This window comes from Shewanella sp. NKUCC05_KAH, assembly GCF_019345585.1.
Classification (GTDB): domain Bacteria; phylum Pseudomonadota; class Gammaproteobacteria; order Enterobacterales; family Shewanellaceae; genus Shewanella; species Shewanella oncorhynchi.
This window is the reverse complement of record NZ_JAHKQZ010000010.1, coordinates 1-115,343: the sequence shown is the minus strand read 5'-3', so window position 1 is coordinate 115,343 and position 115,343 is coordinate 1. Positions and strand designations below refer to the sequence as shown.

94 protein-coding genes, 8 tRNA genes and 1 riboswitch (1 of these 103 running past the window's edge) are annotated in these 115,343 nt (G+C 45.7%); of the genes, 62 read left to right on the top strand and 40 right to left on the bottom strand.

Features of this window, described 5'->3' with window-relative positions:
- Positions 1–735: the 3' portion of a LysR family transcriptional regulator LldR gene (gene lldR / locus KO533_RS10950; RefSeq protein WP_105251752.1), read on the top strand. It extends 165 nt beyond the left edge of the window; only the last 735 of its 900 coding nucleotides appear in the window; the start codon falls outside the window, past its left edge; the stop codon is at positions 733–735.
- Between the two features lie 36 nt (positions 736–771).
- Here the strand turns inward: lldR and KO533_RS10945 are convergent, their stop codons facing one another.
- The 3 genes from KO533_RS10945 to barA all read right to left on the bottom strand — a co-directional run bounded on the left by KO533_RS10945 (position 772) and on the right by barA (position 4,524).
- Positions 772–1,005 carry a DUF3319 domain-containing protein gene (locus KO533_RS10945; RefSeq protein ID WP_006082632.1) on the bottom strand — a complete coding sequence of 78 codons (234 nt, stop codon included), beginning with the start codon at positions 1,003–1,005 and terminating at the stop codon, positions 772–774.
- Positions 1,006–1,148: 143 nt separating this feature from the next.
- Positions 1,149–1,748, bottom strand: coding sequence for a YjaG family protein (locus tag KO533_RS10940; protein ID WP_198572909.1), 600 nt, complete (start codon positions 1,746–1,748; stop codon positions 1,149–1,151).
- Positions 1,723–4,524 (bottom strand): two-component sensor histidine kinase BarA, encoded by a 2,802-nt coding sequence (gene barA / locus KO533_RS10935; protein ID WP_105251754.1) that lies wholly within the window; start codon positions 4,522–4,524, stop codon positions 1,723–1,725. Before barA ends, KO533_RS10940 begins: the two co-directional genes overlap by 26 nt.
- A 100-nt stretch (positions 4,525–4,624) precedes the next feature.
- Here barA and rlmD point away from each other — a divergent pair, with 100 nt between their 5' ends.
- Together rlmD and relA are read left to right on the top strand one after the other, a co-directional pair.
- Positions 4,625–5,977 (top strand): 23S rRNA (uracil(1939)-C(5))-methyltransferase RlmD, encoded by a 1,353-nt coding sequence (gene rlmD / locus KO533_RS10930; protein WP_028761379.1) that lies wholly within the window; start codon positions 4,625–4,627, stop codon positions 5,975–5,977.
- 152 nt (positions 5,978–6,129) lie between these two features.
- The gene (gene relA, locus KO533_RS10925; RefSeq protein WP_028761378.1) at positions 6,130–8,337 is read left to right on the top strand and encodes a GTP diphosphokinase; all 2,208 of its coding nucleotides are present in this window, start codon (positions 6,130–6,132) and stop codon (positions 8,335–8,337) included.
- Positions 8,338–8,757: 420 nt separating this feature from the next.
- On the opposite strand, the gene KO533_RS10920 is transcribed toward relA, so the two are convergent.
- From KO533_RS10920 to KO533_RS10905, 4 genes are all read right to left on the bottom strand, one after another.
- On the bottom strand, positions 8,758–8,937 hold the full coding sequence (locus KO533_RS10920; RefSeq protein ID WP_219254108.1) for a hypothetical protein: 180 nt from the start codon (positions 8,935–8,937) through the stop codon (positions 8,758–8,760).
- Positions 8,938–8,970: 33 nt separating this feature from the next.
- A complete protein-coding gene (locus tag KO533_RS10915) occupies positions 8,971–9,603 on the bottom strand; it encodes a hypothetical protein (protein WP_219254107.1) in 633 nt (210 codons plus the stop codon).
- Positions 9,593–16,759: an RHS repeat-associated core domain-containing protein gene (locus KO533_RS10910; RefSeq protein ID WP_219254104.1), complete on the bottom strand. Its 7,167-nt coding sequence runs from the start codon at positions 16,757–16,759 to the stop codon at positions 9,593–9,595. Before KO533_RS10910 ends, KO533_RS10915 begins: the two co-directional genes overlap by 11 nt.
- Before the next feature lie 208 nt (positions 16,760–16,967).
- Positions 16,968–17,564, bottom strand: a complete 597-nt coding sequence (locus KO533_RS10905; protein WP_219254102.1) for a tyrosine-type recombinase/integrase — start codon at positions 17,562–17,564, stop codon at positions 16,968–16,970.
- A 714-nt stretch (positions 17,565–18,278) separates the two neighbouring features.
- On the opposite strand from KO533_RS10905, the gene KO533_RS10900 reads away from it, so the two are divergent.
- Positions 18,279–19,253 (top strand): DUF1852 domain-containing protein, encoded by a 975-nt coding sequence (locus KO533_RS10900; RefSeq protein WP_219254100.1) that lies wholly within the window; start codon positions 18,279–18,281, stop codon positions 19,251–19,253.
- A gap of 55 nt (positions 19,254–19,308) precedes the next feature.
- Positions 19,309–20,388: a methionine synthase gene (locus KO533_RS10895; RefSeq protein WP_219254098.1), complete on the top strand. Its 1,080-nt coding sequence runs from the start codon at positions 19,309–19,311 to the stop codon at positions 20,386–20,388.
- Positions 20,389–20,568: 180 nt separating this feature from the next.
- On the opposite strand, the gene KO533_RS10890 is transcribed toward KO533_RS10895, so the two are convergent.
- Positions 20,569–22,275: an amidase gene (locus KO533_RS10890; protein WP_219254096.1), complete on the bottom strand. Its 1,707-nt coding sequence runs from the start codon at positions 22,273–22,275 to the stop codon at positions 20,569–20,571.
- A gap of 73 nt (positions 22,276–22,348) precedes the next feature.
- Positions 22,349–23,461, bottom strand: coding sequence for an agmatine deiminase (aguA, locus tag KO533_RS10885; protein WP_028761371.1), 1,113 nt, complete (start codon positions 23,459–23,461; stop codon positions 22,349–22,351).
- A 508-nt stretch (positions 23,462–23,969) separates the two neighbouring features.
- Between aguA and mazG the strand changes: the two genes are divergently transcribed.
- The 11 genes from mazG (at position 23,970) to rpoS (ending at position 34,474) form a co-directional block, all read left to right on the top strand.
- Entirely contained in the window at positions 23,970–24,896 is a 927-nt protein-coding gene (gene mazG, locus KO533_RS10880; RefSeq protein ID WP_219254094.1) for a nucleoside triphosphate pyrophosphohydrolase, read from the top strand.
- 116 nt (positions 24,897–25,012) lie between these two features.
- Positions 25,013–26,650, top strand: coding sequence for a CTP synthase (locus KO533_RS10875; RefSeq protein ID WP_012587102.1), 1,638 nt, complete (start codon positions 25,013–25,015; stop codon positions 26,648–26,650).
- Positions 26,651–26,880: 230 nt separating this feature from the next.
- Positions 26,881–28,176, top strand: a complete 1,296-nt coding sequence (eno, locus tag KO533_RS10870) for a phosphopyruvate hydratase (RefSeq protein ID WP_105251763.1) — start codon at positions 26,881–26,883, stop codon at positions 28,174–28,176.
- 99 nt (positions 28,177–28,275) lie between these two features.
- Positions 28,276–28,575: a cell division protein FtsB gene (gene ftsB, locus KO533_RS10865; protein ID WP_105253074.1), complete on the top strand. Its 300-nt coding sequence runs from the start codon at positions 28,276–28,278 to the stop codon at positions 28,573–28,575.
- A 12-nt stretch (positions 28,576–28,587) separates the two neighbouring features.
- A complete protein-coding gene (gene ispD / locus KO533_RS10860; RefSeq protein ID WP_212601489.1) occupies positions 28,588–29,379 on the top strand; it encodes a 2-C-methyl-D-erythritol 4-phosphate cytidylyltransferase in 792 nt (263 codons plus the stop codon).
- 37 nt (positions 29,380–29,416) lie between these two features.
- Entirely contained in the window at positions 29,417–29,902 is a 486-nt protein-coding gene (gene ispF, locus KO533_RS10855; RefSeq protein WP_168822943.1) for a 2-C-methyl-D-erythritol 2,4-cyclodiphosphate synthase, read from the top strand.
- A gap of 20 nt (positions 29,903–29,922) precedes the next feature.
- Positions 29,923–31,038 (top strand): tRNA pseudouridine(13) synthase TruD, encoded by a 1,116-nt coding sequence (locus KO533_RS10850; protein WP_219254092.1) that lies wholly within the window; start codon positions 29,923–29,925, stop codon positions 31,036–31,038.
- Positions 31,035–31,784: a 5'/3'-nucleotidase SurE gene (surE, locus tag KO533_RS10845; protein ID WP_105251808.1), complete on the top strand. Its 750-nt coding sequence runs from the start codon at positions 31,035–31,037 to the stop codon at positions 31,782–31,784. Before KO533_RS10850 ends, surE begins: the two co-directional genes overlap by 4 nt.
- Positions 31,781–32,416: a protein-L-isoaspartate(D-aspartate) O-methyltransferase gene (locus KO533_RS10840; RefSeq protein WP_028761363.1), complete on the top strand. Its 636-nt coding sequence runs from the start codon at positions 31,781–31,783 to the stop codon at positions 32,414–32,416. The genes surE and KO533_RS10840 overlap by 4 nt, the downstream gene beginning before the upstream one ends.
- A gap of 100 nt (positions 32,417–32,516) precedes the next feature.
- Complete coding sequence (locus KO533_RS10835; RefSeq protein WP_219254090.1) at positions 32,517–33,413, top strand: peptidoglycan DD-metalloendopeptidase family protein; 897 nt, start codon at positions 32,517–32,519, stop codon at positions 33,411–33,413.
- An 80-nt stretch (positions 33,414–33,493) separates the two neighbouring features.
- Complete coding sequence (gene rpoS, locus KO533_RS10830) at positions 33,494–34,474, top strand: RNA polymerase sigma factor RpoS (RefSeq protein ID WP_028761361.1); 981 nt, start codon at positions 33,494–33,496, stop codon at positions 34,472–34,474.
- A gap of 132 nt (positions 34,475–34,606) precedes the next feature.
- On the opposite strand, the gene mutS is transcribed toward rpoS, so the two are convergent.
- Positions 34,607–37,177, bottom strand: a complete 2,571-nt coding sequence (gene mutS, locus KO533_RS10825; protein ID WP_219254088.1) for a DNA mismatch repair protein MutS — start codon at positions 37,175–37,177, stop codon at positions 34,607–34,609.
- Positions 37,178–37,579: 402 nt separating this feature from the next.
- Here mutS and recA point away from each other — a divergent pair, with 402 nt between their 5' ends.
- The 13 genes from recA to KO533_RS10760 all read left to right on the top strand — a co-directional run bounded on the left by recA (position 37,580) and on the right by KO533_RS10760 (position 44,910).
- A complete protein-coding gene (gene recA / locus KO533_RS10820) occupies positions 37,580–38,647 on the top strand; it encodes a recombinase RecA (protein ID WP_105251812.1) in 1,068 nt (355 codons plus the stop codon).
- 74 nt (positions 38,648–38,721) lie between these two features.
- Complete coding sequence (locus KO533_RS10815; RefSeq protein WP_028761357.1) at positions 38,722–39,135, top strand: regulatory protein RecX; 414 nt, start codon at positions 38,722–38,724, stop codon at positions 39,133–39,135.
- Positions 39,136–39,454: 319 nt separating this feature from the next.
- On the top strand, positions 39,455–42,079 hold the full coding sequence (gene alaS, locus KO533_RS10810; RefSeq protein ID WP_105251814.1) for an alanine--tRNA ligase: 2,625 nt from the start codon (positions 39,455–39,457) through the stop codon (positions 42,077–42,079).
- 9 nt (positions 42,080–42,088) lie between these two features.
- Positions 42,089–43,345 (top strand): aspartate kinase, encoded by a 1,257-nt coding sequence (locus tag KO533_RS10805; RefSeq protein ID WP_006082603.1) that lies wholly within the window; start codon positions 42,089–42,091, stop codon positions 43,343–43,345.
- 118 nt (positions 43,346–43,463) lie between these two features.
- Positions 43,464–43,661: a carbon storage regulator CsrA gene (gene csrA / locus KO533_RS10800; protein WP_006082602.1), complete on the top strand. Its 198-nt coding sequence runs from the start codon at positions 43,464–43,466 to the stop codon at positions 43,659–43,661.
- A 205-nt stretch (positions 43,662–43,866) separates the two neighbouring features.
- Positions 43,867–43,958, top strand: a tRNA-Ser gene (locus tag KO533_RS10795).
- A 22-nt stretch (positions 43,959–43,980) separates the two neighbouring features.
- A tRNA-Arg gene (locus KO533_RS10790) sits at positions 43,981–44,057 on the top strand.
- Positions 44,058–44,101: 44 nt separating this feature from the next.
- Positions 44,102–44,178, top strand: a tRNA-Arg gene (locus KO533_RS10785).
- An 86-nt stretch (positions 44,179–44,264) separates the two neighbouring features.
- A tRNA-Arg gene (locus KO533_RS10780) sits at positions 44,265–44,341 on the top strand.
- 49 nt (positions 44,342–44,390) lie between these two features.
- Positions 44,391–44,467, top strand: a tRNA-Arg gene (locus KO533_RS10775).
- 49 nt (positions 44,468–44,516) lie between these two features.
- Positions 44,517–44,593, top strand: a tRNA-Arg gene (locus tag KO533_RS10770).
- Positions 44,594–44,638: 45 nt separating this feature from the next.
- Positions 44,639–44,730, top strand: a tRNA-Ser gene (locus KO533_RS10765).
- Positions 44,731–44,833: 103 nt separating this feature from the next.
- Positions 44,834–44,910 (top strand) — tRNA-Arg (locus KO533_RS10760).
- Positions 44,911–45,515: 605 nt separating this feature from the next.
- On the opposite strand, the gene KO533_RS10755 is transcribed toward KO533_RS10760, so the two are convergent.
- From KO533_RS10755 to pepA, 3 genes are all read right to left on the bottom strand, one after another.
- Positions 45,516–48,392 (bottom strand): valine--tRNA ligase, encoded by a 2,877-nt coding sequence (locus KO533_RS10755; RefSeq protein ID WP_219254085.1) that lies wholly within the window; start codon positions 48,390–48,392, stop codon positions 45,516–45,518.
- A gap of 20 nt (positions 48,393–48,412) precedes the next feature.
- Positions 48,413–48,916 (bottom strand): DNA polymerase III subunit chi, encoded by a 504-nt coding sequence (locus tag KO533_RS10750; RefSeq protein ID WP_131523599.1) that lies wholly within the window; start codon positions 48,914–48,916, stop codon positions 48,413–48,415.
- Positions 48,917–49,256: 340 nt separating this feature from the next.
- Positions 49,257–50,765, bottom strand: coding sequence for a leucyl aminopeptidase (gene pepA / locus KO533_RS10745; protein WP_006082597.1), 1,509 nt, complete (start codon positions 50,763–50,765; stop codon positions 49,257–49,259).
- Between the two features lie 243 nt (positions 50,766–51,008).
- Here pepA and lptF point away from each other — a divergent pair, with 243 nt between their 5' ends.
- Both lptF and lptG read left to right on the top strand, forming a co-directional pair.
- The gene (lptF, locus tag KO533_RS10740) at positions 51,009–52,121 is read left to right on the top strand and encodes an LPS export ABC transporter permease LptF (protein ID WP_113939369.1); all 1,113 of its coding nucleotides are present in this window, start codon (positions 51,009–51,011) and stop codon (positions 52,119–52,121) included.
- Complete coding sequence (lptG, locus tag KO533_RS10735) at positions 52,118–53,176, top strand: LPS export ABC transporter permease LptG (protein WP_105251819.1); 1,059 nt, start codon at positions 52,118–52,120, stop codon at positions 53,174–53,176. Before lptF ends, lptG begins: the two co-directional genes overlap by 4 nt.
- A 120-nt stretch (positions 53,177–53,296) precedes the next feature.
- Here the strand turns inward: lptG and KO533_RS10730 are convergent, their stop codons facing one another.
- The 5 genes from KO533_RS10730 to KO533_RS10710 all read right to left on the bottom strand — a co-directional run bounded on the left by KO533_RS10730 (position 53,297) and on the right by KO533_RS10710 (position 56,685).
- Positions 53,297–53,806, bottom strand: coding sequence for an RDD family protein (locus tag KO533_RS10730; RefSeq protein ID WP_131523600.1), 510 nt, complete (start codon positions 53,804–53,806; stop codon positions 53,297–53,299).
- Between the two features lie 59 nt (positions 53,807–53,865).
- Positions 53,866–54,123, bottom strand: coding sequence for a DUF2960 domain-containing protein (locus KO533_RS10725; RefSeq protein WP_006082593.1), 258 nt, complete (start codon positions 54,121–54,123; stop codon positions 53,866–53,868).
- 31 nt (positions 54,124–54,154) lie between these two features.
- Entirely contained in the window at positions 54,155–54,505 is a 351-nt protein-coding gene (locus KO533_RS10720; RefSeq protein ID WP_006082592.1) for a DMT family protein, read from the bottom strand.
- Positions 54,502–54,999 carry a GNAT family N-acetyltransferase gene (locus tag KO533_RS10715; RefSeq protein ID WP_113939489.1) on the bottom strand — a complete coding sequence of 166 codons (498 nt, stop codon included), beginning with the start codon at positions 54,997–54,999 and terminating at the stop codon, positions 54,502–54,504. The genes KO533_RS10720 and KO533_RS10715 overlap by 4 nt, the downstream gene beginning before the upstream one ends.
- A gap of 180 nt (positions 55,000–55,179) precedes the next feature.
- On the bottom strand, positions 55,180–56,685 hold the full coding sequence (locus tag KO533_RS10710; protein ID WP_219254083.1) for a carboxypeptidase M32: 1,506 nt from the start codon (positions 56,683–56,685) through the stop codon (positions 55,180–55,182).
- Positions 56,686–57,123: 438 nt separating this feature from the next.
- Between KO533_RS10710 and KO533_RS10705 the strand changes: the two genes are divergently transcribed.
- Entirely contained in the window at positions 57,124–57,759 is a 636-nt protein-coding gene (locus KO533_RS10705; RefSeq protein ID WP_173243521.1) for a YqiJ family protein, read from the top strand.
- Positions 57,760–57,795: 36 nt separating this feature from the next.
- Positions 57,796–59,574 carry a flotillin family protein gene (locus tag KO533_RS10700; RefSeq protein WP_173243524.1) on the top strand — a complete coding sequence of 593 codons (1,779 nt, stop codon included), beginning with the start codon at positions 57,796–57,798 and terminating at the stop codon, positions 59,572–59,574.
- A gap of 157 nt (positions 59,575–59,731) precedes the next feature.
- On the opposite strand, the gene KO533_RS10695 is transcribed toward KO533_RS10700, so the two are convergent.
- A complete protein-coding gene (locus tag KO533_RS10695) occupies positions 59,732–62,101 on the bottom strand; it encodes an OmcA/MtrC family decaheme c-type cytochrome (protein WP_219254081.1) in 2,370 nt (789 codons plus the stop codon).
- A gap of 355 nt (positions 62,102–62,456) precedes the next feature.
- Between KO533_RS10695 and KO533_RS10690 the strand changes: the two genes are divergently transcribed.
- Genes KO533_RS10690 through KO533_RS10680 form a run of 3 tightly spaced genes read left to right on the top strand, consistent with a single transcriptional unit; the run spans position 62,457 to position 65,781 of the window.
- Positions 62,457–63,101, top strand: coding sequence for a 4Fe-4S dicluster domain-containing protein (locus KO533_RS10690; RefSeq protein WP_105251824.1), 645 nt, complete (start codon positions 62,457–62,459; stop codon positions 63,099–63,101).
- Positions 63,102–63,117: 16 nt separating this feature from the next.
- Positions 63,118–65,241, top strand: a complete 2,124-nt coding sequence (locus tag KO533_RS10685) for an aldehyde ferredoxin oxidoreductase (protein ID WP_105251825.1) — start codon at positions 63,118–63,120, stop codon at positions 65,239–65,241.
- Positions 65,242–65,259: 18 nt separating this feature from the next.
- Positions 65,260–65,781, top strand: coding sequence for a hypothetical protein (locus KO533_RS10680; RefSeq protein ID WP_219254079.1), 522 nt, complete (start codon positions 65,260–65,262; stop codon positions 65,779–65,781).
- An 80-nt stretch (positions 65,782–65,861) separates the two neighbouring features.
- Here KO533_RS10680 and KO533_RS10675 read toward each other — a convergent pair whose 3' ends face one another.
- The 3 genes from KO533_RS10675 to KO533_RS10665 form a co-directional block, all read right to left on the bottom strand.
- Complete coding sequence (locus KO533_RS10675) at positions 65,862–66,614, bottom strand: transporter substrate-binding domain-containing protein (protein WP_219254077.1); 753 nt, start codon at positions 66,612–66,614, stop codon at positions 65,862–65,864.
- Positions 66,615–66,759: 145 nt separating this feature from the next.
- Entirely contained in the window at positions 66,760–67,395 is a 636-nt protein-coding gene (locus tag KO533_RS10670) for a DUF2913 family protein (protein WP_168822978.1), read from the bottom strand.
- A 132-nt stretch (positions 67,396–67,527) separates the two neighbouring features.
- The gene (locus KO533_RS10665) at positions 67,528–68,175 is read right to left on the bottom strand and encodes a peroxiredoxin-like family protein (protein WP_219254075.1); all 648 of its coding nucleotides are present in this window, start codon (positions 68,173–68,175) and stop codon (positions 67,528–67,530) included.
- A gap of 361 nt (positions 68,176–68,536) precedes the next feature.
- On the opposite strand from KO533_RS10665, the gene KO533_RS10660 reads away from it, so the two are divergent.
- Positions 68,537–69,427 (top strand): hypothetical protein, encoded by an 891-nt coding sequence (locus KO533_RS10660; protein ID WP_219254073.1) that lies wholly within the window; start codon positions 68,537–68,539, stop codon positions 69,425–69,427.
- Between the two features lie 201 nt (positions 69,428–69,628).
- On the opposite strand, the gene KO533_RS10655 is transcribed toward KO533_RS10660, so the two are convergent.
- Entirely contained in the window at positions 69,629–70,930 is a 1,302-nt protein-coding gene (locus tag KO533_RS10655; RefSeq protein ID WP_028761337.1) for a DEAD/DEAH box helicase, read from the bottom strand.
- Positions 70,931–71,292: 362 nt separating this feature from the next.
- On the bottom strand, positions 71,293–72,861 hold the full coding sequence (locus KO533_RS10650) for a methyl-accepting chemotaxis protein (protein ID WP_219254071.1): 1,569 nt from the start codon (positions 72,859–72,861) through the stop codon (positions 71,293–71,295).
- A gap of 531 nt (positions 72,862–73,392) precedes the next feature.
- Between KO533_RS10650 and KO533_RS10645 the strand changes: the two genes are divergently transcribed.
- On the top strand, positions 73,393–74,658 hold the full coding sequence (locus KO533_RS10645) for an HD domain-containing phosphohydrolase (protein ID WP_219254069.1): 1,266 nt from the start codon (positions 73,393–73,395) through the stop codon (positions 74,656–74,658).
- A gap of 173 nt (positions 74,659–74,831) precedes the next feature.
- Here the strand turns inward: KO533_RS10645 and KO533_RS10640 are convergent, their stop codons facing one another.
- Positions 74,832–76,619, bottom strand: coding sequence for an aminopeptidase P family protein (locus KO533_RS10640; protein WP_219254067.1), 1,788 nt, complete (start codon positions 76,617–76,619; stop codon positions 74,832–74,834).
- 655 nt (positions 76,620–77,274) lie between these two features.
- On the opposite strand from KO533_RS10640, the gene KO533_RS10635 reads away from it, so the two are divergent.
- Positions 77,275–78,060, top strand: coding sequence for an ROK family protein (locus tag KO533_RS10635; RefSeq protein WP_028761333.1), 786 nt, complete (start codon positions 77,275–77,277; stop codon positions 78,058–78,060).
- Positions 78,061–78,434: 374 nt separating this feature from the next.
- Positions 78,435–78,523: riboswitch (cyclic di-GMP riboswitch) on the top strand.
- Between the two features lie 113 nt (positions 78,524–78,636).
- Entirely contained in the window at positions 78,637–81,243 is a 2,607-nt protein-coding gene (locus tag KO533_RS10630; protein ID WP_219254066.1) for a glycosyl hydrolase family 18 protein, read from the top strand.
- Positions 81,244–81,375: 132 nt separating this feature from the next.
- On the opposite strand, the gene KO533_RS10625 is transcribed toward KO533_RS10630, so the two are convergent.
- Positions 81,376–81,846, bottom strand: coding sequence for an FKBP-type peptidyl-prolyl cis-trans isomerase (locus KO533_RS10625; protein WP_219254064.1), 471 nt, complete (start codon positions 81,844–81,846; stop codon positions 81,376–81,378).
- Between the two features lie 245 nt (positions 81,847–82,091).
- Between KO533_RS10625 and KO533_RS10620 the strand changes: the two genes are divergently transcribed.
- Positions 82,092–83,447, top strand: a complete 1,356-nt coding sequence (locus tag KO533_RS10620) for a TIGR00366 family protein (RefSeq protein ID WP_219254061.1) — start codon at positions 82,092–82,094, stop codon at positions 83,445–83,447.
- A gap of 81 nt (positions 83,448–83,528) precedes the next feature.
- Here the strand turns inward: KO533_RS10620 and KO533_RS10615 are convergent, their stop codons facing one another.
- Complete coding sequence (locus KO533_RS10615) at positions 83,529–84,008, bottom strand: HPP family protein (RefSeq protein WP_028761329.1); 480 nt, start codon at positions 84,006–84,008, stop codon at positions 83,529–83,531.
- A 276-nt stretch (positions 84,009–84,284) separates the two neighbouring features.
- Here KO533_RS10615 and KO533_RS10610 point away from each other — a divergent pair, with 276 nt between their 5' ends.
- Complete coding sequence (locus KO533_RS10610; protein ID WP_219254059.1) at positions 84,285–84,899, top strand: TetR/AcrR family transcriptional regulator; 615 nt, start codon at positions 84,285–84,287, stop codon at positions 84,897–84,899.
- Between the two features lie 93 nt (positions 84,900–84,992).
- Here the strand turns inward: KO533_RS10610 and KO533_RS10605 are convergent, their stop codons facing one another.
- The 4 genes from KO533_RS10605 to KO533_RS10590 all read right to left on the bottom strand — a co-directional run bounded on the left by KO533_RS10605 (position 84,993) and on the right by KO533_RS10590 (position 88,369).
- Positions 84,993–85,514, bottom strand: coding sequence for a DUF1294 domain-containing protein (locus tag KO533_RS10605; protein WP_251073419.1), 522 nt, complete (start codon positions 85,512–85,514; stop codon positions 84,993–84,995).
- Positions 85,515–85,543: 29 nt separating this feature from the next.
- On the bottom strand, positions 85,544–86,749 hold the full coding sequence (locus tag KO533_RS10600; RefSeq protein ID WP_219254155.1) for a DUF418 domain-containing protein: 1,206 nt from the start codon (positions 86,747–86,749) through the stop codon (positions 85,544–85,546).
- 199 nt (positions 86,750–86,948) lie between these two features.
- Positions 86,949–87,386, bottom strand: coding sequence for a nucleoside deaminase (locus KO533_RS10595; protein ID WP_028761325.1), 438 nt, complete (start codon positions 87,384–87,386; stop codon positions 86,949–86,951).
- Between the two features lie 65 nt (positions 87,387–87,451).
- On the bottom strand, positions 87,452–88,369 hold the full coding sequence (locus KO533_RS10590) for a LysR family transcriptional regulator (RefSeq protein ID WP_219254057.1): 918 nt from the start codon (positions 88,367–88,369) through the stop codon (positions 87,452–87,454).
- Between the two features lie 135 nt (positions 88,370–88,504).
- Here KO533_RS10590 and xapA point away from each other — a divergent pair, with 135 nt between their 5' ends.
- Positions 88,505–89,332: a xanthosine phosphorylase gene (gene xapA / locus KO533_RS10585; RefSeq protein ID WP_028761323.1), complete on the top strand. Its 828-nt coding sequence runs from the start codon at positions 88,505–88,507 to the stop codon at positions 89,330–89,332.
- Between the two features lie 225 nt (positions 89,333–89,557).
- On the opposite strand, the gene KO533_RS10580 is transcribed toward xapA, so the two are convergent.
- Complete coding sequence (locus tag KO533_RS10580; protein WP_198573750.1) at positions 89,558–90,058, bottom strand: hotdog fold domain-containing protein; 501 nt, start codon at positions 90,056–90,058, stop codon at positions 89,558–89,560.
- A gap of 224 nt (positions 90,059–90,282) precedes the next feature.
- Between KO533_RS10580 and KO533_RS10575 the strand changes: the two genes are divergently transcribed.
- Together KO533_RS10575 and KO533_RS10570 are read left to right on the top strand one after the other, a co-directional pair.
- A complete protein-coding gene (locus tag KO533_RS10575) occupies positions 90,283–91,197 on the top strand; it encodes a DUF368 domain-containing protein (protein ID WP_028761321.1) in 915 nt (304 codons plus the stop codon).
- A gap of 244 nt (positions 91,198–91,441) precedes the next feature.
- Entirely contained in the window at positions 91,442–93,016 is a 1,575-nt protein-coding gene (locus KO533_RS10570; RefSeq protein ID WP_219233915.1) for a hypothetical protein, read from the top strand.
- A 92-nt stretch (positions 93,017–93,108) separates the two neighbouring features.
- Here KO533_RS10570 and KO533_RS10565 read toward each other — a convergent pair whose 3' ends face one another.
- Genes KO533_RS10565 through KO533_RS10555 form a run of 3 tightly spaced genes read right to left on the bottom strand, consistent with a single transcriptional unit; the run spans position 93,109 to position 95,501 of the window.
- A complete protein-coding gene (locus KO533_RS10565; protein WP_028761319.1) occupies positions 93,109–93,768 on the bottom strand; it encodes a PAS domain-containing protein in 660 nt (219 codons plus the stop codon).
- Positions 93,769–93,818: 50 nt separating this feature from the next.
- Entirely contained in the window at positions 93,819–95,093 is a 1,275-nt protein-coding gene (locus tag KO533_RS10560) for an L-serine ammonia-lyase, iron-sulfur-dependent, subunit alpha (RefSeq protein ID WP_219254054.1), read from the bottom strand.
- A 24-nt stretch (positions 95,094–95,117) separates the two neighbouring features.
- Positions 95,118–95,501 (bottom strand): RidA family protein, encoded by a 384-nt coding sequence (locus KO533_RS10555; RefSeq protein WP_028761317.1) that lies wholly within the window; start codon positions 95,499–95,501, stop codon positions 95,118–95,120.
- 256 nt (positions 95,502–95,757) lie between these two features.
- Here KO533_RS10555 and KO533_RS10550 point away from each other — a divergent pair, with 256 nt between their 5' ends.
- Positions 95,758–97,029, top strand: coding sequence for an amino acid permease (locus KO533_RS10550; RefSeq protein ID WP_028761316.1), 1,272 nt, complete (start codon positions 95,758–95,760; stop codon positions 97,027–97,029).
- 113 nt (positions 97,030–97,142) lie between these two features.
- Here the strand turns inward: KO533_RS10550 and KO533_RS10545 are convergent, their stop codons facing one another.
- The 3 genes from KO533_RS10545 to KO533_RS10535 are packed head-to-tail and all read right to left on the bottom strand — an operon-like array spanning position 97,143 to position 100,303.
- The gene (locus KO533_RS10545; RefSeq protein ID WP_168823013.1) at positions 97,143–98,762 is read right to left on the bottom strand and encodes a methyl-accepting chemotaxis protein; all 1,620 of its coding nucleotides are present in this window, start codon (positions 98,760–98,762) and stop codon (positions 97,143–97,145) included.
- 44 nt (positions 98,763–98,806) lie between these two features.
- A complete protein-coding gene (locus tag KO533_RS10540) occupies positions 98,807–99,217 on the bottom strand; it encodes a phosphate ABC transporter substrate-binding protein (protein WP_105251847.1) in 411 nt (136 codons plus the stop codon).
- A gap of 9 nt (positions 99,218–99,226) precedes the next feature.
- Positions 99,227–100,303 (bottom strand): porin, encoded by a 1,077-nt coding sequence (locus tag KO533_RS10535; RefSeq protein ID WP_168823015.1) that lies wholly within the window; start codon positions 100,301–100,303, stop codon positions 99,227–99,229.
- A gap of 691 nt (positions 100,304–100,994) precedes the next feature.
- Between KO533_RS10535 and KO533_RS10530 the strand changes: the two genes are divergently transcribed.
- The 3 genes from KO533_RS10530 to KO533_RS10520 are packed head-to-tail and all read left to right on the top strand — an operon-like array spanning position 100,995 to position 102,752.
- Positions 100,995–102,137: a transglutaminase domain-containing protein gene (locus KO533_RS10530; protein ID WP_219254053.1), complete on the top strand. Its 1,143-nt coding sequence runs from the start codon at positions 100,995–100,997 to the stop codon at positions 102,135–102,137.
- A gap of 16 nt (positions 102,138–102,153) precedes the next feature.
- Positions 102,154–102,471, top strand: a complete 318-nt coding sequence (locus tag KO533_RS10525; protein WP_346014700.1) for a hypothetical protein — start codon at positions 102,154–102,156, stop codon at positions 102,469–102,471.
- Positions 102,468–102,752 (top strand): heavy-metal-associated domain-containing protein, encoded by a 285-nt coding sequence (locus tag KO533_RS10520; RefSeq protein WP_219254049.1) that lies wholly within the window; start codon positions 102,468–102,470, stop codon positions 102,750–102,752. The genes KO533_RS10525 and KO533_RS10520 overlap by 4 nt, the downstream gene beginning before the upstream one ends.
- Positions 102,753–102,905: 153 nt before the next feature.
- Here the strand turns inward: KO533_RS10520 and KO533_RS10515 are convergent, their stop codons facing one another.
- A complete protein-coding gene (locus KO533_RS10515; RefSeq protein WP_219254048.1) occupies positions 102,906–103,430 on the bottom strand; it encodes a hypothetical protein in 525 nt (174 codons plus the stop codon).
- Positions 103,431–103,703: 273 nt separating this feature from the next.
- On the opposite strand from KO533_RS10515, the gene KO533_RS10510 reads away from it, so the two are divergent.
- From KO533_RS10510 to KO533_RS10455, 12 genes are all read left to right on the top strand, one after another.
- A complete protein-coding gene (locus KO533_RS10510) occupies positions 103,704–104,657 on the top strand; it encodes a DUF523 and DUF1722 domain-containing protein (protein WP_028761309.1) in 954 nt (317 codons plus the stop codon).
- 60 nt (positions 104,658–104,717) lie between these two features.
- Complete coding sequence (locus KO533_RS10505; RefSeq protein ID WP_219254047.1) at positions 104,718–105,749, top strand: MerR family transcriptional regulator; 1,032 nt, start codon at positions 104,718–104,720, stop codon at positions 105,747–105,749.
- Entirely contained in the window at positions 105,736–107,238 is a 1,503-nt protein-coding gene (gene phrB, locus KO533_RS10500; protein WP_219254046.1) for a deoxyribodipyrimidine photo-lyase, read from the top strand. The genes KO533_RS10505 and phrB overlap by 14 nt, the downstream gene beginning before the upstream one ends.
- A gap of 23 nt (positions 107,239–107,261) precedes the next feature.
- Positions 107,262–107,708, top strand: coding sequence for a nuclear transport factor 2 family protein (locus KO533_RS10495; RefSeq protein WP_219254045.1), 447 nt, complete (start codon positions 107,262–107,264; stop codon positions 107,706–107,708).
- Positions 107,708–108,508: an SDR family NAD(P)-dependent oxidoreductase gene (locus KO533_RS10490; RefSeq protein ID WP_219254044.1), complete on the top strand. Its 801-nt coding sequence runs from the start codon at positions 107,708–107,710 to the stop codon at positions 108,506–108,508. Before KO533_RS10495 ends, KO533_RS10490 begins: the two co-directional genes overlap by 1 nt.
- Positions 108,505–109,755 carry an FAD-dependent oxidoreductase gene (locus tag KO533_RS10485; protein WP_113939406.1) on the top strand — a complete coding sequence of 417 codons (1,251 nt, stop codon included), beginning with the start codon at positions 108,505–108,507 and terminating at the stop codon, positions 109,753–109,755. The genes KO533_RS10490 and KO533_RS10485 overlap by 4 nt, the downstream gene beginning before the upstream one ends.
- Positions 109,752–110,546 carry a DUF1365 domain-containing protein gene (locus tag KO533_RS10480; RefSeq protein ID WP_219254043.1) on the top strand — a complete coding sequence of 265 codons (795 nt, stop codon included), beginning with the start codon at positions 109,752–109,754 and terminating at the stop codon, positions 110,544–110,546. The genes KO533_RS10485 and KO533_RS10480 overlap by 4 nt, the downstream gene beginning before the upstream one ends.
- 1 nt (position 110,547) lies before the next feature.
- Positions 110,548–111,822: a cyclopropane-fatty-acyl-phospholipid synthase family protein gene (locus KO533_RS10475; protein ID WP_219254042.1), complete on the top strand. Its 1,275-nt coding sequence runs from the start codon at positions 110,548–110,550 to the stop codon at positions 111,820–111,822.
- Positions 111,823–111,913: 91 nt separating this feature from the next.
- A complete protein-coding gene (locus KO533_RS10470; protein ID WP_219254041.1) occupies positions 111,914–112,495 on the top strand; it encodes a DUF2878 domain-containing protein in 582 nt (193 codons plus the stop codon).
- Between the two features lie 94 nt (positions 112,496–112,589).
- Positions 112,590–113,204, top strand: coding sequence for a chalcone isomerase family protein (locus tag KO533_RS10465; protein ID WP_219254040.1), 615 nt, complete (start codon positions 112,590–112,592; stop codon positions 113,202–113,204).
- Positions 113,192–113,737 (top strand): DUF3833 domain-containing protein, encoded by a 546-nt coding sequence (locus tag KO533_RS10460; protein ID WP_131523645.1) that lies wholly within the window; start codon positions 113,192–113,194, stop codon positions 113,735–113,737. Before KO533_RS10465 ends, KO533_RS10460 begins: the two co-directional genes overlap by 13 nt.
- 282 nt (positions 113,738–114,019) lie before the next feature.
- Positions 114,020–114,247, top strand: a complete 228-nt coding sequence (locus KO533_RS10455; RefSeq protein ID WP_105251861.1) for a hypothetical protein — start codon at positions 114,020–114,022, stop codon at positions 114,245–114,247.
- A gap of 83 nt (positions 114,248–114,330) precedes the next feature.
- Here KO533_RS10455 and KO533_RS10450 read toward each other — a convergent pair whose 3' ends face one another.
- Positions 114,331–114,675, bottom strand: coding sequence for a DUF3634 family protein (locus KO533_RS10450; RefSeq protein WP_219254039.1), 345 nt, complete (start codon positions 114,673–114,675; stop codon positions 114,331–114,333).
- Between the two features lie 153 nt (positions 114,676–114,828).
- Between KO533_RS10450 and KO533_RS10445 the strand changes: the two genes are divergently transcribed.
- Positions 114,829–115,014, top strand: coding sequence for a hypothetical protein (locus KO533_RS10445; protein WP_105251863.1), 186 nt, complete (start codon positions 114,829–114,831; stop codon positions 115,012–115,014).
- Positions 115,015–115,343 lie beyond the last annotated feature (329 nt).

Sequence of the window (115,343 nt, the reverse complement as noted above, 5' to 3'; positions counted from 1 at the left end):
CGCAGCACCCGCAAGTTACGATTGACGGAGGAAGGACTGGCGCTCTTTCAACGCTATCAGAGTGTGGTTGCTCAATTCGATGAGCTGAGTGGGTTAGGCAGCGATAAACCCGAGGGTACCCTGCGCATCGCCGCACCGATTTCGATTATTTCCATCGTGTTTATTCAAGCATTGAATGAATTTGGCCGCCTGTATCCCGATATCCGTTTACACATTTCCCAGAGCAATGAGTTAGTCGATTTGATCGACAAAGGCATAGATGTGGCGATTGTTGGCGGGGCTCAGCCTGATTCTTCTTGGGTGTCGAGTACCTTAGGCGAGCTCGACTATTGCCTGTTTGCCACGCCAGAATACTTGGCTCAGGCACCTAAACTTGAGCATCCCGATGATCTTGAAGCCCATCAACTGATAAAAGTCTGGCCGCTGTTTAATTGGCATTTAAAGCATCCAAGCGGCGAGTCTTTTTATTTTAATGGCCCGACTAAGCTCACCCTCACGGATTTACACGGAGCGATTCAGGCGACCTTAGGCCATGGTGGGATCTTGTATGGTCCTGAACTATTTGTAAAACAGCAGATTAAAGAGGGAAAACTTAAAGTATTATTGCCAGAATGGATTGGCGAACAGAGGCGAATTTCGATTTTATATCATCAGCGCAGCCAGCAGCCGCTAAAGGTAAGAGTCTTTATTGAGTTTATGCAGTCAAAGGCGCCAGAGTTATTCTCTATGCGTTGATTTAACCGAGTTATTCTTTAATAAGGGAACTGATTTTTAGCGTCTTTTAGGTTTTACCGTGTTTTTGCTCATAGTGTTTTGCGTTTGTTTTGCATCTTGCAGGCTGGAGCGTGTCGCGGGCAGTATGCCGAGTTCTAAGAAGTATCCCACTAAACGCCGTAGTTCAAATAAAGAACCGATACGCTGTTGATCTTTGATGGTCAGTTTCCAACTGTCGGTGCGTCCTTCGCTATTGGTTAAGACAAATCCTTGATAAACAATCTTTTTCATTGGAATAACTCAATCTTTATTGATGCTATTTATAGCAACTGGATATCTTTGATGGGATTCGTTGGTGAGGGTGTAAAACGATGATCCCTTTCTTATTCTGCATGGATAATAGATGCTTGAGTAACCCCAAGCACCCCCATCAATTAAGCGACGCTGATACCGATATTTGATACGCCAGCTTCGATAATGTCTTTGCGTAAACTTTTGACCAGTTCTGCGGTGATCTTCGGATTTTCTTCAATAATTTCCAACAGAGAATTTTGTAATTCTTTCTCTTCTTCCATGACTTCATGGGCGAAAACGAAATCATCTAATGCTTCATCCACCAAATCGACATCGCTGATCGCTTCGATGTAGTTAGCCACTGTGCTGGATGATAATTTGCTGATATTGACTATATCTTCTTCAATTTTGCCTTGGATCGCACCCAGTAAGGTCGATATGGCGACCACTGCATCCATAGCAGGATAGACGCCATAGGCTTCAAAATCAGCAGGATCTGGGGTGTTATCTTCCAGGCGTTGCAGATGCACATCGACGTTGAATTTGAGCTTGGAGTCGTACTGGGATTGCCACAATAGTTCTAATGCGGTACTCAACACAGTAGGATCGCCAAACTCACAGACTTCGGAAAACAGTTGATAGTTGGGCAACATACGTTGGCAAAGTGCAGTGGCAAAGAGTTGTTTTTGTGGCAGTGTTAACGCCTTGAGACGTTTAAAGAAGCCCGTTTTTTTGGTCATCTGTTATTTCCGCTGATAGCTGTGATATCACTTGATTTGCCGCAGATTCTACCTTAGTTAACTCATCAAGTAACTCTAGTATTTCGGGTTCGAGATCTTCAACCGATGTTTCACGTTTTAGTGCCGATTCAATTTCTTGGCATAACCTTTGTGTGGTGGGCACGCCGCAGTAGCAGCTCGCACCATGCAGCTTATGGATAGTACTGAGCATGACAGGGTGATCGTTTTGACTTAGCGCCGTTTGAATCGTCGCCACGGTTTGCGGCAATGAGTCGAGCAACATTCTGAGCATATCTAAGGCGAGATCGGCCTTGTGATTGGCTTGGGTTAAGCATAAATCCCAGTTCAGCGTATGCAGGTCAAAATGGGTGAACTTAGGTCGAGTGATCCAGCGATGAATAATGTCTTTGAGCGCCGCTTCATCAATAGGTTTAGGCAAATATCCGTCCATACCACTGCCTAAAATCAGTTCACGTTCTTCGGCAATGGCATGGGCTGTCACGGCAATTATCGGCGTGTTGCGGTTCATCGAGCCTTGGCGAATTTGCTTCGTGGCACTAATGCCATCTGTGCCAGGCATTTGAATATCCATAAAAATCAAGTCGAAGGTGCGAGTCTTCGCCTGTTTAACTGCTTCATCACCGCTGTTGACGGCAACCACTGTCGTCACTAATTCGCTGAGTAAAGTATCAATCAGTTTTAAGTTGGCAAAGTTATCATCTACCGCGAGCACAGTTAAAGATTGGCGCGCAACCGGCGTTGATATTGTCGCAGGGGCTATGATGTCGTACTCCATCGGTGGATAGAGTAAGTTGCGCGCAAGTTGATGCTCACTGACTGGCAGAGACAACACCACATCGGCATTCGGGCGAATAAATTGGGTTAAGGCATCCTGTTCTTGGCAATCGTATAGCACGATAAGGCAATCTGTTTTGGTCTTCGCTAAGTTTAGTGTACTTACCAGTTGTGCTGAATCGCTAAACCCATGGCAACTCAGGAGAACATAGTCGTATGGTGCTTCAGCCGTGGTGAGCGTAGTCAACAAGCTTGGAATATGCTGATGATGGGTGACTTTTGTATCCCATTGATTCAATTGGCGGCTTAATACTGCGTGGGTGAGTACTCGCGGTTCGTAAAACAGTATGGTTTTGTCTTTGAGTTTTTCGAGCGGCAGTGAGTCACCGATTTGGAATTGACCTAAGCCGAGCGGCAAACTGAACCAGAAGTTTGAGCCTTTTTCTGGGGATGAAGTAAAGCCGATTTGGCCGCCCATTTGATTCACTAAACGTTTAGTGATCACTAAACCTAAGCCGGTGCCACCAAAGCGGCGCGAAATCGACGAGTCTGCTTGGCCAAAGGCTTGGAATAAAAAGTCCTGTTGGCTTTCATCGATACCAATACCTGTGTCGACCACATCACAGCGCAGTACCACTTGTTCATCCGACTGGCTCTGCAGTTCGATTTTGACCATCACGCTGCCAGAGTCAGTGAATTTAATCGCGTTACCAACCAAGTTATTGATGATTTGGCATACGCGCATGGCATCGCCATTGACATTGTCGGGCACGTTGGGGGCGATATCGACGACGAGTTCTAGGCCTTTGGCCTGTGCGCTGCCCGAGATCAAGGTAATAGTATCACTTATGGTTTCCCTAAGGCCGAAGGGCATGTTTTCTAACACCATTTTACCGGCTTCGAGTTTAGAAAAATCGAGAATGTCGTTGATGATACCCAGCAGGTTAGTGGCGCTGCGTTCTATGGTCTTGATGTAATCGACTTGGCTCGAATGCAATGGTGTTTTGACTAATTGCCGCGCAAAACCGATAACGCCATTGAGCGGCGTACGTAACTCGTGGGACATATTCGCTAAGAATTCAGATTTAATTCGGCTGGCTTCTAGGGCGCGTTTTTTAGCTAAATCCAGCTCGACGTTTTGGATTTCAATCTGCTCTAAGGTTTCCCGCAGATCCGACGTTGCTTGGTCGATATTTTGTTGCATCTCATCATGGTATTCCGATAGCGACCCTGCCATGGCATTGATGCCGCGTTTGAGTAAGTCCAGCTCACCAATCAAGTTGCCATCTAAGCGGGCGTCTAATTTACCTTCACGGATTTTAGCGACGACGCGCACCATTTCAGTAATGGGCTGAGTGACGTTTTTCACTAGCCGGAAAGTAAATAGCAGGTTTAACTGCACGCCGATCAACACGATAATAAAGGCGGCGACTGCGGCTCTATGTTGCTCTAACAAGGCGCGTTCTTTATTGATTATTATCGAGATATAACCTAAAAGATGACCATCGTCTGTCTGGATATCGTAATTAGCGGGAGCAGCAATGGGGCCTGTGGCAAAAATGGGCGTCCGTAAAATAAGGCTGTCGTCCACATGTTCAATTTCGGTTTTATGCAGCGTGTTGAGGGCTTCTTTGTAGCGCATAATCTCAAAGTCTTTGTGATAGTGGGAGGTCACAAAGAGTTGATTATTGGCATCGAAAATCGCGATGGATTTTACTAAGGTGGATTTGTTGAGCTGCGCCGCCGCGAGTAAGCGTTTGGTCGCCTCGCGATCATTCGCCACTAAGCCGATCTCACTGGCAATCGACAGGGGCTCTATAATATTGCTGCCCTGTTCGACGAGCGTATCTTCGAGCTCATAAAAACGGTTTATGGTAAAGTAGCTGCCCAGAAGGATACCGACCAAGATTGTTGGCGCGAGCGCCAGCACAAGAACCCAAGAACGTAGGCTGTATTTGGTCATGTTGTTGACAGGGTTCATAGCAGCGGCGGTGTTTCCTGTGACAGAGACTAAGATAATTTTATAAGACTGCCAGAAAGAGGGCGGTCTTTGCCAGTATTTTATTGATTTAGAGGCCGAAATGGCGCAATTTTTTAAAGCAAAACCAAATAGTTCCAAACAGTTGTCGGCTAAGTTATCGCTGAGCGTAGAACAGCTCGATCACTTAGGTGCTGGTATAGCACAACATCAAGGTAAAGTAGTGTTTATCCCTGGCGCTTTGCCCGATGAAACCGTGACGGTACAGCTCACCGAGCAAAAGAAAAATTATGCCCGTGCCAAGTTGATTAAAGTCGATTCATCAAGTCCTGAGCGCGTTGAGCCTGAGTGTCCACACTACCACACCTGCGGCGGCTGCGACTTACAGCATATGTCATTATCGGGTCAGCGTGAGCATAAAGAAGCCGCGTTGCTGGATATTATGGCTAAGTTTGCTGGCACTGAAGGCGGTGCTTTATCGCCCGCACTCACGGGGGAAGGTTGGCATTATCGTCGCCGCGCCCGTCTTGCAACTTTATTTGATAAAAATACCAAGCACTTAAGTTTAGGCTTTCGCGCCGCCAGTAGCAGTAATGTGGTGCCAATCAGTCAATGTCTGGTGTTAGCTAAGCCGTTATCGGACTTGATCGTACCCTTTGCTAAGTTGCTGAACCAATTGTCGGCTAAAGCCAGCTTAGGTCATCTTGAGTTAATTGCCGCCGATAATGGTCATTTCGCCGTGCTGCGGATCACTAAGGCTCTAAACGATAAAGATCTCGCTAAGTTGTCAGTCTTTGCTGAGCTGCATCAGATCCATATTTGTCTGCAGGACAACGAAGGGCAATTCCAAGGCGTCGGCGCTGAGTTAGTGTTACCTGTTTATCAATTGCTAGATGAAAATGCGCAGTCGGATGCGGTGAGCTTAAGTTTCACCCCTGGTAACTTTGTGCAAGTGAACGGACAGATTAACAAGGCCATGGTCGCTCAAGCGATGGATTGGTTAGCGCCAGCACCTGATGAGCGCATTTTGGATTTGTTCTGCGGCATGGGTAATTTCAGTTTGCCCTTAGCGAAAATGGGCGCGGATGTAATTGGCGTCGAAGGGGTTGCCGAAATGGTGACTCAGGCACGGGTGAACGCGAAAGCTAACAATCTTGATAAACTGACCTTTTACCACGGCGATTTAAGTGCGGATTTATCCCTTGAGCCTTGGATGGGCAAGATTGATAAATTACTGCTCGATCCCGCTCGTGCGGGGGCATTTGAAAGCTTGCAATGGCTAAAGAAAATGAAGCCACGCAAAGTCGTATATGTATCTTGTAATCCTGCGAGTTTGGCCCGCGATAGCGCTGTACTGTTAGAGCGCGGTTACCGATTACAGCAATTGGGACTTATCGACATGTTCCCACAAACACACCATATCGAAGCCATGGCACTGTTTGAATTAACCAAGTAATTTGCGCTGGCAAAGTAAGCAAAGCGTTTGAATAACGTAAAAAATGTGATTATTACGTCGGTTGGGTTTGACAAGTTCGCGCCAATGCTGAAGATAGGAGAGCTGAAGTGGTGCCCACTTTCTCTCTGAGCACGGATAAGGAAATAAATTAGATGGTCTCTGTTCGCGAAGCGCACTTTAATGATCCCGATTTTCACTTAGAAGATTGGGTAGCTCGCTATGTTGGTCATGCCGATGAAGCGCAGATGCTGCTCTCTTTGATAGGGCAGATTGACGCCTTACCCGCTAAGAGTCCTGCGGCGAAGAGAGAACTGCTCGAACGTGCTCGAGAGATGATCGAAATCCTCGCACCGCTAAACATGGACATTGAAACCCTGCAGGCGGCAATTTTGTTTGTGGTGCTCGATGCTGGGTTATTGACCGAAGAAGCCATCCAAGAGAAATTTGGTGAGCCGCTGGCGCGTTTAGTCGCGAGTGTCGTGACCATGAACGCGATTGGCGCCTTGAAAATCAATCCTAATAGTCGTTCAACCGAGCCGCAAATCGACAATATCCGCCGCATGTTATTGGCTATGGTTGAAGATGTGCGCGCTGTGGTGATTAAGCTTGCCGAGCGTGTGTGTTTACTACGGGCGGTGAAAAATGCCGACGAAGAAACTCGCGTGCTGCTGGCCCGTGAAATTGCCGATATTTACGCGCCGCTGGCTAACCGTTTGGGTATTGGTCAATTAAAGTGGGAGCTGGAAGATATTTCTTTCCGCTATCTGCATCCTGATACCTATAAAGACATTGCTAAGCAATTAGATGGCAAACGACTGGATCGTGAAGTTTTTATCGACAAGTTTGTCAGTCAGTTGCAACAAAGATTAGATGAAGATCAAATTCGCGCTAAGGTCTACGGCCGGCCGAAACATATCTACAGTATTTGGCGCAAGATGAAGGGCAAGCACCTTAAATTTGATGAGTTGTTTGACGTGCGCGCCGTGCGTATCGTGACTGAACGTCTGCAGGATTGTTATGGCGCGTTAGGTGTGGTGCATACGCTTTGGCACCATATTCCTCGGGAATTTGACGACTATGTCGCTAACCCAAAACCTAACGGTTATCAATCGATTCATACGGTGGTGGTGGGGCCTGAGGGCAAAACCGTTGAAATTCAAATTCGTACCCAAGACATGCATGAAGATGCAGAGCTGGGTGTGGCCGCCCACTGGAAATACAAAGAAGGCAATCATTCCGGTAAGCAAAGCGGCTACGAAGAAAAAATTAACTGGCTGCGTAAAATTCTGCAATGGCAGGAAGACGTGGTCGAAAGTGGCAACTTGGTCGAAGAAGTGCGCAGCCAAGTGTTTGAAGATAGAGTCTATGTGTTCACCCCAAGCGGTGAAGTCGTCGATTTGCCACTGGGCTCAACCGTGCTCGACTTTGCCTATTACATTCACTCTCAAGTGGGGCATAAATGTATTGGTGCTAAGGTCGATGGCCGTATTGTGCCGTTCACCTATCAGGTTGAAACGGGCGAGCGTATCGAGATCATCACCTCGAAACAGCCCAACCCCAAGCGCGACTGGCTTAACCCTAACTTAGGTTATATCCGTACTTCACGGGCGCGTTCTAAAATCCAACATTGGTTTAAGCAGCAGGACAGAGACAAGAATATTGTCGCCGGCAAAGAAATGCTTGAATCCGAACTCGCGCGGGTGAGCCTTAAAATTAAAGACGCGGCCATCGCGGTCGAGCGCTTTAATATGGCGAGCATGGATGACTTACTGGCGGCCATTGGCGGCGGTGATGTGCGTCTGCATCAAGTGGTTAATCATATTCAAAGCCGTCTGCGACTCGACGAAGTGTCAGAAGAAGATGCGGTTGAAGAATTAGTTAAGAAAGGCCAACATAAGCCGACCTCCAGTGGCCGTGGTCAGGTTGAAGTCAATGGTGTGGGTAACTTGCTTAACCATATCGCCCGTTGTTGTCAGCCCGTTCCCGGTGATGAAATCTTAGGTTTTATCACTAAAGGCCGTGGCATTTCTGTGCATCGCGCTGATTGTGAACAAGTTAAAGAGTTAATGCGGGTTCACCCAGAGCGTGGTGTCGATGTGGTCTGGGGAGAAAATTACTCCGGCGGTTATCGCATGCGTCTGCGGGTATTGGCCCACGATCGCAGCGGCTTATTGCGTGACTTAACCTCAGTGCTGGCAGCCGAAAAATCCAATGTATTGGCCATGAGTTCGTCATCGGATACTAAAAACCAGACAGCTGCGATTGAGTTGGAACTGGAGCTTTATAACCTCGATGGTTTATCGCGGGTGTTATCTAAACTGACCCAAGTCGATAGCGTGATTGAGGCAAGACGACTTTAAGGCTCGTAACGCCTTTTGAAGCGAGCGATATCTAGAAGCCATCTAGAAGCAAGAGATAAAGGATTGGGGCGGTAGGGAGGCTGTTCATCGTTTTGAGCAATGTTTTGCCATGGCATTTGCTCCCCGACGCGCAGCCAGTCCATCCGTGGATGCTCGACCGCCCCGTCCATGGGGCGGACGGTCGTCTCGCTAATCACCATGGCTCACCTTTTTGGCATTAGCGTTACGCAGCACGCTTTTGGACAGAACCTTGTTAGATTTTTTACTTTAATTAATTGATTTCGGATTAATATTTGTAAGGCAATTATTTAAAGTTAGTATCAAAATCGATGAACAAGCTATCCCTCTTCTTTGCAAGAATGATCTATTTGGTCAAAACTCGCAGCAGACTGAGCGGTTCAAAACAGTAGAAGTGATCACTCATGGACAGCAGAAGCGATCAATTGTGCCAGCACCACCAATTGGCGGCGCTGCCCCAAACTGCCCGCCCTGCTGGCAGACACTGATCACTTCTACCGGTAAGTTCTGCCCAGGCCGCTGGTCGGATTGCCCGGTTTCAGGCAACAAAAAGCCCCAAGGAAATGGGGCTCCAGTGAGCAAGTTCTGTATCCTATATATTCTAAAAAGTATGGTCTATACACTGCTCAAAACGGATTGATTACCGATAGCTAAAATCCCCCACTCCTTATCATCAAATTCACCAATTCTTTTTAGCAGCAGTCCATTTGATTGACTTATACATGTCAAGAGAGAAAGGTCCTCATAAAGCTCACCGCTCCAGCCTTTTTTGAGAGATTGTGTCAATTCTGTATGGTCAGGAACCAACGCCAAATATGCACAACGCTCCCTTAATAGAAGTTGTGCCACACTTTCAATAGAAACCTCAGAAATACGTAAAGCACCGAAATACTTTAATCGGCCATCAGATTCTAACAGGAACTCCTGAGGATGCTCCCCAAGAGGGATATTCACCCCTCTGGCCTTCAATGACCCCCATAACTTATGGTAACGAACAATTCGCGTATCTGGTTGCCATGCCGAGTGTCCTATGAGGAGCCACATAGAAAAACCCGACATCTTGCGCTTGACCTCTTTCATCACGAATCGTAAAACAGTTTCCAAAGACTCAGCTTGAGGCAATCCGGTGATAGACCAACACGTGCCCGCAAGAGAGAGGCCAACTGGAAAGATTACATCCCTAAAATTCATCACCGAGTTTTCAACCGAAAGATCTGGTGCACTCACCACTTGAATATCAGTAATCATAGTGATTCTTTGCCTCGTCATTAAAATGTGGACCACGATTCTGTGGGTCACTAGGGCCATAATTATGACCACCTGCGTCATCACGAATCCTTATAGTTCTGGTACCACCTCCTGGTGCTGGAACCTCGTACTCATAAATTCTGCCAGGTTGAGGATTCCCACGCTTATCAGTATTCGGTAGTGTTCGACTCGGTTGCCGGCTCGTCGGTACTCCTGATTGACGCTTTGCTTCGTTAAGTGCCCCAGAGCGGCCTGCACCCGGAGGGCTCATATTCGGTGCTTGCTTATTATTTACAACATCTGGCCCCCGACCAATTTTAAGCTTACGCTCTGCATACTTCTCCAGCGCCAGCACACCCCCAGCCATTACTGCGCCAGCTACCGACCCCGTCTCATTGTACTCATTTATTGCAGTTTCCACCCCTTCAATGCCAGATTTGATGCTGTCAACGGTCTGGCCCAGAGGAGTTAGAGACAAAATCCCAGACATATCGCCTTTTGCTGAACCATAGCCTTTGGCAAAGTTAGGGTCATTGCCATAACTTTGCTTACTGGCGATATCGCCAAGTCCACCCGCACTACTCAGGTTAAAGTTCTGACTTCGGACGCTACCATTATTCATAGTCACGCTGATTTTAGCACTGCCATTATCATTTTTGGTGATAGTGACCTTGCTTACATCCTTAACCTTTATATCACCAACATCTTTGCTACAAATTCGTGTTCCCGTTGCAGCCTCACAGGCATACCCGGTCGGATCTGTCCCCGCCAGCGGGTTGTTCATGATGTATGAGTAGGGGTTCACACTCTGAGTTGATGTCGGACTCTGAATAAACGGGTCCACGCTCATAAATCGGCCGAGGTTATAATCGTAAATCCGCCCGTTCATATGAATTAACTGCTGTTCATTCAGATGTTCGTGGTCGGTAAAACCACGGCGGTTCTTATTGGTGACCGCTAAATCCTGTAGCTGAGAGAGTGTCGTGTTTTTATTTTGGATATCCAGTTTATGGTTTATACCCAAGTCGGTGGTACGGCCAAAGGGGTCAAAATAGCGTTGACTTACAATATTGCCATTTTGGTCGGCTAGGGTGGTGGCACTACCCAATCTGTCCTTGAGGGTAAATTGCAGTAAATGGCTGCGTGTTGGGGTGTAACTCAGCACAGCTATGTCGTCGAGGTAAGCACGCCAGCTGCCATCGCTGTCGGCTTCATAGTACTTATCGACATAATAAGTGGTAGTGGTTGTGCTGCCGACAGTGCGGCTTTGCTTGGCGCGCATATTATCGCTGCCATAGACAAAACTCGTTGTTGCACCACGGCCTGAGACGCTTAGCGGTTTATCCATGGCGTTGTAGGTCATGGTCAGGCCATCACCGACCCGCAAGTTGCCGCGCTTATCGTATTGAAAACTGACTGTGGTGCCATTGAGCTTAGTCAACTGGCACACTGCGTTAGGACCAGCATTATTGCCCGCTACACAGCTGGCGCTGCCGCCATATCGGTAGGCCGTGGTGCTATTGGCACTGTAGTCGGTCTTTTTAAGGAAGTTCCCGACCTTATCGTAGGCATAGTTAACCGTGGCGCTAAAGGTCGGATTGGTATTACTAAACTGATACTCCGTTAGGCGATTAAGCGTGTCATAACGGTAACTCTTAGTTAGGCCTGTCACCCCATCCCGCTCACTGGTGAGGTTCATAAAATCATCATAACCATCATAGTAGTGCGCATGAATACGCCCCAGAGGGCCATCCACTTCGATACTCGCCATGGTACCTTCGCTGTAATAACTGCGGGATTCCGACATCACCCGGTTACCAAGGTCAGCGCCCGTGATATGGCCTGCTTCATCCATAGCGGTGATTTGACGATACAAATAACCTGAGGCAGCATTACTAGTCTGCTCTAGGTAACCGTAATCGTTATAGGCATATTTGAGGGTTAAGCCATTAGGGTATTCCAAGGCCTTAGGGCGGCCATAGAAGCCATCGTACTGATGTTTGATTGTACGGCTTACACCATCAACGGTAACGGTGGTTTGCGCCAATTGCAGTGCAGTTGTGTAAGCATAAGTGCGAGCGACGCCGTTTTCGGTTTCAGAGGTGAGTAAGCCTTGCTTGAGCGTGTCCCACACAAAAGTCGCAGTACCTGGCGCATGGCCACCGATGGTGGTTTTACTGGTGACACGCCCCAGCACATCGAGTACGTAGGTTTGTACCACGCCATTGGCATCAGTTTGCTTATCCAACTCGCCTAGGGTGTTGTAACCAAAGACTGTGGTGCCTTGGTTAGGGTCTATCACCTGAGTTTTATGGCCAAAACCGTTGTAAGTCGCTTTTATATCACTATTGTTAGCATCGCGGATAACTAACGGTCTACCGGCACTATCGTAGGCAAAGCGGTTTGTGCCATTTTGTGCATCCACGGTTTCATATAACCAGCCTTGACTGCCATAGGTGCGCGACATTAAGCGTCCTTCGACATTGATATCGGTGGTTAACCCGTTATAGGAGTATAGTGACTCCAGCCCACCGGAGCGCCCATTAGGGATAGTACGTCTGCCGGGTCTATCAAGCGCATCAAAATCGCTGAACTCGGTATAGTCTGCCGCCGTACCATTACCGTAGGGCGTCGATTCTCGGGTTAAGCGTCCAAGTGCATCATAATGTTTATCCTGATACTGATAGCCCCCATCAAAGCCTTGGGTTGCCGTACGCAGTAAGCGACCTTGTCCGTCAAAATACTGCTCAGTTTCAGGCATACCTGCGCCGCTGGTGCGGGTCATCACCACCGGCAGGTTATCGTTATCCTGCGGTGGGTTATTCCCCTCATCGGCGAGCAAATAGCGCAAATAACGGGTTGGACTACCAGTCTGCTGAACTTGCACCGGACGACCGATGCCGTCGTACTGGGTTTGGCTAACAATACCATTGGGCGCCGTGACTTTCGTGGCTAGCCCTAGCCCCATATCGTATTCGGTGGTGCTGATATGACCTTTCGCATTGGTGACTTTGTAGGGAAGATAACCATCGTCAGCTTGAGTGTTACCATCTTTAGTGTAGGTAAAGTTCGTTTGCTTTGCTGCCATAGCACTACACGTACTGCTTTGCCCTGTGGTTTTTGTCCACAGTGGCAGACCGTAACTGTTTAGTCCGGTTTCTTCGACGCGATTACAGCTGCTATTACTGGCGGTATAAGTCACTTTAGTGGGCAACTTATGAACCTCATTCCAGGTATTGACCGTTTGCAATTGCCACTGCGCCTTATCCATCGTGCCAACTGGGTCATCTCCCCAATTGCGCTGCGCAGTATTGTGGCTCGTCTTTATCGAATTGAACTTATTGAGCCACCAATTATTAATATCGGCCGCATAACTGGTTTCCGTCACACTGGTATAGGTATTCGCCTGACCCTTCATGTAATCGGTAACTTTTTGAGTTTGCTTTTTAATATTGCCCCATGCATCAACATCACTGGCACTCACTTGCACATCTTGTGTTGATAAAGGCGTGCCTTGTAAGTCCCAGCTTTGTTGTAGCGAACGGGTTTGAATATTGTGGAATACTTTATTAATCGAGTGCTGCGTGTTATCCGCCCAAGTGTTCGTCACTTGGTTAACGGTAGTCGAGCCCACACTGACCGTTTGCTCAGTTAGCAGTCCCACCTCTGGAAACTTCTGCTTGAAGACGCTATGCACCGTCTTATCCCGCTGCATATCCTTTTCCCAGATTTGATTAAATCCGGTAAAACCACGCCCTTGCAGGTTATACATCGCGCCTTTATAGGCATATTGAGTTTCATTTTCGCCACCCTGTCCGTTGCTTTGCTTAAAGGATTGCACCACATACATACTGGAGGCGAAATGCACATAGCCGGTTCCCACTTCATCGAAATCTGTAGTGTAGAGCTTAGCTTGGTCCGCACTGCCTTCTCCGGTTGACAGTGGGCGATAACGCCATTCGCTACTATTACCTAGACCGTCAGTAACTGACTCGAGGTAATCAACTGATTTATAGTTCGAGTTTAAGAATCCGTTATCCGAACCAAAGTTACGACTAATGAAAACACCATGCTGGCTTTCATAACCACTGAATGGGGAGCCTGATGCATTCCGATTAAAGCTTGAGCCTGGCTGTGTTCTATGTACAAACAACATACTTGGCAAACCATTTCCGAAAGCATCGATAATGGTTGATTGGTATGCATGACCATACATTTGGGTAGGGGTTTGTTTAGAGACAATTTGCCCTGCAGCATTCACTGTAAACGAAATAGCATCAAACTGGTAAATGCTATCATCATAATAGTAACTTGGAATTGCCCTCAGTTCTTGACCATAGGCATTTGCACCATATAAAGCATCACCACACGTCCTTTTACTAGTGCCATTGATAACGATACTAAAGCATCCTTCATAAATCCGCCGCCCTGGTACGATTAATTCTGGCTTACCATCAAAATTGATATCAGCACTTTTAAATGCGCCTAAATATTTCGGGGATGAACGTGAAATCTGTTCATCTGGACTTATGGGGTCCTGCCCATACTCCAGTCGAGATGGGAGTGTTACACCTTGAGCGATTTGTTTCGGTCCAAAATTTAAGTTTCCCAAATTTAAGCGAACAGCTATACCAATACTATCGCTTGCCTCTTGCCAGCCGAGCCAATCTGCTAATCCATCGCCATTCACATCAAAAAAGTAGTTAAAGCTGGGAGCGACAAGGTCATCTACAACACCAAAATTAAGAGGATGAGCAGTGAATGTAACCACCCCATTACTCGCTGTATTATTAACTAACACTTCCTTTGGAGCAGAGTTAAACCATGCATTCATTCCTACGGGGGTAGGATTCACCAATAAGTCTGGTAAACCATCACCTGTAAAGTCACCAACAAAACTAATTTGTTTTAGTAACACCGTATCAGTAGGGCTTGTAGCAAAGGTTGGATAAATAAATACTGTATTGCCATTATTGCTGTAAGGAGTATTTGGATTTTTACTATTAAGATATAATTTAAGTATTGGGGAACCAGAGTTATGGTGGTAAATCATTAAATCTTGCCAACCGTCACCGTTATAATCGGCAGCATTAATAATTCGACTACTCTCTAAACTGTACTTATTGCTCGCATCCAAAGATATGCCTGTAGACTGCCACACTCCATTTGTAAGTTTTATTTCAAGAGCCCCGTTAACACTACGCCAGTCATCTGTAAGCCCATCATTATTCATATCGATAGAAATACAGTCTGGCGCAGACAAGCTATACCGGCTTTTATAACATGGATTCAAAGTTGTTGAATGTGTGCCAGTGTGTTCACCTTCAGCATTGACGAAAATACTTTTCCAATCGGCAACACCATCACCATTAATATCCCCTTTTGGTAAGACTTCAGACAGTTCTTTTATATTGGGATACGCCATTCCACTGCCAAAGCCTAATGGCTCTAACCGAAAAGACATAGGAGATGCTGCCCAGTTAAAAGTGGTTAATGGGGTACAGTATCGACTCCAGTTATTTAAACTGCATTGCGTAACACTTTGAAGCAAACTTCTTTTACTCGCCCCACTTTCAATATAGTTAAGCTCATATGAGGAAACCAATGAAGACTCATCTTTATAAACATCTATCTTATTTACCCTACGTGTCTTAGCTATCTTCCCGCTCATTAAAAAGTTTCTTTCAGAATCACTTCTTGATTCATACAGAAAGTCTACTTGTCTATTTCCTTTTAGCCCCAAGTTACCCGTATAAAAAATATTGCTCAGTAGATGCTCGCCTGCCATTGAGGCGTCATACACATAATCTATAGTGTTAGCGCCATTTGAGTACAATTCCTGCGACACTTTCCAGCTTAGTGGCGCAATTAACCCATTTGGCACAAAGCGACTGTTAGCGCTTGCACCATAGGTTGCCGAACTGCCATCAGGTTTATAGACGGTAAAACTACTATTACTGTCATTTATATTGCCGTGCTGTACCACTTTAACGAAGGAATCCATCTCAGTGCGATATTCGGCATTACTTGCACCATAACTACCAGCAGTAGCTATCAAACGCTGACCATCAAGACATAATCGATCCGTTGAAGCATTAAATGTTACTGCTCTGCTTGCGGGAGTATAGGCATCTTGGGCAAACGTTGCTCCACAGCGACTGATACTTGAGCCCGCGTTAAGTGACCACCCTACACCTAAAATACCACTACCACTTTGTGAGTTATAACTGAGTGATACCGAAGGCTGCACCCCATTGCGTCCAGGTGGTAAATCGATGGGAATGTGATAACTTGCTTGGCCACCCGATACGCCAGCTTGCCCCTTAACAGTTGCAGTATTTAAGTCAGCAGCCTCTGCTGGCACAGTATCAACGCCACCTGCATCAGCAACCGTTACCCGAGATAAATTTTTCCAGTCGCTACCAAGTACGGGCAAAGTAACCTGCGTATTGCTCGATAACTTCCAAGTACTGCACGCCGTTGAGCAAGCTCGCACTTGATATTGATAGGTGCCAGAAGCAAGTCCTGACAACGCAAAATTTGTGGCCGTTCCAGAATACTTAGCGACCCAGGCACCACCGTTAACGCGCTGCTGTAATTCATAACGTATAGCGCCACTGACGCTAGACCAAGTCACATTGAAGGCGCCAGTAGCGTTAGTTACAGGAACGGATATTGATGTCGGGGGCGATGGTGTGGTTGGTATAGAAGGGGTACCAACGAGAAGAGACGAACTATAACCACTACATGATGTGCCTTGGCAAGCATTGATGCGATAGTAATATCCCGAGAGTGTTTTTCCGGAAAGATTAATATAACGGGCGTTTGTCCAACCAGAACATACTGTTCCCGAACCATCGCCAATGACAACAGCTCGTGCCATTAACATCGATGACGAACCGCCATCCGCATTACCCAGTCCTGTGTAAACGGTGCTCCACGAAACATTATCGGTTGATTCTTGGATATTGGCAGAGGTTATTTCACACCCAATGTACCAATGTAAATCAATCATTGAGTTTGATTTATTTCCACTGAGCACAGGCGTACTAGGAACCAGCGCCGCTTTACTTGGCGCCCCCCATGCAAATCCAAGTAACAATATAAAAACAGTAAAAAGTGGCCTATAGCGCAACGTTGTCAGCAGTGGTGACATGACATTCCCTTAGTGTAAGTTCCTTTTTTTTGTCAAATCACAATACAAAATTAAAAACATTTTCACAACACTAATGAAACACTTTAATTGTTCTAGGCGCTTACAAATGTTGCGATGACGTTTGCTACGATAAATAAGAAGTCATTTTTTATCAGCACCACAGATAACCGAGACAATATAGCTAAAAGTGCATATTGCCTCAGTGCCCTTACATTTCAATAGACTCAGATATTCGAAGTGCATCTTCAATCTCTACCCCCAAGTAGCGGACAGTGTTATCCAGCTTGACATGGCCAAGTAATATTTGAATGGCTCGAATATCTTTCGTTCTACGGTAAATCAATGTGGCTTTGGTCCGGCGCAGTGAATGCGTGCCGTATAAATCACTATTTTGGCCTAACTGACGCGCCCAGTTTTTGACTATAGCGCGGTAATAGCTGTAACTCATCGGTTGATGAGCACATCTTGGGCTTGGAAATATGTAGTCCTCTGCGGAGAGCTGCTGTTCAAGTAACCAAGAGGTCAGACAATGTTGGGTTGGTGGCGTAATTTCAAACTGAACTTCACGATGGGTTTTACGCTGCGTTAATCGCACTCGTGGATTGATGATGCCTGCTGAGGTAATGTCTTGAACTTTCAAATGCAGTAAGTCACAAGCGCGCAATTTTGAATCAATCGCCAGATTAAGTAACGCTAACTCAGCAATATTATGCTCTAACTCTAAACGAGTTCGAATGCGCCAAACCTCTTCCAATTTAAAAGGTCGTTTTTGGCCCATGGGATGACCTTTATTCCAAGCGTCCATACAAACCTCCTCAGGTTGTGATGAATAGACACTTAAATTTTAGGAAATGGTGCGCTTAATTGAACACATATGGATTATAAAATCTCATGCATAAATAAAATTAAAGCGGAGCCGAAAAATGGAGTGCTGAATTGCTTTGGGGCAAATAGCTTTTTAGCTAAACGAGCCGCGAGAGGGTTAGTTAAGATTGGCATTGTTGCACTAGTGACCTTCTAAAACAGGATATGTTTTAGTAGAGCCCTTAGGGACGCTTTTTGTTAAACAAAAAGGTGGTGAGTCACTAGGGAAGTAATGACAATGTATCGCGCAACAGGTAATGCAACGAGCTTTGGGAAAATATGTGTAATCGGCTATTACAAGCCGGCTCTTGGAGAGCAAGCTCGACAATATATTGCAGCCCCCCGCTTTTCCCAATCCCGAGTTCAGGTTAATCAATAACGCCATGCTAATTGATCATGAATATGGCTCATGTTGTATGTGAAATAAAACCGTTTTTGTTCATGTGCCGAACCACGTATAAATGACTCCAAGCGAAATATTAGACAAGCTTGAAGTTGCACACTAGCTAAGCCATCAGGACTTAAGTCATCGGCACTTAAGTTAAATAGAACCTCAGACATAACACGAATAATGTCTATCAGAGTCGGGTCGAGAAGCTAGAAGAGCAGGGCATAAACTCAGGTTTGAAATCAGACAATGGGATACTGGATCACTATGAATAAGCATTTTACATTTACGATTAACAGCATTTGTCTTGATGAAAATTATCATCCCTCAGACAGGACGCGTATCACGACCAACTTTGCTAATTTGGCCAGAGGTAGTCATCGCCAAGCGAACTTACGCAACGCGTTAAAGATGATTGACAACAGTTTTAATGCCTTAGCGCATTGGGATAACCCCAAAGGTGATCGTTATACTGTCGAACTCGAAATTATCTCCGTTAATCTGGATATTGACGGCAGCGGTCAAACCTTCCCATCGATTGAAGTTTTGAAAACCAATATTGTTGATCATAAAACTAATAAGCGTATTGAAGGTATTGTCGGCAATAACTTTTCATCTTACGTACGCGATTATGACTTTAGCGTATTACTGGCAGAGCATAATAAGGGCCAAGCCAAATTTAGTATTCCAGATGATTTTGGTGGTCTACATGGCAAGCTATTTCAGTCTTTTGTTAATTCTGATGCTTACAAACAGAATTTTAATAAGCCACCGGTTATCTGCCTCAGTGTGTCGGATAATAAAACCTACCATAGAATTGAGAATCAGCATCCCGTATTAGGGGTTGAATATCAGCCAAATGAATCGTCTTTAACTGAGCAATATTTCAAAAAAATGGGCTTACAGGTGCGCTATTTTATGCCGCCAAATAGTGTGGCGCCTTTAGCTTTTTATTTCTTTGGTGATTTACTCAATGATTACACCCATCTTGAGTTGATAAGCACCATCAGCACTATGGGAACTTTTCAAAAAATCTATCGCCCTGAGATTTATAATGCCAATGCTGTTGCCGGAAAATGCTATCAACCTAATTTGAAAAATCTGGATCATTCACTGACTCAAATTGTTTATGATCGAGCTGAACGTAGCCAATTGGCTAATGAGCAAGGCAAATTTGCCGCGGAGTACTTTATCAAACCCTATCAAACGTTTTTTGAACAATGGTCTGCTAATTACCTTTAGTCGCTCTGCGCCTAATCGTCACGCTCAATAATTAATCTAATACGGCATCATTATCATGACAACACGACTTAATAAAACATCGCTTAACCAAACCCTGATTAACAACAGACTGTTACCGACTTCAACGGCAGGCAGTTTGCCTAAACCTTTATGGCTTGCAGAGCCTCAAACACTTTGGTCTCCATGGAAATTGCAAGGAGAGGAATTAATTGCAGGTAAACACGATGCACTGCGTTTGTCATTACAGGATCAACAGCTAGCAGGGATTGATATTGTCAGTGATGGCGAGCAAACGCGGCAACATTTTGTCACTACCTTTATTGAGCACCTTAACGGCGTTGATTTTTCAAAACGTAAAATCGTTAAAATTCGTGATCGCTATGATGCGAGCGTGCCCACGGTTGTCGGCCCAGTGAGCCGCCAAAAGTCGGTGTTTGTCGAAGATGCCAAATTTTTACGCAAGCAAACCACGCAACCGATTAAATGGGCGCTGCCTGGCCCTATGACCATGATAGATACGCTTTATGATGACCATTATAAAAGTCGCGAAAAGCTTGCTTGGGAATTTGCCAAAATTCTTAATGAGGAAGCCAAAGAATTAGAAGCGGCGGGTGTTGATATTATCCAATTTGATGAGCCTGCCTTTAATGTGTTTTTTGATGAGGTAAACGATTGGGGTATTGCGTGTTTAGAAAGAGCCATTGAAGGGCTTAAATGCGAAACGGCGGTGCATATTTGTTATGGTTACGGCATTAAAGCCAATACAGATTGGAAAAAAACCTTGGGCTCAGAGTGGCGCCAATATGAAGAAGTGTTTCCTAAGCTGCAAAAGTCTAATATCGATATTATCTCGCTAGAATGTCATAACTCCCATGTGCCAATGGAGCTACTTGAACTCATTCGCGGTAAGAAAGTCATGGTCGGCGCGATTGATGTCGCCACCGACACGATTGAAACCGCAGAGGAAGTGGCTGACACCCTACGAAAAGCCCTTAAATTTGTCGATGCCGACAAGCTTTATCCTTGTACTAATTGTGGCATGACGCCTTTATCCCATCAAGTCGCAAGAGGCAAACTCAACGCCTTAAGTGCAGGCGCAGAGATCGTCAGAAAAGAACTCTTGGCATTAAGATAAGACACGTTAAGTGTTGCTGTCTTTTTTACAGCAGCATGTTTTATAGCAGCATAAGTCTAGCTTTGTTGAAAAAGTATCGACGTCGGTATTAAAAAAACGGGATTGGCATTCTGATGCCAATCCCGTTTTCATTTTTAAGCTCATACATTTAGTGCTTAGGTTTATGCATTGTCTTAGCGCTTATTCACCAAGCTTTGGCGTGCGTGGCGGGATCATGCGCCTGTCACCTGTTGACTCAAATGCACCTGCAAATTTAAGCAGATTGTTATCGTCATAGGCACGACTTGCGAAGGTCAAACCCACTGGCATGCCAATATCGGCCATCACGCCCATAGGTACAGTTACAGTCGGCACGCCTAAATGGCGAATCGCAAGGTTTCCGTTAGCGACCCAAACTCCGTTGCTCCAAGCGATATCGGCTGAAGCCGGATTCACATGCGCATCCGCGGGGCCAACATCGGCCACCGTTGGGAACAGCACGGCATCAAGCTTTAGTTCGTCCATCCAGTCTTCGAGATCTAGCTTACGCGTCTTCTCTAAACCACGCAGACCATCGGGAATACTGTCGATCTGGTCGAAGGATTTAAGGCCACGCTTGGCCATGTTGACATACTCTTCCATGCCTGCCGCTAAGTCACCTTCACGATTTGGCAAGGTGCCAAGATCATGGGGGAATATCAAATGCCCAACAACATCTTCAAGCTTGTTGAGTTTAGGGTCATTGTTAGCCCGCAGGAACTCATCGAACGCCCAACCTGAGAGCTCCCATAATTCATCATGCAGGAACTGAGGTGTAACGATACCGCGGTTAAACACCGTCGGCGCACCCGGGCGGTCGCCTTCACAATTGGAAACCAGCGGAAAATCGACTTCAATCACTTCGGCGCCAGCGGCTTCTAAGGCTTTACGAGCCGCTTCCCATAGATCGATAACTGATTGGCGGGTATGAATACGTTGCCCCGTTGGCCCGCCAATGCCCGGATTTTCGCTAGTGCCCGCCAATTCATCCTTATTGATGTACATGCGCGGCACACCAAAACGCTTACCTTTAAGCGTGTCGGCTTGAGCGGCAAGCTCCAGATAAGATGCTGGACGGACACTTGATGCTTTAGGGATTTGTACCCAAGGTTGCAGACGCCAGAGATCGCCACGGGTGATAGGATCGTCGGCCACAATCACATCCAACACTTCAAGCATATCGGCCATAGTGCGGGTATAAGGCACGACAACATCCATGGTCGGCGTTAACGGCCAGTTACCGCGCACCGAAATCACGCCGCGAGACGGTGTATAGGCACATAAACCATTATTGGACGCAGGGCCACGGCCACTCGACCAAGTTTCTTCGGCAAGACCAAAAGCAGAGTAACTTGCCGCCGTACCCGTGCCTGCCCCATTGGAAGAGCCCGAAGCGAATGGTGCAGTAAGATACTCAGCATTGTATGGGCTTTCAGCGCGGCCATAGTGACCACGCTGCATGCCGCCATTGGCCATAGGTGGCATATTGGTTTTGCCTAGGCAAATGGCACCTGCGGCGCGTAGGCGCTCAACGGCGAAGGCATCATACTGCGCCACTAAATCCTTAAAGGCTGGGCTGCCAGAAGCTGCCGTCAGCCCCTTCACCAAATAGCTATCCTTGGCGGTATACGGAATACCCTCAAGTGGGCTCAGTATTTCACCACGGGCGCGGCGCGCATCTGACGCCTCAGCTTCTTTGAGCGCATCGGGATTGTGTACCACTAACGCATTGAGCTTAGTCTTTGTCGCAGGGCCGTCATACGCCTCAACCCGCGCGAGATACGACTTAACCAACTCCACTGCGGTGGTGCGGCCAGATTCGAGCGCAGCACGCAACTCGGCAATAGAAACTTCAGTGACTTCAAACATCTTACACCCTCCCGCTGAAAGCTAATTGTGGTGTAATAACAGTGACATCAATCGTCATGCTGTTCTCCTTAGATTACTTTCCAGAGGGGATCTGCTGGGTAATACAATGGATATTACCGCCACCTAATAAAATCTCACGGGCTGGCACACCCACAATCTCATGCTCTGGGAAGATTTCCTGCAGTTTTTGGGCGGCGATATCATCGGTTGCAGGGTCAAGCAGTGGGAACACGATGCGATTATTGGTGATTAAAAAGTTCACATAAGAACCGGCTAAACGCTCACCCGCCGTGCGTGGCACGCCAGTGCCTTCGGTCACGCCTTTTGATTCTTCTTCGGTGCAATACAGCGGCCCCGGTTGTGGCAATAGATGGATTTTTAACTTACGGCCTTTGGCATCCACGGTATTTTGCAGCACATCGAGCGCCGCTTTTGAGCGTGGATACTGGGGATCAGTCTCATCATCGGTCCAGTGCAGAATGACTTCACCAGGACGGGCAAAACAGCACATATTGTCGATATGGCCATCGGTCTCATCCATATACACGCCATCTTGCAACCAGATAAACTGCTTAACATTCAAATAGTCACGCAGTAAGTCTTCAATCTGTTCTTTTGTCAGTTCAGGGTTACGGTTGGCATTGAGTAAACATTCTGCACTCGTCATACAGGTGCCTTCACCATCGACATGGATGGAGCCACCTTCGAGGATCAGCGGCGCGCTGTAACGGGCAAAACCATGCTGCGCAAGCATCTGCTGCGCGACTTGCTCGTCCTTATCCCATGGGAAGTACAAACCACCGTTATGGCCGCCCCAAGCATTAAAACCCCAGTCAACACCACGGCATTCGCCATTGTCATTCACAACGACGGTTGGCCCAGTGTCACGAGCCCAGCAATCGTTACTGTCCATTTCAACCAAGGTGACATGGGATGGCATCACCGCTTTAGCTTCGGCTAAAAACGTCTTAGGAACACCCATATAAACAGGGGTTGTCGCACCAATGGCATCGGCCACCTTAGCAAAGGTCGCCTGAGCATAAGCACCAGCTGCACGCCAGTTATCAGGACGATAGGGCCAAATCATCCACACCGCTTGCTGCGCAGCCCATTCGCCAGGCATATAAAAACCATCTTGGGATGGCTTAGTCGTTAACTGCGTGGCATCCAGTGTCACGTTTGTCATGAGTTTTGTCTCCAGTAATGCTTAAAAACGATAAGGGTGTGCGTCCTAACATCGGACGACAGAATCGAAATATACCTAACATCAATCAAATGAATAAATTGAAGGACCGCATTTATCATGTGCATAGTTTGGCCGAAATTGTCAGGTTTTCACTCGGTGAGTTTTAGCTTCATTGAAATATTGCTGCGTATCTTATCATTTAAGATGGCTTGCGCTAAATACTTGTATGCAGGACATAGATGAGAATTTGTAGGGGAGGAAGGTTGTCAATTTATTGCTCACGAGATGAGTGAATTACGAAATGGAGCGAATGCTCTTTAGTTAAAATAAGTCTTAGTTGAAATACGGCACTAAAATCTGATCTCAGCATCAAAATAGCGCTTTTATTTTACCTAGCTTATCATCATCGCTTTATTGTAGCCTTTTGCTAAAAAACACTGCGGAGGCGTATTTTTTGTTCTTTCTCAATATTCGCCCGTTGCAGTATTTATCTTTAAAGGATATCAGCATGACTTCCCACACGGCGCCATTAACCTCATTTTCTACTACTGAACCTTCTCTCACTGAAACTTCTACAATGGAACCTTCTACAACGGAACTGTCTATAACAGATGTAGAGCCGCTACTTAAGATCATGGAAAAACTGCGTGATCCGCACACGGGTTGCCCGTGGGACAAAGCGCAAACCTTTCAAACTATAGTGCCTTTTACTTTAGAGGAAGCCTATGAAGTTGCCGATACCATAGAGCGTTTAGCCTGGGATGAGTTACCCGATGAACTCGGGGATTTGTTATTTCAAATCGTATTCTATTGTCAGCTCGGTAAAGAGCAGGGGTTATTTGATTTTTCGAGCGTGATTGAGAAAATTAGCGACAAGTTAACCCGTCGTCATCCCCATGTGTTTGGTGAGCAAAATCCGCAAATAGGCGATAGTGCCCAAGCGATGAAAGCCAATTGGGAGGCGATTAAAGCGATTGAGCGTGAGCAAAAGGCGCAGCAAGTGGCGGGTGAAACTCAAGCAGATACTCTGGTTTCAGCGTTAGACAATATTCCGCGTACCCAACCTGCGTTGTCGCGCTCAATCAAAATTCAGCAAAGGGTGGCGCGAGTCGGTTTCGATTGGGCCGAACTTGAGCCCGTGGTCGCTAAAATCCATGAAGAAATCGATGAAGTCTTGCATGAAGTGAATCAACCCGAGCAAGACCAAGCTAAAGTGCAGTCCGAAATGGGCGACTTGCTGTTTGCCGTGGTGAATCTAGCTCGCCATCTTAAGGTTGATCCAGAACAAGCGTTGCGACAAGCCAATCTTAAATTTGAACGCCGTTTTCGCGGCGTTGAACAGTTGGCTAGTGACAGCGGTAAAAGCATGGAAGAGCACACATTAATGGAGCTCGATGCCTATTGGGACCAAGTAAAAGCGACAGAGACGAGATAAACGGCAAATTATCCCGATTGGTGTTTGTCGAATCGCGCCGCCTTTGGTATACTACTGCCCCGTCCTAGTGCTTTCTTACAAGCACGTATTTTCAAACTCATTTTCTCAGGTTCAGCATGACTACAAGGTATATCTTCGTTACTGGTGGCGTTGTTTCATCACTAGGTAAAGGCATTGCAGCAGCATCATTAGCTGCAATTTTAGAGGCCCGCGGTCTCAATGTAACCATCATGAAACTGGACCCTTACATTAACGTTGATCCGGGTACCATGAGCCCAACCCAACATGGCGAAGTATTTGTTACTGAAGACGGTGCAGAAACAGATCTCGACTTGGGTCACTACGAGCGTTTCATCCGTACTAAGATGAATCGTCGTAACAACTTCACTACTGGTCGTATTTACGAAGAAGTATTACGTAAAGAACGTCGTGGCGATTATTTGGGCGCAACTATTCAGGTTATCCCACACATCACTAATGCGATTAAAGAAAAAGTATTAGCAGGTGGCGAAGGCCATGATGTGGCTATCGTCGAAATCGGCGGTACTGTGGGTGATATCGAATCTTTGCCGTTCCTAGAGTCTATCCGTCAGCTCGGTGTTGAGCTGGGTCGTGATCGTACTCTGTTCATGCACTTAACCTTAGTGCCTTTCTTAGGTGCAGCAGGCGAAGTGAAAACTAAGCCAACTCAACACTCAGTGAAAGAGCTGCGTTCTATCGGTATTGCACCAGATGTGCTGGTTTGCCGTGGTGATCGTGCGATTCCTGCTAATGAAAAAGCCAAAATTTCGCTGTTCTGTAACGTCGAAGAGCGTGCGGTTATTTCATTAAAAGATGTTGATAGTATTTATAAAATCCCAGCTTTGTTACGTTCACAAGGTTTGGATGACTTAGTGGTTAAGCGTTTCGGTTTAGAATGCCGTGAAGCGGATCTGTCTGAGTGGGAAAATGTGATTTATCAAGAAGCTAATCCAAACGGCGAAGTCGTTATTGGTATGGTGGGTAAATACATTGAACTGCCAGATGCCTATAAGTCAGTCAACGAAGCATTAAAACACGCTGGCCTTAAAAACCGCGTATCAGTGACTATCAAGTACATTGATTCACAAACCGTAGAAGCCAAAGGCGAAGAAGTCTTACAGGGTTTAGACGGTATCTTAGTACCAGGCGGTTTTGGCGAGCGTGGTGTTGAAGGTAAGATACTGGCGGCAAAATTTGCCCGTGAAAACAATCTACCTTATTTCGGTATTTGTTTAGGTATGCAAGTTGCCCTGATTGAATTTGCGCGTAATGTTGCTGGCATGGCTGATGCACATTCAACTGAATTCAATAAAGAAACACCATTCCCAGTGGTGGGTTTGATCACTGAATGGATTGACGAAGAAGGTAATGTTGAGCAGCGCCATGAGGCTTCTGACTTAGGTGGCACTATGCGTTTAGGCGCTCAATTGTGTCATTTACTCGAGGGTTCAAAAGCGGCTCAAGCCTACAAAGGCAACAGCTGTGTAGAACGTCACCGTCACCGTTACGAAGTGAACAACAAATACAGAGAGCGTTTAGAGCAAGCTGGCATGATCTTCAGCGGTTTGTCTTCTGATCGTAAACTGGTGGAAATGATCGAATTAAAAGATCACCCATGGTTTGTTGCAGGTCAATTCCATCCTGAATTCACCTCAACTCCGCGCGATGGTCACCCATTGTTCGAAGGGTTTATTGCTGCGGCAAGTGCGCATCAAAAACGTGATCTGAAGTAAGAATATTTGAGGCCGGACCCGCGACAGTGGTGCCGGCCTTTTGCTACACTCGTCGCGACTTGAAACATAAGAATTTAATACTTCTGGGTGTAAACAGAATGCGTATCCGTTGCATCTGTATGGACGCAAACCGTAAATGGAATTTTGTTATTTTCTGCGGTATGTGACTTCCATTTATTCCCATAGGTATTGGTTTTTTCTTTTATCTTTAAACTTAAATCGAGGGTGTTATGGCTAAGATTATTAACGTGATTGGTCGCGAGATTATGGATTCTCGTGGTAACCCAACTGTTGAAGCCGAAGTGCATTTAGAAGGTGGTTTTGTGGGTATGGCTGCGGCGCCTTCTGGTGCATCAACTGGTAGCCGCGAAGCGTTAGAATTACGTGATGGCGATAAGAGCCGTTATTTAGGCAAAGGCGTATTAACAGCAGTTGCTAACGTAAACGGTGTCATCCGCGCTGCATTATTAGGCAAAGATGCGACTGCACAAGCTGAGCTTGATCAAATCATGATCGACTTAGATGGCACAGAAAACAAAGACAAGTTAGGCGCAAACGCGATTCTGGCTGTGTCTTTAGCGGCTGCTAAAGCAGCAGCAGCATCTAAAGGTATTCCTTTATACGCGCATATCGCTGAATTGAACGGTACACCAGGCCAATATTCTATGCCTGTGCCTATGATGAACATCTTAAACGGTGGAGAGCACGCGGATAACAACGTTGATATCCAAGAATTCATGGTGCAACCAGTTGGCGCGAAAACCTTCCGTGAAGCACTGCGCATGGGCGCTGAAATCTTCCATACGCTGAAAAAAGTATTGCACGACAAAGGTCTAAGCACTTCTGTGGGTGACGAAGGTGGTTTTGCACCTAACTTAGCGTCAAACGCTGATGCGTTAGCCATTATCAAAGAAGCGGTTGAACTGGCTGGCTACAAGTTAGGTACTGATGTCACGTTAGCGCTGGATTGCGCTGCATCTGAATTCTACAAAGACGGCAAATACGATTTAGCGGGCGAAGGCAAAGTCTTCGACTCGAACGGTTTCTCTGATTTCTTAAAATCATTGGCTGACCAATACCCAATCGTGTCTATCGAAGACGGCTTAGACGAATCAGATTGGGATGGTTGGGCTTACCAAACTCAAATCATGGGCGACAAGATCCAATTAGTGGGCGACGATTTATTCGTTACTAACACTAAAATCTTAACCCGTGGTATTGAAAACGGTATTGCTAACTCAATCCTTATCAAGTTTAACCAAATTGGTTCATTGACTGAGACTTTAGCGGCTATTCGTATGGCGAAAGAAGCGGGTTATACCGCCGTGATTTCACATCGTAGTGGTGAGACTGAAGATTCAACCATTGCTGACTTAGCCGTGGGTACTGCTGCTGGTCAAATCAAAACCGGTTCACTGTGTCGTTCTGACCGTGTCGCTAAATACAACCAATTGCTGCGCATCGAAGAGCAATTAGGTGAAAAAGCCCCATACCGTGGTTTGAAAGAGATCAAAGGTCAGGCGTAATTTAATATTTGATGTAAAAAGGCCACCACTTGGTGGCCTTTTTTGTTGTACTATCTGCTGTATATTTTTTTAATCCAAGATACTGACGCTAATTCCTCCATGAAATTTTTTGTCATTGCACTCATAGTGCTACTCGGTGTACTGCAATTCCGTCTTTGGTCGGGAGGTAATAGTCTTCCTGAATATTTCGTTCTGCAAAAACAAATTGCCGCCCAGCAAGAAGGTAACGCCAAACTCAATGAGCGTAACCAAGTGCTGAAGGAAGAAATCATCGATCTGAAAAGTGGTACAGAAGCCATCGAAGAGCGCGCACGCAACGAACTTGGCATGGTTAAAGAAGGCGAGACCTTCTATCGCGTCGTGGGTGGTGAGCGCTCGGTATCGAGTCCATCTCAGTAATATGGAGTTAGGATGACAGAGCTAGGACATTTAGATCTTGGATTAAATGAACAATCCAATCCCGATAGTCAATCTGATCTGGTAACACAAATTGAATTGCAGCGCCAAGCTGAGCATGTCACTCAAGCTGTGGTTGCCATCGTTCCCGCCGCAGGCATAGGTAGCCGTATGGGCGCCGACAGACCTAAGCAATATCTTGAGGTGTGCGGCCAGAGTATTCTTGCTCATACCTTAGATAAGCTCTTGTCCCATCCGCACATTTCTCAAGTGATCGTCGCCTTACATTCGAACGATACTATCTTCGATACCTTGCCACAGGCCGTGCACCCCAAATTGATTACAGTATTAGGTGGCGGTGAGCGCGCTGATTCTGTGTTGGCGGCGCTGCAAATTGCACCCGAGCACAGTTGGGCCTTAGTGCATGATGCGGCAAGACCTTGTTTAACCGCGACGGATATCGACAAGTTACTCGCATCTAGAGTGCAATTCCCCCAAGGTGCTATTTTGGCAATGCCTGTACGCGATACCATGAAGCGCGCGAATAAACAGGGTGAAATCAGTGCCACTGTGTGCCGCGATAATTTATGGCATGCATTGACGCCGCAGTTATTTCCAGCGCAGCAATTAAAAAATTACCTCAATGCGGCTCTGGCTGCAGGTGCGGTAGTCACAGATGAGGCTTCGGCGATGGAATGGGCGGGGATATCACCCGGACTCGTTTCGGGCCGTGCTGATAATATAAAAGTAACGCATCCCGACGATTTAGGGCTAGCCGAACTGTTTTTGATGCGTGCCGTTAAATAGTCATAATCAAAGTAAAATAATACGTTAGGAATATTAAATGAAAATCCGTATCGGCCATGGTTTCGATGTGCATAAATTTGGTGCGGCGCGGCCACTTATCCTTTGTGGCGTGGAAGTACCCTATGAAACAGGCCTAGTCGCACATTCAGATGGTGATGTGGTACTGCATGCGATTTCCGATGCCATCCTCGGTGCTTTAGCGCTCGGTGACATAGGCAAACATTTCCCCGATACCGATGCCGCCTATAAGGGTGCCGATAGCCGCGTATTGCTGCGTCATTGCTATGCTTTAGCGAGAGCGAAAGGCTTTGTGCTCGGCAATCTTGACGTCACTATCATAGCCCAAGCTCCTAAAATGGCACCGCACATAGAGGCAATGCGCCAGATATTAGCCGCCGATTTAACCGCGGAACTTGACGATATTAATGTCAAAGCGACCACGACTGAACAGCTTGGATTTACCGGGCGTAAAGAAGGTATTGCGGTAGAAGCCGTGGTACTTATGGCCCGCAAACACGATTAACTTAAGAGTAAAAAAGTCCCATGAGCGAATTACATTATCTGTATGGTAAGCCTTTAGGTACAGCAGATCTAAGAACCCAAAATAGCGATTTTATCGTGAAAGAGATTTTGCCTTTTAGCCCGACGGGTGAAGGTGAACATCATATGCTGCATGTACGCAAAGAAGGGCTAAATACAGTACAAGTCGCGGAAATGATCGCTAAGTTTGCTAAGGTGCATCCAAAGGAAGTGACCTACGCTGGGCAAAAAGATAAAAATGCCATCACAGAACAATGGTTCGGTGTGCGTATTCCTGGTAAAGAAACGCCTGCTTGGAAGGATCTCAATAGCGAGCGTTTGACCATATTGTCGAGCAGCCGCCACAGCAAGAAACTGCGAATTGGTGCCTTAGTCGGTAACCGCTTTATTCTTACCCTGAGAAATGTCACCCAAGTGGAAGACATTATCAGTCGTATCGAAAAGGTCGCTCAAGTGGGCGTGCCCAATTACTTTGGTGAGCAGCGCTTTGGTCACGATGGCAAAAACTTAGTGTTTGGTCGCCAAATGATGGCGGGTAAAAAAGTGAAAGACAGAAATAAGCGCAGCATGTATTTGTCTGCCGTGCGCTCAAATCTGTTTAACACTGTAGTGTCGTACCGATTAGCCAACCATGGCACTAAGCCTTTAGCGGGTGATTGTGTGATGTTAGCGGGCAGCAAAAGCTTCTTCGTGACGCCTGAATGGGATCTCATCGTATTGAAGCGTCTGATTGAAAAAGACATTCAACTTTCTGCACCATTGTGGGGGCGCGGCATGATGTTACCCCAAGGTGAAGCTGCTGCGGTAGAAACCTTAGCCATGAGTGAGTTAGCTGACGATTGCTATGGTTTAGAGCACGCCGGATTAGAGCAAGAACGCCGTCCGTTACTGCTTGAGCCCCAAGGCCTTAAATATGAACAAACCGCTGATGGCTTAGTGCTGGAGTTTGTGTTGCCTGCGGGCAGTTTTGCAACATCATTATTGAGAGAGTTGGTTAATTATCAAGATGTTAAAGAGCAGCAATGGCAAGCGACATTGGTGCAGGAGCCTGCGCCTGAGGTAACTAACGCTAACGTAGTGGCTAACACTGATACTGTTAAGACTGAAGCAGAGTCATGATTCGTATCCTTGTTAGCAATGACGATGGGATTAATGCTCCAGGTATCAAAGCCTTATCTGAGGCTTTGGCTGAAATAGCGACTGTGCTGACTGTTGGGCCGGATCGAAATTGCTCTGGTGCGAGCAACTCATTAACCTTGACTAATCCATTAAGAATTAATAGGTTAGATAATGGCTATATTTCCGTTCACGGTACACCGACAGATTGCGTTCATTTGGCTATCCGAGAATTATGTGATGGCGAACCTGATATGGTGGTGTCTGGCATCAATGCGGGGGCAAATATGGGTGATGACACCTTATATTCGGGGACAGTTGCCGCCGCGATGGAAGGACGCTTTTTAGGTTTTCCTGCAATAGCGATTTCGCTTAATGGCCGTAAATTCGAACATTATCAATCGGCTGCTGTTTATGCTCGGCGGATAGTTCAAGGTTTGTTGGCCCAGCCTTTGGCAAAAGATCAGATCTTAAATGTGAATGTGCCTGACTTGCCACTTGATCAAATTAAAGGCATCAAAGTGACTCGCCTCGGTGCTCGTCATAAGGCCGAAGGCATAGTGCGAACGCAAGATCCTGCCGGACGTGAAATCTTCTGGCTTGGTCCACCGGGACAAGAGCAGGATGCCACAGAGGGCACTGATTTTCATGCTATCGCCAATGGCTATGTTTCAATTACGCCCTTGACGGTTGATTTAACCGCCTACGGACAACTAACGGCATTGCAAAATTGGGTAGATAAAATATGACTCGAGTTGCCTTAACATCGGCGGTGAATTTAGCTAAAAAGCTTCAAGATGCGGGGATCCGTAATCAAGCCGTGTTAAAGGCGATATCGCATACGCCGCGAGAAATGTTTCTCGATAATGCGCTAGCCCATAAAGCCTATGAAAATACGGCTTTGCCAATTGGACAAGGGCAAACCATTTCGCAGCCTTATATCGTTGCCCGTATGAGCGAACTCTTACTGCACAAGATGCCACAGCGAGTGCTAGAAGTGGGGACGGGATCGGGCTATCAGGCAGCCATTTTGGCTCAATTGGTGCCTCAGCTTTGTACTATCGAACGGATCAAAGGTTTACAAATTCAAGCAAGACAGCGTTTAAAACGATTAGATTTGCATAATGTGTCGTTCAAATATGGTGATGGTTGGTTGGGATGGGCTAATCGTAGTCCGTTCGATGCCATTATGGTGACTGCGGCGGCGGCGACTATACCAGAAGCTTTGCTGTCTCAATTGGCTGATGGAGGGGTGTTAGTCTTACCTGTGGGAGAGGATACTCAACAATTGATGCGTATTACGCGCACTGCTGACCGCTTTAGTTCTGAAACCATTGAAACGGTTAAATTTGTACCTTTAATTAATGGAGAGTTAGCTTAACCTTGTGTTGTGCTACTGTGTTAAGCGAAGTGCTTGTTTTGCACAGAAGGCGTCATTTTCTCATCATGAACAGTAATACAACCTTACCAAGGAGTTTTTATTGTTGAATGCGGGTTTACTCTTAAACCTTTGCTTTATATTTCTGCTTGTAGGCTGTAGCTTTCAGGCCAGCAGACCCGCACCCGTCGAAAATATTTCCCATAGCTACTCTAAAAATAGCAAAGGCCACATTAAATCGAATTCATATAAAGTTAAAAAAGGTGACACTCTCTACTCTATTTCTTGGGGGGCAGGGAAAGACTTTTCTGAAATAGCTAAACTTAATCAATTAGATAACCCTTATACAATTTACCCTGGACAGATTTTATATTTAACTAATGCTAAATCTAGTAACCAATCAAAATCTACGACTTTAGATGGAAATATAACGGGTAATTCAGATGCTAATTCAAGTAAAGGTGATAAAAAACAATTAGATGGTAAGGTTTATCAGTCTAATGCTAAGTCAAGTAACGATCTGAAAAAAACACTTGATCAGAAAGCTAAGCCCGCGTACCTTGTAACAAGTTCCCAACAAAGCGTTAACCGGCTAATGGTTCCACCCACCTCAACACTGCCAGCCAGTGTGAGTCAGTGGCAGTGGCCAGTAAGAGGGAAGTTAATCGGAACTTATTCTGCCAATGAGCAGGGAAATAAAGGTATTAAGATCGCGGGAAATCGGGGAGATATCATCAAAGCAGCTGCAGATGGGCGGGTGGTATACGCAGGAAGTGCTCTTAGGGGTTACGGTAATTTAGTGATTATTAAACATAGTGACGATTACCTTAGTGCTTATGCTCATACGGACAAGATCTTAGTCAAAGAAAAGCAACATGTCCTCGCAGGGCAGACTGTTGCAAAAATGGGCAATACAGGTGCCAATCGGGTAATGTTACATTTTGAAATTCGTTACCATGGACAGTCTGTAAACCCACTTACTTATTTACCTAAACAATGATTGTTTGGGGCCTTGTTGGCAAATGGAGGATAGGAAATTGCACTAATTCAGCAGTTTAATTAGGTTTGGGAGATTTGATCATGAGCCGCATAAATAGCACTGCCGCAGAAGCACTAGTAGATTTTTCCGTAGAAACCGTAGACTTTGATCTTGAAAAAGAAGAAGTTGCCACCGATCTAGTCCAAGAGCTAGGAATAGAACAACAGGTCCAAGATGACCTTCAAAAAAATCTTGATGCCACTCAACTTTATCTAGGTGAGATTGGTTTTTCCCCACTGCTTAGCGCAGAAGAAGAAGTTTACTTTTCCCGTAAGGCCTTAAAAGGTTGTGCAAAATCCCGTAATCGCATGATCGAAAGTAATTTACGTCTCGTCGTAAAAATTGCACGTCGTTACAATAACCGCGGCTTAGCACTGCTTGATCTTATCGAAGAGGGTAATTTAGGTTTAATTCGTGCCGTAGAAAAGTTTGACCCAGAAAGAGGTTTTCGTTTTTCAACCTATGCGACTTGGTGGATCAGACAGACAATTGAACGCGCTATCATGAATCAAACTCGTACTATTCGTTTGCCGATTCATGTTGTTAAAGAACTCAACGTATACTTGCGCACAGCCCGCGAATTAGCACAAAAACTGGATCATGAACCTACAGCGGAAGAAATTGCTGAAAAACTGCAAGTTTCTAGCTCTGATGTGAGCCGCATGCTTAAGCTGAATGAAAAAATTACCTCTGTTGATACGCCTTTGGGGGGTGATAACGAGAAAGCATTATTAGATGTACTGGCCGATGATGATAGTGTTGGCCCTGACTATAAAGTGCAAGATGAAGACATCTCTAACTCGGTGGTGAAATGGCTTAACGAGTTGAACACAAAACAAAGAGAAGTATTAGCCCGTCGTTTTGGTTTGTTAGGTTATGAACCTTCTACGCTTGAAGATGTGGGGGCTGAAATTGGTTTAACCCGTGAACGTGTTCGTCAAATCCAAGTGGAAGCATTAAAACGCTTACGTGATTTATTGGGTTCTCAAGGTTTATCTGTTGAAGCTTTATTTAGAAACTAATATCTGTCTTCTGGTGCCTTTCAGAGAAGCTATCCAGAAAATATACTTAGTGTGAGATCACGTCATAAAGTAAAACGCCCACTATAGAGTGGGCGTTGTTATTTTTAGGCTTTTATTTAGATCACCTGATGTCTAGCTCAAGCGTTTCAGTTCATAGAGCAAATCAAGCGCCTGTTTTGGCGTTAAGTTATCGGGATTAATGCTACTTAATTTAGTCAAAGCTGGATTTTCAACCGGTTCAGGTAAAGCGAGTAAGCTTTGAATGGGCGTCCTCGTTCCTTCTGGTTGATGATCGCGACTCTCCAATTGCTGCAATTTATGTTTCGCTGCTTTAATCACTTTGTTTGGCACGCCAGCAAGCGCCGCAACTTGTAAGCCGTAGCTTTTACTGGCTGCACCTTCCTGTACCGCATGCATAAAGGCGATGGTATCTTCATGCTCAATGGCATCAAGGTGCACGTTATACACGCCTGTCATTAGCTCAGGCAATTGAGTTAATTCAAAATAATGGGTGGCGAATAGGGTCATAGCTCCGACTTGCTGGGCTAAATATTCCGCCGCCGACCAAGCTAGTGATAAACCATCATAGGTGGATGTTCCACGGCCGATTTCATCCATTAACACTAAACTACTGGCAGTGGCATTGTGCAGGATGTTGGCAGTTTCAGTCATTTCTACCATAAAGGTTGAGCGGCCAGAGGCCAGATCGTCTGATGCGCCAATACGGGTAAAGATGCGATCAATCGGGCCAATCAGGGCGCGATCTGCTGGAACAAAACAACCAATATGGGCCATCAGCGTAATCAAGGCGACTTGACGCATATAGGTCGATTTACCGCCCATGTTGGGTCCGGTGACAATCAACATACGTCTTTGATTGTGCAAGGTCACTGGGTTAGCGATAAACGGCGTTTGGCTAACACGCTCCACCACTGGATGGCGACCTGCGTCTATTTGTACGCCGATATCTTGGCTCAGCTCTGGACAAGTGTAGCCCAAGGTTTCGGCACGCTCGGCAAAGTTACTCAGTACATCAAGCTCAGCCGCCGCTCTAGCAAAGGCTTGTAATTCATGCAACTTTGGCAGAATAAGATCGAACAACTGTTCCCATAACTGCTTTTCGAGTGCCAGCGCTTTACCTTGGCTCGAGAGGACTTTTTCTTCGTATTCCTTAAGTTCAGGCGTGATATAACGCTCCATATTCTTAAGTGTTTGGCGTCGTTGATAATTGAGCGGTACTTGTGAGGATTGCAGGCGGCTTACTTCGATGTAATAGCCGTGTACGCGGTTATAGCCGACTTTAAGTGTATTAATGCCAGTACGTTCTTTTTCTCTGGCTTCAAGTTGTACTAAGTAATCACTCGCTCCTTCGCTCAGACCGCGCCATTCATCTAGTTCGCTGTTGTAGCCTTCACGGATCACCCCGCCATCGCGGATAAGCATAGGTGGATTATCGACTATCGCGCGCTCAAGCAGGGCTTGCTCAGCGGGGAACTCACCTAAGTGTTGACGCAATTGAGTCGTGTGCGGCGCGCTCAGTGTACTTAAACTCAGTTGTAATTCAGGCAATAAGCCCAGTGCTTGACGTAAACGTGCAAAGTCCCTTGGACGGGCAGTACGCAGGGCTAACCTTGCCATGATACGTTCGATATCGCCAAGTGCCTTTAACTGCTCATGCAAACCTTCGTGGGCTGCGGTATCGAGGAGTTCAGTCACCGCCTGTTGGCGCGCCTTGATTTGCTTAGGATCTCGCAGAGGCTGATGGATCCAGCGTTGTAACATACGGCTGCCCATAGGCGTTGCCGTATTATCCAATACTGCCGCTAAGGTATTATCGCGGCCACCGGCAAGGTTTTGAGTGAGTTCTAAATTTCGGCGCGTTGCCGCATCAAGCACTATGCTATCGGTTTGATTGAAGCGGATAATGGCATTGATATGGGGCAGTGCCGTGCGCTGTGTGTCTTTGACATATTGCATCAAGCAACCCGCAGCCTGCAGTGATAAACGTGCATCTGCGATACCAAAACCATGCAAGTCTTTCGTGCCAAACTGGGCCAGTAGTAACTTGATACTCGTATCGTAATCAAATTCCCACTCGGGGCGACGGCGTTTGCCTTTAAAACCGTTAAGTAGTCCAAGTTCACCAAAGTCTTCACTGTAGAGAATTTCAACGGGATTAGTGCGTTGCAATTCCGCTTCTAATGACTCTCGGGTGTCGAGCTCTGCAATCACAAAACGTCCGGATGAAACATCTAATGTGGCATAACCAAAACCGACTTTACCTTGATAAACCGCGGCTAACAGATTGTCTTGGCGTTCCTGCAGCAACGCTTCGTCGGTTAAGGTGCCTGGCGTGACAATTCGCACCACTTTACGTTCTACCGGCCCTTTAGATGTCGCGGGATCGCCAATCTGTTCGCAAATCGCAACTGATTGACCAATTTGAACTAATTTTGCAAGATAGCCTTCCACAGCATGGTAAGGAAGCCCCGCCATCGGAATAGGATCGCCACCACTTTTACCGCGCGCAGTGAGTGAAATGCCTAACAGCTCAGAAGCGCGTTTAGCATCGTCATAAAACAACTCGTAGAAGTCACCCATGCGATAAAACAGCAACATATCGTGATGTTCTGCTTTCATCGTCAAGTACTGACGCATCATAGGAGTATGTTTTTCTAAATCATCGGTATCAATTACATTCATTAAATCGTTATCGTCCGTTGTGACTGCCTAAAGGCGATACAGTTTGTGTGGTTAAGGGTGATTAAGCGCTATGGAAGCGGAAGACTGCTGTACAATTTTCAGCTAAAAAGACCACGCAAAATTTGTTGCGCCAATCTTAGCAATAATTTAGCGAAAATTGAGCCCTTAACGATGGATATTGATCAAAGGGAGCTATTATCTGATTTGATATTCGCTAAAACCTTGGCCATATTAAAAATCCTATCAGCTAAAAATAATTCAGTCACAGGTCTTGATACTGTATGATTGTACAGTATACTAGTCAGCAGAATTAAGACAAAAAGCACGGCTTTTTGAATTACCCGTTTGTAAATTGAATATCACTTTTGACAGCTTAATGCTTGTCTTGATGAGGGAACAGGAATGAAGGTCGATCCAAATAAAGAGAAAGCACTTGCTGCGGTATTGATCCAAATTGAGAAACAATTTGGTAAAGGCTCCATCATGAAGCTGGGCGAAGATCGCTCTATGGATGTTGAGACCATTTCTACCGGTTCTCTGTCTCTGGACGTTGCTTTAGGTGCTGGCGGTTTGCCAATGGGTCGTATCGTTGAGATCTATGGTCCTGAATCATCAGGTAAAACAACACTGACTTTAGAAGTGATTGCGGCAGCGCAACGTGAAGGCAAAACCTGTGCCTTTATCGATGCAGAGCATGCACTAGACCCTATTTATGCTAAAAAATTGGGCGTAGATATTGATAACCTGCTGTGTTCGCAACCGGATACCGGCGAGCAAGCGCTTGAGATTTGTGATGCTTTAACTCGCTCAGGTGCTGTTGACGTTATCGTAGTTGACTCAGTGGCGGCATTAACGCCTAAAGCTGAAATCGAAGGCGAAATTGGTGATTCTCACATGGGCCTAGCGGCGCGTATGATGAGCCAAGCTATGCGTAAACTTGCGGGTAACTTAAAGCAATCTAACACCTTACTTATCTTCATCAACCAAATTCGGATGAAGATTGGTGTGATGTTCGGTAACCCAGAAACTACAACCGGTGGTAATGCGCTGAAGTTTTATGCTTCTGTTCGCCTAGACATTCGCCGCACTGGTGCCATTAAAGACGGCGATGAAGTGGTCGGTAACGAAACTCGCGTTAAAGTGGTGAAAAACAAGGTTGCAGCGCCGTTTAAGCAAGCTGAGTTCCAAATCCTTTATGGCCAAGGTATTAACCGTACTGGTGAGTTAGTAGACTTAGGCGTAGCCCATAAGTTGATTGAAAAAGCGGGCGCTTGGTACAGCTATAAAGGCGATAAAATCGGCCAAGGTCGTGCTAATGCTGGCAAATATCTGACTGAAAACCCAGCTATTGCTGCTGAAATTGACAAGACGCTACGTGAGTTGCTTTTGAGTAATCCGAGTGCCTTGGCTGCCAAAGCTGATGATAGTACTGAGGACAATATTGATTTAGAGACAGGCGAAGTATTCTGAGTCAGTCAGCCCATCAAATTGCGGTCGCGCTGTTAGCGCGCCGCGATTATTCCCGTTTACAAATCCGCGATAAATTGCTCGAAAAAGGTTTCGAACTTAACGATATCGAACCTGTACTCGATGCTTGCGAATCCTCCGGTTTTATTAATGATGCTCGTTATGCCGAACTGTTGGTGCGAAGCCACATCAGTCGAGGCCACGGTGCAATACGCATCCGCCAAGCAATCGCACAGAAAGGCTTATCTAAAGACTGTATTGAAGCCGCTTTGGTTAATTGTGATTGTGACTGGTTTGAGCTAGCAAAAGATAAAGCCACCAAAAAATACGGCATTCCCCGTGTGACAGAAGTGAAGGGCTCTAAAGCTCGGGATCTCATCGCAAAGGAAAAGGCCAAACGAGTGCGTTTTTTAATGGGTCAAGGCTTTAGCTACGATCAAATCACTTACGCACTAGATTCAGATCCCAATGATCTCGATGAAGATTATTAAATTTGAAGCTAAGACTGTAAAAGCTCATCTAAATATCATCAATGGGTCTTGTCCATTTCGTACTCCACATTAGACTCACTTGCTTAAATATTGTCCGTGCCGCGATAAACTTACGCCGTCTTTATTTGTGCTTTATCCTGTCGTTTTGCTTCTAGTGACTCTGGTGTGGGCGATTCACGCTAAAATATTAAATTCCTGATGTGTATATCACCAATCAAGACTGGTCGTCCTTCCTTAGTCTGCTTATAATGCTGGGCAAATAGAAATACGGCTAGCCTAAGGCGTAGCTGGTAATGCTTACCCAATTCAGGATGATTTCATGTATCAAACTACAGCAGAGCTCAGAAGCGCTTTCCTCGAATTTTTCCGCAGCAATGGTCATCAAGTTGTGGACAGTAGTTCATTAGTGCCAGGCAACGATCCCACACTTTTATTTACCAATGCAGGCATGAACCAGTTCAAGGACGTGTTTCTTGGCATGGACAAACGCAATTATACGCGTGCGACCACTGCTCAACGTTGTGTACGCGCTGGTGGTAAACATAACGATTTGGATAACGTTGGCTACACTGCACGTCATCACACCTTTTTCGAAATGCTAGGTAACTTCAGTTTTGGAGATTATTTCAAAGAAGAAGCGATTCGTTTGGGTTGGACTTTTTTAACTGAAACGTTAAAGCTGCCTAAGGAACGTCTGTGCGTCACTATTTATCAGACAGATGATGAAGCCTTTGAAATCTGGAATAAAAAAATTGGTGTCGCTGCCGAGAACATCATACGTATCGGTGACAATAAAGGTGCTGCCTTTGCGTCAGATAACTTCTGGCAAATGGGTGATACCGGTCCTTGTGGTCCATGTACTGAGATTTTTTATGATCATGGTGATCATATTTGGGGCGGACGTCCTGGCAGTCCTGAAGAAGATGGTGATCGTTTCATCGAAATCTGGAACATCGTTTTCATGCAGTACAACCGTCAAGCATCGGGTGAAATGTTACCTTTGCCTAAGCCCTCGGTTGATACAGGCATGGGGATTGAGCGTATTGCTGCGATTATGCAGGGCGTACATTCTAACTACGAAATCGATATTTTCCGTACTTTGATTGCTAAAGCCGCAGAGGTCATTGGTGTTAGTGACTTATCTGAAAAGTCGCTGCGAGTCATTGCCGATCATATCCGTTCATGTGCATTTTTAATTGCCGATGGCGTTATGCCGTCGAATGAAGGCCGTGGTTATGTGCTGCGCCGTATTATTCGCCGCGCTGTTCGCCATGGTAACAAGTTAGGTGCGACCGAAGCTTTCTTCTACAAGCTGGTTCCGTCTTTGATTGCGGTGATGGGCGATGCAGCAAAAGGGTTAGCTGAGACTCAAGCGATTGTTGAAAAAGCACTGAAAGCGGAAGAAGAGCAATTTGCCCGTACGCTTGAACGTGGTTTAGGTATTTTAGATACGGCCTTAAACGAGTTGAAAGGTGACACCTTAGACGGCGAAACCGTATTTAAGTTGTATGACACCTATGGCTTCCCAATGGATTTGACCGCTGATGTCTGCCGTGAGCGCAACATCATTGTCGATGAAGCCGGTTTCGAAGTCGCCATGGCTGAGCAACGTAGCCGCGCACAAGCTGCCGGTAACTTTGGTGCAGATTATAACGCTGCGCTGAAAATTGATACTGAAACTGCATTCAGTGGTTACACCGAATTAGCGGGTCAAGCTAAGGTCACCGCGATTTATCAAAATGGTGAGTCAGTGACGGCGATCAAAGCGGGTGATGAAGCCGTTGTCGTGCTCGATGTAACACCTTTCTACGCTGAATCTGGCGGTCAAGTAGGCGATAAAGGCCAATTGGTTGCGAATGGTATTGAGTTTACGGTAAACGATACGCAAAAGTATGGTCAAGCAACGGGCCATCAAGGTGTTTTGGCTACAGGTAGCTTGAGCGTTGGCCAAGTTATTGAAGCGAAAGTGGATAAAAAACTGCGTCACCGTACACAGTTAAACCATTCTGTTACGCATTTACTGCATGCCGCACTGCGTCAAGTGCTCGGTACTCATGTCTCGCAAAAAGGGTCTTTGGTTGATCCTGAGCGTTTACGTTTTGACTTCTCCCATTTCGAAGGCGTAAAAGCTGCTGAATTAAAAGAAGTTGAAGAATTAGTTAACACTCAAATTCGTCGTAACCATGAACTTAAAACCGCTGAAATGGGCATAGATGAAGCTAAAGAGAAAGGCGCTATGGCACTTTTTGGTGAGAAATATGATTCACAAGTGCGTGTTGTGACTATGGGCGATTTCTCTATCGAATTGTGTGGCGGTACCCATGTGGGTCGCACTGGCGATATCGGCTTATTTAAAATCACCTCTGAAGCAGGTATTGCTGCGGGTGTACGTCGCATCGAAGCCGTGACTGGCGCTGCTGCTATGGCTTATGTGGCGCAGCAACAAGCTGAACTGGAAGAAGCCGCTGCCTTATTGAAAGGCGATGCCAACTCAGTGGTGGCTAAGTTAAAAGCGCAGCTCGATAAGATGAAGCAACTCGAAAAAGAAATGGCGCAGCTGAAAGATAAGCTAGCGGCCGCAGCGAGTGCAGACTTAGTGGGCGATGCCGTTGTAGTTAATGGCGTTAACGTACTGATCAAAAAATTAGACGGCGTTGAGGCAAGTTCATTACGTGGCTTGCAAGATGAATTAAAACAGAAATTGAAATCGGCCATTATCGTTCTTGGTACCGCGCAGGAAGGGAAAGTTAACCTGATCGCGGGTGTGAGTAACGATCTGATCGGTAAAGTCAAAGCGGGTGAGCTAGTCGCTATGGTCGCTGCACAAGTGGGCGGTAAAGGCGGTGGTCGTCCTGATATGGCTCAAGCGGGCGGTAGCCAGCCAGAAAATCTGGATGCGGCATTGGCTCAAGTATTACCTTGGATTACTGAGCGTCTAGCTTAAGAGGTTGCTGTGCCCCAAAAACGAAAGCTTAGTGGTAGCAAGCTTTTTGTGAAAAAGTTCGGCGGCACTTCGGTGGGTTCTATTGAACGTATCGAAGCGGTCGCTGAGCAGATTACAAAGTCAGCTCACAATGGTGAGCAGCAAGTTTTAGTCTTATCCGCGATGGCGGGTGAGACGAATCGCCTGTTTGCACTTGCAGCACAAATTAATCCGCGCGCCTCGGCGCGCGAGTTAGACATGCTAGTCTCGACGGGTGAGCAAGTGAGTATTGCTTTGATGTCGATGGCGCTACAACGTCGCGGCATAAAAGCGAAATCCCTTACGGGCGATCAAGTGCAAATTCATACAAATAGTCAATTTGGCCGCGCCAGTATCGAGCGCGTCGATACTGAGTATTTGCAATCCCTGTTAGCCGACGGTGTTGTGCCGATCGTTGCAGGGTTTCAGGGCATCGATCCTCAAGGTGAAGTGACCACCTTAGGACGCGGTGGTTCAGATACCACTGCAGTAGCCTTAGCGGCAGCGTTAGAAGCCGATGAATGCCAGATTTTTACCGATGTGGCAGGGGTATTTACCACAGATCCTAATATTGATAGCAGTGCACGTCGCCTCGATGTGATTGGGTTTGATGTGATGCTCGAAATGGCAAAGCTCGGCGCTAAAGTATTGCATCCTGATTCTGTTGAATACGCCGAGCGTTTTCGCGTACCGCTGCGAGTATTGTCGAGCTTTGAAGCTGGGCAGGGGACGTTAATCCAATTTGGCGACGAGTCGGAATTAACGATTGCCTCGTTAGTGCAAGGTATTGCGATTAATAAGGCGCTGGCAACGCTGACGATTGAAGGGCTGTTTACCACCAGTGAACGCTATCAAGCGTTGTTAGGCTGCTTAACTCGATTGGAAATCGACGTGGAATTTATTTCTCCATTGAGGATCCATGAGGATGATCCTTCGGGTCGCGTCAGTTTTATGCTCGCAGAAGCTAAGGTTGATACTCTGCTTAATGAGCTCGAAGGCTTAAGTGAAAGCCTTGCTCTCGGGCCATTGATTATCGAACGTCAACGTGCAAAAGTATCTTTAGTTGGCAAAGGTTTACAGGCAAAAATGGGATTATTGACTAAGATGTTAGAAGTCTTGGGTAATGAAACTATTCATGCTAAGTTACTCACGACGTCAGAGAGTAAATTATCAACCGTTATCGATGAAAGGGACTTACACAAGGCGGTTCGGGCGTTACATCACGCTTTCGAGCTAAATAAGGTGTAATTAAATAACCGTTTGAGTATTGAATACTATTAATTTGTACTAAGCTGACCTTATAATAAGCCCATCTACCGGATGAGTGCCGTGTGTAAGCTGAATTAAGAAATAAAGGAGCTATCGAATGCTGATTTTGACTCGTCGTGTTGGCGAAACACTGATGATTGGTGATGAAGTCACAGTTACAGTGCTAGGGGTAAAAGGCAATCAAGTGCGTATTGGTGTGAATGCACCAAAAGAGGTTTCTGTTCATCGCGAAGAAATCTACCAACGCATTCAATCTGAAAAATCAGGTACACCATCGGAAGGTGGTAACTTTTAGTACCTTGTTTTGGCAAGCGTACTACGGCAACAGAAGAGTCAGTTTTTTAACTGGCTTTTTTATTTTTTAGACCGAAAGATTGGCGTAAATCAATACATTGGCTTGATATAACAGCAATGTGATTAAAAACAGTTCAAATGGAATCTGTTTCGGAAAAAGGGTTTGACTTATTTTCGTCAAACAGTAATATGTGCGCCAAGAAAACGGAGAGGTGGCCGAGTGGCCGAAGGCGCTCCCCTGCTAAGGGAGTATGGGCTTTAACTCCCATCGAGGGTTCGAATCCCTCCTTCTCCGCCATTTCTTACTGATAGGAAACAGTGCGCGTGTAGCTCAGCTGGATAGAGTACCTGGCTACGAACCAGGCGGTCGGAGGTTCGACTCCTTCCACGCGCACCATTTTTTATTATTGTTTGATGTAAAAGTAAATTTAGATACAAGTCGCGCGTGTAGCTCAGCTGGATAGAGTACCTGGCTACGAACCAGGCGGTCGGAGGTTCGACTCCTTCCACGCGCACCATCTCTGCATTAGTTAATCTTTAACTCATCAGTTTTGAATTTCATAAGAAATTTTGTAGATAATTGCTTATAGCAAAGAGTTAAAATGCGCGTGTAGCTCAGCTGGATAGAGTACCTGGCTACGAACCAGGCGGTCGGAGGTTCGACTCCTTCCACGCGCACCAATTTAGATTAATATGATTTAAATCATATTAATGTTTTACCGTTTAACATGCGCGTGTAGCTCAGCTGGATAGAGTACCTGGCTACGAACCAGGCGGTCGGAGGTTCGACTCCTTCCACGCGCACCAATTTAAATTAATATGATTTAGGTCGTATTAGTGTTTTACCGTTTAACATGCGCGTGTAGCTCAGCTGGATAGAGTACCTGGCTACGAACCAGGCGGTCGGAGGTTCGACTCCTTCCACGCGCACCAATATAGTTAACAAGATACGTCTTGTTGATTTAAAGCGTTAAACGCGGAGAGGTGGCCGAGTGGCCGAAGGCGCTCCCCTGCTAAGGGAGTATGGGCTTTAACTCCCATCGAGGGTTCGAATCCCTCCTTCTCCGCCATTCTATTCTTTTAGTCGAGGGGAATAGAATAAATTTGCTAGATAAAAGTGCTTATCCTAGACTCAATCATGATTGGATCTATTAGAAGTACAAAAACGAGTTTGCGCGTGTAGCTCAGCTGGATAGAGTACCTGGCTACGAACCAGGCGGTCGGAGGTTCGACTCCTTCCACGCGCACCATATAGATAAGCCCTGCAAGCAATTGCAGGGCTTTTTTATTTTTTAATCTGTAATGGTTTAACTCATTATATTTTTACCCGCTTAGGTTTAACCTTAACTTTGCATCACCATCTTTTGCCTTACCTTAGCTATCTTCGGTGTCGCTATCTTTAGCCATTTCGTTTTAAACACTTCTCTTTCTTAGGTTCAACTCACTGAAGAATCTGCTTTTGCCTGTGTTGAGAGTCTATGACGACATTGGATATTCATGTCTGCACTCAATGTCAGTCTCTCAGTGCTGCCTCTGGAGGTATTAGCTGTTCTTTAGTCTACATGTGTGGTGTTTACTTATGTCGGCAGTGATGGGCTACGTGTGAGCTCATGAGCGATAGATCACGGGGAATGATGAGGATGAATGGTGAGGTGGTTTCAATACTGTGCCGTAGGTTAAATGGCAGTGTTTAGAATTGACTCGGGTTCAATGCGGCATTTGGCCCAAGAGCGTAGATTAAGGCTCATAATTGCTCATAGATTGCAGTGATATAGATACAAGAAGGGCAGCCAAGTGGCTGCCCTTCATTCAGTTAGAACCAATCATAACAAGTGAATCAGAGTAAATGAGAAGCTTAAGCTTCTAACTTAGCAAACTCAGATTTTTGCTCGTTGAGCTTGTCCATATCACGCTTGAGATCGGCCATCTTAGCGCGCTCTTTGTCGATAACGTCGGCAGGGGCTTTGGCCACGAAGCCTTGGTTCGACAATTTGCCTTCGATGCGAGCGATCTCTTGGCCGATCTTTTCAAGCTGTTTGTCGATACGGGCCATTTCGGCGGCGACATCGATTAAGCCTGCCATAGGGATCAGCAGCTCCATTTCGCCAATCAAACCTGTGGTCGACATAGGCGCAGTTTCGCCATCGGCTAAAATGGTCATGCTTTCTAGGCGAGCAAGGGTAGTGAAGAAGGTTTGGTTGGCTTCAACACGGGCTTTGTCCTGCGCGCTAACACCACGAAGTAGGGCATTTAGCGGTTTAGATGGAGCAATGTTCAGTTCGGCGCGAATGTTACGCACCGCGACGATCACTTGCTTAACCCATTCTAAATCGGCCATTGCTGCGCTATCGACTTTAGCGGCATCAAATGTTGGGAACGGCGCAAGCATAATGGTATCACCAGCGACACCAGCTAATGGTTTAACGCGCTGCCAAATGGTTTCAGTGATATACGGCATCATAGGGTGCATCAGGCGTTGCATCGCTTCGAGCACTGTCACTAAGGTGTGACGGGTGCCGCGCATTTGCGCTTCGCTGCCGTTTTGCAATACTGGTTTAGTTAATTCTAAGTACCAGTCACAGAACTGGTTCCAAGTGAACTCATACAGGGTATTGGCTGCTAAGTCGAAACGGTAGGCTGTCATGTGATCGTCAAAGGTCTTAACGGTTTGATTGAACAAGCCGATAATCCAGCGATCGGCCAACGACAGTTCCATCTCGCCGCCTTTGTGCTCTGGTGAGCCTGGGCCACAATCTTGATCTTCTGTGTTCATCAGCACGTAGCGTGAGGCGTTCCACAACTTGTTACAGAAGCTACGGTAACCGTCTAAGCGCTTCATATCCCAGTTGATGTCACGACCCGTTGATGCCATTGCCGCAAGCGTAAAGCGCAGTGCATCAGTGCCGTGGGCTTCTATACCGTCAGCAAACTCTTTGCGAGTGCTCTTTTCAATCTTGGCGGCCAGTTGTGGCTGCATCATGTTGCCGGTACGTTTTTCAACTAAATCTTCAAGTCCGATACCGTCGATCATGTCTAATGGATCGAGTACGTTGCCCTTAGATTTTGACATCTTGTTACCCGCTTCATCGCGGATAAGACCGGTTACGTAGACGGTTTTGAACGGGACTTGTGGTTTACCGTCTTCATCTTTGATGAAGTGCATGGTCATCATGATCATACGGGCAACCCAGAAGAAGATGATGTCAAAACCTGTCACCAACACGTCGGTTGGGTGGAAGGTTTTTAAATCTTCTAAATTGTCAGGCCAGCCGAGTGTAGAGAAAGTCCACAGGGCTGAGCTGAACCAAGTGTCCAGTACGTCTTCGTCTTGGCGTAATGTCATTGAGTCGGCAATATTGTGCTTAGCACGTACCTCGGTTTCGTTGCGGCCGACATAGACTTTGCCGTTTTCGTCGTACCAAGCTGGGATGCGGTGACCCCACCACAATTGACGTGAAATACACCAGTCTTGAATGTCGCGCATCCACGAGAAGTACATGTTCTCGTATTGCTGCGGCACAAATTTAATGCTGCCATTTTCAACGGCTTCGATAGCGGTTTTCGCCATTGGCGCAACAGCTACATACCATTGGTCGGTCAGCATCGGCTCGATAACCACACCGGAGCGATCACCGTAAGGCACTTTCAAGGCGTGAGGCGCGATTTTTTCGAGCAGCCCTAAAGTGTCAAATTCAGCGACGATAGCATCGCGGGCTTTAAAACGATCAAGTCCGGCAAAGCGTTCAGGCAGGCTGCCATCGAGCGTTTTGTTAAAGGTACCGTCAGAGTTCACCACTTCGGCGCTCACGCGAATGGCGGCATCTAAGGTCAGCACGTTGAACATGGGTAGGTTGTGACGTTTACCGACTTCATAGTCGTTAAAGTCATGGGCTGGGGTGATCTTCACGCAACCTGTACCAAAGGCCATGTCGACGTAATCGTCGGCCACGATAGGAATGCGGCGGTTAACAATCGGCAACAGAATAAACTTACCGACCAGGGCTTGATAGCGTTCATCATCGGGATGCACTGCAACCGCACTGTCGCCGAGCATGGTTTCTGGGCGCGTGGTAGCGACTTCTAAATAGTCTTTACCATCGGCTGTCAGTTCACCGTCGGCCAGTGGATAACGCAGGTGCCACATATGGCCCTGTTTTTCTTTGCTTTCCACTTCTAAATCAGAGATAGCCGTGTGCAGCTTTGGATCCCAGTTGACCAAACGCTTACCGCGATAAATCAACTCGTCTTCGTACAGACGTACAAACACTTCTTGCACGGCCTTGGACAAGCCTTCGTCCATAGTGAAACGCTCGCGGTCCCAATCAACAGAAGCGCCCATACGACGTAGCTGCTTAGTGATAGTGCCGCCCGATTGCGCTTTCCATTCCCACACTTTATCCATAAAGGCATCGCGACCTAGGTCATGGCGATTTTTGCCTTCTTCGGCTTCAAGCTTACGCTCAACCAACATTTGGGTGGCGATACCCGCATGGTCAGTACCGACTTGCCATAGGGTATTTTTGCCTTTCATCCGTTGGTAACGGGTCAAGGTATCCATAATGGTGTCTTGGAAGGCGTGGCCCATGTGCAAGCTGCCCGTCACGTTAGGTGGCGGGATCATGATGCAATAATTGCCTTTGGATTCATCGCCGTGTGGCTTGAAGTAACCTTGCTCTTCCCAGTTTTGGTAAAGCGTTTGCTCGATGGACTGCGGATCGTATGTTTTTTCCATGGGAACGTGTCTGTCTCAAACTAATTAAGTGGATGTGTTGCTAAGTCTTGGGTCTGTAAATTGACCCCTAAGCCGCGATACTGTCGATAACGTTCGCGAGCGACCGCTTTATGCTGATCGTCATTGGCAACAAAATCGATAATGTGGCCAAAGTTTACCGCAAATGGGGGCGCTTGGTCTGCAAGATTAATCAGAACTTGGCGACTTTTGTTGGCGCCGAGGCGATCAAAACCAATTTCTACCGGCGATCCCGTCATCGGGCCTTCACCTTTGAGGTTATGAGGTACAAAGGCACTTGGCTCAAACTGCCATAAAAGTTCATCAATTGCATGGGCTTGCTGTTTATCTTGGCAATGGATATAGACCCATTGTTGCTTCACAAAAGCCTGTTGCGCCAGTTGGCATGCCAGAAGATGCATCTCGCAAAGTGCAGGGTTCGCATTCGCGGTTTCAACAGGTGAATCAGCCTTGGCTTTGGCAGGCGATGCCACTGGCGGCATAAGATAAAACAGCACTTGAGTCATGATTTCAATGCCTTGCTTCACTTGTTTTAGTGGCGAACGAGAGCAGCAGTTTACACTAAAAGTCAGTATGGGTTAATGCTTAGGGCAAACCTTACGGTGAGGTTTTATCTATCACTGTCTGGCTGGACTTAATGGGATGCTTTCAAACCGTTGGAGATGAAGAGGGTAGAGCTATAACTCTTTGAAAAATTATTCTAAAACCATTAGTTGTTCAGTTTTTTATTCAAGTTCTTATTCAGGAAATCGATTTTCTGATTAAATTAAGAAAATAAAAAAGGCGAAGATGAAATCTTCGCCTTTCATTTATCGAGCCTTTAACACACTAAGGCCGGATAGTCGGTTATTCGCCGAGTTCAACACCAGCACGATTGATCAGGAACTGAGTCAATAGTGGCACTGGACGACCCGTAGAACCTTTGTTAGCACCGCTATTCCAAGCTGTACCCGCAACGTCTAAGTGAGCCCAGTTGTACTTTTTAGCAAAGCGCGAAAGGAAACATGCTGCTGTGATAGCTCCAGCAGGACGGCCACCTAAGTTGGTCATGTCAGCAAATGGGCTGTCGAGCATATCTTGATACTCATCCCACAATGGCATACGCCATGCGCGGTCACCACTTTGCTCACCGGCACTTAATAGCTCGTGTGCTAGAGGGTTATGCGATGAGAACAGACCCGATGCGTGTTTACCAAGGGCAATCACACACGCACCAGTCAGGGTTGCAGTATCGATAACCAATTCAGGATCGAAACGCTCAACATAGGTTAATACGTCACATAGGACTAAACGGCCTTCTGCATCGGTATTTAACACTTCAACGGTTTGACCTGACATAGTGGTCAGAATGTCACCTGGACGGTAAGCATTACCCGATGGCATGTTTTCACAGCCAGCCAGAATACCCACAACGTTGATAGGTAACTTCATATCACAGATGGCTTTCATGGTGCCGATAACACCTGCTGCGCCACCCATGTCGTACTTCATTTCGTCCATGGCTTCGCCAGGTTTCAATGAAATACCACCCGAGTCGAAGGTTAACCCTTTACCGACTAATACGATTGGTTTTTCTGTGCTATCGACAGCGCCCTTGTATTCCATCACAGTCATGATGGATTCATTGGCACTGGCGCGACCGACTGCAAGGTATGAGTTCATGCCCAGTTTGGCCATTTGCTCTTCACCAATAGTGGTGACATGCAGAGTGTCGTGTATTTCAGCCATTTGGCGAGCTTGAGAAGCTAAATAGGCTGGATTACAGATGTTCGGTGGCATGTTGGCTACATCGCGACATAAATGCATGCCAGCAGATACTGCCATACCATGCTCGATGGCGCGCTCACCTAAAGTTAATTCACGGCGAGTCGGGACATTAAACACTAATTTACGCAGTGGACGGCGAGTTTCACCTTTGCGGGTCTTCAGGGCATCAAAGCTATAAAGACTGCTATTAGTGGTTTCAACCGCTTGACGTACTTTCCAATACGTATCGCGTCCTTTCACGTGCAGTTCAGTTAAGAAGCAAACCGCTTCCATTGAACCCGTTTCGTTAAGGGTGTTGATTGTCTTAGTGATGATTTGTTTGTATTGGCGTTCGTCTAGTTCTCGTTCTTTGCCACAACCCACTAATAATACACGTTCACTCAATACGTTAGGAACATGGTGCAGCAATAACATCTGGCCAGGTTTACCTTCCAGATCGCCGCGACGCAGTAGGTTACTGATATAACCTTCGCTAATTTTATCTAATTGCTCCGCGATACCCGACAGACGACGGGGTTCATAAACACCGACCACGATACAGGCTGAGCGTTGTTTTTCGGGGCTACCGCTCTTTACGCTAAACTCCATGAGCACTCCTAGATTCTTAAAGACAAATTTTTATATTTATTGGATAATGTCTGCTTGTCCCGAAAAGGGCCTAAGTTATTACTCCAAAGGTGATTTATTCTCGGCGCTTGAGTCACGCATTTCGTGACGTTAAGTTTACCTAGAACCCCTGAAGCTGGTCAGAAAACTATCAAAAGTAAACAGTTTACATGAAAGTTAGTCTGTTACCAGCAAAAAGATAAGTTTAGAGACCGGATCCTGCCTGTGATTGTATTTAAATACCTTATTCGAGAAGTTTTAAAGGCACAAATTGCGGTACTTTTAGTGCTGTTAACTATTTTTATTAGCCAGCATTTCGTGCGTATACTGGCCGATGCCTCCGACGGCGATTTTCCCGCCTCTTTAATCATGACTCTGATTGGGCTTAACTTGCCTTATCTGGTGATCTTAGTGCTGCCGTTAAGTTTGTTCTTGGGTATTTTACTGGCCCACGGCCGTATGTATTCCGAAAATGAAATGGTCATTCTCCACGGTGTTGGGGTCAGTGAGTGGTATGTCACCCGCGTAACGCTGATCCTCGCCGTGATCAATATGCTGTTTACTGGCTATTTATCCCTTTATGTTGCTCCTTGGGCAGAAGAACAGCAAAACCAAGTGCTCGAAAAAGCCCAGTCTGAAGCGGGTCTTGCCGCCTTAATCCAAGGGCGTTTTCAGGCGAGTCCCAATGGTCGCGCGGTATTATTTGTTGAGCGTATTGGTAAAGATAACGAGTTAGATAAAGTGTTTGTAGCCCAGTTGCCAGATCCTGATGATGAAACTGGCGTGACCAATGTCGTGGTGGCTAAAGGTGGACGAGTACAGGAAGATAGTTCAGGTGCTCAACAATTGAACTTGAATGACGGCGTGCGTTATCAAGGCAGCCCGAAGGCGAAGGACTACCAAATGATCGAATTTGGTGGTTATAAAATGCAAATTAAAGAGCAGCAAGTTGATGAGCGTCGCCGTAAGTTATCTGCATTGCCCGTTGATGAACTCGTGAAAATTGAAGGTGCTGAAGCCGCTGCTGAATTCCACTGGCGTCTTGCTATCCCGCTCGCGATTCCAATTATGACACTAATTGCTGTGCCGTTGGCGCGGGTGAATGTGCGCCAAGGTAAGTTTGCTAAGATGTTCCCAGCAGTACTTTTATATCTTGGCTATTTTGGGCTAATGGTCGCGGGACGTAAGGCATTGCAAGATGGGATTATTCCACTGTATTTAGGTATGTGGTGGATCCATGTTTCTGCGCTCTTGATGGGGTTATTCTTGCTCGGCAAAGATAGGCCTATTTTCAGTCGTATATCGTCCTTGTTTGCCAATAAGAAGGTGGCAGCATGAAGATATTAGACCTTTATATCGCCAGAATATTGTTAAGCACTTCAGCGCTTTGTTTGCTGGTGTTGACTGGTTTGTCGGGCATCATCAAATGGGTTGATCAGCTGCGTTTAGTTGGCCGTGGCACCTACAGCATGATGGATGCTGGCATCTATGTTTTATTTTTAGTGCCACGGGATATTGAAATGTTTTTCCCTATGGCCGTCTTGCTAGGCGCTTTGATTGGTATGGGAATGTTGGCATCGAATTCCGAACTTGTGGTGATGCAAGCTTCTGGCATGTCACGTTTGCAGATCACTATGTCGGCGATGAAAACTGCTGTGCCTTTGATGTTATTGGTGATGGTTTTAGGAGAGTGGGGCGCACCGATTGCTGAGCAAAAAGCCAATGAGTTGCAAGCTGTTAAACTCTCTGGTGGGAGTTTAATTAAGTCCCATCGTGGAATTTGGGCAAAGGATGGTGATTTGTTCGTTAATATTGGTGAAGTTGAAAACATCAATAAACTCAGCAATATCACGCTTTATAAATTCAATAGCGAACTTAAGCTCACCAATGTAGTTCACGCAGACCGAGCGGTCTTTTCCCAAGATCGCTGGCGTTTATTTGACGTTAAACGTACCGATTTAAGCTATGAAAAAGTCGTGCTTGAGTATCTTGAAGAAGACCAATGGCAATCAAGTTTAACGCCAGATAAGCTCAGCGTAGTGTCGATTAAACCCGAGGCGTTATCTATACGTGGTCTGGTCGGTTATCTTGATTACCTTAAAACTAACAGTCAAGATCCCAGCCGTTATGAGCTTGCTTTATGGCGCAAGGTGATGCAGCCCGTGACGGTCGCAGTGATGATGTTAGTGGCACTGTCGTTTGTATTTGGTCCGCTGCGGACAGTGACTATGGGCGCGCGCGTATTACTTGGGGTCGTAGCAGGTTTTAGCTTTTATATCAGTAATGAGATTTTTGGCCCAATGAGTATAGTGTATGAGCTACCCGCTTATGTGGGGGCTGTTGCGCCAAGCTTGTTGTTTACTGGCGTTGCCTTCTACTTTATCCGGCGATGATACGCAGCTTATTACTTCTTACTCCGGATTTTGTCAATTAAGAATAGTCCATAAAAATAGTCCATAAAAAACGACGCTTTTGCGTCGTTTTTTGTATTTCGGATTTACTTAAGAATAAACTTATGCCCCATGCCAGTTACGCATTTGGTTGGCTTCTTTAGACAGCACGACAACTTCTGAGCGAGTCATCATATCCTGCAGTGCGCGCTTATCATCATTGATTAAAATCCATAAATTGCCAATGCCGAGCAGTGACCAAATGATGCGAGCGTAGGCAGTGATTAGACTTAAGTTTTGGCCATTAGGATGTTGAATTTTAAGCCGCCAAGCGCGCATCCCTAAGGTTTGACCGCCCTTACTCCAGAATAATGCGTAGAAAGTGCCGACACACAAGGCAAGCCAGAGTTGATAAATTCCCTGATAAACCGGCGTGCCATTGAGTGCATCTGAGACATGTTCAAAGCCATTCATGCCAGCCAGTCCTGAAGCGGTGAGGCCGTAGAAAATCCCAAAGCCCATTGCGCCCGCAACCATATAGACGGCCACGGCTAACATCGAATCGTAAATTGCAGCGCCTAGGCGGCGGAAGAATCCTGCGCGGGGGAAATTAGCATGTTCGGTATTGAGCATTACAGTGTCCTGTTATTGAAGTGCTTAAAGCTAATACAAAAAACAATTAATACATTAGCCTAGGCTTCAGGTTCTTCATCTCTGACAAAGTGGATATTGCTAAAACCAAAGCGGGCAAACTCTACTTTCCTGAATTCTTTTTCAGCCTTGGCACCTTTACGAGATGTCATGGCGACTTGTTGTTCCATAGCCAAAAATTTGGTCAGATCTATGCCTTCGGCTTCGGCCACAGCTTCATATAAATCATGGTGTTTGTCGTAGCTAAAGGCGATAGTTTTCGTCTTACCTTTGAAGGTATAAGTGACTTGACGGGCCATGGGGGGGAGCTCTCCTGAAATAAGTCTGAAATTAATTAAATTCACTTCTAAAAATAAAATACACAGCACCTAAGATGCACAGTCCTGCCCACAGATAATCGAGCTTCAATGGTTCTTTCATATAGAAATAGGCAAAGGGGACAAACAAACTTAAGGTGATGACTTCTTGTAAAATTTTTAACTGGCCGACATTCATTACTGTGTAGCCGATACGGTTAGCAGGCACTTGCAGCAAGTATTCAAATAGGGCGATACCCCAGCTCACTAAGGCCGCAATAATCCAAGGTTTTGAGCCTAGCGTTTTCAAATGCCCGTACCAAGCAAAGGTCATAAAAATATTACTTAAGCAAAGTAAACCGATAGTGGTTAGGGTTGGATTCATTTTTCATCTCTATGATTAAATTTATAAATCATATACATAGCATCGTCAGTATAGCTGCCAAGACATTTATCGATTGCCTTAGGTTTAAAACCCATTTTAAGCCAATAGCTGTCGGCACCTTGTACGGCTACGAGGGATAAGGAATTGAGATTATAGCGATCCGCCAATAGTGTTAGGCGGGTCAGCGCCTTAGCGCCAGCGCCTAAACCTTGGGCTTTAGCCGAAATCGCAATATCGTGTAGGTATAAGGTATCAGCCTTGGGTAAATGGGTGATGGGCTGATATAGCGCGGGCGGCATATTGGCGGTCCATGGGTGAGCCAAGCAATAACCGACAACCGATTTATCCACTTCGAACACAAAACAGGACTGAGGTGATACCTGCCATTTACTTTGCAGTACGTGCAGTGGCTCAGGATCCAGTTGTGAGTAACACTCGTCTTGGATCGCTAAAATGGCATCCCAATCCTCTGGGGTGATTGCACGCAGTAACATGGCCGACATTTATCCTGTTTCAAGAGTTCTGTTGAAGGAACTCCGTGGAAAGAGTCCTGATTCAAATAAGCTCGGCATTATAACCTCAAGCAGCGTTAAAATGCAGGCTCCAGCGGCAATATAAAGCGCTTTAAAACCTGTATAAACTGAGCTTTCAGCGCTTTTAAGCGTTCGCAGCGGTTAAATGCCCAGATATCGTTGGCGCAGGTGACGCTCAAGATATTGACCATTTAGGGTTTCGCCCGTTGCTTGGCGGATCAGTTCATCGGTTGTGAGCAAAGATCCCTTAGACCAAATGTGTTCACTCAGCCATTGGAATACAGAGTTCAACTTGCCTGCATCGATCAGGGTTTCAATTGGTCCTAAGGCTTTTTCCATCGCAAAACGGCATTGGGCGGCATACATGGCGCCTAAGGTATAGCTGGGAAAATACCCTAGTTCACCAACGGCCCAATGGATATCCTGCATGCAACCGTCTCGGTAGTTGCCATCGGTATTAATCCCCAGTAGTTGTTGCATCTGCGTCGACCAAAAATCAGGCAAATCCTCTACGGTTAAGCTGCCGTCGATAAAGGCTTTTTCTGCCTCAAAGCGCAGTAAAATGTGGCAAGGATAGGTGACTTCATCGGCATCGACGCGGATAAGTCCGGGCGCTACGCGGGTGTAATGCTGTGCTAATTCTTGGGCGCTAAAATGACAATTAAGATGTTGCGCAATTTTAGGCTGCAATTGGCGTAAAAATGCCGGATTTGCCCCGAGTTGCATTTCGCAGAATAGACTCTGGCTCTCGTGGATACCCATAGAACGCGCCAGTCCCGCAGGTTGTCCACGCCACGCTTTAGGTAAACCTTGCTCATATCTGGCATGGCCTGTTTCATGAACTATGCCCATGATTGCACTACTGAAATCAGCCTCATTGTAACGAGTCGTTATCCGCACATCGCTTGGCACGCCGCCACAGAATGGATGGCTGCTGATATCCAGCCTACCGTGGTTAAAGTCAAACCCCAGAAAATCCATTACGTCTCGGCCAAGGGCTTGCTGCGCGCTAACATCGAAGGGACCATTTAGCGTTAACTTAGGCTCGTTTGCCTGTTTAGCCAGCACTTCTTGGATAAGTGTCGGTAGCCAATCTTTCAGTCCGCCAAAGGTTTGCTCTAGCTTTGCCGAGGTCATTCCCGGCTCAAATTTATTGAGCAGGGCATCATAGGGGGAAATATTCTGGGCTTCGCCGCGGATCTGCGCTTCTTCCTTAGCAAGTGCAATTACGGCTTTAAGGTTTGGTTTAAAGCCTTGCCAGTCATTATTTTTACGTTGTTCACGCCACGCATTCTCACATTGATAGGCCATTTTAGTTTTGGCTTGCACGAGATCGCCGGGCACTAAATTTGCCTGTTGATATTGGTACTGCATTTCCCGCAGGTTGGCTTGTTGTTCCGTTGTGAGAGATTCGTCCGTCGCGCCGTGTAAGTGTTCGGCTAAGACGGTTGAGGTTTTGAGTGTGTGGATATGTCGCGCCAGTTCAGCCATTGCATCGCCGCGATCGCTATTACCGCCCATAGGCATCATAGCTGCTTGATCCCAGTCACCTAGAGCGCTGAAATGTTCAAAGTGAGAAATTTTTTGAAAATGTGCTGTCAGTTTATCGTAACTTGGTGTTGGTACTTTGCTCTTGGGTGAGTCCATGGAATTTCCCTTCTGGCGCATCAAATCCTGCGCGAATAAATAACAATAACAGGATGATCATACAATGACGTCAACAGTATACTCAAACAACCTGAAGATGCAGGACTCAGTGGGCTGATATTAACGCTATAGTAACGCACTTGAGGCAAGGCCATTTATTGCTCTTGAATAAATGGCATCCACGCCATATATGGCGATTACGGCTATTTGCAGCTCTCGCGGGCTAAGCTAAAAAGGGAGTTGTAGTGTTAAAGTGGTTTTCGATAGGGTACTCGTAGCGAAGATGGCCACGCGATTTTGGCGCAGCAGAGCATAGTCAAAATCTGTTTTAGGGACAATTTTTAGTTTGGAAATTGTGCTTGCCTTGCTATTCTGTTGTGGTTAAGTCGATAATTACAGTGAAATAAATGGAATGCTGTATTGTTCAAGGAGATGACTATGTGGGCGTTTTTAGTTGAACAGCCTAATTTACCTTACACCATAGCTTTTGCCTGCGTACTGGCCCTTGGTGTGTTTGAAGTCTTCGCATTATTCATAGGTTTAAGCATGTTAAGTGCGTTAGACCAATGGGTACCTGCTGATGTGGAATATGATGCTGATGTGGGTGCGGGTGGACTCACGGGCATTGCCGGTTGGCTGTGTCTAAATAGACTCCCATTACTTATTTGGTTTGTGCTTGCGCTGACCAGTTTTGCGATTGCGGGTTATATCGTCAATTTTATCAGTGTTAGTGTTGCCGATTTTTTACTGCCGCAACTGTTCACTTTACCCATTGCTATTGTCGCCAGTGCATTTTCTTGCCGTTATTTTGGTCGAGTGCTTGCAGATCATTTGCCTAAAAATGAATCGAGTGCGATCTCGCTAGATGATCTTAGCGGCTATGTCGGCACTATCACCTTAGGTTGCGCAATTAAAGGCATGCCCTCTGAAGCTGTCGTTCGCGATAAACATCAACAAAAACATTACGTTTTAGTCGAGCCCGAAACTTCGGATATCGAGTTTGCCTCAGGCACTCAAGTCGTGCTGCTTAAGCGAGAAGGCCGCGTCTGGTCTGCTACGCGTTTTGATAATTAATCTTCCCAAGCCATAAATCAATTGAAAGGAAATCAAATGGATGTGTTAACAAACATAGGTTCATCCGGTAGTTTTATTTTGCTCGTTGCGGGTATGGTGCTACTCGGCCTCATTGTGATCGGGTTAATTTTCGCCAAGTTATATAAACGTGCAACCAAAGAAATGGCCTTTGTGCGTACCGGCTTTGGTGGTGAGAAAATCATTAAAGATGGCGGCGCTATTGTGTTGCCTGTATTACATGAAACCATCTCGGTAAACATGAACACTTTGCGTATCGAAGTGGAAAAAACCCAGAAAGATGCGCTGATCACTAAGGACAGAATGCGTGTCGATGTGAAGGCCGATTTCTACTTGCGTGTAGCCCCACATTCCGATGGTATTTCAATGGCAGCACAAACCTTAGGCACGCGTACAAACCGCGTTGAAGAGCTTAAAAAGCTGATGGAGTCTAAGTTTGTTGACGTGCTGCGTGCCGTGGCCGCCGAAATGACCATGACAGAAATGCATGAGCAGCGTGCCGATTTTGTGCAACGGGTGCAAAATAACGTCGCCAACGATCTGGAGAAAAACGGTCTCGAACTCGAATCGGTTTCATTAACGGGTTTCGATCAAACTGATTTGCAGTTTTTTAATGAAAACAACGCATTTGACGCCGAAGGTCGTGCGCGTCTGGCGAAGATTATCGAAGAGAAGCGCAAGGAAACCAACGATATTCAGCAGGAAAACCGCATTAAGATCGAGCAGCGTAACCTCGAAGCTGAAAAGGAATCCCTAGAGATTGAAAAGTCGGAAGAAGAAGCGCGCCTGATCCAGCAACAGTCGTTAGAATTTAAACGCGCCGATCAAAAAGCGGAGATTATTAAGCAGAAAGAAAATAAGGCCCGTGAAGAACGCGAAGCCGAGATTGCCAAAGAGCGCGCCATCGAAACCGCTGAAATCGAAAAGACCAAAGATATCGAAACCCGTGAGATTGAAAAGTATAAGTCGATTGAGCAATCGCGCATTCAACAGCAAAGGGATATCGAAGTTTCTGAGCAGGAAAAACGCATTGCGGTTGCGGCCAAATCTGAAGAAGAATCAGCAGCTCGTGCCCGTGCAGCTGAAGCCGAAAAACTGAAAGTTGAAAAAGAAGAAGCGGTAATCACAGCGCGCCAAGTGGCAGAAGCTAATCGCCGCAAAGAGATTGAAGTGATTGATGCTCGTAAGGAAGCTGAGCGTGATGCAGTCGGCGTAACAGTGCAGGCCGAAGCTGAGAAACGTGCCGCTGAAGACAGATCGAGTGCGATTCTGATTGAAGCGCGCGCCAGTGCCGATGCGAAAAAACTGCAGGCCGAAGCGGATGAAAAAGTGTATGCCGTTGAAGCTGCGGGTAAACAAGCGCTTTACGAAGCAGAAAACGTTTTAAGTGATGAGCAGATTGCCCTGCAAAAATCCCTCGCCATTTTGAAGGCCTTGCCTGAAATTGTGGCCCAAGCCGTTAAGCCGTTAGAAAACATCGAAGGTATTAAGATTCTTCAAGGTTATGGTGCAGGTCATCAATTTGCTGCGGGTGGCGAAGGTGCTCACCATCAAGGTGGTATCGCAGAGCAAGTGACCAGTGCAGCGTTAAACTATCGCGCCAATGCGCCTGTTATCGATGCCATGCTCAGGGAGTTAGGATTAGTGAATGGTGACTCTGGAACTTTGAATGATTTATTGAACGGTAATAACACCTTAACCGCCGAAGCCTTAAGTGGTGTGACCTTGTCGAACTCTAGACCTAAGGACTATAGCCAAACGCAGGTAGTAGAGAGCCAAAGTGTGCTCAAGCCTTAATCTCAACGACATTAAACTAAGTCAAATCAAGTAAAGCGCTCGCCGTTGCTCTTTTGAGCCTTGTGCGGACAAAAGATTGATAAATAGGACGAATGAAATAAAACCGCTCACCATTATGGTGAGCGGTTTTTTTTTGCATTAAATCAAATCTAACGGCTTATTTGTGTACCTTGTCGACCCCCGATGAGCGACCTTCGGCATGACAGGTTGCGCATGACTCCTGTCCTGATTGGTAAATTCGACCACCGCTGGCATCGCTTTGGTAAACTCCGCCAAAGCTGCGTGCATGGACGACTAAACTATCGATAAGCGTGTGACAAGCCGTGCAGGTTGCTAAGGTTGGTGAGTACTCGGCAATTTGCCCTATGTTGGCTGCATCGGGTGTCGCAACTAACAGGGATTGCTGTGCATTTAGCCCCTCGAGACTGAGCTGTCCTGTGCTATGACAAACACTACAGTTATTTTTTGCATTAGGGTAAGTGAGTTCGGGACGTGGGTTGTCAAAACCCACTACAGTGCGGGTTCCCGCATGCAGTGAATGCACCATTTCCCTGTAGCTCAAAGTATTGTTGATGGTGCGATAGGGCTTGATTTGGCTGGCCCCAGGAGTATGCATCACATTGGCATTGAGATACATAATCGCATCATTACTGTGGCAACTTTGACATTGCCCATCGGTCAGTGCGGTTGCCGTTTGCGGTGCATGACAGGTGCCACAGCTGCTATTGGGTTCAAAAATTCCTTTCATTTGATGCGCCGACAGAACTCTATCTTCTAATCCTTGATCATGACATTGGCGGCAGGCCTGTTCATCGACCTTAGCTTTTGCCGTAACAGCTTGACCTTGCAGGCTTAGCGAATTAATGGCACTGAGACTCACCTCTTGATTTGCGATATTACAGTTAACGGCAAAGCCGGTATTTTTATCGGCACAGAGCACCAGTTTACTGTAGAGTTTTGACTGACTCAGATCGCCAAAATCGGCAGCCGACAGGTTAGATATAGTGACTGTTAGCTGATTGGGTGCGGTAATTTTTAAGGCGACGTCGCTCGTGTTTGCTAATAAATCCCACACTTTCCGCTGGCCGTTATTGATTGGCATATTCGCGCTATTTGTTTCACCTGTGGCAATCAACCAGAAGGATTTTATCATAGGTTGACTGGCGGGCAGTTGCTCCATTTGCTGCACTTGCAATGTCACCGCAAGGGTCTTAGTTTCAACGCTTAGCTGCGAACTCAGTAACTTAACTTGGTAATCGCTCACCAGCCTAGTGGCTGTTTTCACGGCGGCATTGTGGAAAAGCCCAACACCTTCAGGATTAGTGCTATCAGGGTGGCAGCCGCTACAGCCCAGTGCCCATGGGTTGGCAAAAATTTCCCTATTGTGGAATAACCCCGCTACAGTGCCATTCCAATCTGCGGGAATTTGCGCTTTGTGACAGTCAAGACACGCGGTTTTACTGGGGATATTACTATTGCCACTTTGCGCCGTTGCGCCGGGAATATGGCATTGCTGACATTGGGTCATATCACCGGGAAAGGTCACATTGGCGTAGTCATATAGCTGTCCCTTGTAACCTACAATTTGATATTTAGCTTGGTGGATCTGGTGTGTCAATGTCGCCATATCAAGGCTATTACCCGTTTCAGGATCGCCAGAGTAAGTCGTGTGACAGACAACGCAGCCCTCAAAGGCAAAACGTTTATTGCCGTGCATCAAAAGGCGAGTATCGGTATTGGCTAAGTCTGGGTTGTGGCATCGAAAACAAGCTTGTTCCGGCGCGATCACTTTACGGCCCATATCCGCCGCGACTGTCTGTCCTGTGGCGGGCACAAAATCGTACACGCTGTTGATCAACTGAGTGTCGATTGGGCTATTTGCGAACGGTTTTAACTCTAGGTAAATTCTGTGGGTGAGCTCAGGCGAGTACTGGGTATCTATCCCCGTAAATTGTGAGTAACCCGTGAGTGGTTTACTCAAAGTGTAACGGTATTGGCCCGCGCCTAAGGAGGTTAGACACGCCGTTTTACAGTTGCTTTCAATGCCTGCTTGCCACTGAGTCTGTGCATTCGCTTGGGCATTTGTTGCAGGTTCTACTTGATTATTGATGTAACTGGTCCATTGCAACGCAGCATCTGTCGCGCTTGCTGCAGAGTTAGTGACTTCTGTGCCAGTTGTTGCCATAGCATTCGCCGCGGCTTGGGTGATTTGATAGTGCTCCTGCGGTGGTGCTAATTTGGCAATACCGACACCTAAGGTATCTAGCTCCTTCAGGTTTTCTAGCCCTGTGACCGCAATACCATTGGCATTGCTGAGGAAGAAATCGACCTGCACATGAGTTTGTGCATCGATAACCACATTTTCTATTGTCGCTTTGAGTGTATCCGCTTGTTCAATGCTGATACTCACAATCCCTGGTGGACCTTCTTTCCCATCGTCACCATCGGAACAGGCTGTCATCAGACAGACTGCGACTGCCATTGGCGTAAAGATTTTCCATTGAGAACGGGTATTCGTTTTCATCATTTTCCATTCCTTTTTAATTAGATTCTGTCGGGACTCTAATCGGAATGTATGCGGTATAGATATTAACTTAGTTATGAGTTGAGTTGCACTTAATTAACCAAATTTAAAAGTTATTTGTTAATTAAATTAAGGTAATTTGAAGTGAGGCATTATTTAAATTTGCTAGATGTTTAATTGTTAATTCTTAAAAACGTTACTCTGATGCATGTCGTGTAACTTGATCTAATAATGCCCCAATATGGGTAATTGTGACGCAGGTTAAAAATCAAAGACATAATTACTTTAGCATAAATTGTCGGGAATCAAAGTGTATGCATATTTTAATTATATTGCTTTGACTAATAAAGGATCAAATATGATTACCAGAAGAGGAATGCTTAAAGGCGGTATGGGCGTTGCTGTCGGTACAGTTTATAGCGGAACATTAATAAGTTTTCTGACCGGTTGTGGCAGTGACAGTAATAGCCAAGAGATAGTAGAAGTCATGCCTGGTGGACTCATGGTGGTGAACCCTACGGTTTGTGTTAGCTGCAGACGCTGTGAAATTGCCTGTGGTTGGAACCATGAAGGGGATAGCAGTCCGACACTTGCCCGCGTCAAAGTAGAAAGAAATATGAACTATGGCCCACATGGTGTGCAATTTGACTATGAAATACAACGAGGAGAATGCGGCGATAAAACCGTTGTTCCTTCCACTTGTCGCCACTGCGAAGTCTGCACTGAAGTTTGTCCACAGCAAGCTATTTCAACGAACGAACAAACTGGCGCCAAAGTGATTGATGAAGAACGTTGTGTCGGATGTGGTTATTGTGCAGATAAGTGTCCTCAGCAAGTCATTAAAGTTGTTCGCAGTAAAATGAAAGCCGTCAAATGTGATTTATGTAACGGTAAACCTGCCTGCGCGCAAGTTTGTCCTACAGGTGCAATTAAATTTTATAACTGGGAAGAGGCTGAAGCTGCATTAGAACAATACGAAAAATATACCGGCTTAGTTTCTTAAATTCAGGAGAAATAATATGAGTGATAAAATAGGTGGTTGGGCGGGTAAAGTCCTCAGAGTTAATTTAACAACTAATCATATATGGTATGAGCCAATCAATAAATATTATGACTATATCGGTGGTATGGGGATTGGTTATAAAATATTGTGGGATGATCATAAGGATAATATTACAGCAATCGACCCAGATAATATTATTGTCTTTTCTGCCGGACCATTAACGGGTTCAGGCGTTATTTGTACTGGACGAACAACCATTACTTCCCGTAGTCCCGTAATTGAAAAACATCTGATTGCCGATGGTCACTTTGGTGGGCATTTTTCACCCGCAATGAAATTTGCGGGCTTCGATGCGATTGCGATAGAAGGCAAAGCGAGCAGTCCTGTGTGGCTTAAAATTGTGGATGATAAGGTCACGATTGAACCTGCCGATGCCCTATGGGGTAAAGGTATATTTGATACCCACGCTATGATCGCACAAATGATGGGACCCAATGCACAAGTGGCGGCCATTGGCCAAGCGGGTGAAAACCAAGTGCCTCTTTCTGTCATTATGACTCAGGGCGGGCACTCAGCAGGTGGTCATGGCTCGGTAATGGGGTCAAAAAATTGTAAAGGGATCGGCATTATCGGCACTGGCGCCGTTAAAATCGCCGCCAATAATGAAAAGATGCGTGCCTTAGATGACCATATTTTAGGTATTATCGGTGCCAACAATAATGGTGTCGTTCCTTCAACGCCGCAATCTTGGGCTGAGTACTCAGCCCCCATCAGCCGCTGGAAATCTCGGCCCGGTTTGAAGTGGGGCGCTGCCGATCAAGAAATCGATTTAGGCGAAGTGCCATGGAATGAACGCAATCGTATTGGGTTTCGAACTTCGATGGCAGAAAGCTACATTGGTGTGGAATATGCCAATAAGTGGATGAAGCGTACGGGAGGCTGTCATTCATGCCCAATACGTTGCTTCTGCGAGCTAAAAGTCCCTGAATTGAAAAGCAAATACGGTCGTAAAACCGAACATATATCTAACGTCTGTATGGGATTCCTCGTACCACAGTATTTAATGGGCACCAAAAATGGTACAGAAGCACATGCGATGGCGGGCGCTTTAGGGGCTCATATTCTCGATGACTATGGTATTTGGTGTAACTATGGCTCCATTTCTCATCTATTTAAATTCCTAAAAACAAAGGATATGTTTAAGCATTTATTACCTGAAGATGAATTTAACAGCATTCCTTGGGCGCTCTGGGATAACCAAGATCCCGCTTTCTTACTTGATTTTTATCGCCGAGTGGCGTTTAAAGAAGGTGAAATTTCCCATATGGCCGACGGCTTATATGATTTGATCAAGCGTTGGGGGTTAGATGGAACCAATCCCAAGTTAGGTAATTGGGATATTCACAAAGAAAGTGCAACTAAGGTATTCAACAAGAAAACCAATGCTGCCGTGCACCATGCCAGTGAAACCGCGGGTCAGGTGGGTACGTTAATCAACGTCGTCTTTAACCGTGATGCTCAGTGTCATTCCCACATCAACATAGTTAACAGTGGGTTGCCACATGATATGACAGTGGCGATTGCCGAGAAAAAATGGGGTGAAGGTGCATTCGATAAGGTGAATTGGTATACCCCAATCAATGCGGCTAAGATCCGTTTTGCAAAATGGTCGCTGGTGAAAAACGTATTACATGACTCTCTGACACTGTGTAATTGGATGTTCCCACTGCTGGCATCACCGGATAAAAATCGCAACTATGAAGGCGATAGCACCATTGAATCGCAGATGTTCAGTTTAGTGACTGGGATTGAAACCACAGAAACTGAATTGGACTTTAAGGCGGAAAGAGTGCTGCATTTACACCGTGCCTTAACCGTATTGCAAATGAATGAAAGCAATATGCGCGAAGAGCATGATGTGCTCAGTGACTGGGTTTATGATTTGAATCCAGATAAAAACTTCGGTCAAGAGGGCACCATCAAGATGGACCGCGCTGACATGCAAACGGCGCTGGACATGTTCTATGAAGCCTTTGGTTGGGATATTCAAACCGGTGCGCCAACTCGGGCCACGCTCGACAAGTTTAGCCTAGGTTTTGTTGCCGATAGATTGGCGGCTAGAGGCCTGTTACCCAGTTGAACACTATAGTTGGACACTATGATTGAACTTGTCGGTTATATCAGGGTATTTAGCCAACACGGACGCTTAGTCACGGCGGAGCAAATCGCCGCCGTGGCAGGGCTCGAGTGGGATAGTGAGCAAACGGTTAACAGTTATATTCGCCTAATCCTCAATGAAGCTTACAAGGATGTGCAGATGCGTTTGTCGGATAAGCGGTATTTCTTCTATTCCGACAGAAGCATAGTTGAACGTTACGCTGAGCAATGGTTAGCGTTGGATCGGGGTGAAGCGTTTGAGGCGATTATTGCCCAGATCCGTCGCAATAGTTGCCGCCATACTGAGGTCTATCTGGAGAGTGTACTGACGTTTGCCCCCTATCTTTATGATGAGCCTACATTAGCCAATGTGCGTGAGCAATTACCACAACAGCTTGGGGCCGAGGATATCCATTATGCAGTGGACAATCAGGGGAAAGGTTATTACTACTCGACTCTGGGATTGAGTCACAGCTATGCGGCCGTCCTCGCTAATTATGATCCTTGTGAATGGTCAAACTGAGATTCTGCGACCTTATTGATATTGATTAAGCGCCTTCGGGCGCTTTTTTATCGCAAATATCTCATATAGCTAGCGTGAAATTAGCTTGCCAGCGTTTGAGTGTACTTTTTGATGATTTCGTCAATTTTACCATTGGCCTTCAGTGTCGCTATGGCTTGATTGATGGCAGGAAGCAAATCTGCATGTTCTTTTCGCAACCTAAACACTAAGTCACCATCAGAATGCACTGCCGCCAGTGCGACAGGGATCCGCAACTGAGTCGACCAATACAAGGCTGGGTAATTACCAGCAATAACGGCATTGACTCTGTGTTTATCTAAGGCTTTGATCAGCTCCTGCTCTGAGGTAAAGTCTGCGCGGATAAAATCTTTATCGTCGTGATATAAATAACCGCGCACTGTACCTATTTCTTGGCCTTTTATCTGGCTGATATATTTATATTTACTGACATTCTCTGGCAATGTGACCACATATTCAGTGATTTGCATTATGGGGGCCGATTTGACAAATAGCGGCCCTAAATCCTGCTTTTCAAACCAACTGGGGCTTACGATATCAAAGTCGAGTTGACCGGTTTCTAGCGCATTATTGGTACGCTTTGGCGGCAGGGCGAGGATTTCACCTTTGATTTCAGCCATAGATAAAATCATCGGAATAAGCTCAGTGATCATCCCCGGCGCCTCGGCTTGATCACCGATAAAATACGGATACCAAGAATAGGAGCCAGTGATATTGTATTTGAGCTGTTCCGCAAAGGCATGCTGTTGAGTCAAGCAAAGGGTGAACAAGGCAAATCGAACTAAGTGTTTATACTGCAAACATCGCTTAACCATATTGCTTTTATCCTTGTTATCTCTGCTTTAGCCAAGGCCTATCCGATGGCCATTCTACCTAAACTATGTGAATGAATTGTTTATTGGATCACAATCAGTCACATCCGCCATATTCAAGCTATTTTCTGCTTTTCGCTATTACACCTTAAGCCAATAGCTGACACAAAGCTGGCTGCTGATTATTAGGGAAAATTTGATAGGTTTTATGGTGTTTAATCAAACTGGTTTTCTTGTTGCCTTGGCTGAGCAATAACCCATGGGACAGGGCGATGCGCGTTAGTGTCTGTTCATCGGCGCGGACATATAAGTTGATTGGCTTGATCAGCTGATTGTCTTTAATATGTTGATTAAATTCTTTGGCATCAATCACTAAGCTAGATTGACCATCACCATCGAGTTTCAGCTTGGCACTGATTTCAGTGTCAGTAAAGACTAACCAATCGGCTTGTTTTAAGGTTTCTATCATGGCATTTAATGCCGTGCCTAAAGCGGGCTCCGATGTCTCAACAGATTGATATTGATACACTATCCTTTCTAGTAAACGCTTGAGTTCGGCGCCCGCACCTTGGCTGCGAGCCAAACGTATCCAAGCCGTGAGATCGTCGGCTACCAGTTTAGAAAAGCGTTTTTCCTTTAAGGACTCGACCATCCAATTACACAAAAAATGACTTTCCTGCGCGGAGGTGCGCTGGGCTTTCTTGGTCTGTGCTGAAGCGGTTAAATCGGCAAGACCCGCAAGAGCGAGTTCGAGCACAGCTTGGTTATAGGTTTGAGAATTCATTATGACTCCGCCGCGGGCTGAAGTGATGTTATCTATTTGAACTTGGACGATATTGATTGCGGCGGAGCTAGTTTAGCAAAGCGGCCGCTAAATCGATAACGATTCTTAACGGCTGCTTTGATGAGGGATGGATTATTCTGGTGCACCGACGAGGCTGGCAGCCGTCAGAATCAATTTAGGTGCGGGTCTCACCTTATAGTTGGGATTCACATATTGGAAGTGGATTAATCCTTGAGTATCAGCAATATAAATTGCCGGCACTGGCAGAACTAAGCGTTTATCGCCTTCGGGCGTTGTCCACAGTGGGTTATCCAGTTTTAAGCGACTCAGATAAGTATCAGTGACTTGTTTGCTAGTGTAAAAGGCAAGACCAAAGGCTTGCGATGCCTGCATTTTTTCATCGGAAAGTAGCTGATATTTGAGTTCGTTTTTAGCGGCCGATGCCTTTAGCTGTGCGGGTGTATCAGTGGAAATCCCCACCAGTTGAAAGCCCATGTCGATAAGTTTAGGTTCGATGGCTTTTAGTTGCCCCATTTGGTTGTTGCAAAAGGGGCACCAGCCGCCACGGTAAAAAAAGAAAATGGTTGGTTTTTGTGCGGTTAATTTTGCTAAATCAACGCTTTGGCCATTCATATCTTGTAAGGTAATTGCGGGAATTTGTTCGCCATTGAGCAGTGGGCTAACCGAATATTCATCCTTAGCGATAGGTTGAGCTAGCGTGGTAAAACTGCCAAGCAGTAGGCTGGTGGTCAATAAAAAGCGCTGTAGTAGGGACGGCATAAGTAATCTCTCTTAGTTATGGGTTATTCTATCAATTCAAACGATTGGCTCTGGTTTGTACGCTTGTTGGGTCGTGAATGGGGATGACAGCTATAAGAACGGCGAATGCTGCAATTTATTGCAGTGTGTATCCAGATATCGTGGTGTTTTTAAAGCAATGATTGCTCAATCACCCAAAAGCTCGTTTTAGTCTCATATGAGTCAATGGTGTGAGCCGATAACATGGGCTAATTGAGTAAGCTAATCGAGTCTGCTAATTAACTGAGATAAGGTGGGGCGCTGAACGCGAAAGTGATAGTATTGCCACAGCCTTGAAAGGCTGAAGTGATGTTTGGTAATTTTTTCAATAGGAAAGTGGTAAATGGATAAGGGATTATTTAAGGCGTTAAAGAAAGTCTATTATAAAAAGTCGTACCGCAAAGACGAGCATGGTTATCAACAAAGAATCGATAATGGCGATGTGTTTGATGTCGATACGGGAACTTATATCTACTCCTATCAAGGCCTATCTGATGCTGAAATCGCATTGATTGAACAGAGTGGCTATCCGGTCAACGACCGAGTTAAGCTGAGTCATGATGATGTGGTGCTCGGCTATAAAGCGATACTAAAGCAGCCGAATCTTGCGCTGGAGAATTTACTGGCGGCCTATTTATGTGGTTTTTCAAGCTTCCCTCGCGGTCGTCAACCCATTCTCAGTTATTTGTTTGCTAAGGCGCTACCAGAACATTCGATGGCAACCGATAGTGACATTTGTCCTGTGTGTTCCATCAAGCGCGTTAATTGGATTGAGCAGGGACAAGAAATCTTTTCCTGTTACGCTGGCAGTGTGTGGAACGAGCGCTGGGCGCACAATCTCATAGAATTACAAGAGTTTTGTACGCTATCGCCTTGTAAACCCAGTATAGAGGATGTGGCCATCTTCAGTGCATTAATTGAAGCTATCCGTCAGGCTCCTTTAGATGAAACACCCGGAAAACTCGAGCAAAGGGTGAAGAAAGCCAAGATTATTCCTCAATTTAAAAAGTACAGTTTCCGTGGCCAACTGACGGTGTTAGCTGAGCTTGGCATCATGCCAAATTCCTATGTTACGCCGCTTTATGAAGCATTTACGCCATTTGAAGCGATCTGCAATATCAAATACCCGGGCAGTATCCGCTCTGACATCATCTTACCGCTAGCGGGTTGGCGCGGCGAAAATCCCATTGATGAGCAAAGGCTTAAACAGTTATTTGGTGGTTTTTTCGAATAAGTGATCGGCCTCAGTTATGTAGGCTAAGTATTGACTTCGTCACAGAGTTCGGACTGAGATAAGCCATCTTTGAGAGCGAGTCACTCTTATAGCCTATGGTTTATAGCTCATTAATTCGGCTCAATAAAAAAGCGTCCCTTGGGACGCTTTTTGCTTTAATAACGAGACTGATAGGCGAGGTGCATTGCCTATGTTAGTTGTTTATTTCAGCTTTTTCGCTTTGCTCGGTGCTTGACCAACTTTCATTTTTACGCGGCGGCCCTGCATGTTTTTCTCAGCAGCAACTTGAGCGCCGACGTTGTCGGTTCTTTGTTGCTTTTTGGCAAAGCTACGGCGGGTTTGCAATTGCTTTAATAGCAATTCGCGGCTGCCAACTTCATAACCTGGCACAGTGACGCGGCGAATCTGTTGGCCAATCAATTTTTCGATATCGGCTAAGGTGCGCTCTTCTTCGCGGCTCACAAATGAAATGGCTACGCCAGTTTTACCCGCACGGCCTGTACGACCGATACGGTGTACATAATCTTCGGCGAGGAAAGGTAAGTCATAGTTGACTACGTATTCAAGGCTTGGAATATCCAGACCACGGGCGGCAACTTCGGTGGCAACCAGCACCCGTACATCACCCGCCACAAACTCACGCAGGGCGCGGCGACGACTGCCTTGGCCTTTTTCACCGTGGACCACTTCAGATGGGATACCATCTAAGTTTAATTCTTTGACTAGCGTATCGGCGGCTTCACGGGTCGCAGTAAATACCAACACTTGTTGCCAGTTTTTCTTGCCGATAAGCTCAGAAAGCAGTTCGCGTTTACGGCGTTGTTCAACCGGATAAACTACTTGGCTAACGGTGTCGGCTGTAGTGTTTTGTTTATCAACGCTGATTACTTGCGGTTTAACCATCATGTCGTTGGCGAGTTTTTTCACCGCACTTGAGAAAGTGGCCGAGAATAACAAGTTTTGACGTTTCTTATTTACCGCTTGAAGGATTTTTTGGATATCGGCGCTAAAGCCCATGTCGAGCATGCGATCGGCTTCGTCTAGCACTAAAAAGTCGACGTTCGACAGGCTTAAGTTACAGGCGGTAAGGTGCTCAAGTAAGCGACCTGGTGTGGCAACAATCACATCGGCGCCGCGTTTCAGCTTTTGCGCTTGAGTCTCAATCTTTACGCCGCCGTAAATGGTTAAGACACTGAAGTTTAAGTATTTGCAGTAAGCCGTGACGTTGTCAGCCACTTGAGCTGCAAGCTCACGGGTTGGCGTAAGGATTAATACGCGGGCATTCGACTTTAGCGTTTCGCTTGGCTTTTCAACCATCTTTTGCAGGATTGGCAGCGCGAAAGCGGCGGTTTTACCCGTACCGGTTTGGGCACTGGCTAAGACATCTTGGCCGCGGCGGATAGCAGGTATCGCTTGCTGCTGAATAGGCGTCATTTGTTGATAACCGCAATCTGAGATAGCGCGCAAAATCTCGGGGGAAAAACTAAAAGATTCAAATCTCATTTTGGATTCCTATCGTTCACTTATTCAAACATTCAAGCGCCACTAGCCTCTTTATCACTCGTCTAAAGGAGAGAGGTGTACCGGCTGGCTCATTCTTCCACACAGATTTTATAAGAAAAATGGCGGGCGCGGAGTATAGCAAAAATTTCGGTTAAAACCTGTACTTTTTAGTGTTTTGGCATTTTATCTGCATCATTTCATCAGGAGGGGATAAAGGGCTTGGCACTGGTTCAGGTGGGTAAGGTCTTATTGATCTATAAAAGGGTTGAGTAAAATATGGACTCAACAATACGGATTAAAGCTCGCTATATTAGAGAATACCGCAACCTAGGCTGCGGTATTTTGGATCTTTTACTTATTGTTCAGCCGAAGGTGCGCCTCAGGCCAAGGGCTTTTTCGGCATTGTGTTTAAGAAGATGGGCTGCATCACCAATCAGATGGGTTGCGGCTAAGTTCTCGGCGCTGGCATGGGTGATGGAGTGAATATTACTGGCGATCTCATTGACCACTTGACGCTGTTGATCGGCTGCCACTGCATTTTGTTGGGCAAAGGTGTGGATATCACTCACTTCTTGGTAAATGGTGTTTACATTGTCGGCGGACAGTTGAATATCGCTGGCACAACGCTCCGCGTGTTGGCGGCTTTGTTCCATTTCTTTGGCCCATGCGTTGAGCATAGTGAACATCTTATCGACACTCTTAGAAATACTGTTGGTTGATAGCTGGGTTCTGCTCGATAGGGCGCGAACCTCATCGGCGACCACGGCAAACCCACGGCCTTGTTCACCCGCACGGGCAGCTTCAATCGCGGCATTGAGGGCGAGGAGATTAGTTTGCTCGGCAATAGAGTCAATTTCGCCCATCGCATTAGCGACTTGCTCGGCTTCTTTATTTAATTGATGGGCATTGTTGGTTGCATCGGCAACAGACTTTGCCAGTTGCTCCATTTTTTGAGTGTTGGCTTTCATGTTAGCACTGCTTTTAAGGCAGAGATCATAGGCGGTATTGATGCTGGTCGAGGTGAGATGGGTATTCTGCGCGACTTCTGTGATGGTTGAACTCATTTCTTCCATCGCGCCAGAGAGCTGTTCTAGCTGACTTTTCTCTTGATCTAGGCTGACATAGGTTTGCTCGGTCGCGACCACTAATTGATCGGCAATTGCATGTAATTGATTGGCTTGATCTTGGGTGCGCCCAAGTACGCCATTCATTTTGGCCTGTAGCATGATGAGCTGGAAATCGAGGATAGAAGAGGTATCGGCACCCGAGTAAATGTAACGACTAATAGAGTCATATTTGGTTTGCATTTCAATCAATTTAGCGGGAATACGAAAGGCCTCATCGTAGAAAATGGCGAGGTTTAAACTCATCAGAATCGCCCCTGCGATAATCACGCCCCAGCCCCAAAAGTAGCCTGCGATCAGTAAACCTGTGGAGGCTACAACCGCAGATACGATACGTTTTTGCATTAAACTTAAGGGTTTAGGAATGGATTTGTCCAATTTGAGTCTTTGGTAAATCTCATTAGCTTTCGTGACGTAGGCGACTTGAGGCTGAATGCGCACCGATTGGTAACCGATAATAGTGCCGTTTTCAAACAAGGGCGAAACAAAGGCATCAACCCAATAGAAGCCACCATTCTTACAGCGGTTCTTGACTATGCCGCGCCAAGATTGGCCTGACTTAAGTTTTTCCCACATTTCTTTAAAGGCGGCGCTCGGCATATCCGGATGGCGCACCATATTGTGGGCACTGCCAATTAATTCTTGATCGCTATAGCCTGAGACTTCGGCAAAACGGGCATTAACGTAAGTGATGATACCGCGAGTATCAGTGGTGGAAATGAGTTCATCTTGTGGTGTTAAGCGGATTTCTTGATCTGATCTCTGTGTATTAACTATTTTATTCGCTGAGGCGTTACTCTGGCTCATTTAGTGTGTCCATTCAGGGCCGATGTGGTTCATTAGGGTTCAGGGCGCGGTGTTAGGCGCGAATTTTCTTGTGCTGACTCTCATCTGAGTAAGCTTGTTATGTGATAAGAGTATCATTTTTGTGTGGGTATAGGAGAGCGGTTTCTCATGGCTGACAGGTGAAAATCAATCGTTCGTCGTATTTATAAGCTATTGCAATATATAAAGTTTTTAAGTAGTGAGAATATGATGTTAAACGAGCGTTTATCCTGTTAAATCGTTAATTCTAGTATTTTGTATAGGGTTATTCTTTTATGTCTTGAGTGGGTATTTGTCATTCATCTTAAATATAAATTATGTTCGATGATATTGGGCTAATGTCGTTGATTCGGCTTGATATCGCAGTATTCATGGAGCGCTTTATTGGCCTTAGTCTATTCTTTAATGGGCAACAAAAGATGGCTTATTTTTCCTTGCTTCAGCGGTGTATCTTGATTTTGCTCTTCTAGTTCATTAGCTCACAGCGGGAATGCTATATAAGAGGAACTTCCCATGGCGATATCACTTAGGCGTGGTGTAACTAAATTAGCCACAGCGTCCTTGGGAACAGCGGCGGCACTGCCACATTGGCGACGTTTGATCTTTGAACGTTTATTTGGCTTTCTAGCGATTCTCTGCGTGCCTGTATATATCACAAGTGTGTATTTATGCGTCATCGCCGATCTCTGGTTTATGGTGGTATTTGATACGCTGGCTTATCTGTTTTTACTGCTTTTACTGTATTTTCCTAAGCTTACTGATAGTACGCGTTTTGGCTGTGGCTGCTTGCTGGGTTTTGCTATCGGCATCGGTTTTTTAATTGCGATTGGCCCTTCGGGAGCTGGTTTTTTCTGGTTATTTATTTTCCCGCCGTTAGTCGGTATTTTTTTAGGAAATCGAGCCAGCTTATATGCCCAGTGTTTGAATGGGCTAAGTTTGATATTGATTGGTTTTGCCTATCATTTTAATTGGCTCAATTGGCCCGAAACCCAAGGTTATAGTGTCGGTATTTGGGCCGTTGTCGTGGTCAATTTTATCGTGACCAATGCTATGTTGACGTTAACCATCACTTATTTATTAGGTAAGTTGGCTGACGCACTCGATTCAACCTTAGCATCACGCCAAGCTACCGTATTAGGCTTAGCTAAACTCGCCGAATACAGAGATAACGAAACGGGCGCGCATTTGCTACGTATGCGGCAGTATTCGAAAATGCTCGCGTCGCAGCGACTACTGGCCGCCAATCCTCCTGCAGAATTGAACGAAGATTATATTCAAGACATTAGTTTGTCGGCCATTTTGCACGATATAGGTAAAGTCGGTATTGCCGATGCGATTTTGCTTAAACCGGGTAAATTAACGCCGCAGGAGTTTGAGCAAATTAAAGCCCATCCTGTGATCGGGGGACAAGTGCTACGCAGTTTGTTGGAATATGCGCCCCAATGTGCTTTTATTCAGATGGGCCGCGATATTGCCTCGGGTCACCATGAAAAGTGGGATGGTAGTGGTTATCCCCTTGGTTTGAAAGGTGAAGATATTCCGCTTTCGGCGAGGATAGTGGCCCTAGTTGATGTTTATGACGCGCTGACTTCTCCCCGATGTTATAAGCGGCCCTTTAGCCATCAAGAGGCTATCGACTTAATTATTGAAGGCAAAGGTCAGCATTTCGACCCTGAATTAGTCGATTGTTTTATTGAAATTCATCAGGACTTTGAAGTGTTGTCTAAAGCATCGCTGGATGATGCTTATCAGCCGATGGCACAACCTACTATGGTTTAGCGATTCATGTTTTTAAGTCGTGTTTTGAAATCATGGTTTTGAAATAAGACGTGGGTTTTAAAACACACAGATAGCGCTAAAAAAACGCCCAATGCTAATTGCCTTGGGCGTTCTATTTTATAGCGCGTAAGTGACTAATATAACGACTTAAATTGCTACTTATCAGCGGAGTGCTAAATTGCTTTAGTCACTTGAGTTAACCAAGCCAATTCATCACCCGACATTAACGGAGAAAGTGTATTGAAGACTTGCTGATGATAAGCATTAAACCAGTCTATTTCCCCTTGCGTTAACAGGCTCTTATCAATAAGGCGCGCATCCATAGGGATCATAGTCAACGCATCGAATTCATACATTTCACGCTCAGCCCCTTTAAGTGCTTCACAGTGCTGAACGACGACGAGGTTTTCTAGGCGAATACCGAAATCGTCGGTGCGGTAGTAACCCGGCTCGTTGGAAAGCACCATGCCGGGCATCAATGCGATACCGTTGACATTTTTACCTATGCGCTGCGGACCTTCGTGCACACTTAAAAAGTGACCCACACCATGGCCTGTACCGTGATCGTAATCAAAACCATGTTGCCATAAATATTGGCGGGCGAAAGTGTCGAGCTGCTGGCCTGAGGTGCCTTTTGGGAAGCGTGCTTGGTCGAGGGCAATATGACCTTTTAGCACCAGCGTAACCATTTTTTTATGCTCATCGGTCACTTTGCCAATCGCAATGGTACGGGTCACATCTGTCGTGCCGTCAATATACTGAGCGCCAGAATCCACTAAGTAGATGCTGTCCATTGTCATCATGGCTGGTGTGCCATTGTTGTGATTGTAATGGCACATAGCGGCATTAGGACCGGCAGCTGAAATCGTGTCGAAACTTGGCTCGCGGTAACGCTCATCTTCTAGGCGAAAGCTTTCCAATTTATCCGCAAGGGTGCCTTCATCGTGCATACGATTGGCTGCCACTTCGGCATCGAGCCATGCAAGGAATCGACTCACGGCGACGCCATCGCGGATATGACAGGCACGCATGCCGGCCAGTTCTGCGGCGTTTTTCTGCGCTTTAGGTAAAGCGACAGGATCGATTCCAGCTATCAATTTTGCTCCTGCCTCACGGGCAATGTTTTGTGCCCAAGCGTTTGCAGAATTCGGATCGGCCAGTAGTTTTACGTCCTGCATGCTGGCGAGTGTATCGGCAAGAGATGCCTCGCCCTTAAAGCTTACGCCAGCACCAACATGCTCCTCAATGCCCTCTGGGAGTTTGCTTAAATCGGTGAAAAGCTGCATATCGCCATTGGCGTGGAGCAGGGCACTGCCGAGTACAACGGGCAGGCGCGGTACATCATTGCCGCGAATGTTGAGTAGCCAGCAGAAAGAATCTAAGGCGGCGATTAAGGCGACATCACCACCGGCTTTTTTTACTAATGCACCAATTTCAATGCGTTTTTGCAGGCTGGTTTTACCAGCACTCTCGTTGTTAAACAAAGTGATAGGAGCGTTCGACGGTGCTGGCCGATTCTGCCAATGCAAATCGATGGGGTTTTGTTCAACTGCAACTAATTCGATTTGGGATTTATTTAAGGTTGCTTTGGCATTTTCATACCAAGCTAAGGTGTGTAAGCGCGCATCGAAGCCAACACGAGACCCCGCTGGTAACGTGTCACATAACCACTCAATTTGTGGTGTATCAGTTAGGCTTTCATAACTGAAAAGTGTGGCATCGACTTGCAAACGAACTTGAACCGTATAGCGGCCATCGGTAAATATTGCGGCTTTATCTTTCAATACGATAGCCATACCCGCCGAACCGGTAAAGTTGGTTGCCCAGTACAAACGTTCGTTATGTGCCGGCACATATTCGCCCAGATATTCGTCGGCACGGGGAATAATAAAAGCATCGAGATTAGCAGATGTTAATTCGTTACGAATAGCACCGAGACGGTTAGCGATTGATTGTGACATAAGGGCTCCAATTAAGACTGGCATGCTATGCGAGTCGGTAGGCGAAGATCGCCTAAGGATGAATGGTTTATACCCAAACAACCTGAAGATGCAGGATTCAGCGGTAATTTAACGCACTTTAGGCAAGGCGGTTATTTGCAGACCTAGTGGGCTAAGTTAAAAATAACCAACGCAGTATAAAGTGCGTTAAAAACCGCCGGGACGGAGCGTCTAGGGCACTTCACTTCCGTGTTGCATCAATTCAAAAGGTAGCCGACATTCTGTCATTGATACGCCTTGAATTGAAGCACCCTAGGCGCTCTGAAACTCGTATCTTCAGGTAGCTTGGGTATATGTTGATTTGAGTTTTAACCGGCTCGGATTATCGCAAGTCTAGCGCGCTAGATGCAAGGGTAGCGAATAAAGGATTTTGTATACAATCGTGAATTTGTGCAGGTAAGACGCTTGAGGTTATGGGGTTTGTTGTTAATTTATTTATGTGATTTTGAGCATGAAAAGTGAATTAAATAAAAGGTTGGTCATGTTTTAATTAGGACTTGTTCCTTACAAATTAGCAACTTAAGTTTTATTCAATCGCTAACATTTGGACCCTATGCTAACATTTGCCATCTCCACTCGGGGTCAGAGTGGGGCACATGTATCAGTGGAGTAAGCGATGCAAATACTAACAATAGATGTGGGCGGTACTAAAGCCCTGTTCGAACTTCAGCTCGCGGGACATACAGAACAATATAAAATCCCCACAGGTGAAGGTTTTAAAATTGAAGAGTTAAATAATCAAATCGCGGCGTTTGAACGTGATTATGATTTACAGCATTACCAACTAGCGATTGCCGTACCTGGACTGGTACAAAATAATCGTTTGGTTTCTTGTAAATCTTTACCTGGACTCAATGGATTGAGCTTCGATACAGTCAAAACCCAAGGTGAGCTTAAGTTTATCTGCAACGATATCGATGCGGGTATGCAAGCGACTTGTGATGCTAAATATGCCTGTGAGTTATTGGTCATGTGCGGCACTGGGATCGGTATGTCTATTGCCTTTAATGGACAAGTCTTTACGGGAGCGACGGGCGTGGCGGGGGAGTTGGGGCCTTGTCGCGTGATGACAGAATCTGGCGAGTTTAGTTTAGAGCAACTGGCCAGTGGCGATTCAGTGCGCAGCCGCAAAATCTCCACTCAGGATGATTTATATCGCGCTGGCAGTTATCTCGGCATGGGATTAGCGTGGGCGGTTAATTTATTTAATCCCAATCGAATTTGGCTCGCTGGCGGTATGATGAATAGCGCTCCTTACTACAAAGGCTGTCTCGAAAGCTTAAAGCAAATGGCATTAAGCGCGCCCTTAGCTGAGATGAAAATCAATCGTGTCGATGATATGGAGACCTTGGTTTGCCGCGGTTTATCTGTGATGCTCGCAAGGGACTATCCTCGTGCATAAGGATCATAAATAACCCCGTGCATAAGGATCATAAATGCCCCGCGCATAAGGATCATCATGTTGCTCGACAATGGTTTGCGCCATGAATGTTTAGTGATTGAGTTTTAGCTGCATAAGCGACGTAAATTGTGAAATATAAAGCAGGACTTATGATGCCTTTGGCATATCGAGTCCTGTTTTTTTATTCTTAAAGTATTCAGATGATCCTCATTACCCAAAGTAAATATTAGCGATAGTTTAATTTGCATAATTCCTTTCTTATCAGATGACTAGTTCTATTTACGATTTTAGCCAATAACACAGTTGATAATATTTTGTTGCAATTTTATTGCGCTTACGCTTATGCTGATATTTGCAATGACAACGTTGTCATTGTGTGTAAAAGGCAAACCAGTTGAAAAACTGGGACGCAAAGCCTCCGGTCTAAGGGTTCGTCTGTACCTATGATAGCGGGGATACCACAGGTTTTTCTTCGTGCAGTTGTCAGTCGTTTTGCATGGTTTTAAGAGAGTGCTGTTTCCTGTCTACGCTTTGTTTGCCTTATTGATTCATATAAAAATTCAATAGGGATATCTCATGTTCAAGACTCAAATTTCAACATCAGCCTTGCTAGTGGCATCAGCGCTGGCATCTACCATCAGTGCCAGCGTTTTTGCAGCGGCGCCCGGTAAACCGACTTTAGGTTGGGGCGAAACTAAGTTCGCTATTATTGAAGTGAATCAAGCGGCTACCGCTTACAATCAATTAGTTACGGTGAAAGATGCCGCCGATGTCTCCGTCAGTTGGAACCTTTGGAGTGGCGATGTGGGCAATAAAGCCCAAGTGTTACTCAACGGCAATGTAGTTTGGGAAGGCCCATCTGGCGCGTCGGGAACTGCTAACTTTAAGGTGAACAAGGGCGGCCGTTATCAGATGCAAGTACAACTGTGTAACAGCGATGGCTGTACGGCGAGCGATGCTAAACAAATCCTCGTGGCTGATACCGACGGCAGCCATTTAGTGCCACTCAATGCTCCCCTAAAAGAAAACAACCGTCCCTATGCTAATAAATCAGGCAAAGTGGTGGGAGGTTACTTTGTCGAATGGGGCGTATACGGTCGTAAATTCCCGGTCGATAAGATACCTGCGCAAAACTTAACCCATATTTTATATGGCTTTACCCCAATTTGTGGTGGTGATGGCATCAATGATAGCTTGAAAGAAATCGAAGGCAGTTTCGAAGCGTTGCAACGTGCCTGTAGTGGTCGTGGTGATTTTAAAGTTGCGATTCACGATCCTTGGGCGGCGATTCAAATACCGCAGGCGGGAGTGAGTGAGCATTCAGATCCTTACAAAGGTAACTTTGGTCAATTGATGGCACTTAAGCAAGCACATCCAGATTTGAAGATTTTACCTTCGGTCGGTGGTTGGACCCTCTCGGATCCCTTCTTTTTCTTCGGTGATAAAACCAAGCGCGATATCTTTGTCGCTTCGGTGAAAGAGTTTCTACAGACATGGAAATTCTTCGATGGCGTGGATATCGACTGGGAATTTCCAGGGGGGAATGGCGCTAACCCAAATTTAGGTAATGCCAATGACGGTGAAACCTATGTGACTCTGATGCGTGAACTGCGGGCGATGCTTGATGAACTAAGCGCCGAAACGGGTCGTACCTATGAGCTGACCTCTGCTATTAGTGCTGGTGACGATAAAATTCAAAAAGTCGATTATCAGGCTGCTCAGCAGTACATGGATTACATCTTCTTGATGAGTTACGACTTTAATGGTGGTTGGACTAATACTGAACTCGGCCATCAAACCAATCTGTATGAAGCGAGTTGGGATCCCAATACCCGTTACACCACAGCTAATGGCGTTAATGCGCTGTTAGGCCAAGGTGTGACCCCAGGGAAAATTGTGGTCGGTGCCGCTATGTATGGCCGCGGCTGGACAGGTGTGAATGGCTACAGTGGTAATAATCCTTTCACAGGGACGGCAACGGGCAAAGTGAAAGGTACTTGGGAAGCTGGTGTGGTGGATTATCGTCAGATAGTGAATGACTACATGGGAAGCGGTTGGACTTACAGTTACGACGAAACAGCCGAGGCGCCATCTTTGTTCAAGGCATCTACTGGCGATTTAATCACTTTCGATGATGCTCGTTCAGTTAAAGCCAAGGGGCAATATGTGCTTTCTAATCAACTTGGTGGGCTTTTTGCGTGGGAACTTGATGCCGATAATGGTGACATTCTGAATGCCATGCACGAAGGTTTAGGTCATGGTGAAGGCACCACTCCGCCAGTGAATAAAGCGCCCATTGCCAATGCTGGCGCGGATGTGAATGTCACCGGTCCCGCCGATGTGACGCTCAATGGTAGCGGTTCGCGCGATCCTGAAAACGCTGCTTTAAGCTATCTCTGGACTCAAGTCTCTGGGCCAAGTGTTGCCATCGCGAATGCGGATATGGCGAATGCGACTATTCAACTGGGAGCAACCCAAACCGATGTCGCCTATGGTTTTAGCCTTAAAGTCACCGATCCTGAAGGGTTATCTGCCACAGATTCAGTGACAGTAACCAACAAGGCTGATACACCGAACCAAGCACCTGTGGTGAGTGTGGCTGCCACTGCAACAGTGGAAGCGGGTAAAGCTGTCAGTATAGTAGCGAGTGCCTCCGATGCAGACGGTGATGCCTTAACCTACGCTTGGACTGTGCCCGCAGGCGTGTCGGCAACCGGGCAAAATAGTGCCACGTTAGTCGTTACTGGCCCCAATGTTACCGAAGCGACCCTCTATGGTTTGAGCGTGCTGGTTTCCGATGGTGCCTTAGATGCAAGTGCATCGACGAATCTGACTGTGACGCCAAAAGTGGTAGGTGGTGGGTGCGATGCAACCGATCCTAATGCCGGTAACTATCCTGCTTGGCAAACCAGTGTGGTGTATAACACGGGCGATACTGTGAGTCATAGTCAGTTGGTATGGAAAGCAAAGTATTGGACGCAGGGTAATACGCCATCTCGCACCGCAGACCAATGGCAGCTACTCAGCCAAGTTGATCTCGGTTGGGATGCGGGTGTGGTGTATAACGGCGGTCAAACCACCAGCTATAACGGTCGTGTATGGAAGGCGAGCTACTGGACTAAAGGTGATGTACCGGGCGTTGCGGCGGTATGGGTTGATATTGGCGCGGCAACCTGCCAGTAATCATCCAAAATTTTGATATTATTGGTTAAAAAATAAAGCCCTGCGAAGATTCAGGGCTTTTTTCTTTATTAAGCGTTAGGTTTTTTTATGAATACAGCCGAATGCGTTAAGACAGACTCATTGAAGACTGATTTAATCAATCTTAAGCAGTTCCACATCAAATATTAACACAGAACCACCACCAATCTTGCCCGTGCTACGGTTACCGTAGGCGAGTTCACTGGGAATAAAAAACCGCATTTTATCGCCAACAACCATAAGCTGTACGCCCTCGGTCCAACCTTTAATCACCCGATTAAGCGGAAATGCGATGGGTTCGCCGCGATCAACCGAACTGTCAAACACAGTACCGTCAATCAAAGTGCCATGGTAATGCACTGTCACTGTATCGCTGGCTTTAGGATGAACGGTGCCATCGCCCTGAGTTAATACTTGATATTGCAAACCTGAAGCTGTGGTGATCACACCTTCTTTGGTTTTGTTTTGTGTTAAAAACTCATTGCCTAAACGGATATTTTCTTGGGTGGCTTTTTGGCCGTTCATCGAGGTAAAGAAGTAAAAAATCACCCCAGCAATCACCACAACGGCAAGTAACATTTTCATATAAAGAGCACCTTAGTTAATTTTTGCCATATTATCAGTTTTTTAGTATCAGATGCTATCGGCACTCGCGTGTGCGTTGAGCTGGATATCTGGTGCTACCAGTTCAAACCGTTAAAAACTCCCTCAAGACTTTATCCTGCTTTAGAGATCGCTTAATCTGTGGGCTTAAGACTCAATAAAAATTCAATAAAAATTCAATAAAAACAAATAAGAACTAAAATTCAGATAATAAACAAGGAAAGTCTATGTTAAACAAAGCGGCAAAACCTCTGGTCAAACTCGTCGACCGATATCTACCCGATCCTTATATTTTCGTGCTTTTACTTACCTTAGTCGTATTAATTGCTGCTGTGGTTGCCGAACATAAAACCCCGCTGGAAGTCATCAATTATTGGGGTGATGGCTTTTGGACGCTGTTAAGTTTTTCGATGCAGATGCTGTTAGTGCTGGTGGCAGGATTTATGTTGGCAAGCTCGCCGCCGATTAAAAAGCTGCTCGATGCCATTGCTGGATTGGCTAAGTCGGCACCACAAGCCATTATTTTAGTGACTTTGGTGTCACTGGTCGCCAGTTGGATTAACTGGGGTTTTGGGCTAGTGGTGGGCGCGTTATTTGCCAAAGCCTTAGCTCGCAAAGTAAAAGTGGATTATCGGCTGCTGGTCGCCAGCGCCTATTCCGGCTTTGTGGTTTGGCATGGTGGGCTTGCGGGTTCGATCCCATTAACCATAGCGACGGTGGGGCATTTCTCTGAATCGCAAATCGGTATCATCCCCACCAGTGACACCATTTTCGCGAGTTATAATTTATTGTTAGTGGCAATTCTGTTTGTGGTCATGCCCTTAGTAAATCGCTTTATGTTGCCAGAAGAAAAAGACAGTGTTTATGTCGACCTAAGCGCCCTTGATGACAAAGGCGCTGAACTTGATGCTTCGGCGTTAGAGCTTAACTCTGCAAATGTGAGCGAGCGTCAGCCTGAAAGCCGTCCTGCGGATAAGTTAGAAAATAGTCGTTTACTCGGCTGGAGCGTCGGTGGCGCTGGGCTTGTATATTTAGGTTATTACTTTTGGGTGCAGGGCGGCAGCTTAAATCTCAATTTAGTGAATTTCTTATTTCTGTTCCTCGCCATACTGTTACATCAAACACCACGCAGTTTATTAACCAGCTTGAATGAGGCCATTAAGGGCGGCGCAGGGATTGTTATCCAATTTCCCTTTTATGCGGGCATTATGGCAGTGATGGTGCAATCGGGTTTAGCCCAAAGTATTTCGGAAGGTTTTGTGGCCATCGCTAGCGCCGAGAGCCTGCCATTTTGGAGCTTTATCAGTGCAGGAATTGTGAATATTTTTGTACCATCGGGAGGTGGCCAATGGGCCGTGCAGGCGCCGATTATGTTACCCGCCGCACAGGCTTTAGGTGCTGATGTCGCTCGGGTCGCAATGGCCGTTGCTTGGGGAGATGCGTGGACTAACTTGATTCAACCTTTCTGGGCACTGCCTGTGCTGGCGATTGCAGGCTTAAAAGCGCGGGATATTATGGGCTTTTGTTTAATGCAATTGATGATCACTGGCGTGATTATCAGTATCGCGTTGAGCTGGTTCTAAAGGCAAAGTGACAGCCAATTTTGCATTTTAGAGAAAGTGTAGGGCAATTTTAAATTGCCCTTTTTTATTGGTGATGAATGATTAAAACCACTTTTGTGGGTATTGCCGGCGGCAAAGTAAGTTGTGATATAGCCAACCAAAAGCCAGAATGAGCGCAACACCACTGGCGACGGGCATATACAGAAAATCCCAGTGCTGCGCCGTGAGCATAACGACCAGAGGATTCGCTCCCGCTGGTGGATGCACAGTATGGGTTAGCATCATAACCGCTATGCCTAATCCGACCGCAAGCCCTAAGGCTAGCGGGGAGACTCCTAAAGTATTTAGAATTATCAGTCCAACCAAACTCGTGAGTAAGTGGCCGCAGAGAATGTTTCTCGGTTGAGCGAGTGGACTTTCTGGCAAGGCAAACAACAACACCATAGTGGCACCAAAGGGGGCCATCAACCAAATGGTTTGCGGTGTTAGCTGTTCAAGCGTCGCTAAACTACTGATACACAAAGTGGCTCCACACCCTGCGAGCAAGGCCATCTTTAGATTCTGTGGAATGATTCTTTGCATCTTTTCTCCCATTAATGGCTTGTGTTAAGCCCTTATTTTGATCATGAATTGTGGACGTGAATGTTCAGCAAACCATCGCCGCTAACATGCTGTGGTGTTCCGTGTTCACTCTTGATTTCACTATTAACTTAATTTAGTTACCGAGGAAGACAGATCTGTCTACCTCTGTGGATATTCTCACGAGTAGACTGACTTGTCTACTCGTGAGAAGATAGGACTCATATTTGTTAGCTAAAATTTGCTAACGAATGTTTACCAAAGAAGAGGAATGAGTTGATGCAGGGCACTGAGATTCAGACAGGTACGCCATCGGATAAACGGCAGCAATTGGTCATTACCGCATTTAAACTGTTTTATTTTCAAAGTGTGCATGGGGTGGGGATTAATCAGATTTTGCAGGAATCGGCGATCGCCAAAAAAACTCTGTACCACCACTTTGCCAGTAAAGATGAGTTAGTTGAAGCCGTGGTTCGCTATCGTGATGAGGTATTTTATCAATGGCTTAGCGAGCGAGTGAACGCATTGCCAGCGGGACGGGAGGGCATTGGTGGGTTTTTTATCGCGCTCGATGATTGGTTTAATCAAAGAGTGCCGCAACTGTGTGAGTTTCGCGGCTGTTTTTTTATCAATGTCAGCGCCGAATTTACTGAGCCGAGTCATCCTGTGCACCAACTCTGCGCCCTGCATAAACAGCGAGTGGCGAGTTTAATTGAACAGCAAGTATCGGCATTGGGTTTGCCAGAAGCCAAGACCCAATTTCTCATTGCGGCAATAGGTTTACTCAAAGAGGGGGCGACAGTGTCGGCACAATTAAAAGGTGACACTCAGTCAGCACTGTTGGCGTTGTCTGTGGTTGAGCAGTTGATCGATGCCGCGACTCATGCTGCTTAGACTGCCACACTCAGATGGCGATTCTTAGATAAGGCGCCTTATATAAAAGCCTTTGTATAAAAGCTCTTACATAAAAGCCCTTAAATAAGAGCATTAGATAAACATATTTACGGCGCCGGTTTTTATGCCATAACCCAGCACGGCTAAGTTGGCGACAACGGTGAGCCAAAAGACGTTTCTAAATGAGGCTTTAACGGACTTGTGTCTTAACAGGTTTTGGGCAAATAGAGCGCCGGGCCAACCGCCCATGAGGGCGAGCAGATGTAATGTGCTTTCTTTAGTGCGCCATTTGTTACGTTTAGCGGCGGATTTATCGATGGCATAGGCGATAAAGGTGAGCAGGCTTAGTGTGAGGTACATGCCCGCAATCCCGACTGGCAGCATATGTTGCTGCGCTGCGCCGATTAAGCCAGCAAGAAAAATCAGCACTAATAACAGCGGCATAAGGCTTGAGCCTGAAGTGGCTGCATTGGACTTTTGAGTACGGTTACTTTGGGCGCGATTGTTCTGTGTGCGACTGTTCTGAGCGTGACCGCTTTGTGCTCGACTCTTTTTCGAGCGATTGGTTTGAGGTGAAGCGCTGTTGCCCGTTTTGGCAGGTTTTTTGTTTGTCATTATCTGGTATCAATCTCGTGTCAGTGTTTTTAAGCTTGCTTGTGTTCTTGTGATGCCGTGTATTTTTTAAACACGAGGTGGCGCCACAGTTTCTCTAGCGGCCCTTGCTTGAAATAGCGTAAGTACAGGCTGGCTAACAGTAGTTGCACTACTGAATAAACCAGCGCCATGGCCATGTATCCCCATCTATCTAAGCTCAATAGCAATTCGGGAGCTAAGTGTCTAAACACTAACACGCCAATGATGGATTGCAGAATATAGAGACTAAACGCGAGTTTGCCTACATTTTGCAGCGGAGTCAGTATATTAGGATTATTATGGCAAACCTTAACTATAATATGGATGTAAATCAGCGCCATAGGAATAGCACTTAGCATGATTAATACATCTGAAAACGCAACGAGAATAGTATTTTTCGTTAAACCTAAGATGGTATCAAGCAGTGATAGCGTTACGCTTGCTAGCACTAACTTTACCAGTACCGATTTGCTAAAACCCCGCTCAAAAGTCCCCTGTTGATACAAGGCCATGCCGAGCAACATCAAGCCAGCCGTAAACCACATTATGGTAAAAGGGATCACCAGTGCCATATAGCCAACTTGCATCAATTGCAGTAATAGTTGGTCGGCATAGCCAGAGGTCCATGCACTGTATTGCTCTGCAAATAGACTCGATTCTCGAGTGAAAGGTTCATCGCTTCCAGTAAGGCTAACCAGCGTGATGATAACTAAGGCGCTTAAAATAAAAATATTCGCTTTGCGCTTAAGGGCTTCAACACTTAAATCTTTGTAACACAAAGCTAAAAATCCGCTGATGCCATAGGTGAATAAAATATCACCTGACCAAATAAAAATGCCGTGGAGTAGGCCAAATACAATTAACCATTTTAAACGTGTTCGCAGTAGGGAATAAGCTTCTAGGCCTTTGGCGCTAAATCGCTGATATTGAATAAAAAGCCCGACACCAAACAAGATGGAAAACAGACTGATAAAGCGTGCCTCGATGAAAAAGTTACTGAACACTTTGATAATGTGATCCGACAGCGGCTGTGTTTCATGGGGCGCATAGCCAAAAAAAGTAATGCCCATAAAATAGATATTCATAAAAAATATCCCCAACACGGCTAAGCCGCGAATAGCATCGAGGTTGGCATTACGCTGTGCGGGTATCGTCATTACAACAGGCTGCGTGGAGTCTGATCTTGACCAAGGGTCTTTAGGTAAGTTGGCTGGCACGTTAGCTGAGTTCCTTTCGCTAGTAGACATGTTCCACTTTTCACTGGAATTTGGGAGGGCTAGCCTAGCAGGCGCTAGCCTCCAATGAAATACAGTCAACACAAAAAGTAAAATACAGGAAAGGTAGAAAGTGAACTAGCGCCAACGTAAAAAGTGAAATACAAAAATGCAGAAACGGATTGAGAAGACTGTCGAACCATTACTCGCCGATATCTTCGTTCCAGAGTGTTGGATTACTGGCGATAAAGTCCTGCATCAATTGTTTGCACTCGGCATTATCGACCACAGTGACATCCACACCGCGGGATTTTACATAGGCTTCAGGCCCTTGGAAGGTAGCGTTTTCACCGACGATGACTTTTGGTATGCCATAAAGTAATACTGCGCCGCTGCACATATCGCAGGGCGATAGGGTGGAATACAAGGTCGCCCTTTGGTACTCGGCGGCGCTAAATCGGCCGGCATTTTCGAGACAATCCATTTCGGCATGCAGTACTGAACTGCCTTTTTGTACCCGTTTATTGTGGCCGCGCCCGACGATTTTGCCATCGATCACTAATACCGAACCAATGGGGATGCCGCCCTCGGCGAGTCCTTGCTTAGCTTCTTCAATGGCTGCCGCTAAAAATTCATCCATCTTGATATCCTTAAAATATGAACCCTGAGTATTGAACTCAGCATAGCACTCGTTTGGGAGACAATCTAAATGGTTTTGATTTGTTGCTTCAATAAGTCCCTCAGGCTATCGAGAATTGGCAGCGAAGCCATTTCTGGCCGATAAATCAGGCAGATATCGGCGGGGATGGTTTGTTTTAACTTAATAAACTTTACCCTAGGCCAAGGTTGTGAAGCATAACTTTGCGGCACTATGGATACCCTGTTATCGCCAGCGATGATAGCCATCAAGCTATTGGGCTCGACCATTTCCTGTACTAATTGCGGCATAAATTCTGCGGCCTGACAGCTGGCGATAATTAAATCGCTAGAGGCAGAATTGGCACGGCTGAGTAAGGTAAAAGGCTCATCTTTGAGTTCACTCAAGTCGATGCTTTTACGTCTGGCTAAGGGATGCTTACTTGCCAGTGCTAACACCATAGGTTCGCTGGTGATGGTTTCGGCGAGAAGGTGCGGCAAATTTAAGGTGTCGGCGTAGCGCACTAGGCCAAAATCGATTTCTTGATGTGCTAAGGCGACTTTTTGAGTTTCAGGTGATAACTCTTGAAATATCAGCTCATTATCAGGGCATTGCTTACGAAAGCTTTTCAGTATGTCACCAAATCCCATCCAAAACAGCGAGCTCATGATGCCAATCCGAATATGGTTTCTATCGAGTCGCCCAAGCTGAGCCACTTGTTCCAATGAGGTATTCACCAGTTCGAATATTTGCTCGCACTTCTCTCTTAACAATTGGCCATAGGGAGTGAGCTCGACCTGACGAGTGCTGCGGGTGAATAGCTCAACGCCAAGGAGCGATTCTAACTCTTTGATTTGTGCGCTCAGCGGAGATTTCGATAAATGCAGTTGTTCGGCGGCAGCGGTAAAGTTTTTCACTTCAGCCACTCGATGAAAATACCGCAGCATCTTCAAGGTGACGAGTTCTGATGCGTTTATCGTGCTCATTTTAGGCTCACTATTTTCAGCTATTGTCCTTTTTATCAGCACAATAGTGCGGTTAATCGCGATTATTTGCAATCCTAAGCCCGCTTATACTGAGGGTCGCTTACTCTTTCATTCTTTTGCTATGAGGTACCTTGTATGAGCCATGATCCTGTTATTAATGCCCTTGCGACGATTCGAGCCCGTAAACCGAATTTCTCTCCCCGTGCTGCTATGATTTTGGGCTCAGGGCTTGGCGCGTTTGCCGATAATTTAGATAACAAAGTAGTGATCCCCTATGAAGAGTTAGACGGCTTTCCTGTGAGTACCGTCGTCGGCCACTCTGGAGAGCTTGTGCTCGGCAGCTTACATGGCATCGATATAGTGTGCATGAAAGGCCGCGGGCATTTTTACGAGCACCAAAGCATGAAGGTGATGACGACGCCTGTGCGTACTTTCAAACGTTTAGGGTGTGAATTGTTACTCGTGACTAACGCTGCGGGGTCATTACGGCCAGAGCGGATCGGCGTGGGATCATTAGTGATTTTCAGCGATCACATTAATACTATGCCGGGTACGCCCATGACGGGCGCAAATGATGATAACTACGGTCCACGCTTTTTTAGCCTAGCCAATGCTTATGATAAAGACCTGAGATCAGAAGCCTTAAGTGTCGCAAAAGCTGCAGGCATTGAAGTGAATCAAGGGGTCTTTGTGTCTTACTCTGGCCCGTGTTTTGAAACCGCGGCTGAAATCCGCATGATGCAAATCATCGGTGGCGATGTAGTGGGAATGTCCGTGGTGCCAGAGGTGATTTCGGCGGCGCATTGTGGTTTGCCCGTGTTGGCTGTGTGCGCTATTACCAATATGGCAGAAGGATTGGGGGACGTGCAGTTATCCCATGAACAAACCTTAAAGTGTGCCAAGCTTGCTGAAGCAGACTTTATCCGTTTAATTGAGCGTTTTACTGCAAGCCATTTTGCTTAATATTTTGCATAACTGTGCTGCTATATTGCGATAGGGCTGCGATTTTAAGAGCTCATATTTAAAAGCTCACATTTAACAGTTCGTACTTAAACGTGAGCGAGCAAGGCGCCGCGCAATTCAGTTCACCGAATGTTTTTGCGAAATACGGCGGGAGGTTAAAAAGTAAAGGGAGCAAAGCTCCCTTTTTAAATGCTGACATTAAGTGTAAGTCTTGATTCAAAGCGTTTATTTTTGCGGTTTTTCTGAAATCCACAATTTGATATGTCCTTTCACCACAACCACTCCTTGGGTGTCGTAGGCGGTAACGGGGACCAGCATATCGCCAGGAGTCCATTGCTCTGGTGTCACTTCGGCGACACATAAAATATCGCTGCCTGCTTTAGCCGTATAATCCAAACTCATGCCCTTAGGTATCCAACGTAAATGTTTTGGAATAGAGGCTTCGGCCATCACGCCCATGGCCATTTCTAGACCATTACAAATCGCAATCACATGCACAGTTTTTATATGATTATGAACGGCATGGCGTTTTTTAATTAAACAGGCGCAGTGATTAAGGCGTAATTCAGTGATCAGTGGTTTGATGGTGCCGAAATAGGGCGCCATGCGTGAAACCATGATTGAAAACAGTTTTTGGCCGAAGGGATAACGGCGAGTTTTGTGGTAGAGCGCGAGCACTTTATTAGGTTTTTGTTCTGCAGTGCTAGAAGAGTCTGTCTGGCTCATGGTCATCCTTAATAATGGTGCAAAGGGGTGTTGTTATTTTGAGCCTGTTCCAAGTTGAGCTTGGGTTGCTCTGGTCGGATGAGTGTAACATTAGGATAACAACAAATACCAGTCGGCTTAATTAAGTAAACTTCATTTCGCGGTTTTAAGTGTAACACCGTATAATTGCGGCCAATTTGTCGTGTAGCGGCAATGGTATGTTGATTTAACTACAAGGACTCACAGTGAAATATTTGCTGACGTATTTTAAGGGAATGGCCATGGGCGCTGCTGATGTTGTGCCTGGCGTTTCGGGCGGCACCATAGCGTTTATTACCGGTATTCTCGATACTTTGCTCGATAGTGTAAAACGCATTAATCCTTCCCTTTGGGGCGTAATCAAGTCGCAGGGCATAAAAGGGGCATTTGCCCATATTAATGGTGGCTTTTTAGTGAGTCTGCTGGCGGGGATCCTGACCAGTATTTTTACCTTTGCGAAGCTGATTTCTTGGTTGTTGGCGGTACATCCCATCCCGATCTGGTCGTTCTTTTTTGGGCTTATTCTTATCTCTGTCGTGCATATGCTTAAGCAAGTGAGTGGTTTCACTGTAGCACGTTTAGGGTTATTTGCGCTTGGTGTGCTGGCTGCATGGGCGATTACTGTGCTGAATCCGGTCGCGGTAGAAGCCAGTTACATGAATATCTTTTTCGGCGGCGCGATTGCGATTTGCGCTATGGTATTGCCGGGAATTTCAGGCAGTTTCATCTTATTATTGTTAGGCTTATATCCTGTGGTCCTCGCTGCTGCTAAAAATATTCAGCTGGATATTTTGGCCTGTTTTGCTGCTGGTGCCGTGATGGGATTACTGACGTTCAGCCATTTATTGTCGGCGCTGCTGCGTAAATACCATGATGCCACTATCGTGTTTCTAACCGGATTAATGTTAGGTACCTTAGGTAAAATTTGGCCATGGAAAGAAATCTTAACTTGGCGGACCAACTCCCACGGCGAACAAGTACCTTTGCTGGAGCAAAATATTTCCCCGCTTAATTTTGAGCAAGTAACGGGTCAGCCTTCACAACTGATGTTAGCCATTGTGTGTATGTTAGCGGCGATTGCACTGGTTTGGGGGTTAGAGAAAGTGGGCAAAAGAGATTAGCCCTTTGTTACCTCAACATCATATCCAATAAAAGCAGCGAGATACGCTGCTTTTATTTTTTGCTCATATGCTTATCTTACTTGAATCAGGCCAGCTTTCGACTTTATTTCGACTTTAGGGCAATGTCATTTTAGCCCTGTTTTGGTTACAATCACAGTTCACATTTAGCGTACTCAGTCGACAGTCGACGTTATGTTCCAGTTTAAACTCAGTGAGAGTTTGCAGTTACGATAAGGATATACTTGTGGATAAAAAACAGGTCTCGTGGGGCGGTGTAGCGCTGGCGATTTTTGCTTTGGGTCATGTGGTTAACTTACTCATAGATAAACAGGATTCTGATATATCGCCCGAATTAAAACAGCAAATTTCTGACACGATCTTGGCTCACAGATCACCATCCACCGCGAATAATTCATTAACGTCCATCCCGAGCAATCTTGAGGTGGTCGACGATTCTACCAAAATCCCTATGCCTGCCCAGTTAGCCCAAGTGAGTCAAATCTACAGTAATCTCAGTGCATTTGCGGCACTCAAGCAAGACGGTACTGTGGTGGCATGGGGCGATGCTGAATGTGGTGGCGATATCAATAATGCCGCAGAGCCTCTGGTCAATGTAAAAGAGTTATACGCGGCGGAGAATACCTGTGGTTTTGCGGCCTTAACCCGTGATGACAAACTTATCCCTTGGGGGATGGGGATGAAGCAAGTGCTGACAGGCGTTCGTTCTTTTGTGTTGGCAGAAGGGCTTTATGCGGCCATCAAACAAGATGGTAGTGTAGTCAGTTGGTCTAATCTGGATTCAACACCAGCCGAACTGCTCTCGGGTCAATATGCTGCGCCTGCGATGACCAATATTGATTTTGTGTTGATTAATAAAGGTGCCTTTGCTGCCTTAAAGCTGGGGGGAGCAGTAGTGACTTGGGGCGATGCCGCTTATGGTGGCGATAGTCGCCACGTGGCCTCTGAGCTTAACCATGTCGATCTGCTCTATGCCAACAATAATGCTTTTACCGCGAGGACTGCGACAGGGAAATTAGTGTCTTGGGGCGGTGGCAGCGATGATCAAAAAGGCCGCGAACAACTGGCAAAACTCAGCCAATTAGCGCCTGCCGTGAAAGTTGTCAACACGGATCATGGGTTTGCGGCGCTGCTGGCGGATGGCAGCGTATATACCTGGGGTGAGGGCGAATTGACTGAGCATCATGTCGCGTTTCCAGCGCGTTTATCTACTACAAAACGCGCCAATAAAGTGATTGATATTTATGCAAATCGTGGCGCGTTTGCCGCCTTAACCATCAGTCGTCAACTGCACGTATGGGGCAGTAAATTCAATGGTGCCGATACATCAGTCCTACAGGATAAGTTGCAAAAAGTGCACAAGGTTTATCCCTTTGAGGAGGGGTTTGTCGCGCTACGCAGGGATAATACGGCCATTGCTTGGGAAGGTTGGGACTTGGTAGACAAGCAACCACGTTATCAAGAAGTCACTCAGGTGAGTAAAGTGGTGACCTATGAGCGGGAGTTTGCCTTTTTAAAACAGGATGGCACTGTGGTTGATGGCCACTCTGGACCCAAAACTGAAATCACCCAAGCAACGGATATTTTCCCGACAGGCTTAGGGTTTACGGTTAAACGCCAAGATGGTTCGATTGCGGTGTGGATGGGAGGCGAGGCTGCGTTAACATTAGATAAACAAGCCGTTGATTTGAGCCAAATGCGCGACATTCGCAGCAATTTGCTCGATGCCATTGCCTTAATGGCCGATGGCACAGTGCAGGCATGGAATATGATGGGCTTTAGCGGACAAGCTGCGCAATAACAAGCGCAATCACAAGTGCAAAAATAATAAAACCAAAGGGCTAAGGTTATTTACACCTTAGCCCTTTCTATTTAGGCGAGTTTTTTCTTGCTTTAAGCTTGATTGGCTTTGATTTCCCGCAGATAGCGATAAATCGAATGCACCGAAATCCCCAATCGAGTTGCTGCTACTTGGGCACTGTCCTTGAGTTCGAAAATCCCTAACTCGTGGAGTTGATTGACGATTTCGCGACTCTTTTGTGAAGTTGAAATCGCGGGATTCGCGCGAACCTCATGGTTCACACTGTCGATAGTGCTATGGAGCGCTTCATCAATATTGCGGGCAAACACTTCGGGCGAGCTGGTAAGTTCGCTGCTAAGGAGTTGCTCTGGCATCATAGTGCGCAGTACTGATTGCAGTGGTGCATCCATGTCGCTGTTAATACACAGTAACCCTATGGGTTGATTTTTACTGTTACGGATCACCGTCGTAATTGATCTTAGCGTCTTACCATTAGCACATTTAGTCAGGTAAGAGTTGGAAATATCCTGACCGGTTTTGAGCTTGAGCAAGGCAAGGTTGGTTATTGGAGCACCCACTTCACGGCCTGTGACATGGCCATTGGCAATTTTGACCACAGACGGATGTTTTGCATCTAGGCTGTGCAATACCACTTCTGTGTGTTGACCATACATGGCAGCGATGCCATCGACGATATTTTCGATGGATTTCAGAATATCCAGATCACTTTGCGTTAAATCTTGCAGTTTCACAATTTCAACCTTTAGTTATTAACCCGCAAATATTCAGCGGGTTAAAATCATCATGCCGACATAATATCGATAATAGTGACATCTGTGGATGACATGCCATTGAGGATCATTTTGCCAATGTTTTTAATGGTTTTCTCTACATCGGTAGCAATAATACCTTGGCCTGAGACATTGTGACTACTGAGCGCCATCAAAAATGAGCGCACGGCCGCACTGGATGAAGTGCTAACCTTCATGGCGCAGGACGCTTTAGCGCCGTCACACACCATGCCAGAGCTGTCGCTGATCACGTTTTGAATCGCGAAACAGGATTGTTCGAATGAGCCACCAGCTAAATACACCATGGCCATAGAAGCGGCTGCGCTGGTGACGGTATTGCCACAAAATGCCGACAGTGGTGGGTAATGGGACTTGATATAAATCGCCCCTAGATGGCTCATAATCAAGGCGCGGGCGAGTTTCTCTTCCGAAACCTTATAGCATTGTGCCGTCAATACCACAGGGATTGTTGCCGCTATGCCTTGATTACCACTACCAAGATTGCTCATGGCGGGCAAGTTCGCCCCGCCCATGCGAGCATCGGATGCTGCAGCAGTTAACATGACGATTTTATTCAGTAAGTCTTCACCGATAATGCCGGCGGCTATGCCGCTTTTCATGGTGCGGCCGACTTCAAGCCCATAGGGATTCGCCATGCCTTCATCGGATAATTTGCCGTTTAGCTCAGAGGCTTCGAGGATGAATTTGATCTCTTTGAAGGGGACTTCTTGGGCGAAGCGATAAATAGACTCGATAGTGATATCCACGCCTTCACAGATGGAACCAGTGGCTTTGGCTTGCGTGCTATCGACACTGAAGACGGATTCGCCATTGAGGCGCTTTTCGGCAATAAGCGTATGGCCGCCGCAGATTTTCACTAGGGCTTCGCGGTCGCCTTTTTTCGCGATGACACAACAATAGATAAATTCTGCTGTTTCGGTGCGCTCGACCGTCACTTTGCCCGCATCGATAAGGGCCTGTGCTCTGGCGACTTGTTCTGGCGTTATCACGGCCAATACTTCTAAGCCCGCATCAGGATTACCCGCAATGGCGCCTGCTGCAGCGGCAATTGCCAGACCGATTTTGCCAGTGCCAGGTACAAACACGCCCATAGAGTTTTTATAAAGATTGTCAGACACTTGTACTGCTATTGAATCGGGTTCAACACCCAGCAAGGCGCGGGCGACGGCGGCGGCGTAAGCGGCGGCGATGGGCTCTGTGCAGCCTAATGCGGGCTTAACCACTTGTTTAATGATTTGAATATACTGCTGCCATTGGGGTTTCATGAGCTTACAACCTTATGTTAATGCTTAGATTTTAACGTGTGCTATCGCTTCAACTTCTACTTTAACGCCCAGCGGAAGGTCCTTCACTGCAAAACAGCTACGAGCTGGGCAGTCGGTTTTAAAATAGGTTTTATACACTTCGTTAAAGGCGGCAAAGTCATTGATCTCTGCAAGATAACAAGTGGTTTTAAGAATCGTTTCTAAGCTGCCACCACCCGCTTCGAGTACGTATTTGAGATTCTCTAATGATTGAATCGATTGCTCAGTAATCCCACCGTCAACTACGCTGCCTTTCTTTTTACAAACAGGGAGTTGGCCAGAGGTAAAAATGAGGTTGCCATAGGCTGTGCCATGGGAATAAGGGCCAATGGCCGCGGGTGCACGTTCTGCGTGAATAATGGTTTTCATAGTCTCTCCAACTTGCAAATAAAATTGAATGCCTAGGTCGGCGTATGTGCAACATTATTTGTATTTTTATGTTTTATTGCAATTATTTTTTAATGAATTTCATTTGTCACTGCAGTTTGTGCGCTATTTATCTCGTTTTCAGTCAAGTTGTGAGCTTTAACTCTTTGTTCAACAAAAGTTGAGCATTTTGATTGCTGAGTTTGTTTTGTTCAAATATATTTGCACAAAATAATACCAACTAGGTAAAGGTGAAATGATGGATGCAACAATTACTGCTGCACAGTGGAAAGCAGATACCCGCTTCGATAGTACGGATTGGGGCTGGATTATCATGAGTATCGGAATGGCGATTGGCGCGGGGATCGTATTCTTGCCTGTGCAGGTCGGTTTGATGGGGTTATGGGTTTTCTTACTGTCTGGCATTATTGGCTATCCTGCCATGTATATGTTCCAACGGTTGTTTATCAATACCTTAGCAGAATCTCCAGAATGTAAGGATTACCCGAGTGTGATTTCGGGTTACTTAGGTAAAAACTGGGGTATGTTGTTGGGTGGTTTGTATTTCATCATGCTGGTCATTTGGGTGTTCGTTTATTCAACGGCCATTACAAACGACAGTGCTTCATTTTTGCAAAGTTTTGGGGTCACTAAAGCGTTATTGTCAGAAAATCCTTTCTATGGTTTAGCCTTGATCTGCGGTCTTGTTGCTTTAGCCTCCCGCGGTGAGAATCTTTTGTTTAAGATCTCTACTTTTATGGTACTGACTAAGTTGGGCGTTGTCGCCGTGCTAGGGTTATTGATGGTGGATAAATGGGATATCAATAATATCGGCGCTATCCCAGCAACGGGAGATTGGTTAAAAGATGCGGTCGTTATGCTGCCCTTTACGCTAACATCGATTCTGTTTATTCAAAGTTTAAGCCCTATGGTGATTTCATACCGTTCGCGGGAAAAATCCCTTGCGGTAGCGCGCTTTAAAGCGATGCGCGCCATGAACATTGCCTTTGGCGTCTTGTTTGTCGTGGTGTTCTTTTATGCTGTGTCATTCACCCTAGCAATGGGACATGATCAGGCCGTGCGTGCATCGGAAGAAAATATCTCGGCTCTTGCTATGGTTGCCCAAGGTATGCAGGGACAAACACTGAAATTGCTGAGTTTAACCTTGAATATTTTTGCGGTGATGACGGCTTACTTTGGCGTATATCTCGGTTTTAGGGAAGCTTGCCAAGGATTGACTATGAACATGCTGCGCCGTTATATGCCTGAAGATCGTATCAACAAAAAGCTTGTTGGTTACGGCATCATGATTTTTACCATTCTGTTATCTTGGGGCGCGATTGTGTTGAATGCGCCAGTGCTGAGCTTTACGTCGATTTGTAGTCCAATTTTTGGTTTAGTCGGTTGTTTGATACCCGCTTATTTAGTGTACCAAGTACCTGCATTACATAAGTACAAGGGTGTGTCGCTGTATATCATTATTATCACAGGCTTATTGCTGTGCGTATCCCCCTTCTTAGCGTTTAGTTAACACGGATAAAGTGGTACAAAAAGATAAGCTTTAAGGAATTAAAAAACCGGTATTAAGTGTAAACTCAATACCGGTTTTCTATGTTGGGCAATCATCTCGATAATGCTCTATGGTCAAAGTTTGAATTGAGATGTGGCGTTTTTTAGTTCATCGGCAAAATCGACTAATCCCTCAGAAACATTGCGAACCTGCGACAGAATTTGCAATGTCTGTTCAAATGAAGCGTTCATATTGACGACGTTATCGACCACTTGAGAAGCGACCGAGGCTTGCTCCTCCGTTGCCGAGGCGATGTGAGTATTCATACTATTGATACTGACAATCTGCTGTTGAATTGATTTCAGCGCACTCCCTGTATTTTGAGCATTGGTTTCATTTTCCGATGACTTCGACATCGCCACATTCATGGTATTGACCGAGGAAATGGCCGCCGTTTTAAGGTTTTGTAACACATGGCGAATTTCAGTGGTTGCATCGGCTGTTTTAGAGGCGAGAGCGCGAACCTCATCAGCGACTACGGCAAAGCCTCGTCCTTGCTCACCTGCGCGGGCGGCTTCGATGGCGGCATTAAGTGCCAACAGGTTGGTTTGCTCGGCAATAGAGGTAATCACATTTAAGATAGAAGTGACATTTTCAGTATCTCTGGCGAGCTCGTTGATTGAGTTAGAAGCCGCCTGAATTCCTGTATTTAATTGCTGTGAAATATCGATTGTGCGCTGAACGACTGTCATACCTTGCATCGCTTCTTTCTCCGCGACCTGTGCTGCACTGGCGGCTTGGCGGGCATTTTGCGAGATTTCGATGACAGAGTGACGCATGTCTTCCATTGAGACTTGTACTGCGCTGGCATCATGGCTTTGCCGCTGGGTGGCATGCGTCGCATCTTCCATGCGCTGTTTGAGTGAGCGCGAGCTATCAAGTAAGGGATCGGTAACATTCACCACCCTTCGAATAGAATCTCCGAGCAAGCGAAGAAATCGATTGAAGTTACTTGATACTTGGCCGAGTTCATCACTACCAGATACTTTGAGCTGATGACTAAGATCGCCTTTTCCATCGGCCAGCTCACTCAGTGACTGGGCGACATTACGCGCAGACGAGCTGATAGCGCGTGCTATGGCAATAGTGACAATCAACATCACGATCAGCAAAGCGATGCCGATGGAGAGGGTGAGCCACAAACTTTGCGCAGATCTGTCGCCAGCTTCTTTTATCGATTGTTTAAATTCGAGTACTTTGCTTTGTTTGTAATCTTGTATTTCATTAAGTACAGCTTCATAGGCTTGGGATTTTTCTTGGCTGATCTGGCCAATGTTTGCCATATCAATCGTACCCGCCAACATGCCTTTAGCCAGCTTAATCGTCATGTCGTTATAGCGGGTTAATTTAGCGGATAGATTGCTGAGTTTATTGGCTTGTGAGGGATCGACACTATCTAATTGTTGTAGGTTTTTACGTAAAGATTCATACATAGTACCTGCATTTGTTAACAGGTCTTCGTCGGCAAAAGAAACCGATTGAGTGTAAAGTTCATCGAGTCGTTGGATAAAAAACACGTTTTGATTGGCGAGTTCAACTCTTTGGTAAACTTGCTGCTCCATATAATTAAGTGTGGTGCGATTTTTATTTATGGAGATGACACTAATGCTTAAGTTTAAAGCGAAAATGATGACAGCTAAAATAAATATCGCGATAACTTTTTTAAAAATAGAAATATCATTAAAGAAATTCATCCCTTGCCCCCAAGTTGTGCCGAGCTTGAGCTCGGCACTCCAATCTAAAACTCGGCAATAACTTTTACCGAATCATTGGCCTCACTACTATCAATATAGCCAATAATATTGGGGTTCGATGCAACTAATTTTATCATCTCCGCCCCACTAGTGACTTCCTTGGGTGGCGTTCCTTTGCCTGTAAATACTTTTTGTGACCAATATGACTTAAGTTGGCTGGATGACTTGCCCAGCACTTTAGTATCAAAGGTTTCCCTTAAGGGCATAGCACTGTCAAGATTGACTGGCACGGCCTGCGCTCCACCAGGAAAGGTCTTTGTTTTCCCTAGAAAAATATTTTCAATAACCTTTTGGTCGACAGTGTCTGCATTACTGGGATGAACGATGACAACCACACCAGCAAATAGTGGCATTGAGACTAAGCTGAGTAGGATTAAGCAAAGTAACTTATTCATTTCTCTCTCCTAAAATACTAAGTCAATGCCAAGACTGATGGATTTCGAATCCCCTGCGACTTTCATGCCTGGGCCACCGTCATCTTTAACGTCATCATACTGAATTTTAAAGGCCGCCGAAGGATGGAAATCCCAACGTATACCTGCAGAACTTGTATGGTGAACTTCACCGCCTTCACCATCATTGAAGTCTGAATAGGAAATGTAAGGCATCACTGAATCGATACGATAGCCGAACGAGAGAAGATAAGTATCTAGATTACTCCCATCGAGATCTAAGCGGTTAAGCTCAGATAAAAAAAGGAAATTCTCATAATCTATATTAACGGATAGGCCATAAAACTTACCCGTACGTTGGTTGCTACCATTCCATTCCTGCTGAATACCACCAATATAACGTTCGTTAGTGTATTGCATATGCGTGAGGCGAATATCTAACCAATCTTTGTTGAATTGAACAACAATACCGCCTATATCCTTCCATACTTCTCGGGTATTTTCGAGGAAGAAAAAATCAGATAAAAGCTTATTAGGTTCGCTATCTTCGCTACCGTAATAGACTTGTCCAGACATAGTCCAGTCGCCAATTAAATAGTTATATAAGGCGCTGACACCTGTGTAGTTAAATATTTGCCATGTGTAATTATCTGCGGGTGGACGTATCCAAGGATAAGCATATCCAACATCAAAAAAGTCACTGTAATAGTAGAGCGGTAAGCGTTTTTTACCTCCTTGTACTGTCCAATGATCATTGATCTCATAGGACAGATAAGCCCATTCAAAACTTGCCGAAAAGTCATCAGCCCCTCGGGAAACAACCTGTGCAGTGGCAGATAAACCTTCGAGCAAATCCGCTGAGAATTGAATACCAAATAAGGTATCGGGTTTGAAACTAATATCTTCATCATAGGCGCCAACGAGTGGATAGTCGGCGAGAAAGGTGGGGCCTAAATCAAACTCTGCAACGCCCGAACCTTCGAGAACTTGACCAGCAACAACTGAGGCAAAACCTGAAATGTTGACTTCTGCATAAGCGGTGGAGCTGAGCAAAAGTGAGCAAAGACCTAATGAAAGCTTATGTTTCATAAAAAAGCCCTTTAAGTGAGTATATTCGTTTTTAAGCCTAGAACAGGCACAAACATACGCAAACTTTTATTAAACATTTTTGCAACATGGTGGTCTGGCTCCCATTTTGAAAGATAAGTTTGATATTTTATGAGTAAAAAGCGTTAGGTAATTCGAGCTAACTTAAGTCAAAACTGTAAGTTCAATATTCTAAATTTGGAATGATTACTCAGCCATACCATTAAACTGTTCAGGTGAGACTGTGATCTCCCTGAAAACTATTTCGAAAATTTGCCAAAGAATATTATTGATTTTGCTAAATGAGAGACTCAAAGCTTGAGTGAAAAGTGGTGAGATAATTATCTTTATTAACAATATTAGCTAAAGCTAAATATGGTTGTTATTTAGCCTTTAGATTATAAAAATAACGCAATGGATACTTTTTTATTAAACTAAAATTGGGCTTTTTACATAGAAACGTTCTAAATCTTTCATTGATTATGCTTGTTAAGTCAACGTCGATATTTATTCCATTTTCATGAGTATGCCAGCGCTGTAGCATATTTTACTGAGTCTTTTTCTCCGATGTCGTGGTTTTATACTGTATGGTTAGCGGCTTGATTGCTGCACAGTGCTGTAGCACCTATAATCTGGCTCTCTTATGTTGAGTTTCTCTTCTTCCTAAACATGATCCAATAAAAGGAATGTCATAATGCAAAGACGCAATTTTTTAAAAAGTGCGGCTATTTTGTCGACTGCGGGTTTTATCACGCCAGTACTGGCATCTTCCTCTAAATCGAGTGTCGTTGAACATAGCTCAAGCGATGGACGCCGCCGTTTTACCTTAATCAATACTTACCATCTTATTGCCCCAGAAGGGTCTGAGGGTGTGGTTAAGTTGTGGATCCCTTTACCCGAAGACACGCAATTCCAATTGGTGAGTCAGCTGAATTTTACGGGTAGTTTTAAAGACGCCTATATCAGCTCAAACAACAGTTATGGCGCCAAAACCCTGTTTGCGACTTGGCCCGATGCCAAAGCGAACATGACAATAACGGTTGAGCTTGATATTGAAACGATAGATTGGGAACCCGTTAAAAGCGGCGCCTTAACCCATTACCGCACCCCAGAGCAGATACATTATCCTGCAGATGTTGGACGTTATTTGCTGCCGACTAAACACATGCCGCTTAATGGTATTGTGAAGCAAACAGCAGATAAAATCGTTGGCAGCGAGACTGAACCACTGAAGCAAGCACGACTGATTTATCTTTGGGTTAGCGCTAATATGTTTCGCGATAATAGCGTGATTGGCTGTGGTACGGGTGATGTAGCAAGTATCCTCGAAAGTGGCAAGTTAGGCGGTAAGTGTACCGATATTAACTCAGTATTTGTGGCGCTAATGCGCGCAGTGGGGATCCCTGCACGTGAGATGTTTGGGATTCGCTTAGGTCAGGCGATCAAGATGGGCGAATATTCTAAAAAGGCCTTTGGTAGTGCCGATGACAAAGGGGTTGCCGATGTCAGTGGTGGTCAACATTGTCGCGCTATGTTCTATTTAGCGGGTTATGGTTGGTTGCCAGCCGATCCTGCCGATGTGACAAAAATGCGTTTGACGGAGAAAAAAGAACACAGCGATCCCGCAGTTCAGGCCGTGAATGATTACCTCTTTGGCAATTGGGAAATGAACTGGGTTGGCTTTAACTATGGCCGTGACTTTGATTTATTCCCTACAGCCGAACAGACACCACTGAATAACTTTGGCTACCCGTATGCCGAAGTTGATGGCGATCCCGTGAACTATTATGAGCCTAAAGTGTTTGCCTATGACTACCAGTCAACCGAACAACGCTAAGGGCCTCTTCGCGACTATGGCCGCCGCAGTGCTTGCTGCGGTTGCTTCAAGCCTTTGCTGTATCGCTCCGCTTATTTATTTGGTGTTCGGGGTGTCGGCCGCAAGTCTGTCGGGGATTGAGCAACTGAGCTGGTTGCAAGTGCCCATGATGATACTGTCTACTGGGCTGATTCTGATGGGATTTTGGCGGCTCTATTTTGCTAAAAAGCCACTGTGTACCGCGACGTTGAGTCGTACTCAGATGCTGTGGCTGTACTGGTTAACTGTACCTGTTGTGCTGGCATTTCAGTCATATCCTTTTGTATTACCTTGGTTATTAGAGGTGCTTGAATGAAGTTCGTGTTATTTCTCGCCTTAAGTCTGTGTTCAGCGTCGAGCTGGGCGGCAAACGTGCTGGTCACCTTAGATGTTAAGGGCATGACTTGTCCGCTGTGTGTCACTGTCGTGAATAAAGCGCTGCGTAAAACCGATGGGGTGATTAAGGCCAAGGCTTCGTTAAAAACTGAGCAAGCCTTAGTGACAGTGCCAGAGGATTTTAATCTAGATAGTTTGCTTAAGGCCGTCGACGAAACTGGGTATAAGGGCAGTATTAATAAGGTAGAAAAACAATCCTAAGCGTCGGTGTCTTTAGTAACGGATTGAGCTACATTATAAAATATCAGTCTAGCTTCAAATGATTAGACTGATATTTCACCGAGAAAATACACTCTGTATCCCACCTGTTACTTCCTTCACTGCCTACTTTTTCCTTTGCGGGTCATTTCTTCGTTAGCTGTAATACACCTCGGGCTCGATACGACGTTGCCGCTCTTCATTTTTCTCCGATGATTCTTTAATCAGATCCAATTTTTGCGCTTGCAGTAATTCTAGTTGCTTGGCTTTTTGTTCTTCAGATAGATTTTCATCGGCTGCAACTTTCGCCATTTCTTCATCTATCTTATTAATTTTATCCCTATCGACTCCTGTACGGTTATCTAAAATAGCCTGCATGGCTTTGTCCAACCTGTTGATGCTTTTGTCTGGTTCAGGCGTGCCTGCAATGGCTTGCACATTACTCGTGTAGCCTTGTTTAGCGTTAGGGGCCAGATGGCTATAGGTATCGGCAGTCGTTACCGATGCTGCAGAGGAGAGCGTTACAGTATCTTGGCTTATTGATGAAGTTAGATTCGCCGCCGTTATTGAATTTGCACGGGTTCCTAGGCCATTTGTGCTCGGCTCGACTTGCTTGAGTGGCACATTGGCATAACTTTTCGCAAAGGTATTGGTATAACTATTGGGGTTAATTGTGCTCATATTCGACTCCTTTATATATGAATCTGTCCCTTGGCCACCTGCGGTTTAAAATGTTGAGCGGTTAACTAATGGGTGTTGCTGGACGTTTCAATATTATCTGATGACAACTTTGCAATTTGAATTAGCAAGTTATAGGCCAAGTTAGGTTTATTTGTGGTTGATTTATCAGGAGTCACTGTTAAACGATACTTTTAAAAAATATTTATACAAAAACTTGATCCTTGTACAACTATGGTCCGTAATTAGAAGCATAGTGATACAAGGAGTCGACTTATGTACAAGTTTAACCCGCAGCGAATTCAGATTGGGATCAGTGCTTGCTTATTAGGGGAGAAGGTTCGTTTTGATGGCGGACATAAAAATTCGACCTATTGTAATCAAGAGATTAAGCAATTTTTCGATTATGTGCCCATCTGTCCTGAAATGGCGATTGGCTTAGGTGCACCCCGGAAAAGTATCCGACTAGTCCGTGATGGGGAAACCATCTTAGTTCAGAGTGGTGACGGTAGCTTAGATGTGACCGATAAGCTCAATGAATACAGCGAAAATAAGGTTGAAGAGCTCGATTTCCTTGGCGGATACTTGCTTTGCGCTAAGTCGCCAACCTGCGGCATGGAGCGGGTAACAGAGTATAAAATTGGCACTAACAATGGTTCTAAGTCTGGCATTGGTGTATTTGCTCGCAAGTTGATGGAACGATATCCACTATTGCCCGTGGAAGAAGAAGGCCGCTTGCATGACATGGTGCTGCGGGAGAACTTTTTCACCCGCGTTTATGCCTATCACGATTGGCACCTGATGAAACATGAAGGGCTGACTAAGCATAAGTTAGTGAAGTTTCATTCCCGCTATAAATACCTATTAATGGCACACAGCCCGACATGGTATCGCGAGCTTGGGCCGATAGTGGCCAATATTGAGGATCTTGAGCAAAGCGCGACCCGCTACTTTGAAGGCTTTATGACGGCGCTGAAAATTAATGCGACCCGTAAAAATCATACTAGTACGCTGCAGCATATTCAGGGTTACTTTAAAAAGCATTTGAGCAAAGAGCAAAAGATAGAACTGTCTGAAGCGATTATGAAATATCGCCAAGGTCTATTGCCGTTATTAGTACCTATCACGCTCATTAACCATTATTTACGCGAATTTCCAACACCTTATATTGAAGAGCAAGTGTACTTAAACCCTCATCCTGAGGCGTTAAAGCTGCGCTATGCCTATTAACGTTTACCTAATCGCATTCAGTTGATTTTAGCTTTTGATTTAGTGAGTTATTACTGAAATATGAAACAAACTATAGAGAACAAGGCCCACACAGAACCCAATGGTGAGATATTACTCCCCATCGGTGAAGTGTCGGCCTTAACTGGCGTGAATGCCGTGACCTTAAGGGCATGGCAGCGTCGTTTTGGTTTAGTGATCCCTGCACGTACACCCAAGGGACACAGATTATATACGAGTGAAAATATCCAAGAAATCCATGAGATTAATGCATGGCTAGCTAAAGGTGTTGCGATCAGTAAGGTTAAACCTTTGCTGATGAGTGCTGCTAAATCTTCATTTACAGAAATAGTTCAAACTCAAGCCATTGATTTATGGTGCGAGCAAGTCACTGCGCTTAATACGGCATTATTCGACTTCAATCAGCACAAATTACAGCAGATTTTAGATGATGCATTTGGCTTATATCCTTTCCAATTGGTGAAAGAAAAGTTGCTACAACCTTGGCTTAATCAACTCGAGGACTTAGTGAATGAGCGGCTCGATGCCGAGTTGATTATTGCTTGGTTAAAGAGCGAGTTACTTAACCGAGTGGGTGGACGTCATGCCTTTAATGGACAGGCCGTGACGGCGAGAATCGCTGTGGTGAGTCTATCCCGTGGGGTACATACCTCGCTTAATTCCACCCGCACTAACATTTTGTTTTCTCTACTTCTATCGCTCGAGTTAGCGTCGTTGCGGGTATCGGTTATTGATCTTGGCGAGCAAGCCATGGGCAGTTTACCTTTGCTGCGAGGCAGGCTTAACGTCGATGCACTTTTGCTTATTCCCGACTCAAATCATTCTGGTTCTGAACAGACTGAAATGCTGACTGTATTGGAGCAAATGACTTTCCCATGCTGGTTTATGGGTCCTTTTGCACCAACGTTAAGCTTTTTATCCGCTTTTTTGGCGTCTTCGACGACGGACTTGATTGGAAAAATGCCATCTCGTTTAGCGGGAAAGGTGAATAGAAGTCGTAAGCACAGTGGAAAGATGAATACCGTGAATCAAAGCGAGCAGATAAATAGCGAGAAAAACAATGACATTAGCTAACGATTCAATGCAAATAGATTCAATTCCAATAAAAGTGCAGGGCAATAATGCACTGATGTGGTTTCGCCAAGATTTACGCCTTGCCGATAATCAGGCATTAACCGCCGCTTGCGATTGGGCGCGGGAGAATGGCGTGGCACTTAAGGCCATTTATATTGCTACGCCAACCCAGTGGCAGCGCCATGACGTTGCGTCAATTCAGTTGGATTTTATCGAACGTCATATCAATCTACTTGCCCAAGGGCTGGCGAGTCTTGGTATTGGATTCGAGTTAATTCAGTTAGATACCTTTGCTGATGTACCTGAGTTTATCGGTCACTATTGCCAGCAACAGGGGATTGGTCGAGTGTTTGCTGGTCGCGAGCCTGAGATTAACGAGCAACAGCGCGACCAAGCCTGTATTCAATCGGGGATTCCTCTGGTGTTAACCGATGAGCATTGTTTGCTTAAGCCGGGCACTGTGCTGAATTTGTCCGGCGACATGTACAAGGTTTTCACTCCTTTTAGCCGTAAGTGGCGAGAAATTGCCGCCCGCTATGCCATTTTGCCGCTTCCTGTTCCGGCGCCACTTGGGCCTGTGTTGGCCGAGCCAAAGCCGCTTTTGTTTAACAATGTCACTAAAGTGTCGAGTGAACTTTGGGCTGCGGGAGAAGGGCAGGCGAAGCGTTTGCTCTCAGCATTTATTCAGCATAAAGTGCAGGATTATAAGCAAGATAGGGATTTCCCCGCCATTGATGGTACTAGCTCAATTTCACCCTATCTGGCCATTGGTGTGGTTAGCCCAAGACAATGCGTTGCCGCGCTGTTGCATCAATTCCCTGAGGTGATTGTCGACGACACTAGCCCTGCTCGTACTTGGTTAAATGAGCTTACTTGGCGTGAGTTTTACCGTCATTTGCTGGTAGCATTTCCCGATTTATCTAAGAATCACAATTTCAATCGTCAAGCCGACCATGTGCAGTGGCGCAATAACCCGCAGGAGTTTGCTGCTTGGTGTGAAGGTCGTACTGGCTATCCGATTGTGGATGCGGCTATGCGCCAACTCAATCAAACGGGTTGGATGCACAATCGGCTGCGTATGGTGGTGGCGAGTTTCCTGACTAAACATCTGCTGATTGACTGGCGCTGGGGCGAGCGCTATTTCCGCCAAAAACTGATTGATGGTGACTTAGCCGCGAATAATGGCGGCTGGCAGTGGTCTGCGGGTTGTGGCTGCGATGCTCAGCCTTATTTCCGTATTTTTAATCCTATAAGCCAGAGTGAAAAGTTTGATCCAGATGGCAGCTTTATCCGTAAGTATTTACCAGAGCTCGCATCTTGGGGAATTAAGCAATTACATCAACCCAGTACAGCGCAGACACCGTCCTTATTTGAACAGCCGTTATTCAACACTAAAACGGCTTATCCAAGTGCGATTGTCGAGCACAGTGCAGCAAGAGCAAGGGCATTAACCGTATTAGGCGTATTGAAAAAGGCCGCGGCCCAATAAATAGGATCGGGAGCAATAACAAGATGATAAACCAAGCGACGACTGAGACTAATACGCTTGTTGATGATTTTATTCAGCTTTATCAAGCTTTGAATAAAGATAACTTGCATTTGTTAGGTCAGGTTTACGACGACAATATTAGTTTTACCGATCCTATGCATCAAATCACAGGGCTAGAGGCGTTAACTCAGTACTTCGCGAAGTTATATAAGAATGTTAAGCATATTCAGTTTGAGATCAAAGAAGTGCAGCATGATGCGAATCAAGCCGCGCTGTTTTGGCAGATGGAATATAGCCACCCTAAGTTGAATAAAGGCGGACTTATCCGTGTTGATGGCATGAGCCAACTTAAATTCAACGACAAGATTTATTTTCACAGGGATTACTTCGACTTAGGGCAAATGTTGTATGAGCATTTGCCTTGCATGGGCGGCCTTATCCGCTTGCTCAAAGACAGGGCGGCAAAGTAATGGACGCTGTTAAGCCGATGAAAATAAATACAGTGCTGATTACAGGTGCAAGCTCAGGCATTGGGTTGCAACTGGCGCAGGATTATTTGTCCTTAGGTTGGCACGTCATTGCCTGTGGCCGCTCCCAAGAAAGGTTAGAGGCGTTAGCCTTGAATGAACTAGTAGGTGCTACGTTGTTTATCTTCGATATATCCCAGCGCGACCAAGTTCAACAAGCTGGCCAAAATGTAGCTGAGCTATTGGCGAAAACAGATTCTCAGCTCGATTTGGTCATTTTGAATGCGGGCAGTTGTGAATATATTGATGATGCTAAGGCTTTCGATGATGTGTTGTTCGAGCGCGTTATCCATACCAATCTAATTGCAATGGGATATTGCCTCGGGGCATTTTTACCTTTAATGCCAAGGGGTTCACGTATTGGCTTAATGAGTTCTAGTGCTATTTATTTACCTTTCCCTCGCGCTGAAGCTTACGGCGCCTCTAAAGCCGGCGTGCAGTATTTAGCCTCGAGTCTTGCGCTCGATCTTGCCAAGAACGACATAGGCGTGAGCTTGATTTGCCCTGGTTTTGTGGCGACACCACTGACCGCAAAAAATGATTTTTCTATGCCAATGCAAGTGAGTGTACAAACCGCTTCTAAGACGATACGTAATGGGCTGAAAGGTGGCAAGCGCGAGATCCATTTTCCGCGACGCTTTACTTATCTATTGAAGTTGATGTCGTTTTTACCTGCCTTTGTGTGGCAAAAAATGATTGCAAACGATACTCAAGCCAAGCCGCTAAAGGACAAGAGTTTATGAAAAATATCGCCATCGTCGGCACCGGCATTTCTGGATTAACCTGTGGCCATCTATTAAGTGAGTCGCACAGGGTTACAGTGTTTGAGGCCAATGACTATATCGGCGGCCACACGGCGACAGTCGATGTGGAGCATCAAGGGCAAACCTACGCTATAGACACAGGTTTTATCGTGTTTAATGACAGAACGTATCCACGATTTGAACGTTTATTGGCTCGCCTTAATGTCACCATATTACCGACTGAGATGAGTTTTAGCGTGCACAATGCTCTGACTGGGCTTGAATACAACGGCCACAATTTAGGCAGTTTGTTTGCCCAAAAGCGTAACCTCCTGAATCCACGCTTTTGGGCCTTTTTAAAAGAAATTTTGCGCTTCAATAAAGGCTGTAAAGCACTCTATCAACAGGATATTTATCCCGAAGGTAACTTAGGTGATTACTTAGACAGTGAACACTTCTCACCATTTTTTGCTGAGCATTACATTTTGCCTATGGGCGCGGCGATTTGGTCTTCGAGCATAGAAGATATGCGCGCGTTTTCGTTGAAGTTTTTTATTCGTTTCTTCCAGCACCATGGTTTATTGAATGTCAGTGATAGACCTCAGTGGTATGTGCTAAAGGGGGGCTCACGTAGCTATATTCCTGATCTTATTGCGCCCTTTAAAGACAATATCCGCCTTAACTCACCCGTGACAGGTATTGAACGCCATGGCAATGGGGTGAAGTTACAAGTTCACGGTGAATGGTTGGAATTTGATGAGGTGATTTTAGCCTGTCATAGCGACCAAGCTCTGCGGATGTTAAACGATCCTACGCCAACAGAACGCGCCATTTTAGGCGACCTCAGCTACCAGAATAACGATGTGGTGCTGCATATGGATACGCGTATTTTACCGAAGCGAAAAGCCGCTTGGGCGAGTTGGAACTATCGATTAGATGGTAACCTAAAACGTCCAGCGTCAGTGACTTACAACATGAACATACTGCAACAGTTGCCAGCCAATGCGCCGACCTTTTGTGTCACCTTGAATCAGTCAGAGTTGATTGATGAGTCGAAAGTGATACGCCGCTTCAATTATGCCCACCCAGTGTTTAACGAAGCCAGTCTTAAGGCTCAGGGCCGCCGTGAGGAAATATCCGGGCAAAATCATACCCATTTTGCTGGCGCCTATTGGCACAATGGTTTCCATGAAGATGGCGTTCGCAGTGCACTTGATGTGTGTGCCCATTTTGGTGTCAGCCTATGACAGAGCTCAATAGCGGTATTTATTACGGCACTGTATCCCACAGCCGTTTTACGCCGATTAAACATAGCTTTAGTTATGCCATGGCGCTGTTGGCGATTGATTTAGATGAAGTCGATAAGATCAGTGCCATGGGGCGAGTTTTTGCCAGCCAGCGCCACGCTTTACTGAGATTCAATCCTAAAGACTATTTAACTTCTTTTACGACTACATCCAATGACAGCGGTGAAGTGGCTGTTGTCGATCCGAGCGCAGCTGCACTCAAGAGTCGCGTATTGACTCAAGTGGCAGCGTTAGGCGCAGATAAACTGTGCGATCGAGTTTTGTTTGTGGGTCAGATCCGTCATTTTGGCGTGTATTTTAGCCCAGTAAATTTCTACTTTTGTTATCAAGATCAAACGCCTTTATACATGTTGGCCGAGGTGAGTAACACGCCTTGGGATCAGCGCCATTGCTATTTAGTCGATTTAGCCGCGCCCAAACCTTCTGACAAAGTGTTTCACGTGTCTCCCTTTATGACTCTCGATATGCGTTATCTCTGGCATGTGTCTGCGCCGAGTGAAGACTTAAACATTGGTATTGAAAACAAGTCGATGCAAGAGAATGGCAAAAAACTGTTTAATGCCAATTTAGTGATGAAACGTCAACCGATCACGGCGGCCAATTTACGGACGCTTTTGTTTCGCTTCCCTTTTATGACTCTCAAGATCTTCTTCGGGATTTATTGGCAAGCGCTAAAACTCTTTTTTAAACGTGTGCCCTTTGTGCCGCATCCAGCTCAGATGGAGAAATAACATGGAAAATACGGCTTCGCAAACCTCAGTCACCACAGGGAAACTGCCCGACAGTATTGCGCGTAAAGTCTTGCTTAAGGCGCTGGAAAGTCTCCCACATGGCTGCTTGACCTTGGTTGAGGGCGACAAGAGTTATCGTTTTGGTGAGAGTCATACCGACTTGCACGCTACGCTTGTGGTTAAACACCCGAGTTTTTATCGTCAAATCATGCTTTCAGGCTCCATTGGTGCGGGTGAAGGTTATATTCAAGGCCATTGGACGAGCCCTGATCTCACCAAAGTCGTACAACTGTTTGCCCGTAATTTAGCCTTACTCGATAAGATTGAAGCCAAATTCTCTTGGTTAACTGGCACGATAAACCGTGTGAAGCATGTGCTGAATCGCAATTCTCAAGAGGGCTCAAAGCGGAATATTCTCGCCCACTATGATTTGGGTAATGCTATGTATGAGCAATTCCTCGACCGTGAAATGTTGTATTCGAGCGCGCTTTATCCCCATGAGGAAGCCAGTTTGCAGGAAGCGCAGTTGTTTAAGCTGATGACTATTTGTGAGCGGCTTGATTTACAGCCAGGTCAAACCTTGCTTGAGATTGGTACAGGCTGGGGCGCGCTGGCTATTTATGCGGCTAAGCATTATGGCGTACACGTGACAACAACAACGATTTCAGATGCGCAATACGCCTATACCAAAGCCCGTGTCGAACGCGAAGGGCTAAGCGATAAAGTGACGCTGTTGACAGAGGACTATCGCAATCTGACTGGAGAATACGACAGGGTTGTTTCTATCGAGATGATTGAAGCGGTAGGGCATGAGTATTTGCCAGGCTTCTTTAAAAAGCTGGAATCATTATTAAAACCCAATGGGCGCATGCTGCTACAGGCGATAACGATTGCCGATCAACGTTACGACAGCTATCGCAAAAGTGTGGATTTTATTCAGCGTTATATTTTCCCCGGTGGCTGCTTACCCTCAGTGAGCCAAATGGTCAGTCACATTGCCAAACAGACGGACATGGTGGTCTGGTCGCTCAATGATATGGGGCTCGATTACGCTAAAACCTTAAAACATTGGCATGAGAATTTTGATCATGCGATAGGCGAAATCCAAGCTTTAGGTTATGGCGATGATTTTATTCGGATGTGGAAATTTTACCTAAGTTATTGTGAAGGTGGATTTTTAGAACGCACCACAAGCACAGTGCATTTAGTGGCTGTGCGTCCGGACTATCGCATTGCTAGCCATCATCTCCCAAGCCATAGTCCTAATGCGATGTAATTTGTTTTGATTAAGCAGTCACTTTAGTGGAAATAACCATTTTTGTTGGAATGAGCCGCTTTGTTTGCAGCAAGATAAAAGTGAGGCAAAGATGAAGTCTATGTTAGCTAACTCTCGGGTTCCTTTTAAACATCAGGGCTTTATTCTCTATAACGCCTTGAGTTTTCAGGCTGTGTGGTGGTCTAGCGTACTTTGGCTTAACACCTCACTGTTGTTAACTATCCCTTTGTTATTATTTCACTTTATCCTGCTAGCTTCATTAGGTAAGCACGAGTATCGCAAAGTGGATTTGCTATTGATGCTAAAGGTTGCAGCCTTAGGAATAGGCGTCGATATAGTACTCTCTGTTTTAGGGGTGTTTGAGTTTGCTCTTTTCCCTTGGTGGCTTGGTTGCCTGTGGCTGCATTTTGCTTTGACTCTGAATCATAGTTTGGCCTTTATGCGACCTTTACCGTTGATATTTCAGGCGTTACTCGGGGGCATATTTGGTGGGTTAAGCTATTTGGCTGGCGCACAATTTAATGCCGTGAGTTTGCCCTATGGCAATGTTATTTCTGCTGTGGTGTTATTTTTGGTTTGGCTAGTCTTGCTGCCATTTTTAATCCAACTTGCTAATCCCTATGGATTTAATCGAAGCACTAAAGCGCGTTCTTTTACTGTGTTTGGGCGTTAATTATTGAGTTGTAGGAATTGATCGCGGTTAAGTCATTATGCCGTTTTTAGTTAAGTACCTGTTGTAAGACATCATGCAGTAAAAGGGGAATCCCATGTCGTCAGTTCGTAATCGTAGCCCAAATATTGGTTTTTCATTTTTGAATTCAAGCTGCTTAAGTCTATTGGCCCTCGGTTTATTGGCCGCACCTTTAAAAGCGTTAGAGGCGAAAACGCCTGATTTTGAAAACATTACTATCGAACTGAATGATGCCACCGATGTGACGCAGACTTTTCAGGAAGTGGGCCGCGGAGAAATGGATTGGCTGTGGTTTAGTTTGTATAAGGCGAGACTGATGACGGTAAATGGCCATTATCAACAGGGGCAATATCCTCTGGTGTTAGATATTGAATATTATCGAGATATTGAGTCAGAGGATTTGCTCGAAGCGACAAAAGATCAATGGAAGCATCTAGCGTTTGCCGAAAATGATATCCAACGTTGGTTGGGTTTATTAAATGCGACTTGGCCCGATGTGAAGCAGGGCGACCATTTAAGTTTTAAGGTGATAGATGGACAAACGAGTCAGTTTTTCTTTAATCATCAACCACTCGACATTATCCATGATGCTAATTTTGCTGAGGCATTTTTAGCGATTTGGTTATCGAAAGCCACTAGTCGTCCTGATTTGCGGGCGCAATTACTCGGAGAAAAACCATGCGATTGTTGAAACGGCTTGTTTGCCGAAAGTTATTTTTAGGTTTAATAATGATAGGGCTGTTGTCGAGTTGTTCATCGGTGGAAGTGACTGATTATAAAGATACTCATCCGACATTGGTTTTGGAGTCATTTTTTAATGGGCCATTAAAAGCCTCTGGGGTCGTACAAGATTTTAGTGGCAAAGTAATCCGCAAATTCAATGTCATTATGGAAGCCAGTTGGCAGGGAAGTGAGGGAGTCATTAATGAATGGTTTGTGTATGATGATGGTGAAACTCAAACTCGTGTATGGCGCATCAAGGCACTAGGGGAAGGGCGATACTCAGGAACTGCAGGTGACATTATCGGTACTGCCGATGGCCAATCTAGCGGCAGTGCGCTACGTTGGAAATACGATATGTTATTGCCTGTGGATGGTGAGGAATATCAAGTTCATTTCGACGATTGGATGTTCTTAGTGAATGATAATACCATTATAAATCAGAGCGATATTATTAAGTTTGGCATCACAGTTGCTAAAGTCACTTTAGTTATTCAAAAATAGTTTCAGCAATTTTTAGTTAAGTTGGCTTACCCCAGCTTGTCTTGGATTCACTCTGTTGATTAAGGCTTAAATGTTGATTAAGACTTAAATTGGCTTAAACAGTATAGCTTGGCTAATAACCCCCTTTTTTCTGCATTAAAGTGTTGAAGTCAAACCAAAGTTGCAGCTAGGCATTTTTGCTAGTGGCATAAGTGATATATGGGGGTGAGGTTATTGCAACCCATTGTTTAAATTTAATTAATCTGAACTTAAGTCTAAGTCTAAATAGATAGGGGGTAGTCGATGAAAAAACTCGTTGTTTTATGGGGAATATTTTTTAGTCTGTCGTTAACTGCTTGTTCATCTTTTGACTTTAAGTTTGAGGATCATTCTGAGAAACAAGTCGATCCTCATCAACCCGCAAGCGATCCTATGGTGCAAGATAATGAACGTCGTATTCGAGATGCGAGAAAAGACGGTCAGTTAGAATCCGATTTTCTAAAACCTAGGTATCCAGTTAAATTTAAATAAGAAAATGTGTTAGGAACTCACTGCAACCTTAATACTTAACTATCAATAGCAAGTATTAAGGTTGCTAGGGGAGAGGCGAAGAACTAACCCGCTTGACGACTGTTATCTATCGATTTTTTGTCATAATATTCAAACGGAAACAGATTACGAATCCTTTGCTTCACATTGTCACTCACGTTGGCAGAAATGTGTAAGCGTACATCTCCTGATTTTTCAGCCCTAACAGTACAAGTCAGTTTTTCGGTTTTAGCGATTTGGCGGCATTCCCGTTCGAATCGTTCGGGGATCTTGCCCTTATGCTGAGTCATACGGCCATCTTTAAAATGCATTTCAAAAATAGTCAGACCTTTCTTGCCACCAAATATCAGTTTGTAAACGAGAAATATACCAATAGCGACAAAAATGAGTTTGAAAATATTGGCTGTCATAACGCCTCCTATCTTATGTTTATAGAACCAAGATACTCCCGAGTTAGTTGTTTTAACAGTGCGCTAACGCGCAATTTTGAATTGGCAATAAAATGATTCCAGCCTAGACTTAACTGGCTAAGGAAAAGTAACCCCTCAGTTAAGGAAAACGCCATGTACTTATCAAATGCAGATCGTTGGTCATTATTGTGTAAGAAGCAAATCGATGTTATCGAAAAACTTGCTACACATTTCCCCGAGAGAAAAGCACATCTAAGTGAGCTCACTCAAGGGTGGCGCCATGTTCAACATCAAGTTCAAGCAGGTGATAGGCCTATGCCACTCGAGCTCATCAAATAAGCACGATTGAGTCATTTGGAACTAGATAGTTTGTATAAGAACGCAAAGCCACTCAATAATGAGTGGCTTTTTTATGTGGCGAATATAAAACTATCATTTATAGGAGGAAAGGATGAAGCGATTGTCCGTTGCGTGAAGTCAATACATTATCTTAACGCTCGATTTGAACGCTTATTGTGCCAGTATTGAGGGCGCTATCGTTATTATTGAGGAAAGTCAGTTGCGCTTTGTACTGAACACTTCAAATTTCAGATACAAAAAAGCCACTCATTGAGTGGCTTCATTGTTTATATGGTGCCGGCACCAAGAGTCGAACTCGGGACCTACTG

Excerpts from the sequence above, each read along its gene's own strand:
- KO533_RS10840 (WP_028761363.1), top strand. The coding sequence starts at position 31,781 with ATGACTCGAGTTGCCTTAACATCGGCGGTGAATTTAGCTAAAAAGCTT.
- lptG (WP_105251819.1), top strand. The coding sequence starts at position 52,118 with ATGAAGATATTAGACCTTTATATCGCCAGAATATTGTTAAGCACTTCA.
- KO533_RS10850 (WP_219254092.1), top strand. The coding sequence starts at position 29,923 with ATGAGCGAATTACATTATCTGTATGGTAAGCCTTTAGGTACAGCAGAT.
- KO533_RS10660 (WP_219254073.1), top strand. The coding sequence starts at position 68,537 with ATGGATAAGGGATTATTTAAGGCGTTAAAGAAAGTCTATTATAAAAAG.
- KO533_RS10550 (WP_028761316.1), top strand. The coding sequence starts at position 95,758 with ATGGATGCAACAATTACTGCTGCACAGTGGAAAGCAGATACCCGCTTC.
- KO533_RS10725 (WP_006082593.1), bottom strand. The coding sequence starts at position 54,123 with ATGGCCCGTCAAGTCACTTATACCTTCAAAGGTAAGACGAAAACTATC.
- KO533_RS10700 (WP_173243524.1), top strand. The coding sequence starts at position 57,796 with ATGGATGTGTTAACAAACATAGGTTCATCCGGTAGTTTTATTTTGCTC.
- KO533_RS10630 (WP_219254066.1), top strand. The coding sequence starts at position 78,637 with ATGTTCAAGACTCAAATTTCAACATCAGCCTTGCTAGTGGCATCAGCG.
- KO533_RS10675 (WP_219254077.1), bottom strand. The coding sequence starts at position 66,614 with ATGGTTAAGCGATGTTTGCAGTATAAACACTTAGTTCGATTTGCCTTG.
- KO533_RS10530 (WP_219254053.1), top strand. The coding sequence starts at position 100,995 with ATGCAAAGACGCAATTTTTTAAAAAGTGCGGCTATTTTGTCGACTGCG.
- KO533_RS10610 (WP_219254059.1), top strand. The coding sequence starts at position 84,285 with ATGCAGGGCACTGAGATTCAGACAGGTACGCCATCGGATAAACGGCAG.
- KO533_RS10525 (WP_346014700.1), top strand. The coding sequence starts at position 102,154 with ATGGCCGCCGCAGTGCTTGCTGCGGTTGCTTCAAGCCTTTGCTGTATC.
- KO533_RS10710 (WP_219254083.1), bottom strand. The coding sequence starts at position 56,685 with ATGGACTCACCCAAGAGCAAAGTACCAACACCAAGTTACGATAAACTG.
- KO533_RS10615 (WP_028761329.1), bottom strand. The coding sequence starts at position 84,008 with ATGCAAAGAATCATTCCACAGAATCTAAAGATGGCCTTGCTCGCAGGG.
- ispD (WP_212601489.1), top strand. The coding sequence starts at position 28,588 with ATGACAGAGCTAGGACATTTAGATCTTGGATTAAATGAACAATCCAAT.
- KO533_RS10895 (WP_219254098.1), top strand. The coding sequence starts at position 19,309 with ATGACAACACGACTTAATAAAACATCGCTTAACCAAACCCTGATTAAC.
- KO533_RS10685 (WP_105251825.1), top strand. The coding sequence starts at position 63,118 with ATGAGTGATAAAATAGGTGGTTGGGCGGGTAAAGTCCTCAGAGTTAAT.
- KO533_RS10580 (WP_198573750.1), bottom strand. The coding sequence starts at position 90,058 with ATGAGCCAGACAGACTCTTCTAGCACTGCAGAACAAAAACCTAATAAA.
- KO533_RS10695 (WP_219254081.1), bottom strand. The coding sequence starts at position 62,101 with ATGATGAAAACGAATACCCGTTCTCAATGGAAAATCTTTACGCCAATG.
- KO533_RS10755 (WP_219254085.1), bottom strand. The coding sequence starts at position 48,392 with ATGGAAAAAACATACGATCCGCAGTCCATCGAGCAAACGCTTTACCAA.
- KO533_RS10495 (WP_219254045.1), top strand. The coding sequence starts at position 107,262 with ATGATAAACCAAGCGACGACTGAGACTAATACGCTTGTTGATGATTTT.
- KO533_RS10520 (WP_219254049.1), top strand. The coding sequence starts at position 102,468 with ATGAAGTTCGTGTTATTTCTCGCCTTAAGTCTGTGTTCAGCGTCGAGC.
- KO533_RS10655 (WP_028761337.1), bottom strand. The coding sequence starts at position 70,930 with ATGAGATTTGAATCTTTTAGTTTTTCCCCCGAGATTTTGCGCGCTATC.
- barA (WP_105251754.1), bottom strand. The coding sequence starts at position 4,524 with ATGAACCCTGTCAACAACATGACCAAATACAGCCTACGTTCTTGGGTT.
- KO533_RS10460 (WP_131523645.1), top strand. The coding sequence starts at position 113,192 with ATGCGATTGTTGAAACGGCTTGTTTGCCGAAAGTTATTTTTAGGTTTA.
- KO533_RS10485 (WP_113939406.1), top strand. The coding sequence starts at position 108,505 with ATGAAAAATATCGCCATCGTCGGCACCGGCATTTCTGGATTAACCTGT.
- KO533_RS10945 (WP_006082632.1), bottom strand. The coding sequence starts at position 1,005 with ATGAAAAAGATTGTTTATCAAGGATTTGTCTTAACCAATAGCGAAGGA.
- KO533_RS10590 (WP_219254057.1), bottom strand. The coding sequence starts at position 88,369 with ATGAGCACGATAAACGCATCAGAACTCGTCACCTTGAAGATGCTGCGG.
- KO533_RS10635 (WP_028761333.1), top strand. The coding sequence starts at position 77,275 with ATGCAAATACTAACAATAGATGTGGGCGGTACTAAAGCCCTGTTCGAA.
- KO533_RS10900 (WP_219254100.1), top strand. The coding sequence starts at position 18,279 with ATGAATAAGCATTTTACATTTACGATTAACAGCATTTGTCTTGATGAA.
- alaS (WP_105251814.1), top strand. The coding sequence starts at position 39,455 with ATGTATCAAACTACAGCAGAGCTCAGAAGCGCTTTCCTCGAATTTTTC.
- KO533_RS10510 (WP_028761309.1), top strand. The coding sequence starts at position 103,704 with ATGTACAAGTTTAACCCGCAGCGAATTCAGATTGGGATCAGTGCTTGC.
- rlmD (WP_028761379.1), top strand. The coding sequence starts at position 4,625 with ATGGCGCAATTTTTTAAAGCAAAACCAAATAGTTCCAAACAGTTGTCG.
- KO533_RS10490 (WP_219254044.1), top strand. The coding sequence starts at position 107,708 with ATGGACGCTGTTAAGCCGATGAAAATAAATACAGTGCTGATTACAGGT.
- KO533_RS10450 (WP_219254039.1), bottom strand. The coding sequence starts at position 114,675 with ATGACAGCCAATATTTTCAAACTCATTTTTGTCGCTATTGGTATATTT.
- xapA (WP_028761323.1), top strand. The coding sequence starts at position 88,505 with ATGAGCCATGATCCTGTTATTAATGCCCTTGCGACGATTCGAGCCCGT.
- KO533_RS10670 (WP_168822978.1), bottom strand. The coding sequence starts at position 67,395 with ATGAATTCTCAAACCTATAACCAAGCTGTGCTCGAACTCGCTCTTGCG.
- KO533_RS10690 (WP_105251824.1), top strand. The coding sequence starts at position 62,457 with ATGATTACCAGAAGAGGAATGCTTAAAGGCGGTATGGGCGTTGCTGTC.
- rpoS (WP_028761361.1), top strand. The coding sequence starts at position 33,494 with ATGAGCCGCATAAATAGCACTGCCGCAGAAGCACTAGTAGATTTTTCC.
- recA (WP_105251812.1), top strand. The coding sequence starts at position 37,580 with ATGAAGGTCGATCCAAATAAAGAGAAAGCACTTGCTGCGGTATTGATC.
- KO533_RS10645 (WP_219254069.1), top strand. The coding sequence starts at position 73,393 with ATGGCGATATCACTTAGGCGTGGTGTAACTAAATTAGCCACAGCGTCC.
- mutS (WP_219254088.1), bottom strand. The coding sequence starts at position 37,177 with ATGAATGTAATTGATACCGATGATTTAGAAAAACATACTCCTATGATG.
- KO533_RS10730 (WP_131523600.1), bottom strand. The coding sequence starts at position 53,806 with ATGCTCAATACCGAACATGCTAATTTCCCCCGCGCAGGATTCTTCCGC.
- ispF (WP_168822943.1), top strand. The coding sequence starts at position 29,417 with ATGAAAATCCGTATCGGCCATGGTTTCGATGTGCATAAATTTGGTGCG.
- KO533_RS10515 (WP_219254048.1), bottom strand. The coding sequence starts at position 103,430 with ATGAGCACAATTAACCCCAATAGTTATACCAATACCTTTGCGAAAAGT.
- surE (WP_105251808.1), top strand. The coding sequence starts at position 31,035 with ATGATTCGTATCCTTGTTAGCAATGACGATGGGATTAATGCTCCAGGT.
- eno (WP_105251763.1), top strand. The coding sequence starts at position 26,881 with ATGGCTAAGATTATTAACGTGATTGGTCGCGAGATTATGGATTCTCGT.
- KO533_RS10620 (WP_219254061.1), top strand. The coding sequence starts at position 82,092 with ATGTTAAACAAAGCGGCAAAACCTCTGGTCAAACTCGTCGACCGATAT.
- KO533_RS10665 (WP_219254075.1), bottom strand. The coding sequence starts at position 68,175 with ATGCCGTCCCTACTACAGCGCTTTTTATTGACCACCAGCCTACTGCTT.
- KO533_RS10535 (WP_168823015.1), bottom strand. The coding sequence starts at position 100,303 with ATGAAACATAAGCTTTCATTAGGTCTTTGCTCACTTTTGCTCAGCTCC.
- KO533_RS10595 (WP_028761325.1), bottom strand. The coding sequence starts at position 87,386 with ATGGATGAATTTTTAGCGGCAGCCATTGAAGAAGCTAAGCAAGGACTC.
- KO533_RS10475 (WP_219254042.1), top strand. The coding sequence starts at position 110,548 with ATGGAAAATACGGCTTCGCAAACCTCAGTCACCACAGGGAAACTGCCC.
- KO533_RS10905 (WP_219254102.1), bottom strand. The coding sequence starts at position 17,564 with ATGGACGCTTGGAATAAAGGTCATCCCATGGGCCAAAAACGACCTTTT.
- KO533_RS10560 (WP_219254054.1), bottom strand. The coding sequence starts at position 95,093 with ATGAAACCCCAATGGCAGCAGTATATTCAAATCATTAAACAAGTGGTT.
- KO533_RS10605 (WP_251073419.1), bottom strand. The coding sequence starts at position 85,514 with ATGACAAACAAAAAACCTGCCAAAACGGGCAACAGCGCTTCACCTCAA.
- KO533_RS10910 (WP_219254104.1), bottom strand. The coding sequence starts at position 16,759 with ATGTCACCACTGCTGACAACGTTGCGCTATAGGCCACTTTTTACTGTT.
- ftsB (WP_105253074.1), top strand. The coding sequence starts at position 28,276 with ATGAAATTTTTTGTCATTGCACTCATAGTGCTACTCGGTGTACTGCAA.
- phrB (WP_219254046.1), top strand. The coding sequence starts at position 105,736 with ATGACATTAGCTAACGATTCAATGCAAATAGATTCAATTCCAATAAAA.
- KO533_RS10715 (WP_113939489.1), bottom strand. The coding sequence starts at position 54,999 with ATGTTACTGCGTGCAATCACCCCAGAGGATTGGGATGCCATTTTAGCG.
- KO533_RS10680 (WP_219254079.1), top strand. The coding sequence starts at position 65,260 with ATGATTGAACTTGTCGGTTATATCAGGGTATTTAGCCAACACGGACGC.
- KO533_RS10540 (WP_105251847.1), bottom strand. The coding sequence starts at position 99,217 with ATGAATAAGTTACTTTGCTTAATCCTACTCAGCTTAGTCTCAATGCCA.
- KO533_RS10480 (WP_219254043.1), top strand. The coding sequence starts at position 109,752 with ATGACAGAGCTCAATAGCGGTATTTATTACGGCACTGTATCCCACAGC.
- KO533_RS10875 (WP_012587102.1), top strand. The coding sequence starts at position 25,013 with ATGACTACAAGGTATATCTTCGTTACTGGTGGCGTTGTTTCATCACTA.
- KO533_RS10915 (WP_219254107.1), bottom strand. The coding sequence starts at position 9,603 with ATGATTACTGATATTCAAGTGGTGAGTGCACCAGATCTTTCGGTTGAA.
- KO533_RS10940 (WP_198572909.1), bottom strand. The coding sequence starts at position 1,748 with ATGACCAAAAAAACGGGCTTCTTTAAACGTCTCAAGGCGTTAACACTG.
- mazG (WP_219254094.1), top strand. The coding sequence starts at position 23,970 with ATGACTTCCCACACGGCGCCATTAACCTCATTTTCTACTACTGAACCT.
- KO533_RS10890 (WP_219254096.1), bottom strand. The coding sequence starts at position 22,275 with ATGTTTGAAGTCACTGAAGTTTCTATTGCCGAGTTGCGTGCTGCGCTC.
- KO533_RS10555 (WP_028761317.1), bottom strand. The coding sequence starts at position 95,501 with ATGAAAACCATTATTCACGCAGAACGTGCACCCGCGGCCATTGGCCCT.
- KO533_RS10705 (WP_173243521.1), top strand. The coding sequence starts at position 57,124 with ATGTGGGCGTTTTTAGTTGAACAGCCTAATTTACCTTACACCATAGCT.
- KO533_RS10650 (WP_219254071.1), bottom strand. The coding sequence starts at position 72,861 with ATGAGCCAGAGTAACGCCTCAGCGAATAAAATAGTTAATACACAGAGA.
- aguA (WP_028761371.1), bottom strand. The coding sequence starts at position 23,461 with ATGACAAACGTGACACTGGATGCCACGCAGTTAACGACTAAGCCATCC.
- relA (WP_028761378.1), top strand. The coding sequence starts at position 6,130 with ATGGTCTCTGTTCGCGAAGCGCACTTTAATGATCCCGATTTTCACTTA.
- csrA (WP_006082602.1), top strand. The coding sequence starts at position 43,464 with ATGCTGATTTTGACTCGTCGTGTTGGCGAAACACTGATGATTGGTGAT.
- KO533_RS10445 (WP_105251863.1), top strand. The coding sequence starts at position 114,829 with ATGTACTTATCAAATGCAGATCGTTGGTCATTATTGTGTAAGAAGCAA.
- KO533_RS10545 (WP_168823013.1), bottom strand. The coding sequence starts at position 98,762 with ATGAATTTCTTTAATGATATTTCTATTTTTAAAAAAGTTATCGCGATA.
- KO533_RS10625 (WP_219254064.1), bottom strand. The coding sequence starts at position 81,846 with ATGAAAATGTTACTTGCCGTTGTGGTGATTGCTGGGGTGATTTTTTAC.
- KO533_RS10470 (WP_219254041.1), top strand. The coding sequence starts at position 111,914 with ATGAAGTCTATGTTAGCTAACTCTCGGGTTCCTTTTAAACATCAGGGC.
- KO533_RS10640 (WP_219254067.1), bottom strand. The coding sequence starts at position 76,619 with ATGTCACAATCAATCGCTAACCGTCTCGGTGCTATTCGTAACGAATTA.
- KO533_RS10750 (WP_131523599.1), bottom strand. The coding sequence starts at position 48,916 with ATGACTCAAGTGCTGTTTTATCTTATGCCGCCAGTGGCATCGCCTGCC.
- KO533_RS10455 (WP_105251861.1), top strand. The coding sequence starts at position 114,020 with ATGAAAAAACTCGTTGTTTTATGGGGAATATTTTTTAGTCTGTCGTTA.
- KO533_RS10720 (WP_006082592.1), bottom strand. The coding sequence starts at position 54,505 with ATGAATCCAACCCTAACCACTATCGGTTTACTTTGCTTAAGTAATATT.
- pepA (WP_006082597.1), bottom strand. The coding sequence starts at position 50,765 with ATGGAGTTTAGCGTAAAGAGCGGTAGCCCCGAAAAACAACGCTCAGCC.
- KO533_RS10505 (WP_219254047.1), top strand. The coding sequence starts at position 104,718 with ATGAAACAAACTATAGAGAACAAGGCCCACACAGAACCCAATGGTGAG.
- KO533_RS10465 (WP_219254040.1), top strand. The coding sequence starts at position 112,590 with ATGTCGTCAGTTCGTAATCGTAGCCCAAATATTGGTTTTTCATTTTTG.